77 protein-coding genes and 2 tRNA genes (1 of these 79 running past the window's edge) are annotated in these 115,343 nt (G+C 54.6%); 28 read left to right on the plus strand and 51 right to left on the minus strand.

What is annotated here, in order from left to right; genetic code table 11:
* Positions 1–1,658: 1,658 nt before the first annotated feature.
* The gene (locus AC5DDB_RS15970; protein WP_491740739.1) at positions 1,659–2,525 is read right to left on the minus strand and encodes a hypothetical protein; all 867 of its coding nucleotides are present in this window, start codon (positions 2,523–2,525) and stop codon (positions 1,659–1,661) included.
* Positions 2,526–2,841: 316 nt separating this feature from the next.
* Here AC5DDB_RS15970 and AC5DDB_RS15975 point away from each other — a divergent pair, with 316 nt between their 5' ends.
* From AC5DDB_RS15975 to AC5DDB_RS15985, 3 genes are all read left to right on the plus strand, one after another.
* Complete coding sequence (locus AC5DDB_RS15975; protein WP_491740740.1) at positions 2,842–4,302, plus strand: DUF1501 domain-containing protein; 1,461 nt, start codon at positions 2,842–2,844, stop codon at positions 4,300–4,302.
* Between the two features lie 104 nt (positions 4,303–4,406).
* Entirely contained in the window at positions 4,407–5,348 is a 942-nt protein-coding gene (locus AC5DDB_RS15980) for a DUF1559 domain-containing protein (protein ID WP_491740741.1), read from the plus strand.
* A 59-nt stretch (positions 5,349–5,407) separates the two neighbouring features.
* The gene (locus tag AC5DDB_RS15985) at positions 5,408–5,863 is read left to right on the plus strand and encodes a hypothetical protein (RefSeq protein ID WP_491740742.1); all 456 of its coding nucleotides are present in this window, start codon (positions 5,408–5,410) and stop codon (positions 5,861–5,863) included.
* Positions 5,864–5,877: 14 nt separating this feature from the next.
* Here AC5DDB_RS15985 and AC5DDB_RS15990 read toward each other — a convergent pair whose 3' ends face one another.
* Positions 5,878–6,483: a Uma2 family endonuclease gene (locus AC5DDB_RS15990; RefSeq protein ID WP_491740743.1), complete on the minus strand. Its 606-nt coding sequence runs from the start codon at positions 6,481–6,483 to the stop codon at positions 5,878–5,880.
* Between the two features lie 77 nt (positions 6,484–6,560).
* On the opposite strand from AC5DDB_RS15990, the gene AC5DDB_RS15995 reads away from it, so the two are divergent.
* The 4 genes from AC5DDB_RS15995 (at position 6,561) to AC5DDB_RS16010 (ending at position 18,330) form a co-directional block, all read left to right on the plus strand.
* A complete protein-coding gene (locus AC5DDB_RS15995; protein ID WP_491740744.1) occupies positions 6,561–8,966 on the plus strand; it encodes a DUF1553 domain-containing protein in 2,406 nt (801 codons plus the stop codon).
* A 150-nt stretch (positions 8,967–9,116) separates the two neighbouring features.
* The gene (locus AC5DDB_RS16000; protein ID WP_491740745.1) at positions 9,117–11,192 is read left to right on the plus strand and encodes an FAD-dependent oxidoreductase; all 2,076 of its coding nucleotides are present in this window, start codon (positions 9,117–9,119) and stop codon (positions 11,190–11,192) included.
* 284 nt (positions 11,193–11,476) lie between these two features.
* The gene (locus tag AC5DDB_RS16005) at positions 11,477–16,114 is read left to right on the plus strand and encodes a WD40 repeat domain-containing protein (protein ID WP_491740746.1); all 4,638 of its coding nucleotides are present in this window, start codon (positions 11,477–11,479) and stop codon (positions 16,112–16,114) included.
* 281 nt (positions 16,115–16,395) lie between these two features.
* The gene (locus tag AC5DDB_RS16010) at positions 16,396–18,330 is read left to right on the plus strand and encodes a hypothetical protein (RefSeq protein WP_491740747.1); all 1,935 of its coding nucleotides are present in this window, start codon (positions 16,396–16,398) and stop codon (positions 18,328–18,330) included.
* A gap of 181 nt (positions 18,331–18,511) precedes the next feature.
* Here the strand turns inward: AC5DDB_RS16010 and AC5DDB_RS16015 are convergent, their stop codons facing one another.
* The 3 genes from AC5DDB_RS16015 to AC5DDB_RS16025 all read right to left on the minus strand — a co-directional run bounded on the left by AC5DDB_RS16015 (position 18,512) and on the right by AC5DDB_RS16025 (position 22,467).
* Positions 18,512–20,914: a protein kinase domain-containing protein gene (locus AC5DDB_RS16015; RefSeq protein ID WP_491740748.1), complete on the minus strand. Its 2,403-nt coding sequence runs from the start codon at positions 20,912–20,914 to the stop codon at positions 18,512–18,514.
* 279 nt (positions 20,915–21,193) lie between these two features.
* Positions 21,194–21,907, minus strand: coding sequence for a 3-keto-disaccharide hydrolase (locus tag AC5DDB_RS16020; RefSeq protein WP_491740749.1), 714 nt, complete (start codon positions 21,905–21,907; stop codon positions 21,194–21,196).
* Between the two features lie 107 nt (positions 21,908–22,014).
* On the minus strand, positions 22,015–22,467 hold the full coding sequence (locus tag AC5DDB_RS16025) for a BLUF domain-containing protein (RefSeq protein ID WP_491740750.1): 453 nt from the start codon (positions 22,465–22,467) through the stop codon (positions 22,015–22,017).
* Positions 22,468–22,684: 217 nt separating this feature from the next.
* Between AC5DDB_RS16025 and AC5DDB_RS16030 the strand changes: the two genes are divergently transcribed.
* The 4 genes from AC5DDB_RS16030 (at position 22,685) to AC5DDB_RS16045 (ending at position 26,250) form a co-directional block, all read left to right on the plus strand.
* Entirely contained in the window at positions 22,685–23,563 is an 879-nt protein-coding gene (locus AC5DDB_RS16030; protein WP_491740751.1) for an alpha/beta fold hydrolase, read from the plus strand.
* Positions 23,560–24,333, plus strand: coding sequence for a PIG-L family deacetylase (locus AC5DDB_RS16035; RefSeq protein ID WP_491740752.1), 774 nt, complete (start codon positions 23,560–23,562; stop codon positions 24,331–24,333). The genes AC5DDB_RS16030 and AC5DDB_RS16035 overlap by 4 nt, the downstream gene beginning before the upstream one ends.
* Before the next feature lie 206 nt (positions 24,334–24,539).
* On the plus strand, positions 24,540–25,280 hold the full coding sequence (locus AC5DDB_RS16040) for a PP2C family protein-serine/threonine phosphatase (protein WP_491740753.1): 741 nt from the start codon (positions 24,540–24,542) through the stop codon (positions 25,278–25,280).
* Positions 25,270–26,250, plus strand: coding sequence for an L-threonylcarbamoyladenylate synthase (locus AC5DDB_RS16045; RefSeq protein ID WP_491740754.1), 981 nt, complete (start codon positions 25,270–25,272; stop codon positions 26,248–26,250). The genes AC5DDB_RS16040 and AC5DDB_RS16045 overlap by 11 nt, the downstream gene beginning before the upstream one ends.
* A gap of 207 nt (positions 26,251–26,457) precedes the next feature.
* On the opposite strand, the gene pyk is transcribed toward AC5DDB_RS16045, so the two are convergent.
* Together pyk and AC5DDB_RS16055 are read right to left on the minus strand one after the other, a co-directional pair.
* A complete protein-coding gene (pyk, locus tag AC5DDB_RS16050) occupies positions 26,458–27,930 on the minus strand; it encodes a pyruvate kinase (protein ID WP_491740755.1) in 1,473 nt (490 codons plus the stop codon).
* A 184-nt stretch (positions 27,931–28,114) separates the two neighbouring features.
* Positions 28,115–28,966, minus strand: a complete 852-nt coding sequence (locus AC5DDB_RS16055; protein WP_491740756.1) for a hypothetical protein — start codon at positions 28,964–28,966, stop codon at positions 28,115–28,117.
* A 350-nt stretch (positions 28,967–29,316) separates the two neighbouring features.
* Here AC5DDB_RS16055 and gdhA point away from each other — a divergent pair, with 350 nt between their 5' ends.
* Positions 29,317–30,687, plus strand: a complete 1,371-nt coding sequence (gdhA, locus tag AC5DDB_RS16060) for an NADP-specific glutamate dehydrogenase (protein ID WP_491740757.1) — start codon at positions 29,317–29,319, stop codon at positions 30,685–30,687.
* Here gdhA and AC5DDB_RS16065 read toward each other — a convergent pair.
* The 26 genes from AC5DDB_RS16065 to AC5DDB_RS16190 all read right to left on the minus strand — a co-directional run bounded on the left by AC5DDB_RS16065 (position 30,672) and on the right by AC5DDB_RS16190 (position 62,191).
* The gene (locus AC5DDB_RS16065; protein WP_491740758.1) at positions 30,672–32,264 is read right to left on the minus strand and encodes a DUF5691 domain-containing protein; all 1,593 of its coding nucleotides are present in this window, start codon (positions 32,262–32,264) and stop codon (positions 30,672–30,674) included. The genes gdhA and AC5DDB_RS16065 overlap by 16 nt on opposite strands.
* 2 nt (positions 32,265–32,266) lie before the next feature.
* Positions 32,267–33,574: an SWIM zinc finger family protein gene (locus AC5DDB_RS16070; RefSeq protein ID WP_491740759.1), complete on the minus strand. Its 1,308-nt coding sequence runs from the start codon at positions 33,572–33,574 to the stop codon at positions 32,267–32,269.
* Positions 33,575–33,597: 23 nt separating this feature from the next.
* Positions 33,598–33,876 carry a hypothetical protein gene (locus AC5DDB_RS16075; RefSeq protein ID WP_491740760.1) on the minus strand — a complete coding sequence of 93 codons (279 nt, stop codon included), beginning with the start codon at positions 33,874–33,876 and terminating at the stop codon, positions 33,598–33,600.
* A 29-nt stretch (positions 33,877–33,905) separates the two neighbouring features.
* Positions 33,906–34,340: a DUF420 domain-containing protein gene (locus tag AC5DDB_RS16080; RefSeq protein WP_491740761.1), complete on the minus strand. Its 435-nt coding sequence runs from the start codon at positions 34,338–34,340 to the stop codon at positions 33,906–33,908.
* A gap of 35 nt (positions 34,341–34,375) precedes the next feature.
* Positions 34,376–35,668: an SCO family protein gene (locus tag AC5DDB_RS16085; RefSeq protein WP_491740762.1), complete on the minus strand. Its 1,293-nt coding sequence runs from the start codon at positions 35,666–35,668 to the stop codon at positions 34,376–34,378.
* 108 nt (positions 35,669–35,776) lie between these two features.
* Positions 35,777–36,634 carry an ABC transporter permease gene (locus AC5DDB_RS16090; protein WP_491740763.1) on the minus strand — a complete coding sequence of 286 codons (858 nt, stop codon included), beginning with the start codon at positions 36,632–36,634 and terminating at the stop codon, positions 35,777–35,779.
* Positions 36,631–37,584, minus strand: a complete 954-nt coding sequence (locus tag AC5DDB_RS16095; RefSeq protein ID WP_491740764.1) for an ABC transporter ATP-binding protein — start codon at positions 37,582–37,584, stop codon at positions 36,631–36,633. Before AC5DDB_RS16095 ends, AC5DDB_RS16090 begins: the two co-directional genes overlap by 4 nt.
* A 46-nt stretch (positions 37,585–37,630) precedes the next feature.
* Complete coding sequence (locus AC5DDB_RS16100) at positions 37,631–38,014, minus strand: cytochrome C oxidase subunit IV family protein (protein WP_491740765.1); 384 nt, start codon at positions 38,012–38,014, stop codon at positions 37,631–37,633.
* A gap of 55 nt (positions 38,015–38,069) precedes the next feature.
* Positions 38,070–39,617, minus strand: coding sequence for a cytochrome c oxidase subunit 3 (locus tag AC5DDB_RS16105; RefSeq protein WP_491740766.1), 1,548 nt, complete (start codon positions 39,615–39,617; stop codon positions 38,070–38,072).
* A gap of 57 nt (positions 39,618–39,674) precedes the next feature.
* Positions 39,675–40,658, minus strand: coding sequence for a heme o synthase (cyoE, locus tag AC5DDB_RS16110; RefSeq protein ID WP_491740767.1), 984 nt, complete (start codon positions 40,656–40,658; stop codon positions 39,675–39,677).
* Positions 40,655–41,680: a COX15/CtaA family protein gene (locus tag AC5DDB_RS16115; protein WP_491740768.1), complete on the minus strand. Its 1,026-nt coding sequence runs from the start codon at positions 41,678–41,680 to the stop codon at positions 40,655–40,657. The genes cyoE and AC5DDB_RS16115 overlap by 4 nt, the downstream gene beginning before the upstream one ends.
* Before the next feature lie 52 nt (positions 41,681–41,732).
* Positions 41,733–43,568: a cytochrome c oxidase subunit I gene (locus tag AC5DDB_RS16120; protein WP_491740769.1), complete on the minus strand. Its 1,836-nt coding sequence runs from the start codon at positions 43,566–43,568 to the stop codon at positions 41,733–41,735.
* Positions 43,569–43,681: 113 nt separating this feature from the next.
* Positions 43,682–44,590, minus strand: coding sequence for a cytochrome c oxidase subunit II (locus tag AC5DDB_RS16125; RefSeq protein ID WP_491740770.1), 909 nt, complete (start codon positions 44,588–44,590; stop codon positions 43,682–43,684).
* Positions 44,591–44,662: 72 nt separating this feature from the next.
* Positions 44,663–46,393, minus strand: a complete 1,731-nt coding sequence (locus AC5DDB_RS16130) for a c-type cytochrome (protein WP_491740771.1) — start codon at positions 46,391–46,393, stop codon at positions 44,663–44,665.
* A 141-nt stretch (positions 46,394–46,534) separates the two neighbouring features.
* Positions 46,535–47,479 (minus strand): cupredoxin domain-containing protein, encoded by a 945-nt coding sequence (locus AC5DDB_RS16135; RefSeq protein ID WP_491740772.1) that lies wholly within the window; start codon positions 47,477–47,479, stop codon positions 46,535–46,537.
* A gap of 64 nt (positions 47,480–47,543) precedes the next feature.
* Positions 47,544–52,094: a PDZ domain-containing protein gene (locus AC5DDB_RS16140; RefSeq protein ID WP_491740773.1), complete on the minus strand. Its 4,551-nt coding sequence runs from the start codon at positions 52,092–52,094 to the stop codon at positions 47,544–47,546.
* A 131-nt stretch (positions 52,095–52,225) separates the two neighbouring features.
* Positions 52,226–53,569, minus strand: coding sequence for a hypothetical protein (locus AC5DDB_RS16145; RefSeq protein WP_491740774.1), 1,344 nt, complete (start codon positions 53,567–53,569; stop codon positions 52,226–52,228).
* 60 nt (positions 53,570–53,629) lie between these two features.
* Positions 53,630–54,403 carry a cytochrome b N-terminal domain-containing protein gene (locus tag AC5DDB_RS16150; RefSeq protein ID WP_166821617.1) on the minus strand — a complete coding sequence of 258 codons (774 nt, stop codon included), beginning with the start codon at positions 54,401–54,403 and terminating at the stop codon, positions 53,630–53,632.
* Positions 54,404–54,491: 88 nt separating this feature from the next.
* Entirely contained in the window at positions 54,492–55,529 is a 1,038-nt protein-coding gene (locus AC5DDB_RS16155; protein WP_491740775.1) for a QcrA and Rieske domain-containing protein, read from the minus strand.
* A gap of 188 nt (positions 55,530–55,717) precedes the next feature.
* Complete coding sequence (locus tag AC5DDB_RS16160; protein WP_491740776.1) at positions 55,718–56,263, minus strand: hypothetical protein; 546 nt, start codon at positions 56,261–56,263, stop codon at positions 55,718–55,720.
* A 57-nt stretch (positions 56,264–56,320) separates the two neighbouring features.
* Complete coding sequence (locus tag AC5DDB_RS16165; protein WP_491740777.1) at positions 56,321–57,481, minus strand: type II secretion system F family protein; 1,161 nt, start codon at positions 57,479–57,481, stop codon at positions 56,321–56,323.
* Positions 57,411–57,971: a TlpA family protein disulfide reductase gene (locus tag AC5DDB_RS16170; RefSeq protein ID WP_491740778.1), complete on the minus strand. Its 561-nt coding sequence runs from the start codon at positions 57,969–57,971 to the stop codon at positions 57,411–57,413. Before AC5DDB_RS16170 ends, AC5DDB_RS16165 begins: the two co-directional genes overlap by 71 nt.
* 34 nt (positions 57,972–58,005) lie before the next feature.
* Positions 58,006–59,247 carry a TIGR02996 domain-containing protein gene (locus tag AC5DDB_RS16175; RefSeq protein WP_491740779.1) on the minus strand — a complete coding sequence of 414 codons (1,242 nt, stop codon included), beginning with the start codon at positions 59,245–59,247 and terminating at the stop codon, positions 58,006–58,008.
* 9 nt (positions 59,248–59,256) lie between these two features.
* The gene (locus AC5DDB_RS16180) at positions 59,257–60,516 is read right to left on the minus strand and encodes a TIGR02996 domain-containing protein (protein ID WP_491740780.1); all 1,260 of its coding nucleotides are present in this window, start codon (positions 60,514–60,516) and stop codon (positions 59,257–59,259) included.
* Between the two features lie 119 nt (positions 60,517–60,635).
* The gene (gene rsmA / locus AC5DDB_RS16185; protein ID WP_491740781.1) at positions 60,636–61,541 is read right to left on the minus strand and encodes a 16S rRNA (adenine(1518)-N(6)/adenine(1519)-N(6))-dimethyltransferase RsmA; all 906 of its coding nucleotides are present in this window, start codon (positions 61,539–61,541) and stop codon (positions 60,636–60,638) included.
* A complete protein-coding gene (locus tag AC5DDB_RS16190; RefSeq protein ID WP_491740782.1) occupies positions 61,538–62,191 on the minus strand; it encodes a riboflavin synthase in 654 nt (217 codons plus the stop codon). Before AC5DDB_RS16190 ends, rsmA begins: the two co-directional genes overlap by 4 nt.
* Before the next feature lie 380 nt (positions 62,192–62,571).
* Here AC5DDB_RS16190 and AC5DDB_RS16195 point away from each other — a divergent pair, with 380 nt between their 5' ends.
* The 4 genes from AC5DDB_RS16195 to AC5DDB_RS16210 all read left to right on the plus strand — a co-directional run bounded on the left by AC5DDB_RS16195 (position 62,572) and on the right by AC5DDB_RS16210 (position 66,105).
* Positions 62,572–63,264, plus strand: a complete 693-nt coding sequence (locus tag AC5DDB_RS16195; RefSeq protein ID WP_491740783.1) for a hypothetical protein — start codon at positions 62,572–62,574, stop codon at positions 63,262–63,264.
* Positions 63,265–63,283: 19 nt separating this feature from the next.
* Positions 63,284–63,679 carry an NUDIX domain-containing protein gene (locus AC5DDB_RS16200; RefSeq protein WP_491740784.1) on the plus strand — a complete coding sequence of 132 codons (396 nt, stop codon included), beginning with the start codon at positions 63,284–63,286 and terminating at the stop codon, positions 63,677–63,679.
* A gap of 174 nt (positions 63,680–63,853) precedes the next feature.
* Positions 63,854–64,936 carry a hypothetical protein gene (locus AC5DDB_RS16205; protein ID WP_491740785.1) on the plus strand — a complete coding sequence of 361 codons (1,083 nt, stop codon included), beginning with the start codon at positions 63,854–63,856 and terminating at the stop codon, positions 64,934–64,936.
* A 92-nt stretch (positions 64,937–65,028) separates the two neighbouring features.
* Positions 65,029–66,105: a 3-keto-disaccharide hydrolase gene (locus tag AC5DDB_RS16210; RefSeq protein ID WP_491740786.1), complete on the plus strand. Its 1,077-nt coding sequence runs from the start codon at positions 65,029–65,031 to the stop codon at positions 66,103–66,105.
* Positions 66,106–66,397: 292 nt separating this feature from the next.
* Here the strand turns inward: AC5DDB_RS16210 and AC5DDB_RS16215 are convergent, their stop codons facing one another.
* Positions 66,398–68,311, minus strand: a complete 1,914-nt coding sequence (locus AC5DDB_RS16215; RefSeq protein ID WP_491740787.1) for a preprotein translocase subunit SecA — start codon at positions 68,309–68,311, stop codon at positions 66,398–66,400.
* A gap of 168 nt (positions 68,312–68,479) precedes the next feature.
* A complete protein-coding gene (locus AC5DDB_RS16220) occupies positions 68,480–69,109 on the minus strand; it encodes a D-sedoheptulose-7-phosphate isomerase (protein ID WP_491740956.1) in 630 nt (209 codons plus the stop codon).
* 238 nt (positions 69,110–69,347) lie between these two features.
* On the opposite strand from AC5DDB_RS16220, the gene AC5DDB_RS16225 reads away from it, so the two are divergent.
* Positions 69,348–72,302, plus strand: a complete 2,955-nt coding sequence (locus AC5DDB_RS16225) for a DUF1553 domain-containing protein (RefSeq protein WP_491740788.1) — start codon at positions 69,348–69,350, stop codon at positions 72,300–72,302.
* 81 nt (positions 72,303–72,383) lie between these two features.
* On the opposite strand, the gene AC5DDB_RS16230 is transcribed toward AC5DDB_RS16225, so the two are convergent.
* On the minus strand, positions 72,384–73,544 hold the full coding sequence (locus AC5DDB_RS16230; protein ID WP_491740789.1) for a hypothetical protein: 1,161 nt from the start codon (positions 73,542–73,544) through the stop codon (positions 72,384–72,386).
* Between the two features lie 175 nt (positions 73,545–73,719).
* On the opposite strand from AC5DDB_RS16230, the gene AC5DDB_RS16235 reads away from it, so the two are divergent.
* Both AC5DDB_RS16235 and AC5DDB_RS16240 read left to right on the plus strand, forming a co-directional pair.
* Positions 73,720–75,342 (plus strand): ThuA domain-containing protein, encoded by a 1,623-nt coding sequence (locus AC5DDB_RS16235; protein ID WP_491740790.1) that lies wholly within the window; start codon positions 73,720–73,722, stop codon positions 75,340–75,342.
* 88 nt (positions 75,343–75,430) lie between these two features.
* Entirely contained in the window at positions 75,431–78,913 is a 3,483-nt protein-coding gene (locus AC5DDB_RS16240; RefSeq protein ID WP_491740791.1) for a PVC-type heme-binding CxxCH protein, read from the plus strand.
* 205 nt (positions 78,914–79,118) lie between these two features.
* On the opposite strand, the gene AC5DDB_RS16245 is transcribed toward AC5DDB_RS16240, so the two are convergent.
* Positions 79,119–80,528, minus strand: coding sequence for a sigma-54 interaction domain-containing protein (locus tag AC5DDB_RS16245; protein ID WP_491740792.1), 1,410 nt, complete (start codon positions 80,526–80,528; stop codon positions 79,119–79,121).
* Between the two features lie 539 nt (positions 80,529–81,067).
* Between AC5DDB_RS16245 and AC5DDB_RS16250 the strand changes: the two genes are divergently transcribed.
* The 5 genes from AC5DDB_RS16250 (at position 81,068) to AC5DDB_RS16270 (ending at position 90,439) form a co-directional block, all read left to right on the plus strand.
* Positions 81,068–82,330 carry a glycosyltransferase gene (locus AC5DDB_RS16250; RefSeq protein ID WP_491740793.1) on the plus strand — a complete coding sequence of 421 codons (1,263 nt, stop codon included), beginning with the start codon at positions 81,068–81,070 and terminating at the stop codon, positions 82,328–82,330.
* Between the two features lie 482 nt (positions 82,331–82,812).
* A complete protein-coding gene (gene dnaA / locus AC5DDB_RS16255) occupies positions 82,813–84,384 on the plus strand; it encodes a chromosomal replication initiator protein DnaA (protein ID WP_491740794.1) in 1,572 nt (523 codons plus the stop codon).
* Positions 84,385–84,611: 227 nt separating this feature from the next.
* Positions 84,612–85,292: a hypothetical protein gene (locus tag AC5DDB_RS16260; protein WP_491740795.1), complete on the plus strand. Its 681-nt coding sequence runs from the start codon at positions 84,612–84,614 to the stop codon at positions 85,290–85,292.
* Between the two features lie 33 nt (positions 85,293–85,325).
* Entirely contained in the window at positions 85,326–86,840 is a 1,515-nt protein-coding gene (cobA, locus tag AC5DDB_RS16265) for a uroporphyrinogen-III C-methyltransferase (RefSeq protein ID WP_491740796.1), read from the plus strand.
* 200 nt (positions 86,841–87,040) lie between these two features.
* On the plus strand, positions 87,041–90,439 hold the full coding sequence (locus AC5DDB_RS16270; RefSeq protein ID WP_491740797.1) for a mechanosensitive ion channel domain-containing protein: 3,399 nt from the start codon (positions 87,041–87,043) through the stop codon (positions 90,437–90,439).
* Positions 90,440–90,535: 96 nt separating this feature from the next.
* Here the strand turns inward: AC5DDB_RS16270 and AC5DDB_RS16275 are convergent, their stop codons facing one another.
* The 13 genes from AC5DDB_RS16275 to AC5DDB_RS16335 all read right to left on the minus strand — a co-directional run bounded on the left by AC5DDB_RS16275 (position 90,536) and on the right by AC5DDB_RS16335 (position 109,939).
* Positions 90,536–93,205 (minus strand): bifunctional serine/threonine-protein kinase/formylglycine-generating enzyme family protein, encoded by a 2,670-nt coding sequence (locus tag AC5DDB_RS16275; protein ID WP_491740798.1) that lies wholly within the window; start codon positions 93,203–93,205, stop codon positions 90,536–90,538.
* Positions 93,206–93,310: 105 nt separating this feature from the next.
* A complete protein-coding gene (locus tag AC5DDB_RS16280) occupies positions 93,311–93,823 on the minus strand; it encodes a DUF2085 domain-containing protein (RefSeq protein WP_491740799.1) in 513 nt (170 codons plus the stop codon).
* Positions 93,824–93,833: 10 nt separating this feature from the next.
* Positions 93,834–96,002: a hypothetical protein gene (locus AC5DDB_RS16285; RefSeq protein ID WP_491740800.1), complete on the minus strand. Its 2,169-nt coding sequence runs from the start codon at positions 96,000–96,002 to the stop codon at positions 93,834–93,836.
* A gap of 78 nt (positions 96,003–96,080) precedes the next feature.
* Positions 96,081–97,700 carry a coiled-coil domain-containing protein gene (locus AC5DDB_RS16290; RefSeq protein WP_491740801.1) on the minus strand — a complete coding sequence of 540 codons (1,620 nt, stop codon included), beginning with the start codon at positions 97,698–97,700 and terminating at the stop codon, positions 96,081–96,083.
* A gap of 50 nt (positions 97,701–97,750) precedes the next feature.
* A complete protein-coding gene (locus AC5DDB_RS16295; RefSeq protein WP_491740802.1) occupies positions 97,751–99,184 on the minus strand; it encodes a hypothetical protein in 1,434 nt (477 codons plus the stop codon).
* Positions 99,185–99,245: 61 nt separating this feature from the next.
* On the minus strand, positions 99,246–100,793 hold the full coding sequence (locus AC5DDB_RS16300; protein ID WP_491740803.1) for a MotA/TolQ/ExbB proton channel family protein: 1,548 nt from the start codon (positions 100,791–100,793) through the stop codon (positions 99,246–99,248).
* A gap of 500 nt (positions 100,794–101,293) precedes the next feature.
* Positions 101,294–103,009, minus strand: a complete 1,716-nt coding sequence (locus AC5DDB_RS16305) for an Hsp70 family protein (RefSeq protein ID WP_491740804.1) — start codon at positions 103,007–103,009, stop codon at positions 101,294–101,296.
* Positions 102,942–104,768 carry a protein kinase domain-containing protein gene (locus AC5DDB_RS16310; RefSeq protein ID WP_491740805.1) on the minus strand — a complete coding sequence of 609 codons (1,827 nt, stop codon included), beginning with the start codon at positions 104,766–104,768 and terminating at the stop codon, positions 102,942–102,944. The genes AC5DDB_RS16305 and AC5DDB_RS16310 overlap by 68 nt, the downstream gene beginning before the upstream one ends.
* A 101-nt stretch (positions 104,769–104,869) precedes the next feature.
* Entirely contained in the window at positions 104,870–105,490 is a 621-nt protein-coding gene (locus tag AC5DDB_RS16315; protein WP_491740806.1) for an RNA polymerase sigma factor, read from the minus strand.
* 255 nt (positions 105,491–105,745) lie between these two features.
* The gene (locus tag AC5DDB_RS16320) at positions 105,746–107,485 is read right to left on the minus strand and encodes a sialidase family protein (RefSeq protein ID WP_491740807.1); all 1,740 of its coding nucleotides are present in this window, start codon (positions 107,483–107,485) and stop codon (positions 105,746–105,748) included.
* A gap of 421 nt (positions 107,486–107,906) precedes the next feature.
* Positions 107,907–107,980 (minus strand) — tRNA-Arg (locus AC5DDB_RS16325).
* Positions 107,981–108,113: 133 nt separating this feature from the next.
* Complete coding sequence (locus tag AC5DDB_RS16330; protein WP_491740808.1) at positions 108,114–109,559, minus strand: hypothetical protein; 1,446 nt, start codon at positions 109,557–109,559, stop codon at positions 108,114–108,116.
* Positions 109,560–109,865: 306 nt separating this feature from the next.
* Positions 109,866–109,939, minus strand: a tRNA-Arg gene (locus AC5DDB_RS16335).
* Positions 109,940–110,249: 310 nt separating this feature from the next.
* Between AC5DDB_RS16335 and AC5DDB_RS16340 the strand changes: the two genes are divergently transcribed.
* The 4 genes from AC5DDB_RS16340 to AC5DDB_RS16355 all read left to right on the plus strand — a co-directional run bounded on the left by AC5DDB_RS16340 (position 110,250) and on the right by AC5DDB_RS16355 (position 113,624).
* Entirely contained in the window at positions 110,250–110,843 is a 594-nt protein-coding gene (locus AC5DDB_RS16340; RefSeq protein ID WP_491740809.1) for a TetR/AcrR family transcriptional regulator, read from the plus strand.
* A gap of 72 nt (positions 110,844–110,915) precedes the next feature.
* A complete protein-coding gene (locus tag AC5DDB_RS16345; RefSeq protein ID WP_491740810.1) occupies positions 110,916–111,377 on the plus strand; it encodes a nuclear transport factor 2 family protein in 462 nt (153 codons plus the stop codon).
* 100 nt (positions 111,378–111,477) lie between these two features.
* A complete protein-coding gene (locus tag AC5DDB_RS16350; protein WP_491740811.1) occupies positions 111,478–112,023 on the plus strand; it encodes a carboxymuconolactone decarboxylase family protein in 546 nt (181 codons plus the stop codon).
* A gap of 878 nt (positions 112,024–112,901) precedes the next feature.
* Positions 112,902–113,624, plus strand: a complete 723-nt coding sequence (locus tag AC5DDB_RS16355; protein WP_491740812.1) for a hypothetical protein — start codon at positions 112,902–112,904, stop codon at positions 113,622–113,624.
* A 524-nt stretch (positions 113,625–114,148) separates the two neighbouring features.
* Here AC5DDB_RS16355 and AC5DDB_RS16360 read toward each other — a convergent pair.
* Positions 114,149–115,343 carry the 3' portion of a 3-keto-disaccharide hydrolase gene (locus AC5DDB_RS16360; protein ID WP_491740813.1) on the minus strand. 65 nt of this gene lie beyond the right edge of the window, so 1,195 of the gene's 1,260 nt are visible here — the last part of the coding sequence; the start codon falls outside the window, past its right edge — the gene reads right to left on this strand; it ends in the stop codon at positions 114,149–114,151.

Consider the following 115,343-nt stretch of genomic DNA (forward strand, 5'->3'; position numbering starts at 1 on the left):
GTAAAACCGTGGGCATGCCACCCACGACGCTAAATCGATGCAATTTCCTGCAGTGCCACTCTGTCGGAAGAACTCCTCGATGGCAAAGCCCTCTACAGGCCATTCTATATCGCCATTGTCGACTGTCCTAAGGAAGCCTTCTCGAACAATCGAAGTTACCGACAGCATCAATGAACAACACTTACGTCCCCGGATTTGGTCTGCAACAAGCCATATCCGGGTTTTTTATTGGCAGTCATCTCTGAATACTGCTAGTTTGATCACAATGAAGAAATCTATTAGTCGCGCGGTTGCGACACCCCATCCAACGACACGAAGAGGTATTCGCCATTGTTCAACCCCGTGCAAGGAAGTGTGATTTTGTAAATTCTTTGGCACTTTGGATCATGCTCATCGTTTTCATATGGCTGGGAGGCAATCCAGAATCTGCGTTGGCAGAAGATGCACTCCCCTCCCGAAAGGAACTTCTTGCCACACCAATACCCGAGTGGCCGACCGAGCCGATGTCGAAAACTCAAAGGGCTGAAGCTGAGCATCACCTAGACACAATGATCAAAGCTGGCGAGCAAGCTTGGAGCGGAATCGTGACAGCCGAGGAAACGCGGTTTGGCGTACGTGCCTCTCCACGAGTCCCAAACGATTCCACTTGGAAAATGACCTTCGATCGAAAGCAGGGAACAATACGTTTCGAACGATCCCAAGGTCCAAGAAACTTGTTGTACATCGAGAACACGCAGGAAGTGTTGTTTCGCAACACGCTGATTGGCGACCGAGGACCCCGCCCGATCCATCGACATCCCATAGGCTGGAATCAAATTCCACTTGGAGGCCGTCCCCCCGATCTTCGCAATATCGCCATTGCAGGCTCAACAACTTATCTCTCTTCAAAATCCTACTCAAAATACCGTCAAGCACTGCTAACCAATGTTCGCCCTAGACTAGTGGGTCTTAGAAAAAACGACGCCGGTCAAATTCTATTATTCTGTGAACTAACCCCATCTCAAGTAATTCCCTCAATCAAAAATCGAAAGGTTCTCTGGGTCGATTCGAAAAGAAACGGAGTTCGTGTCCGAGATGCAAATTGGCATTTGTTTCCTGATGGTCGATGGCAGCTGACCAATGCCTCAGCCGTTAGTTGGGAGAAAGTCAATGATGTCTATGCCCCCAGCCAGTTCCGGAGTCTCGTCAACCAAAGCAGCATAAATGGCATTGAAGTCACCTTGGATTGGCAACTCGTCAACCAACCGATCTCTGAAGACACTTTTCATCTCGAAAGTTTAAATCTGCCAAACGGCACTCAAATTGTGAGCCACAAATCCGGACAACGGGTTGTCGAGTCGCGAGTTGGAGACTCGAATGAATAAATAGACTATGTCATCAATGCACAACTCAACATCGAATTATGACTTGCATTCCGACAGTAAGCTCAGATTTGTGCTCTCATGGTATAAAGCGGCGAGAATGGTGAATATCGTTGATCGGTGCACTACTAAGACTTTCGATTGTCATGTGGCATAGCGCACTCACGATCGATGGCCAAGCATGTTGACGTCCCGATCGGTTTATCGCACTGGCGAAGCCAGTGGCATGCAACTGTTGAAAGTTCAATTCGACAGTGCCACTCTGCCAGTCCGTTTTATCATTGATGATTCAATGAGCTACAAAAACGGATAGTTTACAGGAGTCCATCCATTTTCAATCATTCGCCCGTGGCACACGTGCAACAACTCTGCGGGCATTGACCGAAGATCCCAACCCACACTCAGCATCCCTTTATCTGGATAATCTCCAAACTGTGCTTGACATGTGATGTTGGCCGCGGCAACAGCGTGCACAGCTCTCAACATCCAGGCTTCCGAGAAGTGATTCTCTCGGTCATGTTTCGTTCTATTATACGCGTTATACCAATCCAGTGATTTAGTAGGTAATTGGCTGTTCCAGCCCTTGAATGGATATATCGGACGGACGTGCGGCGCAAATTGTATAACAACAAAATACTCTTCCAGTAGTAGCGGTTCGCATACTTTGAAGTAGTCACTGGTGGTGAACCTATCTCTTTGATAGCCATTAGCGCGTAGGACACCTGCCAAAGCAGATTCGACCTCTATGCAAGCTAGGACAATTAAGTTTCGTGATTCGTCCCCGTACGCTTTAAAATTATCTGGATGCGGATATATCGACTCAAAAAGAAGCTCCAACTTCTGATTAAGAATTCCCACCGAGCGTAACGTATTTGCATGTGCCAGATCGTCATCGGTACCATCAATTTTTACGAAAGGTCGAAACATTCGTCGATGATATTCGTTTGCCTTCAGTCTGCGTTTATGAATGTTTTTGACACTGTTGGCTTTAAGATATTCCTCGACGGACAAATATTTGTCGGAAGGACATTGTTTCGATTGATCCTGTGGACAGAGCCGTCCTTCTAAAGTACAGGCGAATCGCCAGTAGTAATTACCATTATGTTCCCAGCCGAGCACTTCTGAGTTGTCATCCGACGAATTACCGACGTAGATGTCCATCATGCTTTTCCTCGCATTCTCGTCTCACGGTAATGTGAACTGGCCTGTCCATTTGCCTATGTTGAGACGCGCAAACTACTCGTGGTTCACAATTTTAGAAATGTTATTAGAAGCGCACAACTTTTCTCTCTCCGGCAAACGCACTTCACTGACAAAATATCTCAGAAGAAATACGCTATTTCTCATTGTCAGGCGGCGTTTTGTTCCCAAAATGGTTGAGAACATCCTTCGAATGGTATCATTCTTGAGGGACGCCATTTCTAAATTACCGGCACCTGGATCTAAAATCGGTGGCGGATTGTCGAGGGGAGCTTTCACGATGTCACCGCGTAATACATTTTGTGGCCGAACACGTCGGGAATTTTTGCATCAGGCAGCTGGTGGGTTTGCCTCGGTGGCCATGACTGGTTTGTTGGCGAACGACGGGTTTCTGGCCAAGCAAGCGGTCGCGGCAGACGGGGTGACGCCTTATGTGAATCCGTTGGCTCCGAAAGCTCCGCAGTTCGCACCGAAGGCGAAGTCGGTCATCTTTCTGTTCATGTATGGTGGGCCTAGCCATATCGACACGTTCGATTATAAACCCGCCATGAACGGCATGGACGGCAAAACTGTCGATGTCAAAACCTTTGGTCGAGGTGGGCACAAAAGCCAAGGACGAATTGTTGAGCCGAAGTGGAAGTTTAAGCAGTACGGCGAATGTGGCAAATGGGTCAGCGATTTGTTCCCGCATTTGGCGGAGAAAGTCGACGACATCGCGTTCCTGCATTCGATGACCGCCGACAGCCCGATTCACGGGTCGGCCATGCTGATGATGAACTCCGGGAACATTCAAAGTGGACACCCGACGCTTGGTTCTTGGTTGACCTACGGACTCGGCAGCGAGAATGAAAATCTGCCCGGGTATGTCGTGATGCTCGACCCCACCGGTGGCCCGATTAGCGGTGCGAAGAACTGGACCAGTGGCTACATGCCCGCCACCTATCAGGGAACCACGATGAAAGCTGAGGGGGCACCGATTTTGAATCTGAAGCGTCCGCGGGGCATGTCGGAAGAGGTGCAACGCACGTTGTTAGATTCCCTCAGCAAAGCGAACAATTCGCACTTGTCTTCCCGGACAGACAACACCGAGTTGGCCGCCCGAATTAGCAGTTACGAACTGGCGTATCAAATGCAGCGGTCCGCTCCCGAGGCGGCCGATCTCGCTCAGGAAACCGAAGCCACGCAGAAACTGTACGGCCTGGATAGTCCTCAGACGGAAGAATTCGGACGGCGTTGTTTGCTGGCTCGACGGTTGGTTGAACGCGGTGTGCGGTACGTGCAACTGTACTCCGGTGGCAACCACAACGATGCCAACTGGGACGCGCACGGCGACTTGGAAAAGAATCACAACTACCATGCCGGTCGCACCGACAAAGCGATTGCCGGTTTGATTCAGGATTTGAAAGATCGGGGACTGTTCGATTCGACACTCGTGGTCTGGGGCGGCGAATTCGGTCGTCAACCGACGGCGGAGTATGCCAAGGGCACCGGTCGCGATCACAACTCTTATGGCTTCACAATGTGGATGGCCGGCGGCGGAATCAAAGGCGGCGTGAGTGTCGGAACGACCGACGAACTCGGATCACAAGCCGTCGAACGACCGCTTCACGTCAAACATCTGCACGCAACTGTCCTGCATCAGATGGGTTTTGATCCCAATCACCTCAGCTATTTTTATGCAGGTTTGGATCGCAAACTCGTCGGCGTCGAACACGTCGAACCGATCCACGAAATCATCTGAACCTCACGATTTTATACGTGATTGGTTTCTGCTTCTCGACTCATTTGATGAGCCGTTTGGCTCGCGGTTTGTTCTTAATTCTTTCAGAAAACAGGATGCGCTCGATGTCTTCATTCCGAATACGCAATGGATTTACGCTGATTGAATTGCTTGTTGTGATCGCGATCATCGCGATTCTCATTGCATTGTTGTTGCCGGCTGTGCAACAAGCTCGCGAGGCTGCTCGGCGAACGCAGTGTAAAAACAATCTCAAGCAATTCGGGATTGCCATGCACAACTATCACGATGTGAATCGAACGTTGCCGATCGGTTCCTTGCATGTCGGCAACAACTACGATGGTCATTCGTGGTACTCACGAATTCTATCCTATATGGAACAAGACAACCTGGCTGACACGGTCAACTATAGTGTGATTGTTGGAGGCAACAATAACCCGCAGTTGCGAACGAGCAAAATTGACGCGCACTATTGCCCCAGCGATATGCCGATCATGCAGGAAGAAGGAAACGCCACTTGGCAAATTTGGCGAACAAATTACGCCGCCAACTTTGGGAATACCGACTACGGTGCTCGTGATAAAACCGCCGGCGGTGTGACAGTGACCGGCGTTCAAGGACCATTCGGGCTCAACACGAGTTATGCCTTCCGCGATATCACCGATGGCCTTAGCAATACCCTGCTCATTGGAGAGGTTATCACGCCGAAGGACTTGGGATGGGGCGGATGGTATGGCGTGCCGATGTATGCCGGTGGCGCTGGCTTCACCACATTCAACTCCCCGAATTCCGCGGGACCAGACGAAGCGGCTCGTCAGTGCTACACAAACTTGGGCGGCGGAGTGAACGCGATTTGTAATGTCACCACTAGTGGCAACGATTTGGCCAGCGTTCAAGCCCAAGTCTTTACGGCTCGCAGTCAACACCCTGGTGGCGTTCAAGTCACGATGAGTGATGGGTCCGCCCGTTTCGTTTCCGAGAATGTGGACCTCAATGCTTGGCGAGCCGCAGCGACGGCTTCCGGCGGGGAAGTCAATAACCTCGACTAACTGGTGGCTTCCAGACGACACCCGTCCTACGTTTTTCTCAATGAGAGTTTCGAACGAACATGCAGTCGCGTTTTTCGATAGTTTTAGGACTGCTCCTATTAGGGGCAGGTTGTGGGGGCTCGACCGATGACAATCGCGTCTCGGTTTCTGGCGAGGTCCGGTTAGACGATCAACCGTTAACGGACGGCGTCATCACGTTCTTGCCATCAGATGGAAAAGGCCCGTCGGCGTCGGCGAAAATCGTCGGCGGTGAATACGAAACGAAGATCAATCCCGGTCCGAAAAATGTGTCGATTCAAGCGACGCAAAGCCAAACCGTATTTAGTGACTCGACGACACGAGAAGATTCACATGGAGGTGGAGGCGCGGAAACTCGCGGAGATTCCCATGGAGGTGGAAATGCGAGTGCGCCAAAACAACTGATCCCCGCGAAATACAACACCAACACAGAACTCACATACGAAGTGAAGCCGGATGGGAACGACGACGTGAATTTCGATTTGAAGTCGAAATAACTCGTCGTCAGGGGTTACTCCCCGTATTCGTCGGCGGCCAAGAGTAAACGGGACAGTGGAAGTTCGAAACCCGGCAACAACGGCGTGGAATACATTTCGTTCTCGGCGACGACAACTTCCGCGATTCCACGGAACACCGTCATCTCACGGCGGAACCGATCAATCACCCAATACTCTTGGATGCCAGCCTGTGCGTATTCGTCTCGTTTTTCCACATAATCGCGATGACGATCACGACGGGACGCCGACACAAATTCGATTGCAATCGTGGGAGTGTCGTTCAACGGATCAGGACGACGACCTAACCCGATCCACACTGCCCGATCGGCCCGCCGTCGATTCTCACCAATTGGAATTTCCTGCTCCGGTAGGGTTTCATCAAGTAAGAAACCATTGGAATGGTCTTCTTGAAATCGCAAGAGAAGATACCCAAGTTTGTCGTTCGGGCTACGTTCACCGGGGCCGGCGGGTGGGGTCACAACGAGTACTCCATGAATCAATTCGTAACGGTAGCCTTCCTCCCAGTCCTGAAGCGCGTCGTATTCCTCGGCGGTCAGTCGCATCCCGTTCGAGGTATGGTCGATGGATTGCGGTGGGGTTTGGATATCGGTGATACTCATAGCTGGCAACCATTGGGAACGATGGAATGATCATCGGCAGCAACTATTTATTATCGGCTGAGAACGAAAGATTGCCAATGCGTTTTCTCATTCTTTGTTTGGCGTACATCGCGGTTCAGGGGCCCGTTTGGGCTCAGGACGACGGTGCGGTTCAAGTGGATTTCAATCGGGAAGTCTTGCCGATTCTGGCAAAACGGTGTTTTCACTGTCACGGCCCGGATACGGCGGAATCTGGGTTGCGGCTCGATAACCGGGAGGGCATCGTCCGCGAGACCGAAACCGGCATGCACGCTGTCGTTCCCGGCAAACCGGACGAGAGCGAACTGCTCGTTCGCATCATGGAGTCCGACGAATCATTGCGAATGCCTCCGGAAGGCGAACCGCTGACAAAGTCCCAAATCGAAACCCTGCGAAACTGGATTCAAGCAGGAGCCGAATGGAAGAAGCATTGGGCATTCGAGAAACCCACGCGGCCGGAAATTCCGACCGTGAAGAACGAAGAATGGGTGTCTTCGCCGATTGATGCGTTCGTGCTTTCGCGGTTGGAAGCAGCAGGTCTCACGCCCACGGAACCGGCCAACAAGGTTCAACTACTGCGACGTGTGACGTACAACCTGACCGGTTTGCCCCCGACTCCGAAGGAAGTGGCAGACTTCCTCGCCGATGACTCACCGACCGCGTATGAAGCGGTTGTCGAGCGTTTGCTTGATTCCCCGCATTACGGCGAAAAGTGGGGGCGGGCGTGGCTTGATCTCGTGCGGTACGCCGAGACGAACAGTTTCGAGCGAGACAACCCCAAACCGAATGCTTGGCGATACCGTGACTATGTGATTCGTTCGATGAACGAAGACAAACCCTATGACCAATTCATCCGTGAACAACTCGCCGGTGATGAGTTCAGCGATCCGACCGTCGAGGAAATCGTGGCGACCGGTTATTACCGACTCGGTTTGTGGGACGACGAACCCGCCGATCCGCTGTTGCATAAGTTCGACCAGTTCGACGACATCGTTCGCACGACCGGCGAAGTTTTTCTTGGTCTAACGGTCGGTTGTGCACGGTGTCACGATCACAAAATCGATCCGATTCCACAGGCCGACTACTACAGCTTCTTGGCGTTCTTCCGGGGCATGAGTGAATACGGTAGCCGAGGGGATGAGCGCTCCAACAGTCAGTGGGACATCACACCGCCCGATATCACGAAGAAGTACCAAGAGCTCGATCGTAAAAAAGCCGAACTGACCGAGAGGATGCGGGAAATCGAGCAGCGTGGCATCGTGAAAATGTCCGCCGAGGACCAACGGGCGACTGAAGGTCGTCGTCGTGAACGAGTCTTGCAGAATAAGCTCCAACAGCACCTCAGCGACGAAGATTGGACGCATTATCAATCGCTCAAAGCCCGTTTTGAAAGCGTCGAGCGAGAGTCTCGTGAACTGCCCGATCGAGCAGCGGCGCTGGCGGTCGTCAAAGTGGACCGCGAACCGCAGGCCACGAACATTCTACTGCGTGGCAGTCCGCATGCACCGGGTGATGTGGTGCAACCATCATTTCCGTCGATTTTCGGGGATACCGAACCGAAGATCGAACCTAACCCACGCTCCTCAGGCCGCCGAACTGCGTTGGCCGATTGGATTGCCTCCGACGATAATCTGCTGACCGCTCGTGTCATGGCGAACCGAATTTGGCAGCATCACTTCGGACGGGGCATTGTGAAAAGTCCGAACAACTTCGGTTTGCTCGGGGATCCGCCAACGCATCCGAAGTTGCTGGATTGGTTGGCAGCGGAACTTATTCGACACGATTGGCGGTTGAAAGCCGTCCACAAGGAGATTTTGTTGTCGTCCACATACCGGATGTCTTCAAAGGCATCTCCGGAAGGGTTGGCGAAAGACCCCGGTAACGACTTGTTCTGGCGGTTCAACATGCGACGACTGACGGCGGAGGAAATCCGCGATTCCGTCTACGTCGCCACTGGCAAGTTCAATCCGGAAATGTTCGGACCGAGCATCTATCCGCAGATCTCCGAAGAGGTGCTCAAAGGCCAATCGCGTCCGGGAGCCGGCTGGGGCAAATCCACTCCCGATCAGGAAGCCCGTCGCAGTATTTATATTCACGTGAAGCGGTCGCTCGTCACGCCGTTGCTTTCCGACTTTGACGTGGCCGATACCGACAACACCTGTCCCGTGCGTTTCGTGACCGTGCAACCGGCTCAAGCATTGAATCTGCTCAATGGCGAGTTCTTGAATGAACGGGCGCAGGATTTTGCCGCCCGCGTGCGTCACCTCGCTGGTGACGATCATGCCGAGCAAGTCCGCGTGGCTTTGGAATTGGCATTGTCGCGACCTCCACAACCGGACGAGATCGAATGGGGCGTGGAACTGATTCAAGAACTCGACACTGACCGCGGACTGTCCAAAACGGAGTCGCTGAAATACTTCTGCTTGGTCGTTCTGAACCTGAACGAGTTCATTTACCTCGATTGATCGCAACAGGCTAGTGGCAAGAGTCGCGTGGCCAGAGCCGGAAGATTGATGACGTCTTCCGGCTCTCGTCTCCTGAGCCTTGCCTCGTCGCAGACTTTCGTTATTACTGGAAGACTGTGATAGCCTTTTCATTCGATCATCGAGGACAATATGCGATTCCTGCTTGCGCTTGCCGTAGTTGCGGCTTCTGTTTCCCATTCCGTTGCGGCGGAACCGCAAACGTTTGATGTTGTCATTTACGGTGGGACGAGTGCCGCGGTGATGGCGGCCGTTCAAGTCAAGCAGATGGGTAAGTCTGTCGTCATTGTCTGCCCGGACAAACATCTCGGCGGACTGACATCCGGCGGACTGGGGTGGACCGACTCCGGCAAGAAAGACGCCATCGGCGGGTTGAGTCGGCAATTCTACCACCGCGTTTGGAAGCACTATCAAGACGCGGACGCCTGGACGTTCGAAGATCAAAGCAAGTTCGGCAATCGCAACCAAAGTCCGCCCAGCAAAAACGGCGACGGCAGCACCATGTGGGTGTTCGAACCGCATGTCGCCGAGGCGATCTTCGAAGACTTTATCAAAGAATACGACATTCCTGTCTATCGAAACGAATGGCTCGATCGCACATCCGGCAAGGGTGTGAAGAAAACCGACGGACGGATTCAGTCGATCACAATGAAATCCGGCAAGACGTTCGCCGGCGATATGTTTCTTGATACGACTTACGAAGGCGATCTGATCGCAACAGCCGGTGTCGATTACCACGTCGGTCGCGAAGCGAATTCGGTCTACGGCGAAGAGTGGAATGGTATCCAAGTTGGCGTGTTGCACCATGCCCACTATTTCAATAAGCCCGTCGATCCCTACCGGACGCCCGGCGATCCAGACAGCGGTTTGCTGCCCCACATCAGTTCTGAACCACCGGGAAAGAAAGGCGAAGGCGATCACCGGTTGCAGGCATATTGTTTTCGCATGTGTCTGACAAACGTTGATGAAAATCGCATCCCATTCCCCAAACCAGACGGTTACGATCCGGCGGAATACGAACTCCTCGCCCGAGTGTTCGAAAGCGGTTGGCGACAGGCGTTCAATAAGTTCGACCCGATTCCGAATCACAAAACCGATACCAACAATCACGGCCCATTCAGCACCGACAAGATCGGCGAAAACTACGATTACCCCGAAGCGAGTTATGAACGCCGAGCCGAGATTATCAAAGAACACGAGGACTACCAAAAGGGTCTGATGTACTTCTTGGCGAACGATTCGCGTGTCCCGGAAGACATTCGTTCGAAGATGGCGACGTGGGGACTCGCGAAAGACGAGTTCACCGACAATGGCGGTTGGCCGCACCAAATTTATGTTCGGGAAGCTCGCCGGATGATCGGCGATTATGTGATGACCGAACACGATGTGCTCGATCAAAAAGTCACGCCAAATTCCGTTGGCATGGGTTCCTATACGCTCGATTCCCACAATGTGCAGCGGTACGTCAAACCTGATGGTTTCGTACAGAATGAAGGCGACATCGGCGTGCATGTGCCGCGTCCGTATGAAATCAGTTATGGCTCGATCGTGCCGAAGAAATCGCAATGTGAAAACTTGCTTGTGCCGGTTTGCGTGTCTTCGAGCCATATCGCCTTCGGTTCGATTCGCATGGAACCGGTCTTCATGATTCTCGGCCAATCCGCGGCGACGGCAGCGTGCATGGCGATCGATCAAGAAGTCGCCGTGCAAGATCTTCCCTACTCCGATCTGCGTGAACGACTTGTCAAAGACGGCCAAGTTCTCGAACTGACCGATCCCGACGCGATTCTCTCTCGAAAACTTCCCGGTGTTGTTCTCGATGATCGCGTGGCCGAGAAAATCGGACATTGGAACGGTTCGTCCGCGAATCGACCGTTTGTCGATGCAAACTACCTCCACAACGACAACACCGAACAGGGAAAGAAATCGATCGTCTTCGAAACCGAGTTGAAACCCGGTCGCTATGAAGTTCGTCTGTCTTACCCGGTGAATAACAATCGTGCGACAAACGTGCCCGTCGAAATCACGCATGCCGATGGCACAGCGAGCAAGACTGTGAACCAACGCCGCAAACCGTCGATCGACAATCTCTTCGTGTCGCTGGGAACCTATAAGTTCGGTAACTCGGCCCGGGTTCGGATCGGTACCGAAGGCACGGACGGGTACGTGATCGTCGATGCCGTCCAATTCCTGCCAGTTGAGAAGTAACTCCTTCGGGAACTTTGTCGGCTAAACTGTGTTTAAGCTTTTCGGTGTTTAGGAAGGACGTGGAAAACTGTTGTTTCACGACTCCTTCGAAGCAGACACCGCGACGATCATGCATAAACCGCTTTAGCCAAAATTCCCTGTCCGGACGCGGGCGAAAATCGGTATCCTTGAATGATGAGGCGGGAATTGTCCGTTGAGACATGTTCACGTATGATAGACATGGGCTGACGCGACCATTCCAGCGATCCACATCTTCGTGAATACCTGATTCAACGAGGTTGAAAATGCGTAGTCTAGTCACCCTCGTGGTTTTCGTCGTGCTCGGGACGGAACTTGTCGCGCAAGACGATCCAAAGCCCGAACGGCAGATCAAACCGATTCTGCGGATGAACTCGGATTCTCCGTACTTGGCAATCAATGCCATGCTGTTTGATCGAGAGGGTCAAAAGTTACACGCGGTCGGATGGAACAAACGCGTCCAGACTTGGAAATTGGACGCAAATGCCAAGTCGCTGTCCGCCGACCCGCAGGATTTGCTTGAAGTCCCGATTGGTCCCGGTCGTCAAGGAAACCTGAATGCCATTGCCATCTCGGCAGACGGGCATTGGGTAGCTGTCGGCGGCCGGAGTTTCGGTCAGCATGAAAGTGCCTTCGACAACGATGGGCTGATGTGGCCGGTGGCGGCTCAATCCGACGAACAGTTGGAAGCCCAAGGCGTGATCTTCGCCCACAACTTGCAAACCGGGCGAACCCTGCGGTTGCAGGGAACACGCGGAGAAGTGTTGTCGTTGGAGTTTGTGGACGGAGGTCAAGAAGACGATCCCCAACTGGTCTCGTTGGCGTTGGAGTTCGATCGGCAGGAAGCGGAACTTTCCGGCACCCTGCGGTTGTGGAACGTCAATGAAGCCGAGTGTATCGCGGTGAATGAATCGCTCCCGAAGCCGCGAGACGGTTCGCCTTTCCAGATGGCGGTTTTCCAAGCTGGTCAACGTGATGCCGTTCGTGTCGCGGTGACGTGGGGAGACCATCTGGTTCGGGTCTGGAACCCAGCGAACAACAACGTCACGCAACATCCGTTGGTCAATGCGTACGCGATTGCGAGTTTGCCAGCGGGAGAATTAGTCAGCAGCGAACAAGGTGCGATTGGCACATGGAGCCCAAGCGGAGGTTTCACATCGAAGGTGTCGTTGCCGGATGGTCGCGTGCCACTTCAATTGCAAACCTTCCGAAGCGGCAACAAATCGTATGTGCTCGCAGTGTGCTTCCACCGTTCTCGACAACTGCAAATGGTGCTTGTCGATGCATCGGGGGCGAACTGGAAAATCGCGTCGGAATTCGTGTCCATTGGAAGCATGAGTGCTCGTCCGTTTTGTGCGGTCAACGGGCCAAACGGCGTGATCGCGGTCGCACCGAATGGGGACGACACCGTTCGGCTGTTTCTCGTGTCGGACTTGTTGAAGAAACGAAACGAGCCGCATCAAGTCTTGAAGTCGTCGGTCGTTCGTCATTCCACCGTCGAGTTCATCCGCAAGGATAACGATCTCGGTTTGCGGTTGGGTTCGCAAGACCCCGAGGGTGATCAAAAAGGCGTTCTGAGTTGGTCGTTCGACTTCAACCTCACTAAAGGCCGTATCGTCCCGAAGCCGAACAACGACCCTGCACCTGCGAACGACGAGTGGAAAATTTCGAGTGCCAAGCTCAACGGTTGGCAGGTTCAGCGGACCGAAGCCAGCAAAATTGTGGTGACATCGCCCGGTAACGACACCAGCACCATTTCGTGGTCGGATTCGCTTCGATGGACCGCACAGGCTTTTGTGCCACCGGTCGGACAGCAACCCGCGTTGTTGGCGGTAGCGTTCAACCGGATCGGCGAACCGGTACTGAATATCTATAACGCCGAAACTGGCGAACGTCTCAGGCGGTTTTACGGGCACTCGGCGTTGATTCGTGGTCTCAGCTTCGAGCAGAACGGCGAACTGTTAGCCACTGTTGCTGATGACCGCACGACTTGTGTTTGGTCGCTCAAAGATCTTTCGGAAACCATCGGCGAAGTCGGGTTACTTCCGGGAGTTGTCGCAACGATGCGAGATGGCCAACTCGTCATCGACCGCTTCGAGACTCCAGCTTCTGAGGAACTCAAGAAGATTCTCGAAGAAGACGACGTCATCGAACATGCGGTTCTCGCTGGCAAGACTCGCACATTTCCCACCGCACAGCACTTCTATTGGTTGGTTTCCCGAATCAAACCCGGTCGGCAACTCACGCTGGGGATTCGTCGGGGTGATAATGCGGTTCAAGAAAAGAACGTGACGGTTGGGCAGGCGGTCGATGAACGCAAACCGTTGTTTTCGCTGCTCTTTGGACGCAATGCCAATGCAGATTTGGAAAGCCGACCGTGGATTGGATGGAGTCCGGTCGGACCGTTTGAGTCGAACAATCAGCAATTCGAAAACCTTGTCGGTTGGCACTTCAACACGAAAGACGACGATCAACCGGCCGATTTTGTTCCGATTGCTCAGTACCGGCCTGATTTCTTTGGGAATGGGTTGTTCAAAGCGTTGATCGAGAACGATGGTCCCCCGGCGGTTTGGCCGCCGCGTCCTGAGATTTCTGAAAGCGACGTTTACCTGATCGACCCGAACGGTGAGTTCTTTCCGACGGACCGACACGGTCATGTGATCACACGCGACGTGCCGGCACGAGTCGTGATTTCGTTGCCAGCGGTCAACCCGCGGAGAGTTCAGTCTTTGGAACTCAAGCGGGGGAACAAAACGGTCGGTACATTCGAACGCTCTCAAGAAGTTGAAGGCGAGTTCGTGGTCAACTTGGATCCGAACGATTGGGACGCTGGCCCGAACAACATCCAAGTCGTGCCGAAGATCGAAGGTGATGAAACGCCGCGAACTCTCGAAAAACGAATCGTTTTGCCAAAGCGTGTCCCGAATGCCCCACCACCGGCTGAACTTTCGCCGGAAATGCCTGGGATTCGCATCGAAGTTGCCGAGGCGCTTCAGGAAATTATCGCAGGGAATGAGCCGTCGGCCGTTCCGGTTGTCGTGCGATTCGATAAGCCCGCACCGGTGGCCTTCGACATTCGCTTCGACAACAACGAGAAGCCAATCCTCAAAGACGAAAAACCATTTCAGCAAACCGTTCAAAAAGGCGACCGAACGCTCACGCAGGAAGTCCCGTTGGAACCAGGTGAGAACGTACTGACTGTCCGGTTAATCGGCCCGAACAACGTCGAACGAAACTCGAACTCCGTGCGAGTACAAGTCCTGCGATTGCCAAGCGTGTTGGAACTGTCGGCCCAAACCGCTGACGATCCCTGGGCGAGAGTGACCTCGCGTGTGCGATCGGAGTTGCCTTTGGTTCATCTGCAATTGCGGAATAATCAGGACGTGTTAGTCGACAGTGTTCCCCAATACGAACCCGACCCAAATGTGCAGATTGCCGCAACCGAGAAACCTGACGAGTGGATCGTCTCCATCGACAATGTGCCGTTAGACGAAGGCACGAATGATCTAAAACTGATGATCTGGAACACCGATGGTGCCTTGCAGAAAATCGTGCAGACGAGCGTCGAGTGGGAGAAACCGTTACCGCCCCCGCCCCGCATTCAAATCGCGTTCGGTCGGACCGACACGGTGGATACTTATCATCCCGAATTCCGGTTTACGGTCGAAACCGAAGCCAAATTGAATCGCGTGCAGATTCGCAACAACGGCGGTTCCTACTTGAACTTGGACATTCCACTGGCAGTGGATAACAAATACACCTTCCGCCCAAAATTGCAGTTTCAGCAGGCATCGAATCAGGTTGAGTTGCTTGTCGTTGACGAGCACGGCAGCATGGACCAACGTGAGATTCAATTGTCGGTAGTGCACCGGGCGGTGCGTGTGGTGATCGACAAACTCGTGTCGTCCGATCGCACGCAAACCGCGGTGCCCGAAGGCGACGGACAATTTCTCACGCTGGAAGACACACCAGCAACCCCCCGCTGGACTCTGCACGGTCGACTGATTCTGCCGACAGACAAGCAAGACCAAGGCCGTTTACCCGACGTGTACTGGGTGAAATGCTGGGTCAACGGGTTCTTGCAGAAATCCGTACGGGTCTCGCGGCAGAACGCCGTCGATGGGGCGATTCCGTTTACATCGGAGTTTATTCTCAACCGGAAGACGTTCAATCGGATTGTGCTCGAACTACCTGATGCCCCCGATCACGAAGCCATTCTCGTGACCGACTGTGCCAACCCGGAAACACGACAGAAGTTGCATATGTTTCTTGTGGGTTTGAATGAAACCAACGGCGAGCAATTCGTCTCCGATGCGAAACGTGCGTTTCAAGTGACGCTCGATCAGGCACCGGCGTTCAATGAAGTCATTCCCTACAAGCCGCTAATCGATCAATTCGACCCTGCGGAGTTCAACAGCTATCTGCTTGAAGGCATGCGACGTGTGAAGTTGCAGAACGCCGACGAGCCGTCACTCGATGTGATTCTGTTGTATTACCGAGGCATCGAAAGTTCGACGTATGCTGGTCAATTCGCGTTAGCGACACGGATCAATCAAAGCAACGGCACCCCTGCCCAACACTATGAAAGTCAACGACTGGCGCGAATCATGGAGCGGGCACCGGGTGCGCATTTGGTGATGCTCGATGTCATGCGTCCGGATGGCCGCCCGACCGATCAATGGCCAAGCATTGCCCACTTGGGTGTCATCCGGGCGATTTGGTTCGATCCCGATTCTCCGGACAACCGCACGCTATTCGGAATGATCACCCAAGTCCTTCCGCAAGCAACACGAATCGGTCGCTTGGTCGAGGAAATCCGATCGCGATTTCCGGAGACGAGTTCGCTCGATTCACAGATTCCCCAAGAGCTTCAAGACCTAGTTCTTGGAGACGAAGGGACGTAACTTACGTTCAAACAACAAGTTTCGATCAATGCGGAGAGTCATTCACGACTCTCCGCATTTTTTTCGGTATGAATGCCAGGGGATCGGAGGGGCCATTCAGTAGTGATCAAAGTCACAACCGTTACAACCGGACCGACTTTGTACACTCGCCCACACGAACGTCCACTTTGCCACAATCAGTGCGACCGGACTGACCGATTGAATGACAACAGCGGCGAAAACGGCATGATCGGAATCGCCCGTATTTCACTCAGAACAAGGTCGTTCGACAGGAGTCCGGCATGATGCCATTTTCAAAACAGTTGACCCGATGGTCGGCAGCCGCCGCTTTTGGGATGTTCGTGACCGCGGGTGGAGCCTCTGCCCAGCAACTGCCCGCTGGCTGGAAGCCGTATACGCCGCACCCAACTAAGGGAACGGGTTACGCGACACAAGTCGGCCACAAGTGTGCCGTCCCGCCCGTGTATCAACCATACATGGAACCGGTTCCGCCGGGCCAGGAAATGATGCCGGGAACCATCCCGCCACAGATGCCAAGCACCCAAGATCCTACGGTCCCACCGAGCCCATCGACGCAAGACCCAACGGTTCCCCCGGTGGCCCCACCGACCACCCAAGACCCGACGATGCCTCCGATGACACCGGATCCGGTGACGCCCCCCGCCGCTCCAACGCCGCAACCGCAAGCTCCGGCTCAACAACCGTTAGACTTGTCCTTCGATAGTGGTCTCGCCGCTGGCGGAAACGAAGTGGCCTTCAATGCTGCTCCGCCGATGCAAGGCAACCTGCTTCGAGCGTACCGAGGAATTACGTTCCAGTATCTTCTCTCGGGTGACTTGGCCGCGACGAACCAGTCCGGAACGGTCAACTTCCGCAACACCAAAGTTTCGGAAAACAACCTCGCGATTCCAGTGGATCGCTTGGCCTTCCGTTACCAATACTTCCACAACGCGTTGGATGTCGACGGCTTAGGCTTCACCGGCGGATCGATCTCGGGTGACGCGGAATCGACTCGTGCAATCGGTGAAGCCATCGGAGCATCTCAAGCTTCGATCGCGAATGTCGAAAGCATCGTCGGACCGAACTTCGTCCTGCAAGCAGACCAAGAGTTTGCTCAGGTCGGCCCCAAAACGAAGTCTTACGACGTGCACCTTTACACGTTCGACTTGGAAAAAACCTTCCTCGATGGTTTAGCGTCGGTCCAGGTTCGTGTGCCCTTCGCCGATACGCTGTCGTCCGATCTCGACTTGGTCTCCGGTGTGCAATCCGGAAGTCGTCCCGGTTTTCAATTGAATGGAAACCCCGTCACTGTGCCGGCCAACGGGATCACGGCTACGCCGAATCAAACCCTTGGTTTCGACGAGGTGGAATTCCAAGACATTCAGTTCATTCTGAAAGGGATTCTCTATCAGTCTGTGGATCGTCGGCTGACCGTTTCCAGTGGTCTGGGTGTGACCGCTCCGACTGGTCCTGATTTGAACGTGCGAGTCGTTGACTTCAGCAACGACGATCAAAACGTCAACACGACCAATGACCTGCGGTTCGCCGTCTTCGGTAGTGGACCCGGACAAACCCAAGCCCTGACGCAAGGCTTCTTCCCGTTGGCAGTTGACCAACGGACACGGACCTTCCGTATCGAGAACGAAACCTGGGGATTGTCACCGTTCATGGCGGTTACGAGTGTTCCCACGGACCGCTGGTACTTCAACGGGTTCTGGCAAGTTGATGTCCCGTTGAATTCCAGCAGTTGGCAATACACCGAACGCGATGTGGACTTGCAAGGTTTCAACCCGTTCCTAGCTCCAGAGCCCGTCGAACAGTTCAGTGCACGTCAGTCGGGTGAAATCGATGACCAAGTCTTGATGCACCTCGATATCGGGGGTGGTTACTGGCACTACCGTGATCCCTGTGCAAAGTACCTCACCGGATTGGCTTCGTTGTTGGAACTTCACTACACGACCACGCTCAACGATGCGGACGTCGTCACGGTGAATTCGACGCCGATCCGAGGCAGCTCCCTCGATTCCCTGGAAGCGAAACCCCGTATCGGGAACATCGGCAACCGTGTCGATATTCTGGACCTCTCGGTTGGGGCTCACGCTCTGATCGGTAGCAACATGCTGCTGACGACCGGGTACAACATGCCATTGCGTGATGACGAATTCGATCGCACGTTCGATGGCGAGTTCAGCGTGATTCTGAACGTCTTCCGCTAAACCGCCTTGGGCTTTCTGTCTCGGCGACGGACCGATCAACTTCACGTTTGATGGACTTCCGCGAGACAGGAAGCGAAACGAGAAACTGAGTATCGTCTGAAGACATCTTGATCTGTCTTCCCTGGCCGGTCGTTCGGTTGTTCCAACCGAGCGGCCGGTTTTCGCATTGCTACCACACAGTTCACTTCACTTCCAACACCACACGGAAAGTGATGTAGTTATCCAGACCACTCCACGCCGGATAATCTCTTGAGGCGTCTGTGCACTCCCATCGTTTTTCCGAGAAGTAGTGACTGCCCCGCACGATGAAATCCAGCTCGAGTCCGGTCGGGGGCATGCCTTTATCGTAGTTGTCAGCGGTCAGAGTGATTCCCTCGATAGCCGTGCACGTGAACTCCGCACCGTTGCCGGTCATGTCACGAATCCCGAAGATACTGACATCATCGACCGCTTCACCGACTGGTTTCGGTCCTTGTGGTCGATTGATAACAATGTCGAGTTCCTGGCCGTCTTTCGAATTTTGAAACGGACCTGCAGTGGGTCGGTCTTTCGCTTCGCATCCGGCGGCGATGTTCCATTCTTCCTTGGTTGGTAGCCGTCCGCCGAGCCAAATCGCAAACCGAAACGCATCGAGGTGATGCACGTTCAATACGGGGAGTCGTGCTTGAGGGCCAGACACACCCAGCGGTTTGCCCCCGACCGTCGCGCCCATCCTCCAGGTCTGCTGTTGATCGGTCAGGGAGTCTTCGTTCGTCTTGACGAATTCGGCAAACAGATCGTTCCAGACTTCGGTTTCCATCATGTAGAAACTGCCGTTGAATTCGTTGTCCGGGCTGATCAGTCGGAACGGAATGCGAACGTCTGCCACTTCGATCCCGTGTCGATCTTTTATGACTTGCTTGATCGATAACTCGACTCGGTCGTAATAATACACCGAGAAGACAGCGTTAACAGCTAGCTTCCGAACCTTGGCATCTGGAGTGGCGTGGGTGTATTTCGGAAGTTGCACGTTAGGGATATTATTGGGTGCCCCGCCCTGTTTGACATCGTCGCCTTTCTCACCACCAATCGGCTTACGGCTTTCGAGCAGTTTGACAAAACCCTGGTCGATGTCTTTGCCAATTTTTACGGTGAGATCCAACGCCGAGCCCGGCGGATCTTGTTGCGACGTGAGTAGAAGGACCGCCAAAACGACAAACAGTCCTGCGACTGCCGCGAATGTGATCGGTAGCAGCGAACTTTGTTTGGGCCGAGTTCGGCGAATGGTGCCGGTCTGTCCGACCCGTTGTGTTCCACCAGTGGAATCGGGGGTGCTGTCGTCACGGGAGCCCTCGTCGGTATCGTCGACAACAGCCGAACCTGGACCGGGGCGTGAGCCGCTCGATCCTGGAAACTCCTCGTACTTCGGGAGTACCGATCCCGAACTGGGGAGTTCCTCGGTGACGGTATCAGGAGGGGCCAATTCGGGATCGTACGATCCTGAGTCACTGGGGTACCCCTTAATGAGTCGATCGATGTCGGGTAACCGCGTGGAATCCGAGTGTGCAGCGAAGTGGTCTAACGCCTTGATCAGGGACTTCCAAGTTTGGAACCGGTCATCAGGGTTTTTGGCAACCATCTTCGCGAAGACGGCATCCAACTCCTCCGGGACATCGGGGCGAATTTCACGCAGCGACGGAATCGGCTGCTGCACGTGAGCCAACATCGCCGCCATGAAGTTGTCGGTCTCATACAATGATCGACCGGTCAGCAAGTAATAAAACGTGCAACCGAGGCTGTAAATGTCGGACCGGTGATCCGCCATTTTCGCATTGGAGGCCTGTTCGGGGGCCATGTAATCCACGGTGCCCATCGTCGTATTGACGACGGTCAAGCTTTGCTCTGGTCGCTCGTCGCCGACTAGATCTCGCTTGGTAGCCACCCGAGCCAAACCAAGATCGAGAATCTTGACCGTCTGCATTCGGCGGATGAATTCGTCGTCCGCGTCTCCCAACTCCAACATGAGGTTGGAAGGTTTGATGTCTCGGTGGATCACACCTTTGCTGTGAGCATAACCGAGACCGACGGCCGCCTCGATCATCAACTGCAATGCAGCCTGAACTGCCATGGGGCCGTTATCTGCAACCAAGGCTCCGAGGTCCCGGCCTTCGACAAGCTCCATCACCAAGAACGGAGAGCCTTGATGCTCGCCCGCATCGTACGCCATGATGATGTTCGGATGTCGCAGTCGGCCTAACGCGACGATTTCCCGGTTGAAACGCTCCAAACCCTTCGCACCGAGATTGTCCACATTCCGCAGCATTTTGATGGCGACGGTCCGTTCGACTCGGCAGTCGAACGCTTTGTAGACCAGCCCCATGCCACCACCGCCGACGTAATCGCACAAGAGATAACGATCGTCGAGAACCAGCGGCTCTTGCTTCAAACCCAGAATCACGGCACGTTGGAAGTCCGTGATTCGCTGTTGTAGGGTTTGTTCGGCCAGGAACGTTTTGAGCGCAGTTTCATCGTCCAGATTGATATCTGGAATCGATAGCACACCGAGCTGAACGAGTTGGTCCAGAAACTCTTTCGTGTGGCTCATGTTCGAGGCAAACGGATGAACGTCCGTTTAAGAGAGGTTGGCGAGCACTAAATATATCGCACCACTGTATACTATGATCTGGCACGGAAACGTGAAAGGTCATCATGGAATCGGACACGCTCGCCGGACTGTTCGAAACTGGAGCCCTTCCTTTCAATCTACAGATACCCCTTCCAAACCCAAAACGGATCAGGAAGTCGGATTTCTACGGAGTTTTCACCACAAATCCGTGTGGAATGACGGGAATACCACCTAGTCACAGATAAAACGCCCGCTCGATCAGGGCGTTTCGTGTTGGGTGAGGTCCAGCAATTTGACATTGCGGTACCACACCGGATGCCCATGATCTTGGAATCCCAAATATCCCTTGTGCGGCCAATCGGCGACGGGTTTCTTGTACTTAGCGAATTTGTGCGACGTTCCATCCGGGCGTTTCCCGACCTCGGTGAACTCGGAAAGATTGACGTCGGTCGTCAGCTTTCCGTTAACGCTGACCTGAACGCGTGCTCCTTGACACTTGATCTGAATCGCTGTCCATTCGCCGGACGGGCTGGCCGCGTTCATCTTGGGTTTGGCGAGGTCGTAAATGGCCCCAAAATCGTGATAACCCGTACCATCACCGGTCATCACTTGCATCTCGAAACCGGTTTGCACGGGGTCCTTTGGGTCGGCAACGCGGAAGAAAATGCCGCTGTTGCACTGCTCGGGCATTTTGACGTCGCATTTCAGAATGAAGTCGCTAATTGGTTCTTTGTGGAGAATCAGATACCCACCGGATTTGTAGGGAACCATGGCGTGCTGTTCGATCGGCGAGGCAATCTCTTTGCCGTTGTTGCACATCCAACCGGTGTAGTCTTTGCCATTAAACAGCAACTGCCAGCCGGCTTTTCGCTCTTCGTCTGTCAGCGTATTCAGAGGTTCGGCCGCCAATCCGGTCGTGACGGAGGCAAACAGTACCAAACCCAGTGACAATCCGATTTTCCCAGCAGTCATGTTTTCAGTGCTCCAACAGGAGTTGATCGTTTCGTAAGTGGCTGATTATAACAAATGAGGACAGGTTTCATGTTCGCCAGTGATGCGAAAATCGCCGGGGGCGGCGATCAACCAGGCGGACCGCTTAGCATCGTTTGTCGATCCGCGATCCGAGTCACCATCGGCAGAATCAGTTTTCGCAGCCGATCGCGACCGTAATCGACTTCGGTCATCGTGCTGAGAACCTGTCGAAGGACATCTTCCATTCGCATCAACTTCAAACCATCTTGACTGAGGACACGCATGCTCCAGTCAGGAAAGTTCCGTATTCCGATCTGTCCCAAATCGATTTCGTTGAACACATCGTGACGTTGATCCATTCGAATCTCGTCCATCAATCCGTTCAACGCAACGAGTGGTCCTTCCAAATACTGAAAGAACGACCCATCCTGATAACACAGATAACCGGTGATCCGTAGGCTCACGTTTTTCCGGCCAGCGCGTTCGCCCAATTCTTCGAGCTCATCCCATGTGAACTCTTGATTGGCTCGGCTCGCATAGGCAAGGGAATAAACTGGCATTGGTTCGGTAGCCTTAACTAGAGGCGATGCAACTGGCCCGTAAACCAACCACACCAAATTATCGTTCGTTCATCCTAACGGATGCAGAACGAGCTCAGCAATGATCAGGGAAAGTTCAGATTGCCGCGATCCGGTGCTTGGGACCGTTCCGGACATTCTGTAGACTGTGGACGTTATCGTCCTGAAACTGCCTTTACGAAAAGTGTTGGTGTCCGATATGACGGTCGATTCGACTCCCGAATCTCCGAGTGAAACCGTCGGCGAACCTTGTCCGACACCGCTGTCAACGAGCGCTGTCTTGGACGAGTTTCGCGTCAAAGCCGCTGCGTGGACGGTCTCGACCGGTGGCCAAGAATGGACCGGACGTGTTTGGGGCAGCGGTCCGGCGTTGTACTTTCTGGGTGGATTTCTCGGAGACGCCGAACAGTTCGCCTTTGTGACGTATCTCCTCAAAGACGACTTCCGATGCGTGATGATCGAACATCCCCAGAAGTTGCCAGCCCCGACCGCTTGGGCAAACAGCATCGTCGCGATCGCGGACGAACTCGGTGACGACACCTGGATGGTTTACGCGACGTCGTTTGGTTGTCTGCCGACTTGGCAGTTACTCGCCTCGTTTCCACAGCGATGTACCAAGGCAGTCGTGCAGGCCGGGTTTGCGAGTTGGCGGATGGCAATCGCGGAACGGTTTTTGTCGATTGGTGCCACTCTTTGGCCGGGACGGATGGCATCCCTTCCGGGACGAGAGGCGATTGCACGACAAAATCATCGATCGTGGTTTCCGCCCTTTGATCATGTGCGTTGGCCGTTCTACATCGAGAACAGCGGCCAAACGCCCGTTCGCTCGTTGAGCCGACGAACGCGTTGGGCACACCGATACGACTTGCGTTCGTTGCTGTCTCACATTCAGCAACCGATTCTTGTCATCCGCACCGAAGGCGACGGCGGCGTCTTGACGGCTCGCCAGGAAGAACTCCTCGCGAATTTGCCCAATGCGTGTAGCGAGAAGTTGAACACCAGCGGGCAACTTCCGCATATTACGCATCCCCATCGCATCGCCAAATTGATTTCCAACTTTGAGGACCCGTCGGCATGACCGCCCCCGATTCCAATACCGAACTGCCGGAGCCGCTCGACGTGATCGCTGTCGGAGCGCACCCCGATGACGTCGAAATCGCCGTCGGGGGAACACTGGCCCGACTCGTGCAGCAAGGCTATCGGGTGGGAATCATCGACCTGACCGACGGTGAACCGACACCGCTCTCGCCCGGTCCCGAGGTCCGTATGCAGGAAGCCGAAGAAGCCGCTCGGATTCTCGGCGTGCATGTTCGGCATACGTTGGAACTGCCGAACCGTCGGCTGTTCGACAGCTTCGAATCTCGCTGTGAGTTGGCGAAGGTGTTTCGACGTTATCGCCCGAAGATCGTGATGGGCATCGCCGAAAAAACACCGATGGCATCGCCCGATCATTGGCAAGCCATGCAGATCACCGACGCGGCCGTGTTCTATTCCCGGCTGACGAAATGGGACGAGCACTTCGATGGTTTGCCGGTCCATACAATTCCCAAGATGATTTGGTATCCGCTCGGTTTTCACTCGCTGCACCGAACCGACGGCAGCGGGCAATTCGTGGCAGACATTTCCGAGACTTTGGATTTGAAACTCAATGCCGTGCGGGCTTATCGCACGCAGTTTCCGCCGTCCAAAGAACGCGTCTTCCGCATGGTGGAAAGCCGTGCGTATCACCTCGGAACAACCGCCGGATTCGTGGCTGGAGAGTTATTCATCACATCGACTGCAATGGGTGTGCATGATGTGGTGCAGGCATTGTTGCCGACCGAACTCGGTGTTTCTCCGCGTGATTGACGAAGCAAACCCTTTTGCGTTCGTCCGCGACCGTTCATCTCAGATCGTGTTACCGTCTGATGTTGCGTTTCCTGGGTTGCATGCGATAATGTCTTGTGACTCACATCCTAAAAAAATTGTTATGGACGTGTAGACCGACCAACTTGGCCTCGATCTGAGGTCGGAACTATCATCGTTAATGTCCTGTTGCAGATCCGGCAGTCGCCATGATTGAAATTCGCAGCGGATTTGTCAGCATCACCGGCAATTTCCGCGATAACAACGAAGATCGAGGTTTCGTCGATCCCGAGGGTCGGTTTTTCCTCGTCGCTGACGGGATGGGCGGGCAGTCCGCGGGTGAGAAGGCGAGCGAACTCGCCACCGAATTGATCTCCGAGAAGTTCGAGCAACTCATCGATTTCCACAGCGGTGAAACCGAAGAGGTTCGCCGAGCCATCGATGAAGCTGTCGCGTATGCCAACGACGAAATCATGGCGCTCGGCAAAATCGAGCCCGCGTTTCATAACATGGGCACGACGATCACTTTGGTCGTAAAAGTCGGTCAACGCTTGTTTGCCGCCGGTGTCGGGGACAGCCGGATTTACTTGTTCCGCAACGGCCAATTGGAACAACTCACCGAAGACCATTCCCTGACCGAAGCCCTTCGTCGGGCGGGAACGATTACCGCCGAAGACGCGAAGACGCACCGCTATCGCAACGTGCTCTATCGGTATCTCGGCACCAAAGAAGGCAGCAGCGGTACTGAGGCAAAAGAACTTGAACCGCAAAAAGGCGATCGGTTCCTGATGTGTTCCGACGGTGTCACCGATGGCGTGTCGGACGACAAACTCACGGAAATTCTGACGCAGAATTCCGATCCGCAAGCCGCCGCCCAAGCCGCTGTGGACGCGGCTCAAGAAGGCGGTTCGAAAGACAACATCACCTGCTTGATTCTCGATGTCGTCTAAATCCGAAACAACCTCTGCAGCATGTCCGGTCGGCACCGATGTGGAGCACGCCGCTCGTTTGTTGGCCGATGGTGGCGTTGTCGCGTTCGGCACTGAAACGGTTTACGGCTTGGGCGCGAATGCATTGAACCCACATGCGGTTTCGCGCATCTTCGCCGTCAAAGAGCGACCGCATTTCGATCCACTGATTGTGCATCTCGCGAGTTTCGACCAACTCGACACGGTTGCGGAACACGATAATCCCTTGGTCGAAAAATTGGCAACTGCATTCTGGCCGGGACCGCTCACGTTGGTCCTGCCGAAGAAACCGATCGTGCCCGATCTGGTCACGTCAGCATTGCCGACCGTCGCGGTGCGAATCCCGGAGCATCCACAGGCCCGGGCCCTCATTGCTGCCGCGGGAAAACCGATCGCCGCTCCCAGTGCCAACCCATTCGGACGCATCAGCCCCACCCGGGCCGAACACGTCGCCGAGCAACTCGGTTCCAGAATTGATTACATTCTCGACGGCGGCCCGTGCCGAGTTGGTGTGGAATCGACGGTACTCGATGTCTCCACGAACCCGCCGACATTGCTACGACCCGGTGGCGTGACTGTCGAAGAGTTGGAACAAGTCATCGGACCCATCGCGATGCCTGTGACAGCGGATGAATCCCACCCGTCGGCACCGGGAATGTTGCCAAGTCATTACGCCCCTCGCACACCGCTGCAAATTCGAGACACGACCACCGCAGCGGATTCGACACGCCGATTGGGACTACTCGCGTTCGAAGAACCCAGCTCGCGCGACGGTTGGCAAGTGGTCGAAGTGCTGTCGCCGACTGGTGATCTTGTCGAAGCAGCCGCGAACTTCTTCGCCGCGTTACGGCGACTCGATGCCCTCGATCTCGACGGAATCGTCGCCGACTCCTTCCCTCAACACGGACTCGGTCGCGCCCTCAACGACCGTCTGAAACGTGCCGCCGCATAGATCACAATCCACGCGTAGATCACAATCCAAACGTGTGCCACGGCTCTATGAGCCGTGCCGAGCGATTTGACCGATCGGAAAGCGGGGTGGGCATGGGCCAGCGATGTTTGAATGTCCAATCATGCCCACGTCAAACCGTGGGCATGCCACCCACGACGCTATATCGATGAAGTTTCCTGCACTGGCAACTTCGGTGTTTCCACTCGACTAAGGAATCGCGTGGACGAGGAGCGAGTCTTTACCTTCTTGCGTTTTGGCCCAGTTCGAACTCGTTACGAGAACCACGCGGCTGCCTCGGGTGAGGATGTCGTGTTCACGACCCCAGGCGATGACAAAATCTAACACTTTCTGCGGCGATTCCTGCACGACAGTCGTGTAAATCGCTTGGATGCCCCAATACAGACACATCCGGCGAGCGGCAGGTTGCGAGTCGGTGAGGGCCAGAATCGGCACTTGTCCGCGTTGTTTCGACAACGCCATAGCCGTCTTGCCGGAGTGCGTGGCGACGACAATCAAATCCGCTTCGAGATGCTCCGCCGCGGCACCGGCACCCAGCGTGACGGCTTCCGTGACCAGCGTTGCCCGTGAACTGGGTTGGCTGTCGGTGTCGATACTGGGGTTCGGTTTGACGAGGCGTTCCGCTTCGATCGCGATGCGGCTCATCATCGAAACCGAAGCCACCGGATGTTTGCCGATGGCCGTCTCGCCCGAGAGCATCACCGCGTCGCTGCCGTCGAGAATTGCATTCGCGACATCACTGGCCTCGGCACGCGTCGGACGTTCGTTTTCCTGCATGCTATCGAGCATCTGCGTCGCCGTGATCACCGGAATGCGATGACGATTACAGAGCTGAATAATTTGCTTTTGCATCGCGGGTACGTGTGCGATCTCCACTTCAACTCCGAGATCCCCTCGCGCGACCATAACGGCGTCTGTCAGATCGAGAATCGCATCGAGATCGGTGACGGCTTCCATCTTCTCGATCTTAGCCACCACATCGGGCACAACCGTGGGCTTCAACGCTTGAATCGAGCGTTTGAGCAGCTGCAAATCGTTGGCACTCCGCACGAAACTCAGACCGATGAAGTCGAGTTCATGTTTGATCGCCCATGCTAAGTCCTCATAGTCTTTCTCGGTGAGACTCGGGGCACTCAACGTGGCTCCGGGAAGATTAATGCCCTGACGCGAGCGGATTATTCCGGGATTCTCCACCACACATGCGACGCGGCCTTCGTCCATGTGCTTGCCAATGACTCGCATCGCCACCGTACCGTCGGCGAGCAATACCCGATCGCCGTTGCGGAGGTCATCGATCAATTGGGGGTACGTGCAGGTCAGGTGGTGCGGTTCATCGATGTTATCGTCCCGCACGAAATGGAAGTGCTCACCGATCTGACAGAAAATGCTGTCGCCGGGGAGTTCGCCCAAACGAATCTTGGGGCCGGATAAATCGCCGAGAATGCCGATTGGCCGTTCCAATTCCTCGGAAATCTTGCGAATGGACTTCACGACCTCTTCCAACTGCGAATACTCGCCATGTGCGAAGTTGAGCCGGAAAATGTCGACGCCCGCTTCCACCAGTTCACGCAAACGAGCCGGTTCCTGGCTGGCAGGCCCGACGGTCGCCACGATTTTCGATTTGACCAACGGACGTTCTTGGTACTGTCTGCCTGAACTCATGCCGATCCCCTGGACGCGTTCACTGTGCGAAACGCACATCGCAGTTCGCAGCGGTTACTCTATCGCATCCGGGCAGATCGACAAGCCCTGTTCGTCGTCCGCGGTGGGAATTGTTCTCAACGCGGATCGAAACAGCGGAGGTTTGATGACGTACTCAGTTCTTTGTGTCCCGTTCTCGATCTGACTACCGGCGGGACATTTGGCTGATCAGCAAAGCGCGTTGATATTCGTTGAGGGGCACGTTCTTTGTGAGTTCACTCTTGAGCGTCGATTCCCATTCGTGAATCAGGCTGCGGTCACCGGCGTCGAGTTTCCAGTGGACTTGGTGTTCGGCTCGGAGTTGCGTTTCCACGCCAATGTTCGAACGCAATCGGACTTCCACCGGCAACAATTCTCGTCGTCGCAAATGCCGATTCAACTCCAAACGCGGTTTCGGGAACAACGCATTCGGATGCAAAACGTAATTCAACTGAGCCATTTGATCGGCGTACTGAAGATAGAAGTCCACAACGCCTTCGTTCGGAATCTGCACGCACTTGGCCGAGTACGTCAGATGGGGGCTGGATAGCGTGAGCAGCTTTTGTTCGTCATCGAAGTGCTCGACGAAATTGCCTTCCAAAGGAAACCGAAGTTTGTCTAGCACATCTCGCGATGCGGGCGGCTGTTGTGTTTCCAGTTCGGCAATCCGATCTTCCGTGACTTGCCGAGCCAAATGCATCTTGTGAGCGACTTCGTCGAAGTGAATCGTGGTCGCCAAGTTTCGCGATGTGTTCAACACCGTAAACCGTTCCTGTGACGGCTCATAAATGATGACTTCACTTTCGCTGCCGTTCTCGATGTAGTCGTAAACTTTGCCGGCATGAAACAGCGACAAACTCCGCCCCAGCACCGCGCCTCGTGTTTCTTTCGCAGCGGCTTCGTTATAGACACGAGTGTAGATGCGGAAATCCTGGCCCTGAAGCGTCCCACTTGATGAGACAACCAAAGCACTCACCAGAATGCCCAGTGACCAAACTGTTTTCGAGACGGATTTCATATCAGCGACCTCCATGCCGCAAGATGTGAAGACTAGGCAAGTCACAGTGTGACCGGAACGGTCGACACCGAGTTGGAATGGAACGGTTCGGATATTCTTTGACGTGAAGTGCGGGACCATATCGACTTCCGCAAATTCGAGCAAGACGAACTCGCTTGGCAGCAGAGAGCAGAGGGCCGAGAAGCGGAGGAAATTTTGCGTGATTGGCCTTTTCCGGCTCGCTGTTCTCTAGCCTTTACACCCCTCGAATAACTCCAACACTTGACGAGGTTGCCTAAACTGGGCACGCTATCAGCCTACTCACGCGTGTTCCGCATCGATCGCCAATCTCTCTCTCAAGGACTGATCTCATGACAGGTTCTACTGATTCTCAATCGCTCCAAGAAGAAATTGAACATTTCATGCACGGCTTGGAACGCCGGAACCCCCACGAAACCGAGTTCCATCAGGCTGTTCACGAAGTTGTGGAATCGGTCATGCCATTCGTGATGGCCAACCCCAAATACAAGGAAGCGCAGATTCTCGAACGGATGACCGAACCGGATCGCATCATCATCTTCCGCGTCAGTTGGGAAGACGACGAAGGTAACATCCGTGCGAACCGGGCATGGCGGGTGCAGTTCAACAATTCTATTGGCCCTTACAAAGGTGGATTGCGGTTTCACCCGTCGGTCAATCAAAGCATTCTGAAGTTCCTCGGCTTCGAGCAAACCTTCAAGAACAGTTTGACCGGGCTGCCGATGGGCGGTGGTAAAGGTGGTTCAAACTTCAATCCGAAGGGCAAAAGCGATCGTGAGGTCATGCGGTTCTGTCAGAGCCTAATGGTCGAACTGGCTCGACACATTGGCGAAGACACCGACGTGCCCGCAGGCGACATCGGCGTGGGTGGTCGTGAAATTAGCTATCTGTTCGGGATGTATAAACGGCTGCGAAACCGATTTAGCGGCATTCTGACCGGCAAAGGCTTGGCGTTCGGCGGAAGTTTGGTGCGAACCGAAGCGACCGGGTTCGGCTGTGTCTACTTCTGCAATCACATGCTCGAACAAATCGGCGACGGAATGAAAGGCAAAACCTGTCTCGTTTCCGGATCGGGCAACGTGGCGACATACGCATGTCAGAAGGCGACCGAACTTGGTGCGAAAGTGCTCACGCTCTCCGACTCCGGCGGTTTCGTGTACGATCCCGATGGCATTGATGCAGACAAACTCGCCTACGTGAAACATCTCAAGGAAGTCCAACGCGGACGGATCAGCGAGTATGTCGAGAAGTATCCGAAGGCCGAGTTTCACGCCGATCAACGTCCCTGGGGCGTGCCCGCCGACATCGCGTTTCCCTGCGCGACGCAAAACGAAATCAACGGCGACGAAGCACGTATCATGCTGAAAAACGGCGTGAAAGTCGTCTGTGAAGGGGCGAACATGCCCAGCGAATACGAAGCCGTTCAAGAATTCTTGAAAGCAAAAATTCTGTTCGGTCCGGCGAAAGCCGCGAATGCCGGTGGGGTCGCGGTCTCCGGTTTGGAGCAAAGCCAAAACCAAGTCCGCATCAGTTGGTCCCGCGAGGAAGTCGACAGCAAACTCCAGTCGATCATGCGAGGCATTCACGAAAAGTGCGTGCAATATGGCGACGACAACAACGGTTGGGTCAACTACGTCGACGGAGCCAACATCGCCGGCTTCGTCAAAGTCGCCGACGCCATGTTGGCCTACGGCGTGGTTTGAACTTCCTCGTAGAAACTTTGACGCGTGCGGATGATTTCCTGAAAGCGTTCGGTTTCCTTGAGGATGGATTGGCTGTGCCAAGTGGATTTCTCAGCGGCGGCGACTTCCCACTCCTGAAGGGCGTCTTCGAACACTTCACGAGGCAACGCCTTCGCTGCGGTGAACAACGTGTTGCTCCACTGGTAACTCGCATTTCGGGTGGAAGCTTTCAGAATCGGACGGACTACGTTTAGGTAAGTCCGTCCGAGTTTCTCACCCCAAGGCTGTGGAACGAACCCGAGTAAACTCGCGATTTCCAACGCATGATCCGCAGCGGTTTTTTCCAAGAGCGGGAGAAATGTCGTCTCGATCTGCGTGGGCGACATCATCGGCAAAATTGTGTGGAGTTGCGCGAATGCTTCCTCACGCCCTTTGCCTTTGAGTCGGTCCGCGAGATCCGCCCAATAATTCCAAAGCGGCCTCAACCAATCACCGGACTGCGATTCGCTCCCAATAAATCGGACCGCTGCGGTGACCCAAGCCTTGAGAATCGGCCGATCAAACGTGCCGCCACGGACGGCTTGAATAAGTTCCTCCGGTGAAGCATTGAACTTTGCTTCCCAATGCGATGGTGGGATCGTCGACAACACCGCTTCCGTCCAATACGCCCGCTTGCCCTGCCCGGATGGTGCTTTGCTGGCGATGCCGTCACGTTTCCAAGTTTTGTCGAGCTTTTCAGGCGGATCGCATTGCAGTTGAAAACCACAAGCTCGATCCGTATCGGGAACCTGCGATAACATCGCTTCCCCGCGAGTTCGCATTCGATTCGCAAGTGCCGATTCCGCTAATCGGGACAACAATTCTGCGGCCACCGCTTGCACTTGCGTGCTCCGATCATCGAGTGCCGCTTCGAGGAATTCCTCGTCGTCGGCTGACAACCCATGTTCGAACGTGCCGAGCAATCGAGCCCGGTATTCGGCCTTTTCTCCGGCGAACGTTGCTTCCAACCACGTTCGACCTTCCTCCGCGTCGGCTCGACGAATCGTGCTGAGAACTTGGCACCGGTCGCGAATCGTGCCATGTTCCCATTCGGTTTGCAGGACGTCTCGGTCGCGTCCGCTCAAACTGGCGACACCCGTGCGAACCCATTTCCACTCTGGACGAAACTCACTCAGCCACCGTCCGCGTTCCCCAAGTACCGGCAAAAGTTGCTCGCGGAGATTCGCATCGCTAACGTCGAGAGCCATCGGCAATAAATCCGGCGGCAACACCAAGCCACCGCCCCGCATCTGTCTTAGAAATTCAGCGAGCAAGTCTTTGGAATTCGTCGCAAACGCATTTTGCAGAAGTCCCGCCAATCGTCGCGAACCGGATGCCTGTGAATCGCTCGGCGCGGGCGTAATCGCGGGCACATCCGATACTGCCAACCGACCGGCTTGCTCACCAACCGTCTGCACACCGGCCTGCAGAAGCAGCGTGTCTTCCGGATCGCTTTTCAGTTGGTTGACAAGTTCGACGCCCACGCCATCGCTCACCGCGAGCGATTTTTGCCCGGCTCGCGAAGTGCCCGTCAATGCGACTTTGGTGAGTTCTTCCATCGTCACAGATTCCGAAATGTTGAACCGTCTTCATAGATGCTGAGCAATCGCAGTTGATGCCCATCCCATTCACCTGCAATGTCGACCGGCTGACCACCCGTGATCGCTAGCGCTTTCCAATGATCACGCCCCCGCATTGGCAAACCGTTCCCCTGCTGATCGCGGAGGATCCAGTCTTCGCCCGGAATGAGCGTGACATCATGCAACACACAGCCGAACGCATCGAGCCATGGCTGCTTGGCCAATTCATCACTAACGGAACCGAGAAACTCATCGATTGTGTCACAGCCAGGAATTCGAGATTGCACCGAAGTCAACTCGCCCTCGTGACTGACGAACTTCGCTCGTTGACCGGAGGCACCGGGATAGAACACGAGTTTGCCAGTTTGCTCGGAGCCGGGAATGATCGACTCCGCGAATGGTTGCCCACCGACCGCGAATTGCAGCACCAACGCCATGCGACCGGTCTTCCGCCCAAGAACCCAGGATCGCTGCGAACGAATGCGTCCGTCGTCATCGATCCACTGACCGACAATGATCCAACTATCGTCGACGTTCTCGCCGTCGGAACTCAATTCGTCTTTGCCGATGTTCCAACCGATGATCTGCCGCACATCGCTCTGCAACTCTGGCGAGAGTTGTTCGATCCGCTCGAATGCTTTGAGCAACAACTTCACGCGGCCAAACTCCGAGAGCAACTGCTTTGGCCAATCGCGTGACGCACCGGGAATTTCCGCCCATCGAGCCACCCGTGACGCCAACCCACCGGCTTGGGCATCGACAAGTCGTTTGGCTTGCTCGTCCCAAAACGAAAGCGGTTTCGCTTCCAGACCTGCCAGCCCGGTTCGCACAAGATCCTTCATCCACAAGTCGAGCCGTTCGAGTCCATCGGTCACCAACTTTTCGCGTTTGGCGGCTCGACGTTTTTGAGCTTTTTCGTCGACAGGTTTCTTGGGAGCTTCGGCTGCCTCGGTTTTTTTCGCGGCTCGTGCTTGGCGTTTGCTGAGCCAATCGTCGACCCAGTCCGGACGAGTCGCTTCCGCGACGGCGTCGGGAGATGCTGCCGTCAGCATCAAGAGACCGAGCACATGCTTGCAGGGGAACTTCCGGCTCGGGCAATTGCACTTGTACCCGAGATTCGAAAGGTCCACCATAATTTGATAGACCTTGCTGCCCTGACACTTCCCCCACAGCGAAGCGTCGTCACGCCCCACATCCGGCCAGTTCTTGAGGGCCATCAACTTCTTACCGGCGGCCGCCGAACTACTGTCCGGGGCCATCTCGGTGACTTGTTCCAGCGTGAGATCCATGCGCCGGTCTCGCTTCAGGCCGGTTACTCACCCGGCGTCCACGGGTCTTGCCAATCGTTGAACTCGGAGGCGGCTTCTTGCTCCGATTGGGCTTGGCGATGTAGCCGATACAACTTCACACCCAAGCCGGTAAACACGAGCACCGGCATCGACATCATGAACAGAATGCTGTACATGTACGCCTGCGGCAGGCTCGAATCTTTCTTGTTGGCTTCCTTGCACATCGGGCACGCCGACGCGGTTCCGACGGTGCTCACCAAAATCGCGATTGCCAGAACGACGCGTTGGATAAATCGGGACATGGTTTTCGATCCTTGCAAGATGACGCCCGTCAAACTGGGGCTGCCACCCAATGATACAACATGAAATAAATAATCACACCTGTAACCGAAACGTACATCCAAATTGGCCAGGTAATTCTTGCGATGCGACGGTGCTTGTCGAACTGCCCTTTCAATCCCCGGTAGATCGTAATGCTCGCCAGAAACGGCACCGCAGCAGCCAAAATGATGTGCGTCACCAGAATCGCCAGATAAACGATTCGCACCGCTCCCGTGCCCGGGAATTTCTTTGAACCGACATAATAGTGATAGACCAAATAGCAGCCGAGGAACACAATCGAAACGGCGAACGAGCTAAGCATTGTCCATTTGTGAGCCGTCACGCGACCGCGTCGAATCAGTACGTAACCCACCGCGAGCAGCACCGTTGCCAACCCATTCAGGCTCGCGTTCACAGTCGGTAAAAGATTGACCCACTCTGGCACGAAATTGGTCCGTTCAAGTTGTAAGAATTGTTGAGTTACGGTTCTTCAGCGATCGCAGGTTGACTCGGTTTCGCGGAGGTTTGTCGCAGGCGTTCGGCTTCGTCACGTAATGCGAATGCAAGTTCCATCATCTCCGCATCGCTGGCACCGTTGTACCGTTTGACGATGTTCCCCTCGGCATCGATATGTAGCACATCGGTTGTGTGGAACACTTCGTACCCCGGTTGACGAGCCTCACCCGTGTGTTCCGCGACCGCCTGACGAAACGCGGTTCGCAATAGCGGATAGACGTATTCCTTGTCCCCGGTGAGGAACAACCATTTCTCCGGGTCGGCACCGAAGTTGTCCGCATAGTTCTGCAAGACCTTCGGTTTGTCGTAGGCGGGGTCAACGGTGATCGTGACCAACCGGACGTCATCATCCTTCACGCGTTGTTGCAACTGGGCCATCTTCGCCGTGATGTTCAAACACGGACCCGCACATCGGGTGAACACAAAACACACCGCCCACGGTTGGCCATGGAGATCCTTCTCGGTGATGGTGCGTCCGCTACGCTCGATGAGTTCAAATTCACCAACGCCAGGTAATCGCGGCGAACCGGTGATGATGGGCCCCTTCGCGAGTTGTTCGGCTTCGGCTTTGAGAGCGTCGACAAGCTCGTTGCGTTCGTCTTCCACCAAACCGTTGTACTTGCCAACGACTTTCCCCTGAGCGTTCACATGGAGCAAGTTTGGTGAATGCAGGACTTCGAAACCGGGTTTGCGATTCTCGCCGGTCTCTTCATGCACCGGCATCAGGAAACTCTTCTGGATGAGCGAATAAATCTCGTCTTGATCGCCCGTCAGGTGTAACCACTTTTCCGGATTCGCACCGAAGTTGGTCGCGTAATTCTTGAGCATTTCCGGGGTGTCGAATTTCGGATCGACCGAGAGGGAGACCAGCCGCACGTCGGTGTCTTGGAGTTGGTCCTGCATTTCCTTCAAACCGGCCGTCAGGTTCAGACACTGACCAGCACAGCGAGTAAACACAAACCCGACTGCCCACGGCTTTCCGAGCAAATCGTCCCGCGTGACGGTATTGCCATCCTGATCGACGAAAGAAAAATCGGCGACACCTTCCGATGGCCAAATGAGTTCGGCGGGAACCGTGGGTTGTTCGTTGGATAGCACTTCACGAGGATCGACTCGTTCACGATTGCGACGGGCCGACTCCGCGACGACCCATCCCAATAACGTGCCGCTAATAATTAACAGAATCCACGAGACGATCACTAATCGAGACCGTTTCGATCGCGTAGGTGGTTGTTCTAAATTTTGATCTGTCTGCATCGACAGTTCCTCAAACGAATCACAATGTCAGTCCTACCTCATCCGTACGTTCGATTCGCTGAAACTGTGAGAACAAATCGAGCGGAGCGATGTGCAGGGGATGCGTTATTATTGCACGTTTCGCAGGTTCCGGCTACGCGTCTGCATCACAGCGAGCCCGACACAGACGGTTCCGAACAGAATCGTCACTCCGACACTCATCGGTAAACTTGGGAAAGTGGGAGTCACCGCCAAGTCGAGATGCGGCGTCATCAGCCGTCTGAGTCCTGCGACTCCATAGGTCATGGGGTTGAGGCGGATAATCCAACTCAACCACACCGAGCCTTCTCCCGGAAAGAACGCCCCCGAAAGCAGCCACATCGGTGTGAGGAACACCATCATGATGGCGTGGAACCCCTGCGTGCTGCTCATCGGCCACACGACGATATAACCGAGTGCCGTCATCGCGAGTGCAAACGTCGTGAGAAAACACAGTACCGCAAGAACCTGCGGCAACGATTGCATCCAAGGAATCGGCGGTGCTAGGCCGACCCATGCCAGAAGTGGTCCGAGACCGAGAAAAATCACGACCTGTCCGACCGCGAGGATCGTGCCGCCGATCAGTTTCCCCAGTACGATCGCTAATCGCGGTGCGGGTGAGACCAGCACGCCCTGCATGAACCCGGCACGACGATCCTCGATGATCGAGACGGTCGAAAAGATCGCGGTGTAAAGCAAAATCAATGCGATGATGCCAGGCAGGAAATATTCTTGATACGAAAGCGTTTCACCGGCGGGCACCCAGCTGGGCGTTTTGAACGAACCTTGCAGTCCCGCACCGAACAAAATCCAAAAAACGACGGGTTGCCCCAATGCACCCACGACACGCGAACGTTGCCGCAGAAATCGAACTAACTCGCGTCGAACCAATGTTCCGGCGGCGGCAATCAACGACGATTGGGAATCCGCGATGGCAGCAGTGCTCATGAGGATGCTTGTTGTCCTTCCCAAAACCGATGACCGGTTCGGCTAATGAACACGTCCTCCAAAGTCGGTTTGCCGAAGGTAATGCTCGTCATTTCCTCACGACATTCGCCAATGATGTTTTCAAAAAGTGGCGTGCCGCTTTCGGTTTGAATACGGATACCATCGGTGATGACTTGCGGATCGACTCCAAAACGATCGCGAAGACGTGCTGCCAAAGCTTCCGGGTTCTCGCAATCGATCGTCAGACAATCACCGCCGATGGAAGCTCGCAATTCCTCTGGCGAACCGATTGCAACGAGTTGGCCTTCGTTGAGAATCGCCAGTCGTTTGCACTGTTCCGCTTCGTCCATGAGATGCGTGGTGACGAGAATCGTCAACGCCGACTCACCAACCAATTCCGCCAAGTACCGCCAGAGATCCTGTCGGGCACCCGGGTCCAGACCAGTGCTTGGTTCGTCGAGAAGCAAGACTCGCGGGCGGTGAATCAAACCTTTGGCAATTTCAACACGACGCTTCAACCCGCCGGAAAGTGTCGAAACGAGATCGCCCCGCCGATCAGTCAATCGCATTCGGTCCAGCAATTCGGCGATCCGGTCCCGTGTTGTCTGTCGTGGCAACCCGTAAAGTCGGGCTTGGTGAGACAAATTCTCCGTCACCGTCAGATGCGGATCGAGACTCGGCGATTGAAATGTCACGCCGATCGTGCGTCGAACGTCAGCGGTTTGCGATTTGAGGTCATATCCGCAAATACTCGCTTCACCCTGGCCCAACGGCAATAGCGTAGAGAGCAAGCGGAAGAGCGTGGTTTTGCCACTTCCATTCGGTCCAAGTAGACCAAAGATCTCACCCGGTTGAACAGCGAACGCCACGCTGTCCAGTGCGACGGAGTCGGATTGGGGATAGCGATAACCGAGTTCGCGAACCGAGATAATAGAGTCAGAGACGGACACGGGTAGTCGTCAGCCAAAAGAGGAAATCAGATGCGGACGACGTCGATCAATGTTGCTCCGGAGATTCCGGCTCTACGACTGCTTCGGTGGTTTCCGGGGCCGCGTCCTGAATTTGTGGAGCGGTGTTCGTGTAGTAATGCAGACCGATATCCGGCAGCAAAGCCAACGGCAAACCGATCGCTAAAACCGTGGTGGGAGCCAACAGAATGAACTTCCACTTGCCTTCGAACTTCAAGTGCATGAAGTACGTTAGCACGAACATTGCTTTGGCGACTGCGATGGCCAACACAATGACGGCGATGACCGCCCAGTTGGTGAGCCACCCGTTCTGCTTGGCTTCGTCCGCGATCCACGACAACGCCGTGCAAATGCAGAGAAAGAAGAAGATCAAGCCGTAATGAACTTTGTGACCTGATTGTGTATTAGCCATGAGCAACACGATTCCATGATCGATTCGGGAACTCGAAATTCACCGGGAGATTTGGTCAAACAATATACAAAAGCGGGAAGAGGAAAATCCATACCAAGTCGACGAAGTGCCAGTACAAGCCGCTGTTTTCCACCCAATCGGTCCAGGCCCCATTGAGTCGCGAACCCTGAAGAAGAACCGTACCAAAGAGAATCATACCCACGATCACGTGAATCGCGTGGAAACCCGTCATCAGGAAATACATCGACGCAAACAAGTTGCCGTAGACAATCGGGTGCGGGTCGTGCACATGGTCCATCATCGGGCCATACCAACGATCGACCGAGACTTCGCTGTACTTTTCTTCGGAGAACTCGATCGTGGCGTCTTTTTGCTGGCTTTGCAGCGGAAGCAAACCCGCCTTGTCTGCTTTGACGATGCGAACGGTCTCCGCGTGTTCTTCGCTGGATTCGGCTTCAGCGGAATGTCCGCCGTGACCGTGGGCTTCGCCGGGAAGTTGCAATGCCCCGAGAACTTCCTTCGGTTCGCCTTCCCCATTGCCGTAAGAGACCACGCCGAAATTCCGCAAGTTATTCAGACGCTGGGAAACTTCAGCCAGCGTGATTGCCGGAGCCAAACCTGCCGACTGTTCTTCGGAGATGTCTTCTTGTGAGACTTCGACAGTTTCGCCGTCTTCGGTGATCACCTTGATCACGCCCGAGTCCGGTTCGTTACCGGGGTCCAGTTGACCGACAATGCGTTTGCCGTCTTTGGTGACAAGCGCGACGTCTTCGGTTCCCAACGGCACCGACAGAGACACGTTTTCGCGAACATGCAATTCCAGCACGCGGACTTCTTCAGCAAATGCAAGTAGTCGACGAATTTCGGGCTCGCGTTCTTCCGCTTCGGCGAGAACTTCACGTTTGACTTGGTATTCGCTCAGTTCGGCTTCCGAGAGATCTTTTTCTCGACCTTCGAAGATTTTAACTTCCTCGCGGAGCGTCTCGATCGCCCCGGATTCCGCTGCGAGATCTTTGCGTTTGTTACTGGCATCGAGCAACGCAGCCTTGGCAATTCGTGCATCGATTTGCGTGGGGGTAAGACCTTCTTTTTCAAGCCGATCGTAGACAGCACCGTCGGGAAGCAGTTCGTTGGTGCGTTCATCGAGCGCCGTTCGCGCTTCCGAAACGACTTTGAGTAACGCTTGTTGGTCTGTTTCGGCGATGTGGCCGGGGAGGATATCGTGGTCGAATTTTCCGTAGTATTCGTAGCTCTTAATACCCAAGAACACACAGGCGGCTAGGAATACAAACAGCAGCAGTTTCCACGCTTTGCCGTATTCGCGGTGAACCATCGCTTCATGAGCGAGCACGACCAAGTAGCTCGAGAAGATCAGCACGAAGGTATTGAGGCCACCCCAAAACACTTTGATATGCGTGACGTTCGGATCGGTCGGCCAATTCGGCGAACCAATTCGCAGCACGATATACGTACCGATAAACGCCGTGAAGAACATGATTTCTGTGCCGAGGAACAGCCACATTCCCAACTTGGAGTTCGGAATCGGGATGCCCATTTTGAGCGGCGAAGGGGACGGCGTGTGATGAGCGGTGGTGTCAGCCATGAATTTCGTCTTTGAATCCGAGAGTGAACCCGTCAATCCGCGTTCGCAAATGTTGAATCAACGCAGCAGTTGAAAATGGTCCCAGGTCAAAATGGTCAGCAGCAAAGGCAGATACAACAAGGACGTCCATAACAAACGACGAGCCGACGCCCGCGTTTCACTGATCATGAACATGATTGCACAAACAAGATAGCCGATGCCCAGCACAATCGCCCCTGCGAAATAAGCCGAACCCGCCATGTCTACCAAGGATGGCAGCAAACTGACCGGCAACAGGGCTAACGCATACAGGACCGCCAAGGCCCCAGTCAGGTTGCGATTCGCCCAACATGCCGGCAACATTTTCAGCCCCGCACGTTCATACTGGCTACGGTACAACCAGCCAATTGCCAAAAAGTGTGGGAACTGCCACAGGAAGAGAATGGCGAATAACGCGGCAGCGCCGGAATCTAACGCGCCACCGGCGGCACTCCAGCCCAACACCGGCGGCAATGCACCAGGGATTGCTCCGACAGTCGTGCAGTAGGAACTTGTTCGTTTGAGCGGGGTATAGATTCCGACATACGTGACCAAAGTCAGCACGCCAAGAACCGCGGTCTGCAAATTCACAAAGACCGCGAGATAGATCGTTCCCATCAAACCGGTTGCTAAGCCGAACACCAACCCTTCCACCGGGGCAACGCGACCGGCAACCATCGGTCGATTGCGGGTGCGATCCATTCGGCGATCGGTGTCGCGTTCGAGGAATTGGTTCAAGACACTCGATGAAACCGCCACCAAGGTGATGCCCACAAACGCATGCATCAAACCGGCACGATCGATGGTGGTCCCACTTGCCAGTACATAGCCGAATGTCACGGTTGCCAAAGCGAGCACCGCGATTTTCGGTTTGGTCATTTCGAGATAATCGGCCAAGCGTGCCCAGGAAATCGGTTGGGCTGACCACTTGGGCGAACTGAGCGGTGAAGCAATCACCACCGAATCGACCGAACGACCGGTCGCGGTTGGTGTGACTGTTGCTTCACGATTCCACGTACTCACCGAGATCCCCCTTCAACAAGTGCCGACCCCATCGGGTGGCTAATCGGTGAGTGGTTCGAGCCATTGTTCACCGTTGACGATAGTTGTTCCTGCAAGGTGTAACGAACTCGCATACATCGAGCAAGAACCACGAGTGAACTCGCAAGTAGAGCCATGCCGATGACCGCGTGCATCGTTCGCACGACCGTCTGCGTTACGGATTGCATTTCTGCCACAAGTCCGAGTGGTGCGAATCCGAACCGGACCACAAAGGCACCAAGTCCCAGCAAAACTTGCAGCGTGCCCAAAATCAGCAATGTTCGACCACCGTGTTTGACCCACGGGATTTGTGACCGCATGGCGAGGACACTAGTGGCAATCAGACATCCCCAAGCGATGACGGCACCGCCGATGTGTTCATACAATCCGCCACCGAAATGTCGCAACCAACCACCAAGAAGGTATTGGGCGATCAGTAAAATCGGGGTCACGATTGCCAAAACATACAGACGATTCAAGCGTTGCCAAAGTTCTGAGACGGGTGATGATACACGTTCGAGTTCGTCGGTGACGGTCCACCAAGATCGGCTGGTCATCACTGCCACGACGGCGATACTTGCGAAAACGAGCGCTCCACAGATCGAGTGAACCATCGCAAGCGTTGTCGCTCGAAGTTGCACCCGCCCGCCGCCGAGTAGTCCTTGGAAAATGACCGCGAGCAATACGCCAACAGCGATCGCTCGGACCCAGCGACGTTGTTCAAATCGCCAAGCGACAAACACAAAACCGATGCTGACAAACCCGATCAAGGCTCCGGCCAGTCGATGACCGTGCTCGCAGAATTTTTCCGTAGCTCCTCGCACCCAGTCCTTGAACCATGGGTAGGTCAACATGAATTGACCATCGGAAGTGGGCCAATCCGGGAATGCCAACCCCGCTTTCAGTGTGGTCGTCAACGCACCCATGACGAGGGGCAGCAAAGCGATGCCGCACATCAACAGGGCGTAACGATGAACAACGGGGCGGTAATCCGAGGAAGTCATGGAAGTCAACTAGTCGATCGTCAATGGAACGATTCTGGGTCAAGAAAGTCTATTAGGAGGTAGTGGTTGGGTTTGGATTGGGCACTGACGCCAGTCGATGCGTTTGCGGGAGGTAATCCTGATCAGGCACCAAAGGCGACGCGTACTCGTAAGGGCCCCGATAGCAGACAGGTGGAATGTCGAAGTTGCCGTGACCAGGAGGCGACGGTGCGGTCCATTCCAGGCCGTTCGCATTCCACGGGTTTCGCCCGCATTTTTTGCCGTAGAACATCGAGTACAGGAAGTTGCCTAATAACAGGAACTGTGCAAACCCCATCAGCATCGCGGAGATCGTCATGAACTGATTCATATTCAACAGATGCTCAAGATACGGATGGATGTACGGGTCGGCGTATCGTCGAGGCAACCCGGAAATACCGAGCAAGTGCATCGGGAAGAACGTGCAGTTGAACCCGATGAACGTCAGCACAAAGTGAATCTTGCCGACGGTATCGTTCATCATTCGTCCGAACATTTTCGGGAACCAGAAGTGAATCCCCCCGAACACACCGAACAAGGTGGCCCCGAACAACACATAGTGGAAGTGAGCGACGATGAAGTAGGTGTCGTGGAAGTAGACGTCGACAGGAACCGCCGCCATGAAGATGCCGGAAAGTCCACCGACGATGAACATCGACACAAACGCCACGCTATTCAGAAAGACGGTGTTAAATACCGGTCGACCACCCCAAATAGTGCCAATCCAGTTAAATACTTTGATGGCAGATGGGAGGGCGATCATCATAGTCGACACCATGAAGGTCATTCCGAGAGCGGGGTTCATGCCGCTTGTGAACATGTGGTGTCCCCACACGATGAACCCAAGCCCTGCGATGGCGGCCATCGAGTACACCATCGGTTTGTAACCGAAAATCGGTTTACGGCTCGTGGCGGCGAGCATGTCGGAAACCATCCCCATCGCCGGCAACAACATAATGTAAACCGCCGGGTGAGAATAGAACCAGAACAAGTGCTGCCAAAGCAGCGGTTGTCCGCCACCAACACTCGGGTCGGTATTGTTGATATCTAAACCACCGGGTATGAAGAAGGTCGTACCGAAAACACGGTCACCCAATTGCATAAACCCGGCCGCAGTCAACACAGGCAACGCAAAGGCCTGCAGAATTGCGGTGATGAACATCGCCCAGATCGTGAGCGGCATGCGGAACAACGTCATGCCAGGTGCTCGCATGTTGATGATGGTGGTCATGTAGTTGACAGACCCCATCATCGACGACACCCCGACCAATGTCAGACCAAGAAGCCACCAGTTCTGTGCGGCTCCCGAACCTGGTGCAGCGGCCTGGACCGCGGAGAGAACTGGGTAACTGGTCCAACCGGATGCTGCCCCAGCGGTTGCGCCTTCGACACCATTCAGTCCCGCTCCCAATCCCGTGGCCATCGCAAAGCAGAAAATCGCCGGCCACATGAACCAGTAGCTCAGCATGTTGAGGACCGGAAAGGCCATGTCGTCGGCCCCGATCATCAGAGGGATCAAAAAGTTTCCGAAGGCACCGGCCAACACTGGGATGATGACAAGGAAGATCATCACTGAAGCGTGCATCGTGAACAGCATGGTGTAGAACTCCGGCGACATTTGGCCGCCCTGGAGTGCGAACTGTTCGATAATGTTGCCGAAGATCGGCACATAAGACCACGGAAACGCCAACTGCCAGCGAACCGCCAACGCCAATGCCCCGCCGAACATCAACATGATGAGCGTGGTGATCAGGAATTGAATCCCGATGATTTTATGGTCGGTGGAGAAGATGTACTTCCGCACGAACCCAGGCTCATGATGGGCATGATGCAGATCATGGGACGAGACAGGATGGTCAATTGTGCTCACAATATCCCTCGACTTATCAGGCGGTCGTGGCCCGGACTCAAATCAGTTCTCACAAACCCTCGCAGAAATTGCGGTCGGTTTGTCGAACATCGGTGTCATCATCCGGCAAACATCTAGTTTGTTCTTGCCACCCGCGTTGTTGATTCCGTTTGGTTGGCGACGGGATCCGCGGGTTGCGTGATACCATCGTAATCTTGGTCTTGCTTCAATTGCTCGATTGCGGCGTCATGCTCTTGAGCACTGCGACCGATGAGTTTCGCACCCATCTTGTAGTGTCCCCAGCCACATAGTTCCGCACATAACAGTTCGTATTCACCCGGCTTCGTGACTTCGAACTTGATCGGGATGATCGAGCCAGGAACGGCGTCTTGTTTTACACGCAGTTTCGGCACGAAGAACGAGTGCTGGACGTCCATCGATCGCAAGTGCACGATGACCGGACGGTTTGTAGGAACGTGGAGTTCGTTGACCGAGTACAAGTCGCCCGGTTGTGGACCCATGAGCCACTTGTCAACTTCAGCATCGTTCGCAAACTCTCGACCAGGCGCGGGATACCGAATTCGCCATTCGAACTGACGAGCGGTGATCTCTGCAATGGGTGTTCGCAACGCCTTCTCCGGGTACGTGCCTTTCACCCGATACTCGGCCCATGTATCCATTTGATACAACGCAATGAACAGCAAAATTCCGGCAGGAATGATTGTCCATAGCACTTCCAGGTTGTGACTGCCGTGCGTGAAGATGGATTTTTTGTCTTCGTCGACGTTCTTCGCACCCGTCCAAACCACATATCCCAGGGCGATATGGGTGCCGACGAACACGACAGACGTAATGATCAGAATCAGGTGGAACAAGTCGTCGATGCGTTGCCCAATGGGACTGAACGCAGTCGTGACACCTTCCGCGCCGCCAAGGGTTCCGTTGTGCCGAGGCAGCCACCAATTCATGTCGGCGGCAAACCAACAAACAACGACGGCCAATAACGGCCAGAACATAAAAAAGGCTACCCAAAGTCGTTTCACGTCTTACTCCAACCGGTTCAACCCAACCACCTGGGAACTTCGTTTCGAATTCATTCGGCGATGCGATTGAAATTAGTCGTCGGCGTTCTCCGCGACGAGTTGTTTGTTTTGAGGTTCTTGAACCGTCGCGACATTTTCTTCGGCCGGTTCCTCTTCGGATTCACTGGGTGTACCAGCCATCGGGTCTTCGTAGGGCAACGACATCACGTAGTTGACGAGGTCCCAAATCTGTTGGTCTTCGAGTTTGCCATAGGGCGGCATTGGTGTGCCCGGCATACCTTCGTGAATTCGACGATAGAGATCCAGCGGTCGTCGTCCCCCACGATACATCCCGACCGTCAAGTTCCGAGGTTCAATCGGATGGCCCCATTTATTGTACAAGCCGGGGGTCGGATAGGGTTCGTTGGTGACGGGGTCTTTGTCGAACTCCCGCGTTCGGGGGCCGTTTCCTTCGCCGGTCACACCATGACAGTTATGACAGTTGTTTCGCAAGTACAAAAGTCGTCCCCGAGACCGTGATGCAGCCGTATCAGGCGTTCGCGGTTCGCTGGGGTAGATGGAATGTGTGACCTGCTGAGCTTGTTTCCAGTTCGTCGCAATTTGATCGGCGTAGCGATCCACGTAGCCAGGAATTTTTTCAAGATCGTCTTTGAGATCGGCAAGTCGATCCTTGCGAACTTTCGTCGCAGTCTTCTCGAGGACCGGCTCTTCACCCTTCTGGCCACCGGCTTCCCATTTTTCGATGGCTTGTTGATAGCGTGCCTCAGCGGTATCGATTTCGTCTTGGACGCTCGCTTCGGAGTATTCCCGTGACATGCGACCAGCGAGGCTGAGTTCCAAATTGCCCCGCATCGACAGCCAACGCACATACTCGACGATACTGGCTACTTCCGCTTCCTTGAGCAAAGCAAACGATGGCATGTACGTGCCAGGAATGCCTTGGCGAATGATGCGGTCCAAGTCATTTGTATGCGGAGGATCGTTCTGACCCGTGGAGGCGAACTTGAACCAACCTTGACGGTAGTCACGCGGGAGAGGATTGAGATACTCGGCTGTCGGGCCGTTTCCATCCCCGGTCACACCATGACAGTGCATACAATGCTGCATGTACGCTGTCCGGCCATGTCGCAGCTTCTCTCCAAAGTCGACAACAATCCGGGTTCCGGCTTCGACTGGTTTCTCAAAACCCTTTGCCGTTACCGTCAGACGGCCGGTTTCCGGGTCGAGGTCGGCGATGCGGGTCGATTGTTTCACATACAACCCATCGGCAAACGTCACCGTTTTACCGACCAGTTCGTTCGCTGTTTCTTCGGTCAATGCCGAAATTGTATCGGTTTCCCACTCGTCACTTTTGATTCGGGCTTTCTCGATTTCTTCAGCCGAGAAACTTCCATTCCCATCGCGATCGTAGCGTTCGAATGTCGACTTGGAACCGCGTTTCTCGACCAACACTTCTTGAAGCGACAACGGGAATTCGTTGAGACTGAGTTCGCCATCGAAATTCTGGTCGTATTTCACCATCATTGCCGGTCCGGAGAAATCGACTTTGAAGGTTTTCGAGCCGGCGGTTTCACTGCCGGATTCGTCCTTATCTTCCACGACGACACCAGTCACCCCGCCGAATGCCAACGGCATACGCAGCCAGGCCACAATCGTGTCGGGTGTGCCGAAATGCTCATCGACAGCGTTTTTGACCGCACGTGCTGCCGGTGGCAACAAACCTGCGGTTTCCTCGCTCGAGGAGAACTCAGCTGTTGGCGGAGAGCAACCGACAATCGTGACGATCACAAGGGCACTTGCCAATCCAGTCATCCAAGGACTGGCGGCTCGTGCTCTCCGGAAACAACAGGCTATTTTTGAATTCATGTGCATGGCCAAATTGACCGTTACAAATTGGTGAAACCGAATTTGGGAGAATCGTTGGGACTTATGTTCGGCCGTGACTTAAAATCCCGAAAGCAAGACTGTTCGCGGTTTGGGGCCTTCGAAGGCTCCCAACAACTCGCCAGCGCTGATGTCGATGGTTTGGGTATTATCGCCCGCTGCGATCGTGACTTCCAGCCCTCGGTGAATCCAACCCTTGGCTTCGTGCCAAACTTTGAACTCGTAATCACCGGCTGGGATGTCCGCAATTGTGAACTCACCCAAATCGTTTGTGACCGCAGCGTAGGCATGTTCGACTGGCAATTGGTAGGCACTCATCCAGGTGTGAATGTCGCAGACGACTTTGACCGGGACAAACTCAGGAGATTGGTAGGTCATCTCCGTCGAATCGCCAGCCGACAGTGACTCGTTGAACTCGGCGTTCTCCAAGGGACGTGAGTGTACGTTGTGCTTGACCTGATCGGAGCTGATAACTTTGATCGGTTTGCCTGTTCGAACCACCATACCGTGCGGAATGAAGGTGCAATTCTGTTGGTCGAACGTGTAGGTCCAGGCTTGTGAGCTGGCGGTTTCGTCTTTGCCACCCTCCGGCTTTTCTTCCAGCCAGATGAAGACGTTGGCGATCCCCCGCGTTTCCTGATTCACAAGCAACTGCCGATTGATAATGGGTTCAGTCGCGGCACAGAAGTTGGAATCCGCCGTCGCTTTGCCGACTGCAAAGCGAGTTTTGATTGGCGGCAATGCGTCTCCGGCAGCAATCTGGACGCGTCCTTTCCAAACCCCGACTCCACCACCTTGAGGCTCGGCCGTATTGGAGTCGCCTCCACCGTTGTTCGTGTCACCGGGAGTGCTAGCGGAACTTCCCGAACCGCCTTCAGGTGCGACATCGTATGTGGGTTTCAGAACCACATTGGCGTCTGTTTCCACACCGCCACCACACCCGCTTAGGACCGCAAAAAGTCCTAGCGAGCAGACAGACACGAGGGTTTTGGTTCGTCGAATCATCGATCTCTATGCCTTCGAATGCAATTTGTACCTGGCCGTAGAATCCTGAGCCTTCTTCAAGGCACTACTCGGTTTCTGTGGCGTTATTGTCTGTTTTTGGTGGTGGAGGTGCTTCGACAATCCCCTGCTCTTGCAGGAGATGATCGTAGTTCATGATGGCGTCTCGCAATCCCCGGACCTGCCATTCAGGATCTTTCTTGAAATATCCTTCGGTCGTGTTGGTCGAGGGGGCCAACATCGCGGTATATGGCAGACTCCATTTGGGGTTGTAGAACCACAGTTCCAACCAATCCGGGCGGAGCCGGTCCGAAGTTCGCGATCGCAAATCCGGACCACGCGTGACCGAATCTCCCGTGCCGTTGAACTCGCGTCCCATGATCGAGTGACATTTGATGCACACGTCATGTTTTCCGAGCATGTTCCAACTTTGGTCGAGATAATCCGCTTCCTGATTTTCGAGAAACGCATGAAGTTCGCGTTCTTGACGGTTCAAATACGGTTCTTCACGTTCGGGGACATCTTGATACGGGAAGTCCGCGTCATCGGCAGCAGCGAAGTAGTTCGCCAAACTGCGTGCTTCTTGATCGCTGAGGTTGAACTGAGGCATCCGTAGGACTGCCATCCATCGCAATCTCTCAGGGTTTTTCAGGAAGCGATACAGCCATTGCGTTTGGACTTTCTTGCCCTCGCCGTACAACGGAGGCGGCACCATTTGCCATGCCTTCGTGATACTGGCGGAGGTCCCTTGGTCGGCGGGTGATGACTTCTGATCAATCTGCCCAACCAACCATTGGGCGAAGGTTCCACCTCGAGCCGGAGTTTTGCCGGCAACCATCGACTGCGTGAAATTAAACGCATCGACACCAGGCATGTAGACTTTGCCACCAATCTCCAACGGTTCCCAAAGTTGGTACTTAAAGTTTGGATTCTCCGGATCGTCGAGCACCAAACGGTCGGTCTGCAATCCATGGAATGCGAAGATCGCATCGCCGTCTTCGGTCGTTTCGTCGACTTCACCCGAGTTGCGATCTCGGAAGTTCAGGAACTTGAGAATCCCATGTGGTGATTCTTTACCGGTATCCGGCATCGTTTGGAGACGCAGCTCTGGGTGATCTTCGAAGAAGGTCGCCAGATTCGCTCGGAACTGAGTCGTTTTTCCTGTGTCAGCCATCTTGGCCATGCCAGGAATATCGGTGCCCAATCCGAAGAACTCCGAGAGCTTCTCAACTTGTTGAATCTCTTTCGGATACTCCGGTGGATCGGTAGCGTCGTCCAGGAGGGCTTCCCGATGTTCTTCGAACCAATCTAACATTTGTGATTGGGTCATGCCGACCATGTCTGCATAAGTCGACGGGGTCTCGTCGGAGTCACGATCGACCATAATCCGCATTTCGGGAAGATCGATCATGTGACAACTGGTGCAATTATATTTTTGCAACAGGAACTCGCCCTCGTAACGGGCTTTCTTGGCAGCATTCGGCTGGTAGACGTATTGCTCGGCCGGTGGTTCGGCGACGAGACCCAACACGAAGGTGATGACCGATTCGATTTGGGCTTCGTCGAACGGGAACTTCGGCATCCGCAAACGCTCGTCGTACCCTTTCGTTTCCGTCTTGTGATAGTCGTAGCTACGTGGGGCGTGGAGTTTCTGCCAGATGAATCCTGGGCGACCATGCTCGTGCAGCGATTCGTAGTAGAAGGCGGTGGATAGTGCCTGTTCGCGTTCTTCTTCAGTCGCAAACTCACCGGCCATTGCCGACTTCATTGCTTGGTCGACTTTTTCATGCGTGCTCGGCTCGTTGCCATGTCCATTATGGTGGAGATATTCCGCAATGTGCTCGGTTGCGAGTTTGCTAGTGTCTTTACGACCCCAATCTTGCAGAGAAGTTCCGATCGGTTTAGCCGATTCGAAACCTGGAATGTCATGACATCCATAACAACCATAGCGTGAGATTGTCCGACGACCCAAATAGGCCATCTGCATGCTAGTCCAATCTTCGTCGGAGAGTTCTTCACCATCGACGACAACACGAGCGAGCTCGATCTCATCACCCTTAATCATATCCGCCTCGAACGGATAGGCTCGAGTCGTTAGGGTGTCTTCGACTTGCGGGTTGGTCAGCGTTTTGGACAGATAGAGTCGCAATAAATCCTGGAGTGGACTTTGGGCGATGATCGTCACCGTCCGTTCGTTGCCACCTCGAAGAACTTTGACCGAAACGCGTTCGTTCTCGTCAAGTTCATTGACGACTTCACGAAACGTTTTGGAATCGTTGACTTCTTTTCCGGCGACATCCAGGACGATATCTTCAGCCAGCAACGGCCATTTGATGGTTTCGTCGCCTTCGGAGTACTCCGCCCGTGTGGCTGGTGAGAACCGCAACACCTCTGCGACCCGGACCCCGCCTTCCGGGTACTTCTCGACAACTAAGCCGAGGTGAACCGGAAGTGCATCGGGAGCTTCAAATTTTTCGGGACCTTTTTGCAATAGCCATGCGGCGATGTCGGCCGCTGGATCAACAGTTTGCGTTTCGTCGCCACTTGGGGCTTCGTAAGACTCCAGATAGAGGTTCGGCATCCGAGTGCGTTTGTGATACCGCTGCGGATCACGGAGCCAAGTGTAGAGCCAACGGAAGGCTTCGCTTTGGGTGAAGTCTTCGGCGTTGGGATCGTAGTCCTTCAACTTCGCATGAACGCGGTCGAGTTTCGGCCCGAAGTCAGCCACCGCTGATGGAAACTCCGAGTGGGAGTGACATGCCAAACAACCACGTTCCGCGAACAGGCTTCGGCCACGTTCGGCATCCGGTTTGTAGTCTTCGGAAGGTGCCAGGGTTTCGAAGGGTTGTTCTTTCGACTTGCCAAGCAGGTACTCTGAAATCGCACGGATTTCGTAGGGTTGATATCGCTCGGCTGTTGCATCGTCCAAGTTCGTAAGATGGAAGAACTGAGGCATCTTCGTGGATGGGCGGAATCGCTGAGGATCTTCCGTCCAATACGCAACCCAATCGTCGGTTGTTTTGTGGTGAATGTGTCGAAGTGCCGGGCCAACTTTACGGTACTTGCCAATATGATCGACGTCGGCAAGGTCAGCGGCCAGATTGTGAGTCCGTAATGACAGCTGAGGATCCTGAAGTTGTTGATCGGCTTGCAGCAGCGATTGCAACTCGGCACGTTCTGCGTCGGATTCGAATGGAGCGTCGGCGATGTGGTCGGCCAAGGAGGCAATTTGTTTCAGAGTCTTCGAGTTTTCCGTTTCCGGCTTTGTGTCGTCGAGGACATCGGTCACAGCAGCTTTGACTTGTTGGGCAACTGCGTACCAGTTCGGTTCCAATCGCAAGTCGGGACCGATGGATTGCGAGCCGGCATACCCGTTGATCTCATGACAGCCAAAGCAGCCATAGGTGCCGATCGTCTCGAAACCTTTCGTCACCTTCGGAGCCGAGTTGCCGAACTTCGGGCTGGTGGCCAACTCGGTGACGCCGTGGTGACACTTCAAGCACGATGATTCCTGGAAGCGTTCCGGGAGCATTGGATACTCCCAGTAATGGTTCGGATGGAAATGGTACTCGTCTTCCCAATGATGATGAGTGCTGGGATTGTTCGGCGTGTGAGCGGCGTTGGAAAATGTAGTCCCGGACCCCTGTCCCTCGTGACACGAGGTGCAACCGAACGTCTGGGTGGGGTGTGGACTGGTGGCAGTCAGATACAAATCGGGATTGGGGTGTGTCGAGAACGGATGCGGAAACTCATTCGCTGCCACCCAATCGGCGGGGTCATCGGATTCCGGATGCCCGGCAGGATACGCAGGTTTGTTGCCCGCTTCGACCTGATCGATTCCGAGATGGCAAGTTGTGCAACGATCAAACCGTGCCGTATGGGCCATCCCCAAAGTGATTTTGAGATCCGGTAGCCAAATCTGCTTGATCTGATGTGGCGAATTGAAACCGTCGATGATCGGCAACTGCATTACATTGCGTTTGACGGCCGAGAACCAATTGTCTGGGGCGACTTTGCTTTTCGCAGTTTGCAGACGTTCGACTTCGGCTTGGAACTGTTTGAGTTCTTCCGTGGCCCGATCGTATGCGGCGGTCTGTTCGGCTAACTCGGCTTTTTGCTCTTTGATTTCCGTTTCAATGTCGCTCAGGGAGAGTTCCAACTCGTCCACGCGTTGTTGCTCTCGGTCGAAGGACTCACGCAACGATTCGGCGAGCACCATCTTTTCGTCGCGGATGGCCAAGTCGTAATCCGCACGGGCTTTGTCGCGAACCGCTCGTCGGGCACGCACGCGGCGGGCCATGTTGTCCGCCGCCAGGGTGAGTTCTGCGATTTTCGCATCGATCTTTTGCTTCTCTTCGGAGAAGTCGGCACTTGCCTGTTCGATCTCCGTCTGAAGCTCTGCAACACGAGTTTCATATTGGCCGCTTTGCTCTTCCTCGATCGCAGCTTCGAGTTTGAGCGCATTGATCTCGTCGAAGGTTTTCTGGTAGCCACGCCATTGATCGGAGTGGTCGCCAGCCATCATCGCGAGCGTCACGAACAGCAATCCGAGCGAACTGATGGCAAACCAGATGTGTAATTTCTTGGGATTCCGCCAGAAACTATCGTCAGCCGGCATAGCGTCCGATCCTATTTGCTTATTGATGAGTTTGTATGCAACGTCATGCAAAAGACATTGACGTTAGCATTCAAACGATTGTTCAATTTCCTGTTGTGCAAGCCAGTCCCTGGTACATGCACACGCGTGTGTCAAATATTGAAGAAGTATTCCGGAATCGCGACCAGATACTTGAGGTTTAACCACCATCGCAAAACCATTTTGATCGGCAAGGCAGCCATCAAGAGCAGCAGGTTGACGAACACCATATATCGCAGGAAACCCATGTGGGGGTACATCTTGCGAAAGACGGTTCCAGCAAGCAGCGGCGGAGCCACCAGGAAGTAAGCCGCAATCAATGCGAATCCGGGGGCTTCCCGTAATAAAATGTTATCCGGCAACCCGGTGTTGAGTAGGCTCAAATAGAACCATTCGGAGAGGTTCACGTTATTGAGAACTTCCAATTTGTGGACGTCCCAATACTCGAACGGCCCGAAAATGTTCCAGTTCGGTCCTCGCAGGAATGTCCCCAAGATGATCATTGCAATCCATAAGGGGAGGAACCCGAATAGGAACACGCTGACGGCAAACGGTCGTTCGTTGAACGTGTAATAACCGTTGCCCTTCTTGTTGAAATCGATATAGGGAATCGCCATCAACCCGAGCAGAATCACGGTCGGAAAGACCACCCCTGCCAGCCATGGGTCGAAGTATACCAGCATTTCCTGCAGACCGAGGAAGTACCACGGTGCTTTCGATGGGTTCGGGGTCTTTACGGCAGAGGCCGGTTCTTCGAGCGGGGCTTGAAGTGCCAAACCCCAGACGACCAGCAGCACGGTCAATAACACCATGCAGATCAGCTCGGTGTAGACCAAGTCCGGCCAGACGAGAACTTTCTCGCTGTCTTCTTTCTCGTAAAGCGGGCGACCTTCGGCGATGCGTCGGTCATTGTCGACGGCTCGCTTGAAGTACAACCAAGTGAAGAACGCCACAAGATACAACATACCGACGATCGGCACGTTGTCTGGTTTGCCGACGATCTGACGGAAGTCCCAGTCGGTCAAGGCGAGTGCCATTCCCACAGCCGAGACATTGAACAGCGTCCAGGCGACTTGCGGTTTGATCAACCATGCCCGCAGCACAATAATGCCGACGAAGAACACGATCGAGAGCGCGAAGAAGATCACTGGATTGGCCAGTGGATCGATAGCGTTCTTGACGAAACTCGGTAGCACCAAGGCGAAAGATTCGGGTTGCCCGCTGTTCACGAAGTGAGCCAGCGAGACCATCAGCAAGATCCCGGAGTAGACTCCCCAGAATGTCGCCGTCAGCACTTCCTGGCCATCCCCGAGTAAACCCAGGAGCCGTACGCGTTTATGCTCGCCAGAGCGATAGGAAATAACGGTCCACCAAGCATTGGCGATGAACAGCAGCAGGTAGAACCAGCCCAAGCCGAGGATGACACCCTGCGTCAGATTCGGATGCGGGTCGAGCATGAGGAAAGGTGTCCGTGTCCGAGTGAAAATCCGTATCAAAACAAACGAGAAGCCGAGATGTTACAGCGGCTGACTAATTCCGCCGTCTTTCCGGACTCGCCAGAAGTGAATCGCAATCAGCCCCGCTACCACTAACGGGATGGCTACGCAGTGTAAAATATAGAAGCGGTTAAGTGTCGCTTCACCGACGAACCGCCCACCTAACAACAGGAAGCGGGCATCACTGGCGGAAGTGATAAGGTCGAAGCCACCCACATTGAGTAACTGTGCCCCCGGTCCTTCACCCCCGAGCAACGGTGTTGCGCGAGCCATGTTGGAACCCACCGTAATGGCCCAAATCGCCAGTTGGTCCCAAGGCAGAAGATAACCCGTGAACGATAACAACAACGTAAGGACGAGCAGCAAAACACCGACGACCCAGTTGAATTCCCGTGGCGGTTTATAACTTCCGGTGAGAAACACGCGGTACATATGCAGCCACACGGTAATCACCATCGCGTGAGCCCCCCAACGGTGGATCTCCCGCATGATTCCCAGGGTCTGCACATCGCGGAGTGCTTGAATGTCCGTAAACGCCCACTCCAATGTCGGGCGGTAGTAGAACATCAGGAGCACGCCGGTCAGCGTTTCCACGAGGAACAGGAAGAACGTAATCCCGCCCATGCACCACGTATAAGACAACGCGATGCCTTGCCGTTTGATCGAAACGGGGTGCAGGTGCAGGAAGAAGTTGGTCAGCATCACGACCGCACGGTTCCGACGGTCGGTCGGAGCCGGGTGACGGAAGATGCTCTTCCAAATTTGCGAATTGCGGATGTACTCGCCGACGGACATACTGGGCGTCCCGGTCTGACTGAGTGAACAAAAATATCAGAGTAACGACCGCCGACCAAACAGTCGGCCGGTCACAAAGAAGTCAACGCTATACCATCGGGACGAATGAGGCTCCGTCGCTCCATTGGCCCATTTCCTGTTGGAAAGTCACACTTTTGTCGACTTCCAACAAGCCGTCGGCTCCGAGCGAAATCCCCACCCGTTCCAATGGACGCGGGGCAGGACCTTCGAAGTTCACACCGGTGATATAGAAACCCGAGCCGTGACACGGGCATTTGAATTTCTGTTCGCCTTCCAGCCAGCTCGGCGTACAACCGAGGTGGGTACACACCGATCGCAGAGCATACACCATTTGTTCGCCGTCAACGTTTGCGTTGACGACCCAAATGCCGAACTCGGCTTTGAACTTGGTGGAAACCGTATTGGCTGGGAAATCAGAAGGGCTGCCGACTTTGAAGCGGCTAGGAGGTTCAACGAGCACGTTGGGCATCATGAATCGAGCGACACCGAGCACAAAAGCGGTGGCGGCCGTCGCAAATGCGATCCAGGCCAGCACGAAGGGAGCAAGCAACACGTCGAACAGGAAGCTACGTCGTGTGGTCTCTTCGTCGGCTTTCTTAGCAGCACGCCGAGAAGCCGGTTTAACACGCTCCTTCGGCTTTTCGGCCGCCGGCTTGTTGGGAGCACCTTCGCGAGCGACTTTAATCATCTCTTGAACGCTAGGGCGTTCACCGGCCGGAGCGGCGACTTTCGCCTTTGCAGCCGGTTTTGCAGTTCCACCAGCCGCAGGTTGGGCAGCCGCTTTCGGTTTGCCACCACCGGCTGTTTCGGCTCGCAAAGCCGCCATGATGTCCTTGGTCGACTTTGGACCACCGGCCGATTTGGCGGGTGCGTCTGCAGCGGGTTTTGCGTCGGCCTTGGGTTTGCCGCCACCAGCGGCTTCGGCCCGCAATGCCGCCATGATGTCCTTGGTCGATTTCGGCTTTTCGGCCGGTTTCGACGGAGCCGCTTCCGGCGTCTCCGCTGCGGGTTGATCAGGGGCGGCTTCCTCTCCAGAGGAAGAGCCTTTCGAATCTTTCGCACGAAGTTCCGCTAGGATTTCCTGCGTCGTTTTCTTTTTACCCATAGAAAAACTCGGAGGCGCAAGCGTTGTCGACACCGGGGACAGGACACGGAGATTCTGGCAAGATCGAACTCAACTGACAACTCAAAAGAGCTTGTCAATTTGAATTTCTCAGATCCTGGAATTCTCGACGGCAGCGAATTCTCTTTCCTGAGAAGCCAAATGCCAGAGATTTGCGGTCTCAATCATAGCTAGGAACGGTCGATTCCTAGATCCTGGAAAGACATCGGCGGTTCGGCGGGAAGGTCATCGGGGTGACGTTTGATGAAATTGGTCCACTGAGTCATCAGGTTTTCGTCGACCGTGCATGACGGTTGTGGGCAGATGCTGCCGGGATCATGCCAGAGATCGACCGGAAAAATGGGCCCCTGAGGATCGCCGATTTGCTTTAAAACGCGGTCTTTGCCTGGAACTCCCAGGCCCATGAGTTTGATGGTCACTCGCCGGTCGTTCAAATCCGGCACCTCGACAAGCATCTCATGAATCGGATCCGACTGTGGTTTTTTCTCGCGGTAGAACAACGCGAGATTCAATTCCGCGCAGTAGTAGAAGGCGTATCGATCGTCGATTACATGTAACGCTTGGAGGTCGAACTCTCTGGCGAATCCTGTGAATTCACATTCGCAACAGCGAAAAACTTGGGCCCGTCGGACCGTGCCATCGGGGCGAGTGACGGGTTGCTTGCCGATCTTCTCGACTGTGCCTTTGCAGATGGGACAAGGGCCGCCGTGTCTCATGGTTCTTCCAAGTCAGATGAATGGATGCGTCCCAGGGATGTTCGATCGGCTGATGTCTCAGAAGTTCGCGGCTTGGTTGATCATTCCGAGATAGATCGACGCCACGCGGAAGATCAGCACGATGATGAACACCGCGACCATCGCCCATATTGCCCAGGCCAATGTGGACGTCATTGCCTTCAAAGCGCGACGGGCGTCTTCTTCGAATTGGGGACCGAGATGATCGAGCATTTCGGGGACAGTCCCGGATTCCTCTGCGGTTTCCACCATTTCCATGTATTCGCCGGGAAACAATCCACTGCGACGCATGGCCGACGCCAGCGGATCGCCAGACGAGACATCCGCCCAAATCTGGGGAATCGCAGAAATGTAAGCACCGTTGCTGGTTGCGTTCAAACTGGCTTCAAGACTTTCACGGATTTCCATGCCGGAGTTTTGGGTGAGTGAAAACGCCCAAGAAAACCTGGCAATCGCGAAGGATTGCATGCAACCGCCTACTACGGGGATCTTCATCAACAACGGATCGAGAAGTTTACGGCCTTGGATTGTCTTGGTGATTAGCAGATATCCGCCAATGATCGCCGCGAGTGTGCCGTAGCATGTCATCAACCAGATGATGGCCCCCACTCCACCGGACAACCCGAACGGCAAGACTGGTAACGGTTTGCTGCCGGTGCTTTGGGCGATCATGCCAAGAACCATTACCAACAACGCGATCACCCAAATCGCAGCGTTCAGTTGGAACATCGGCCAAGCGATCGCCTGCATAAAACTTCGTCGGAGTCGAACCAGGTTTTCGTAGTGCAACGCGAGACTTTTGAGAATCTCCGGCAACGCACCGGTTTTTTCGCCAACCGCGACCATGTCGATCATCAGTGGCGGAAACGCGTTGCCTTGTTCGGCCATGCTCGCAGCGACTTCGTGGCCTTCTTGCACGGCTTCGTCGATGTTGTCCAACGCGATCCGTGCACGGCGATCATGCGTGCGTTTGGCGACGACATTGAACGCCTTCCGAGCAGCCACGCCGGATTCGAGCATCGTGCCTAACTTTCGGCAGATGTTCGAAATCGTCGTCAGTCGAATTCGTCCGCCAAATCCGCGTGATGCCCGCGCAGACGTTGAGGTGTCGTTCGGGTCATCCTTAAGTTTATCGAGCGGATGGCTCAGCCGGAGTTTTTTGGGGGTGTTCTTGGAGTCGCTCGACGAACGCCTCGACACTTTGGGTGGTAAACTCGGCTCTTTCCGTCTGTGCGTCGTCATTGTCAAACCGCCGAGCCAGTGTTCCATCCCGATCGTAAACGAGGACCGCGGGCGTGGAAGCAAGATCGATTTGGTCCAGAAAATCCAAGAACGGATCACTCAGCAGAATATTGTCGGTCATCCGCCCCTGCTTCCGCAAGACTTTAAGCACAGCCTCGCGGTAATACTCGGGCGGTTTGTCGGCGATGCCGTCGTAATCACACGCGACGGTCATCCAAACGACGTCTTGATGTTTCTTCGCAAGTGCCTGAAACTTTGGCAGCTCTTCCAGGCATTTGCCACAGGTGGTTGTCCAGATGTCGATCACGACAATCTTCCCCTGATGTTTCGCAACCCGCTGTTGCACACCCTTCCAATCGGTGATGGTCAGGGAAACATCCGCCGCAGTTGCAGACGCGGTGAACCACAAACACGAGGTTGCGAGGAACAGTCGGGCGATGGAATTCATGTCGACGCCTCGAAAAATCTGATCGGTGGGAGCCTTACACGATGTTGACATCCGGGAGCAACCGCCGCAACTCTTCGACGACTTTCGGTTCGCCCAGATATGTTAAGAGCACCAGCGTTTTTAGCGTGTGGAACTTCCCCGGTTGTCGAAGTGGTGCCAAGCCGAGGATGTTCAACTGCAGCGTATCCAGGTTGAGTTCCTCAAGCGCCGGCAAACCCGTCGACTCGGCGACCGTGCGAAACACGTTACTGGAAGAGTCATCGCAGGTGATAGATAGCCGACGAAGATTCACAAGCGTCTTGGAATTCATAATCGCCGCCAGACCCGCAATACCAATGGAACAACCCCAAAGGTCTAAACTGGAGAGATTCTCTAAGGAATCGCTGTTTGCGAGCGAAATCATGGCTTCGTCGGTCAGGTGACGAGAGCCGCGTAGGTTCAATGTCTCCAGCGAATTCGTGTGGCCGCTTTCCAACAACGCTGTCAGACCGCTTGTGGAAACGAGATTGTAACTGATATCCAACCGCTTCCAGTCACACGTCGGCCAATTCTCAGCGAGTTCAACTAGCCGATCGTCATTGAATTCATTGCCGGAAAGCTCCACGTCCGTCAGTTGGCTCCACAATCGTCCCTGGGCAACTTTCTCCAGTCCTTGGATCGACGGAAGATTCATGTTGTTCAACATCAGCGTTTTCAGGTTCGGCAGCGTGTCGGCGTCCATCATGGATTCGAAGCCGGCAGTTCCGAGGCCGTTGCTGGTCAGGTTCAATTCGCGGATGTTCGTGAGGTGTTTTGATCGCAAGAACCGTTTGAGCCGCCGGGTACCCATTTGACAGGAGGTGAAGTTAAGTGCTTCGAGCCGTTCCAACCACTTCGATTCCAATAGCTCATTGAGCACCGTTTTCATCGCGTTGATTTTCATGCCGCGAATGGTCGGCACGCGATCCAACAACGCCTCGGCGTTCTGCAGATGATTCTTCGCGTTGAGCGTGACCTGCTCGACGAAACCGCGACGAAACTCATAACTGCGAATTGCCGCGACCTTCAGGTCTTTCGTCCACTTCGCCTTGTTCTTTTTGAACAGTGCGTTCTGTCGTTCTTCAAGCGGTCTGTAAGACGGATCGTAACGGTCAAGCCTCGCCAACTCGCATTGCACACGGATAAACTCACCCCGCGGATCACCCTGCTCGTCCAACCAGTCGGCGTAGATCAACCGAGGCAAATCGTTCTCGGGATCGTCCAAAATCGCTTGCAGGAATTGATCGTGCGTGCTCATTGTTGTCGATCAAAAGAGATTGTGAAGAGTGATTTTCACGTTTGGTAATAAACACCGAATCTCGTCAATCACGTGGTCTTCGCGTGCGTACCATGGAATGACCAGGGATTGAAGTTGCTGAAGGCGGTTCGGCTCGCGGAGACTATCTAAATCGTCCCATTGAATGTCTTCTTCAGTATTGAGATACAACTGTTGCAGCTTCGGCAGGCCGGTGCTGCTAGCAACGATGGGCAATACGATCTCTGGCATCAAGTTTGATGAGATGAAGAGTGTACGGAGTTGGCTTAGAGTTTGCGAATTCAATACCGCTTGGAGTCCGGCTTCGTGGATGTTGCAACCGTTTAGATTCAATGTTTCGAGACCAGACAACTCCGCGGACTCGGCTAAACGGATTATCGGGGGATCACTGATTTGGTCACACGCTCCCACATGTAGCCATTCCAAAGACGTGAGGTGACCGTTCTCCAGCAAAGACAATAAACCGCGTTCGCCGAAGCGATTGTATCCAAGATTCAATCGCTTCCATCCGCATACGGGCCAATTCTCGGCCAGCGTTTGGATTGCGTCATCATTCCAAAATTGCTGACAAAGTTCGATGGACTCCAATTGCAACCACAGCGGTCCGCGAGCAATTTCCGCTAGGCTTTGCAGGTTGGTCAATTCCGCTTCACGGCAAACAAGTGATTTTAGTCGCGGCAATTTGTCCGATTCGACTAACGCCATGAAGCCGCTCGCCGGAATGTTATTGTGGCTCAGTTCAAGTTCCCGAAGATTTCCTAGGTTTGGCGACTCAAGAAACTTCTGCGTCGAACGCCCGCCAAGTTGATTGCGGGAAAGATCCAATGAGTCAATTCGCTGTAGCCATTCCGACCGAATAAAATCATCAATCACAGGTTTAATGGAATTGACTTTTACACGCCGAATTGTCGGGATCGCATCCAGTAAAGCATCCGCATTCTGCAGATTGTTTTTCGCATTCAGCGTGACGGTTTCGATAAAGCCCCTGTGAAATTCGTAGACGAGAACGCCCGCAATCTTCCGGTCTTTCGTCCACGTGGCCTTGTGTTTCTTAAGTAGTCGATCTTGCCGTTCGATGAGCGGTAGACGATCGGGATCGAACTCGTCGAGCCTCGCCAACTCGCATTGCACGCGAATGAATTCGCCCCGCGGATCGCCCTGCTCGTCCAGCCAATCGGCGTAGATCAACCGAGGCAAATCGTTCTCGGGATCGTCAACAATCGCTTGAAGGAATTGCTCATTCGTCGACATCAGTGGCTTCTGTTTAACAACATTAGGGCAAGTGGGGCAGACATTCCTGTCTGCCGGACAAAACACCGTTAACGTTGAGTTCAGGACAGACAAGAATGCCTGCCCTTCCACAGAGCATGTTATTGTTGAGTCACCGTATGCAAGCGGTTGGAGAGTTCGACCAGTTGGGCGGGTTCGAGTTGTTCCGCACGCACGTTGGTGGCGAGGTTCATGTCTTGCAACAGTTCGCGAACTTCGTCTTTGCTGACGATCTTACGGTACATCCCCGCGAGCACCCCGGCTAAGAGTTTTCGCCGGAGTGTGAAGATTCGGCGGAGAAAATCTTGGAAGAATTCGCGATCGGAAATGCGGCTCATCGCATCGCGATCGGGAATGACTCGCACGATGGCGGAGTTCACTTTCGGCTGCGGCCAAAACACGCTGGGCGGGAGTTTGCGAAGGATTTCGACCTGACATTGCGATTGAAACCACACCGACAACGCGCTGTAATCCGACGATCGCGGTGCGGCGATCATGCGTTCGGCCAATTCGAGTTGAATCGTCGTCACCATGCATTCCCAAGACCAACCCGTGGCAAGCAGATTCGACATCACCGGTGTGCCCACGCTGTACGGCAGATTCGCAACGAGTTTCAATCGGCGAGCCTCATTGACCGCGAGTTGCTTTTCAACTTCCGCGACCACTTCATCCGCGAAATGATTCTTGTTTCGCAGGGCATCGATATTGAGCAGCGTCACGTTATCGGCATCGGTGAGCACATCACTCGCCAGCGTGTACATATTCGGATCGATCTCCACCGCGACGACATGAGCCGCTTCGCTGGCCAGGAACGATGTCATCCCGCCGGTACCGACGCCGACTTCCAGCACGACATCATCGGGATGGATTTTCGCTTGCCGGACGACAAACTCGATGATGTTGATATCGATCAAAAAGTTCTGACCCAACCGCGCATTGGGGCCGAAACCGTGTTTGCGGAACAGAGCCATCAGGCGGGTTCGCGTTTGTCGCTCGACCGGTTTCATCGGTTCTCCGCCGTTGGTGTTGCCAGCAGTTTCGCCACGTATTTGCCGAGCATGTCGGCTTCAATGTTCACGCTGTCACCCACGGCTCGCGTGCCCAATGTGGTTGCATCGAGCGTGTGGGGAATGAGGGCAACACGGAAGGAATCGGCTGTCGGGTCAACAACGGTCAGGCTCACGCCATCGACGGCAACCGAACCTTTGGAAACCATCAGCCGAGCGAGTTCGGCGGGGATTTGAAAGGTCATGAAGACCCACTCTTGGCCGTCGCTGCCGGGTTCGGTTTTGATGGCCGTCACCGTGCCTTGCCCGTCGACATGCCCTTGCACGAAATGACCGCCAAGTCGTCCGCCGACTGCCAACGATCGCTCTACATTCACAGGACCGCCCAGTGCGAGCTTGCCCAAGTTCGTTTTCGAGAGCGTTTCCGAACCGGCTTGGAATTCAAGTACGGTGCCCTCTCTCGCCACGACAGTCAGGCAACAGCCGTTAAGTGCGATGCTGGCGCCGAGATCTGTGCCGTCGGGATGATCGGGATTCGTGCAGGCGTCACCCAACGGCGTACCCGCCATCTCAATTCCCAGCCGAATCCCCGCCGATTCGTTCTGAATCCGCTGCACCCGGCCACAACCTTCGACCAATCCCGTGAACATCAACCCCACCTCAAAGGAACACTAACCACCCGAAAAAATCGTTTGACCGTCGATTGTATCGAGTGCCGAAGCGGAAATCTTCCCAGTGTGGAAACTCGAAATCGCGGTCAACTGCCGAGATGTGTGCCGAGATTGACGTTGCGAATCCTTTGGGTATCTCGGGTGGCACGCAATGACCAACGGGAAGGACGTGGATTCCGCGTTCGCCATGCCCATCGCTTCACTCTCGGACGTGCCACTTCTCACTCAGAACAAGAAGCTGTTAAGAGGTAGGTGATTGCCCAAACGGTTGACGCATCCATGGCATGCGGCGCAGAATCAGCGTGAGTCGACGGATGTTAAGTTCTTGGAAGCGTCTCGCTGATCACGGAGGTTGATGGATGATCCAGTTTTTTCTCACGCTGACGGCGTTTGCTCCGCCCATGGTCGAGGGGCTGCGACACGGACTGATTGCAAAATCGCTCCGGGAACAACAATGCTCTGTGGACATGTCTCATCACAGGTGGGTGCAAAAGGATGACGATGGCATTTTCGTCCAGGGCAGGTACGAATCGCCTCTACCACCTTGGATCGAGTTCACGCCGCTGCGGTTGCAGTATTTGCGGATTGATCGTGTGACGATTCATGCCGATACGGATGAACAAATTGCCGTCACGAAGTTCTTCCTCAAGAAGTTGCGAGGGATTCCGACACTGTCGATTTATTCCGATCAGTTCGAACTAAGTGACTTACAGGAAGTTCTCGCCGATATGCGGGTTCAGTCGCTATACCTACGGGGGATGCGTTTGCCTCGGACGGGGATTTCGGTGCTTTCACAAGACGGGCTTACTTGGCTGGGCGTGATGCATACGCAGTTTTCGAACCCGGCGATCGACGATTTACCACTGTCGCTGGAACACTTCGACGCCACCCGCACACGGATCAATGACGAAGGGTTGCCGAAGTTCGCGAAATTCACGAACCTGAAGAAACTGATCCTCCGTCGCACACCGACAACTCTGAACGCAATCATCGCACTTCGGAAGGAAATGCCCTGGTGTGAGATCGATTGGCAGCCTCTCAAGAACCCGTAGGTTCGAAGTTCCAATTTCCATGACGCAATCAACCGGCCCACGACTTCGCATTGGCATTGCTGTCGTGGAACACGCGGGGCGGTTCGTGGTAGGGGTGCGGAGTTTGCACGGTCCACAACCCGGCAAAGCCGAGTTCCCTGGCGGAAAATGCGAACCCGAAGAATCGCCCGTCGCGTGTGTCATCCGTGAATGTCGCGAGGAAACCGGTTTGGTCGTTGAACCGGTGGCGGAATTGGCAGTCGTGCGGACCACGCAACTCGAAATTCATTTCTGGCGTTGTCGAATCGATCGACAGTCGATGCACGCCGATCCCAAACTAGCCCAACCGTTTCGCTGGGTCTCGCGGGCAGAGTTGGCGGAACTCGATTTCCCGGAAGCCAACGCGGCCGTGATCTTGCAGCTGACAGCCGACTGATGCGGGGGAAACGCGGATAATCGGCAGAATCGCACGAATCCGGACGCGTGTTGATCTCTTTCCCGATTCCGGCCACCGCTCCCACGCACAGCGATTGACGGAACCTATATTTGGTCGGTTGGGAACTGTTGGAAAGTTCTCAGATCTCGTGCTGTCCCATTTCAATTCGACGCCATGTCCGCATCTACTTCCGAGCAAACGCAACTCAAGACTTGCCCGCAGTGCAATGAGACAACCGAATGGGGAGCCGCCTCATGGTGTCCCGAATGTGGTTATTATCCCGCGTTTGCCAGTCTTCCGAAAGCGGCGGCTCCGGTCATTAAAGAACCCGACGCTGAGAACGAGGAAGCGGAAGATCGCCCGTGGGAAGAACCCGATCCCGGTCCGATTTGGAAGTTGGTGCCCATTTGGGGCATTCTGTTGGTCGTCGGCATGATTGCGATGCTCGGCGTTAGTATTGCGGGGCGAGCCCTCACTGCTGCCGACGAAGGTTCCATGCGTCTTCTATGGACGCTCACGCAGTTGTTCGCGGGATTCGCCGCTGCAATTCTTGCGCATACCGCCTCGTTCATGCATGCGATTCAGAAGAACGACAAACTTTCGCCGATGGACTTTCTCCTCAAACCGAGCGAGGTCTGGAAACCGACGGTGTCGAACTTGCCCGCGACCGGCAATCGATTGTGTCTGTTCGGCTGGGGAGTGACAGCGATTTTCGGTGCCCTGATTATCGTGGGCGGAATCCGTTGGGGCGGGATGTTCGAGGATTGGGGCTTCGAAAAGTCCGCACAGAAGAACCTCGTGCAGGCCGTCGTGCAGAAGGCGCGTGAGGAACAAGCCGAGAAAGCTGCACAGGCCGGTTCGCTTGAAGAAGCCATGGAAGACTTCGTCGGCGAGGAAGAAGATGCCAAGAAAGAACCCAAACCACCCGTGTTCGAGACCGATTGCGTTGTGGTCGGGTATCGGGCGAATCAAAAGAACCAAGTGGTGATGTTGCTCTTGGGGGCCGCTCCACGGGGGCGTTTGCAGTTCGTGGGAACCTTGGCCGTCAGCGATTTACCGCCGGAAGAAGCGGATCCGTTGCGGGAACGAATCAAGAACACTCAGCACCGCGCCACACCGTTCGTCAGTCCGATGCCGATCAGCGGCAACTGGCTGCAACCGACGATGCTCGTGCGGGTTGGACATGACGACTGGACGAAAAACTTCAATATGATCCGTCCGGTCTATATGGAACTGCTCCGCGAAACAAATCTGTAAGTTCCGAATTCCGGCAAGTGGTTGGACTCGATCCGAAGACTGCGGTATCGTCGAGGAATTCCTGACGAATTCCCGCACTCGGAGAGAAAACCATGCTGAAGTTACGCCGATCGATTTGGCCGTCTGTTTGGGGCGGCCTGTTTTTGTGCATGTTGTGTGCAATGTTGCCCGCTGCGGACGGCGTTTGGACAGACCCCGAAGGAGCAGATCTGCCTGCCGACTTCCCAATTCAAGGGGAGTACCGTGGGAAATCGGTCGGCGTCCAAGTGATTGCCTTGGGTGACGGGTATCTACAAGCGGTTGTGTACGCAGGTGGTCTGCCGGGCGCCGGTTGGGACGGCAAAACGCGTGCGTTGTTCGCCGGTGAACTCAAAGACGGCAATGCGGTCTTCACCAAAGCGGAAGGCAAACGCAGCTATCTCGCTCAGAATCCGAAGCAGTTTTCCGCGTCGGCTCAGTTTCCGCCGGAAGGGCAAGATCAGTTCGAATCGCTTGAGCTGAGTGGCAAGAAACTCACTGTCACCGCTGCCGACGGTGAAACTCACACGCTCGAAAAAACGATCCGTCAAAGCAAATCGATGGGCATGCAACCGCCCAAAGGTGCGGTCCTTCTGTTTAACGGCATCCCGGAAAACTTGGATCAATGGAACGGCGGACGTTACGATCCCGAAACCGATCTTCTCAACACCGACGGTCGCGATATCCTGACCAAGGACGAGTTCAACGACTACACAATGCACCTCGAATTCCTGCTCCCATACAAACCGAAAGGTCGCGGGCAAGGTCGGGGCAACAGTGGGTTCTATCAGGTCGATCACTACGAAGTGCAAATCCTCGATAGCTTTGGCTTGGAAGGCAAGAACAACGAGTGCGGCGGCGTTTACACCATCAAAGAACCCGACGTCAACATGTGCCTCCCGCCATTGGTCTGGCAAACGTACGACGTGGAATTTACGAACGCTCGCACCAACGACGACGGCGACGTCACTGAACCCGCTCGGCTGACCGTCAAACACAACGGCGTCACGATTCACGATAATATCGAACTCGATCGTAAAACCGGCGGTTCACGTCCCGCCCCGATGGGCACGCCAGGCCCCATCAAACTCCAAGGTCACGGCAATCCCCTCCAATTCCGCAACATCTGGATTCTACCAAAGAAATCCTGATGTGAATGGCCCAACGTGTGCCACGGCTCTATGAGCCGTGCTCGTTTAAGCCGTAGGGTGCGTCGTGACGCACCGTGATTTCTTTCCGAACAGCTGAAGGCGAACGAAGTTGGGTGGCATGCCCACCGCTTGGGGTGGGCATGGGCCAGTGAGGTATTAACGCCGAATCATGTCCACGCAAAGCCGTGGACATGCCACACTTTCCGCTCTACAAATGCGAAATCCTACGTGACGCACAGTGATTCCACATGGTTACGCGGTGCATCGTGACGCACCCTACGAACGCTTCCGCTTAATCCGGCGTATCCAAGAACGGATCGAAGCCCATTCGTTCGTAAAGTTTGCCGCGTTCGCGGATGGCGTGTAACAAACGTTTGCGGTCATTGGCATGGCGTGACTGCACGATCCGTTGGCTGCCACGTAGGACCTGACCGGCACGTGTGAGGTCCTGCGAAGATTGCAATTCCGCGATGATCTGAGCCGCGTCCGCACGATACGCTTCCGTGAGAATTTCATCCGTGATCGCCATGAATTGCCGGAAACTTCCGGGGTCACCCTGCCTCGCACATCGCCCAGCGAGTTGCCGATCAATGCGGGCGGAATCGTGCAGTTCGGTGCCAATGACGTGGAGTCCTCCGAGTTCCGCCACACCAGGCCCAAGACGAATATCTGTCCCTCGCCCCGCCATGTTCGTTGCCACAGTGACCTTTCCGCGAACACCCGCTTCCGCAACGATCTCCGCTTCCCGATCAAGTTGCTTCGCGTGTAACACTTCCGGTTCGATACCGGTGGCCCGCAGTCGTTTGGCTAATTCCTCGGATTTGCTAATCGACCGTGTGCCGATCAGTACCGGTCGGCCTTGCTCGTGCAACTGGGAAACTTCAGACACCACAGCAGACCATTTCGTTTCTTCGTCGCGACACACCACGTCCGGTAGGACTTGGCGTTGGCAAGGGCGGTTTGTGGGAATTCGCACCACCGGCAAATTGTAAACCGCCCGGAATTCCCCGGCCGATGCGCTCGCCGTGCCGGTCGTGCCGCTGATGTGCTGGTACTGCAGCATCAAGTCTTGAATCGTAATTTGGGCGGCGTGTCGCGTGGGGAAGGACAGGTTCAGTTGTTCCTTCGCTTCGACCGCTTGATGAATCCCGTCCCGCCAGCGTCGTCCTTCTGCGAACCGCCCGGTTGATTCATCGACGATCACGACTTCGTCATCTCGCACAACATATTGCCGATCACGGTGGTAATCCAACAGCACGCGGACGGCCCGTTCAATGTGTTCGTACAACTCGATTTGATTGACGCTCTCAAGCCCCGAAGGTTTGATGACGGACCGCACTCGATGACGCCCATCGGCAGTCAGGCGAACCGCTTTCGTTTTGGGCTCACGTTCGAAATCTTCACGTTCGGTGAGTTCGGGTGCGAACTCCGCTGCCCAGCGAAACGCCGCCACTTTGGCCGCTCGATTTGCGGTTGGCAATGCACTCAGAATCAACGGCGTGCGGGCATCGTCGATCAAGATGCTGTCGGCTTCGTCAAGAATCAGCGTGTGCAATCGGCGTTGGAGTGGTTCTTGCAATTCGACATTCGCGTGCGATTCACCGCCGTCGAGCAAGCGACTTTTCTTGGCCAGCGGGTCGAGTGTTTGCAGCCGATCTTTGAGGAAATCGAAACCGAACTCGTTGGCGGTGCCGTAAGTGATGTCGCAGGCGTAACCCGTCCGTCGTTTCCCCGGCGGCATTTGTGCGGTGATCACGCCGACGGTCAGTCCGAGCGACTCGAACACGGGTCGCATGATGTCGGCATCGCGGGAGGCGAGGTAATCATTGGCGGTTGCCAAGTGCACGCCTTCGCCGGTAAGTGCGTGCAGATACAACGGCAAGGTCGATGTGAGCGTTTTGCCTTCGCCGGTTTCCATCTCGACAATGGCCCCGTCGACCATTGCCAATCCGCCGAGCAGTTGCACTTCGAAATGTGCCATGCCCAATCGTCGGCGGGCCGCCTCACGCACGAGTCCCGCGGCTCGGGTGACGAGATTCTTCAGCGGTTCGCCGCACTGGGCTTCATACCGCAACGCAAGGCTACGGTCTTTCAAGTCGGCGTCGGTGAGCGATTCCAACTCTGCGGCTGACCTCAACACGGTCTGGGCGACGGTACGCATCCGTCGAGACGGCGAACGCACTCCCGACCGCTTCCACAACCGCATCGTCACGTCCCTACTTGCCGGCATCGTAATGTGGCATGCCCACGTTTCTGTGGGCATGATCGGACATTCAAATGCGGATTGTTCATGCCCACACCAATCTGTGGGCATGCCTTCCGGCTATTCGATGGTACGACGCGATCACTCCGAGGAAGAGCGATAAAAATCTCTTCAGGCGGCTTCGGATTGCGTCTTCCCGGCGTAGCGACCGACAGAATTGATGCGGGCGTAAACGTCATTGAGAATCCAGTGAAACACCAGCAAGTGAATCGACTCGACCATGCCCATGTCGTCCAACGGCACATGCAGATTGTGTTGGCCGATTTCCTGCAACGTGCCCCCTTGATAACCGGTAATGCCCCAGGTTTCCAGGTTGTGCTTGTTGGCCCATTCGACAGCATTGACGATGTTCGGGCTGTTGCCGCTACCACTAATGGCGATCAACACATCCCCTGGCGAAGCCAAGTTCTTGAGTTGCTCGACGAACACGCGATCGAACCCTTCATCATTGCCCCAGGCAAGAATGTAAGGTGTGTTGTCGGTCAGGCTGAGCACTTTCAGCCGTTTGGCGTCGTCGTTGGTGAAGTCTTTGCGGTCCAACGTGCTTTTGCCGAGGTCTTCACAGAGGTGCGACGCATTCGAGCCGCTACCGCCGTTGCCGCAAATGAACACGAATCGGCCATCTTCCCAGGCACGATAGATGGAATCCGCCAAGTCGCTGGTTTGTTGGAGATCCAGCTTTTCGAACTCTTTCGCACAACGCCGCAAATATTCAGCCGGATTGAGATATGCCCCGAGCATGGCTGGTCCTTTCTCTGGTGTGGAAGACAATCCATTGTCGATCCGTTCATCGGAAACGAAAGGAGTATCTCGCCGGACACACCCTCCCGTGCCCGAAATCTAGCAGAGAATCAAAAACGACGCCAGACAGGTTTTTGTCGAATGCGACTGCGGAAACGCCTGAAAAAACCGGCCACTTGAGATAGCATGGATCAACGCGTATTGATTGAAACGTGATATCGAGAAAGCGAAACCGCCCATGCGTTCCGTCCGATTGCTCTGGCTGTCTGTGGGATTGTTCACGTTGGGAACGTCCGGGACAATCGCGGAAGAGCAGATCGACTTTCAAAAGCAAGTCGCGCCGATTCTCGAACGACGTTGTCTCAGTTGCCATAACGATGACGATTCTAAAGGTGATATCTCTTTCCAGACCGCAAAGTCATCCCAGATCGGCGGCTACATCAATCCGGGCGATCCGGACAGTAGTTACCTACTGGATGTCATTACGCCTACCGATGGCCAAGCGACGATGCCGAAAGATGCCGACGCGCTTTCGACGAAGGAAATCGCGACAATCCGCACATGGATCGCTAACGGTGCCAAATGGCCGAAAGACATCAAACTGCAAGAACCGGCGGTGACGGATTTCGATTGGTGGTCCTACCGGCCAATTCAACGCCCGCCGGTTCCCCATCTCGATGACGCTTGGATTCGCACGCCGATCGACGCGTTCATTCTGCAAACGCTGAACCAACGCGGTTTGTCTCATGCAACGGAAGCGGATCGTCGCACGCTGATTCGTCGGGTGACTTACGACCTCATCGGTTTGCCGCCGACGCCGGATGAGGTGACTGCGTTCGTGAACGATACCGACCCCATGGCGTACGAGCGGTTGGTGGATCGGTTGTTGGCCTCTCCGCAATACGGCGAGCGGTGGGCCCGGCATTGGTTGGATGTGGTGAAGTATGCCGACACGCATGGCTACGACAAGGACAAACTCCGTCCGAATGCCTGGCCGTATCGGGATTATGTCGTGCGGTCGTTGAATGATGACAAACCGTATTCGCGGTTCGTGGAGGAGCAAATCGCTGGCGACGTGCTCTTCCCTGGCGAACCTGATGGCATTCTCGGATTGGGTTTTCTGGCCGCCGGTCCGTGGGACTTCATCGGGCATGTGGAAGTACCCGAGAGCAAACTCGATGGCAAAGTCGCTCGTAATCTCGATCGCGACGACATGGTGTCGAACACGCTCAACACGTTTTGCAGCGTGACGGTTCAGTGTGCCCGTTGTCACAATCACAAATTCGACCCGATCACGCAGGAACATTACTACGGCCTGCAAGCCGTGTTCGCAGCCGTCGATCGTGCCGAGCGGGTGTACGATCTCGACCCCAGCATCGAACAACGCCGCCAGGAACTCGCCTCGAAGCTCGCAGAGCTTCAAAGACAGAAGACGAATCTAGATGCAGAAATCACCAAGTCGGGCGGTCCACGACTGATGGAATTGAAGTCGACGATTTCGGAATTACAGTCCGCGACGAAGATCATCAAAGAACCCGAGTTCGGCTATCACAGTGCCCTCGCTGACAAACCCGATACGGAGAAATGGGTCGAAGTTGATTTGGGAAAAGACGTCGTCATTTCACAAATCGTCTTGCGGCCGTGTCATGACGATTTTGGCGGCATTGGTGCGGGGTTCGGTTTTCCGTTGCGGTTTCGTGTGGAGATTGCGACGGGCGACGATTGGCAAACAATTGACGATCGCACCTCGAACGATGTTCCCAACCCCGGCGTGTCACCGATTGTCATCGAAAATATCAATCGAACCGTCCGCAAGATTCGGGTGACGGCGACCAAGCTAGCGAAGCGATCTGAGGTGTTCATCCTCGCACTCGCGGAACTGCAAGTCCTCACGGACGACGGCACCAATGCAGCCCTGAATGCGAAGGTGACGTCGTTGGACTCGATCGAAGCCCCCGTCCGTTGGCGTCGGCAAAACCTCACTGATGGCAAATACGCCACCGACAGCGACCCCGCACGCCGCCAAGAACTGGCCCAGGCGATTCGCGAACGAGACACGATCCTCGCCGAGATCATGACTCCCGAGCGGGCAAACCGACAGACAGAAATCGCACAAGCCATTGCCGACGTTGCGAAAGAACAGAAATCGTTGCCAATCGGTCGCAAAGTCTATGCGGCAGCGATCGACTTCCCCTCGCAGGGTCAGTTCCACGCCACGAAGGGACAACCGCGGGCGGTTCATGTGTTGAAGCGCGGTGACGTCAACAGTCCCGGGACGACTGCAGTTCCCGCCGTCTTACCACTCGACTCCGCCCACGATTGGCAGCTCGATTCCGAACTTAGCGAAGCCGACCGTCGAGCGGCGTTGGCACGGTGGTTGACGGATCGCAATCACCCGTTGGTATGGCGTTCGATCGTCAACCGGGTTTGGCAATACCACTTCGGGCAAGGACTCGTCGCAACCCCGAATGACTTCGGTCGCATGGGAACGAAACCGACGCATCCAGAGTTACTCGATTGGCTCGCCATCGAGTTTCGGGACGGCGAACAGTCACTCAAACAATTGCATCGTTTGATAGTGACCAGCAGCGTCTATCGGCAGTCGTCTCGACATGACGAAACCAATGCAACGATCGACGGCAGCAATCAATTTTTGTGGCGAATGAATCGGCGGCGATTGGAAGCGGAGGAAATTCGCGATTCCATTCTCACCGTCAGCGGGGCGATGAATCCGCAGATGGGTGGGCCGGGGTTCTATCTGTTCGATCTCGAAAAGACCGCCCATTCGCCGCATTACGAGTATCACAAGTTCGACCCGACCGACTCGGCTTCGCATCGCCGTAGCATTTACCGGTTCGTCGTTCGCTCTCAACCCGACCCGTGGATGACCACCCTTGACTGTGCCGACTCCTCGCAGAGCACACCGAAACGGTCCGAAACCCTCACCTCGCTCCAAGCCCTTTCGCTCCTCAATAACCGCTTCAACCTCGTAATGGCCGAACAATTTGCGAACCGCTTACGGGCTGAGTCGCCCGAACTCGCCGACCAAGTCGCACAAGCCATGCAACTCATCACCCAACGCGACCCGACCGACTGGGAACGTGAAGAACTCACAAGTTACACAAGCGAGTACAGCTTAGAGAATCTCTGTCGGTATCTGTTCAATCTCAGTGAGTTCGTGTTCCTCGATTGAAGTCGTCGTAGTCGTCGTAGGTCAGGCTGTGCCTGACGAAGAATCGGGAACCAATCCGCATAATGTCAGACACAGCCTGACCTACGAGATCAAAACTTCCGCAGTAGTTAGCAATTCCATATCTGGGGCGATGATCACCACACTGCCGTGGCGGACGGGTTTGCCCGCGAATTGGCGAGGGGATGTACGTAGAAGCCGTACGCCGTTGGGAAGTTGTCGACGCATTGCGTTCATCCACTCGTCGACATCGGTTGTCCAACGCACATGTAGCCAGGTGCCGACTTCGCCGGATTGCAGTAGCCGTTCGAAGCCGAGTGCCAAGCGGCCCATGGTCCAGCGGGCGTTGATGTCTTGCAGCGGTCGCAATTTGAGTTTGCCTTCGTCATCCCGGTACTGCATCACATCGATACCGAGCGGACCGTAGTAACCCACCTCTTGAGCCGCTTTGGCAGCAGCTTGGGTTTGTTCCAATGCTGGTTCGAAATCGGACACATCCACCGCACCGAATCGGCTGCCGAGATAACGTCCATCGGGTGTCGTCAACAACGGCGTAATGCCCACACACTGCGGTTCGCCCGTGCCAAGTTGCGGGATGTCGAACTGAATCCCCGATTCCGCTACGCGTTTCACCCACGGTTCGATCACCAAAGAGGCGAAGGGATGTTCCAACTGATTTTCACACCAACGGAATAGTGATTCAGAAAACTCCGGTCCAGAACCAATTTGCCGACCGCGGGCTGCGGTGCTGAAACTCGACTTGATCACCCATCGGCCATGTGCCCCCAACTCGCGAACGCCCTGCACGATTTCCGAGAATGAGTTCTGCGCCGTTCGCTGTCCTGGTAATCCACATCCCAACTGCGACTCCCAGTGATGCGAAAACAACCGACTGTTCGCAAGCATCGCGCCCATCGTTAGCGATGCGTCAAGATCGAAACCGAGCATCCCCCCCGACTCTAGCGCTTCGCTCGACCAGCCCCACGGACAGAATTCCCAATTTCCTGCGGTCTTTTTCGCCCATTGTGGTTCGACTTCCACGAATCGCGGTTGTGGCAGACCCGCGTGCCAGAGTTCTTGGAACTCCGCCGGATCCAGCTCCCACGACGCAATCGCATCGTCCGTGTTCGCGATGGCGATCCACATCAAACACATCTCGTTAACGGTTCGCCGAGCCGCTTTGGAGATCGGCTGGTTAGTCAGTTCGTGTTCGAACGCAAAGTTGCCGAAGAACAGGCGGGGCATTTCGGGGGTCGATCAAAGTCAAAGAAACGCAGGGCAAAACTGACGCAAATCCCATGATAACGAATCCGGCTGCCGAAACCCTTCCCTTCAGTGTGCGACCACTTTAGACTCATCAATAAGCGCTGTTGGATAGGTTGGGAACTCTCGCGGAGAATTACCGATGTCGATGATGCCGATGCGAAATTGGCTTTTTCCACTGACTGTCGTGCTATGCACCGCCGTGACCGGGCAAGCCGCGGAGCCACCGTTTGCCGTCTTGAATGGGCAAGACGATTGCAATAACCCGGCGGCATTTGAGTTGAATCTCCGTTACCGCACGGAAACCGCCGAGGATAGCGGGCGGTTCCACACGCTCACGCGGTCCACGTGTTGGGCACCGGAGAAAACGGCCGTCATCGTGTGTGACGTCTGGGACACGCATACCTCGCCGAAGGCGGCGGCTCGTGTGGTCGAAATGGCTCCGCGGATCAATCGGCTGCTGACCAAAGTTCGCAATCGTGGCGGAACAATCATTCATGCACCCAGCGGTTGCATGGAGTTCTACGCCGACCACCCCGCTCGACAACATGCGATCAACACGCCGAAGTCGGAGAATCTGCCTAAGGACATCACCAGTTGGTGCTACCAGATTCCACCCGAAGAACAAGGCGAGTATCCGCTCGATCAGAAAGACGGACTCAACGGCGACGACCCGGAACTCAAGAAGAAGTTTCTGGCCGACTTGGAAGCGAAGGGTCGTAATCCGGGACGCCCCTGGATTCGGCAAATCGACACGCTGACCATCGAAGACGAAGATTACATCAGCGACAAAGGCGACGAAGTTTGGAGCATTTTGGAACAAAAAGGCATTCACAACGTGATGCTCGTCGGAGTACACACCAATATGTGCGTGCTCGGTCGGCCGTTCGGATTGCGACAGATGTCACAGAACGGCAAACGCGTGGTGCTTTGTCGCGATTTGACCGACACCATCTACGACCCGTCGAAATCGCCGTTTGTGAATCATTTTACCGGCACGGACTTGATCGTCGCTCACATCGAAAAATGGGTGGCTCCGACGGTCACGAGTGATCAATTTCTCGGCGGCCGGCCATTCCGGTTCACCGAAGACAAACGGCCGCGATTGGTCGTCGTGATGGGCGAACAAGAATATCGCACGAACGAAACGCTGCCGAAGTTCGTGATGGAACAACTCGGCAAAGACTACGCCTTCGAACTGGTTCACGCCAACGAAACCGATCGCGATGACATGCCCGGCTTGGAAGCGTTGGAACATGCCGACGCGGTGCTGGTCAGTGTGCGACGACGGGCGTTACCCACGAAACAACTCGCCCGCATTCGAGAGTTCATTGAAAGTGGGAAACCAGTCATTGGCATTCGCACGGCGAGTCATGCGTTCGCGTTGCGAAATGCGGAACCGGGGGAAGGACACGCGGTCTGGCCGGAGTTTGATCGGGAGATCCTCGGCGGGAACTACACGAATCATTACGGAAACGGTCCGCGTGTCGAGATCAGCATACCCGCCGGTGCGGAAGATCATCCGATTCTCGATGGCGTCGATGTGACAAAGATTCAAGGGTTCGGTTCGTTATACAAAGTCAGTCCATTGGCCAGTTCCGCGACCCCGTTGCTGCTCGGTCAAATTCCCGACCAGGAACCTGAACCCGTCGCCTGGGTGAACGAGACCAAACACGGCGGCCGCGTGTTCTATACGGCTCTTGGACATATTCAAGATTTCGATCAACCCGCATTCAACACGTTTTTTAAGAACGGCATCGACTGGGCCCTTGGTCGGTGAACGAAATTGACCAATCAGGCCATCACCCCGCCTTGCGGAATGGCATGATTGCGCTCGCCTTTAACCTTCCACAAAGAATTTCGACCTGATGCAATCCTCTTGGTTTCGATTTGGCTTGTTACTCTCTCTAATTTGGCTTCCATTTTCACCGCTGCACGCCGCCGATGGAAAAGCCGAATGGACGCACCTCACCGTTCCCGGCGCGTGGGAAGAAAACGCACCGCAGACGCTCGGCGAATACGACGGTTTCGCGTGGTATCGGTGTTGGGTGACGATCCCAAGTTCTTGGAAAAGTCGTGACGTCGAGCTGCTTGTTTCCGAAGTCGGCGATGTGCACGAAGTGTTCTTGAACGGCAAGCGAATCGGTGGGGCCGGTGGGTTTCCTCCAAACTACACGGATGGCAGTGCCGAAAATCCCCGGCACAAGGTTTCCGCTTCCGCGATGTTGCCGGGCAAAGATAATCTCCTGGCGATCAAGGTCTACGACAAAGACGGCCACGGCGGGTTCTTGGGTCAGGCACCGGTGTTGCTGTCGGGGGACCAAGGTATTGCTCTCAACGGGCAATGGGAGTTCCACACCGGTGACGATGCCGCTTGGAAAGACGGACCGGCAGCACTCACTACGACCGCGATTTTCTGGCGGGTCATGAGTCTGGGTGATGCCCTCAAGACGGCTCAACGCTCCGGGGCCATTCCACCCGAGAAAGCCGTCGAAACTTTCACCACGCCGGATGATCTTGCGATCGATCTGCTACTCGCTGAACCCGATGTCCGGCAGCCGTTAAACATGACGTTCGACGAACGCGGGCGGATGTGGGTCATTCAGTATTTGCAGTATCCTTATCCGGAAGGTTTGAAGCTGCTTAGCAAGGACAAATTCTGGCGGAGCGTATACGACAAAGTTCCCGAACCGCCACCACACGGTCCCAAAGGCGCGGACAAAATCACGATTCACGAAGACACCGACGGCGATGGGAAATTCGACAAACACAAAACCTTTGTGGACGGTTTGAACATCGCCTCGTCATGTCTCGTCGGTCGTGGCGGTGTGTGGGTGGTGAACCCGCCGTACCTCTTATTCTACCCTGACAAAAATCACGACGACATTCCCGATGGCGATCCCGAAGTGCACCTCGAAGGCTTCGGCATGGAAGATACGCACTCCGTCGCCAACAGCCTGACGTGGGGACCCGACGGTTGGATCTACGCCGGCCAAGGAAGCACCGTTAGTGGGCACATCAAGAAGCCGGGAAGCAAAGACGTCACGCATTCGATGGGGCAACTCATCTGGCGGTATCACCCCGAACAACGCATTTACGAAATCTTCGCCGAAGGCGGTGGCAACACGTTTGGCGTGGAGATTGATGCCCGCGGCCGCACGTTCTCCGGTCACAACGGCGGCGACACGCGGGGCTTTCACTATGTGCAGGGTGGTTACTATCGCAAGGGCTTCGGCAAACATGGGCCGTTGTCCAATCCGTTTACCTTCGGATATTTCGAGCACATCAAACACCACAGCGTGCCGCGTTTCACGCACAACTTTGTGATCTACGAAGACACCGCACTCCCCGAACAATACCACGGCAACTTGTTCGGTATTGAGCCGATGCAAGGGCGACTCGTGCGGAGCGATTTCTCGTCACTTGGTTCGACCTTCGAAACGAAAGACGTCGGCCACCCCGTCACGACAACCGATCGACAATTCCGTCCGGTGGATATCAAAGTCGGTCCCGACGGTTCCATTTACTTCGCCGATTTCTACGAACCGCAAATCAGCCATCGCGAACACTTCTCCGGCCAGATCGATAAATCTAACGGTCGGGTCTATCGTCTGCGTGCCGCTGATTACGAAGGGTATCCCACGACAAACCTCGGTAAACTTTCGTCGGAGCAACTGGTCGAGACGTTGAAGCATCCGTCGAAATGGTTCCGTCGAGAGGCGTTGCGGTTGTTGGGGGATCGCAAGGACAAATCGATTGTTCCGCTCTTGAGTCAGGGAATCGAAGGCGACAACACCGACTTCGGTTTGGAATGTTTATGGGCCTTGCATCAAACGGCCGGACTGGATGATGCGACATTGCTGAAGGCATTTAAGCACTCTAGTCCCTACGTGCGATTGTGGGCGGCACGGTTGGCGTGTGACGATCACAGCGTGAGCACGCAAGTCGCGTATGCGTTGGCGGAACTGGCGAAGAACGAAACGAACGTGGAAGTTCGCAGTCAACTCGCGTGCTCGGCACGTCGATTGTCCGCCGAGAATTGCTTGCGAATTGTCACGCAGTTGATTCAACACGACGAAGACGAAAGCGATCCCCACGTTCCACTGTTGTTGTGGTGGGCGATCGAGAACCATGCGGAAGGCGACCGGGAAGCGGTGGTCGGGATGTTCGCCGACGAAGCAGTGTGGTCGCGACCGCTGGTGAAGAATGTGCTCGCCGGTCGTTTGATGCAACGCTATGCGGCAGCGGGCAAGCGGAGCGATTTGCTCACTTGTGCCGAGTTGTTCGGGTTTGCTCCCGACAAAGACGCGACTGCGAAGTTGCTCGTCGGTTTCGAAGAAGCCTTTGAAGGCCGTTCGCTCAGTGGGTTGCCGGAGGAGTTGACCAAAGCGATTGCAACCGCAGGCGGTGGTTCGCTCGCCCTCAATGTGCGATTAGGTGACGAGTCCGCGGTCAACACGGCACTCAAACGCATTGCTGACGCAAAGACGCCAACGGCGGAACGCATCGAGTTGGCTCGCATCTTCGGCGAAACCGATCAACCGACATCCGTGCCCGTGTTGCTCGACTCTCTGAAAACAGTCAAGCACGAAGAATACCAACAAACCGTCCTGGCGGCGTTGCCTCGGTATGCTGATCAGCGTATCGGTCGCGATGTGCTCGCCATATACGAGAGTTTTACCGAACCCGTGCAAACCGCCGCTCAGGGTTTGCTCGCCAGTCGATCGGTGTGGGCGAAGATGTTGGTCGACGCCATTGCTGATGACAAAATTTCCGCTGAGTCCGTCTCACCTGATTTGGTTCGCCGAATGACGCTACATCGTGACGACAAACTGGCGGCAGACATCAAGTCGATTTGGCCAAGCTTGAAGGGAGCGAGTGACGCGCAGATGCAAGCCCGGATCGCGGAACTGGCGGCCATTCTCGAAGATCAAGGCGGTGATCCGTACGCCGGCAAGAAACTCTACACCACAAGTTGTGGGAAGTGTCATATCTTGTTCGGCGAAGGCGGCCGCATCGGCCCGGCACTCACCACTTACAACCGCGACGACACCCTGCGAATTCTGCTCAACGTGGTCAACCCGAGTGCGGAAATTCGCGAAGGGTTTGAGTCGTATCTCGTGCTCACCGACGACGGTCGCACCGCCAGCGGGTTCCTATTCGATCAGGATAACCGCGTCGTCGTGCTACGGGGCGTCGACGGGCAATCGGTCACCATCGAACGTGACCAGATCGTCGAGATGATCAAACAACCCAAAAGCCTGATGCCCGAAGGATTGTTGAAGTCGCTTTCGAACGAAGAGATTCGCAATTTGTTCGCGTATCTACGGAGTGCTCAACCGTTGAATTAGGGGTTGGGGTTTGGGGGTTGGGAGTTAGGAATTAGGGGGGAGAGTTGAGGGCGAACTTCGTAGCTGTTTGAGGGGTGGCATGTCCACGGCTTTGCGTGGACATGATTCGACTTTCCAACCTCGCGGGCCCGTCCCTACCCCGAGTGATGGGCGGGCCACCAACTTTTCACGACCGCGACTTCGGAAAATCGGACCTTGCAAAGCGTTACTTTGAGCTGGTGGCGGATTTTTTGACGAGTCCGAAGCGGCGGAGTTTCTTGTAGAGACCCACGCGGCTCAGGCCGAGGGCTTTTGCGGTGGCGGTGCGGTTATCGTTATGGGCGCGGAGGGCTTCGATCAGCATTTCGCGTTCACTCTGAGCGACACGGTCGGATAAGCTCCAACCATTGGACTTCCGAGTGGCTGGTGATTCATCCGATTCGGGCTCGCTAAACTGGGCTCGAATGATGACTGGCGAAAGATCGTTGACCGTGAGCATATCCGATTCGCACAGCAGAACCGCGCGACGGATGTGGTTCTTCAACTCCCGAATGTTCCCCGGCCAGGTGTAGCGTTTAATCGCCTCGATAAAGTCTTCGTGGATGGTATTAATGGCGATGCCATGTTGCTCGCAGAACTCACTCACAAAAGACTGCACCATCGGGATAACGTCTAATGGGCGATCTTTCAGACACGGCAGCGGAAATTCCAGCACGTTCAACCGATAATACAAGTCGGCCCGAAACTGGGAGTTCTGCGTCAGCGATTCCAAGTTCACGTTGGAAGCGACGATCAATCGGGCATCGGAGTGTTTCGTCTCGGTCGAGCCGACCATTTCGTATTCGCCGGTCTCGATCACACGGAGCAACTTGGCTTGTTGTTTCGGATCGAGCACGTCGATTTCATCCAACAACAGCGTGCCCGTACCCGCTGCCTGGAACCGGCCGATCTTGTTGCGATCCGCTCCTGTGAAGGCCCCGCGTGAGTGGCCAAAGAGTTCGCTTTCGATCAAGTCGCCCGGCAACGCTCCACACGCGAGCGTTTGAAACGGACGGTCGCGTCGTGGCGACAGCATGTGGATGAACTTTGCCAACGTGGTTTTGCCGGTGCCTGTTGCACCGACGATCAGCAACGTCACATTGTGTTGACTCACGCGGCTGACATTTTCCAGCACGGGAAACAGCGACGGTGTATACGTCGAAATGGCAACGTTGCCCGCATCGACTGTAAACCGTCGTGGCACCGGTCGCGCGTGCGAAGCGTTCAGCACGTCTCGGAGTTGATTGTGAACGTCTTCGTCGCTCCAACAGTTTTCGGTATGGAGATGCAGTTGGCTAAGCAAGTCGATCACGCCGACCAACTCGACCGGGCAGGCGTTGGCACCGACAGTAACAAGATTCAAAGCTGCGAGTTCTCCGTCGATGACTTCACGGAGAAAGGCGGCGGCTTCCGGGGCGAAATCGCCCGCGCGAACATCGAGAAAAACCGTCGCACACTGCGAACGGGACAACAACGTGTAAGCGGTTGAACGATCTTCGACGACGGTGGCAGCCGTCGAAAAACGAGTTGCCAACCAAGTGAGAAGTTGGTTAGCGAATGAGGGGTCGCGGGTCAGAATGACTGGGGAAGGCGTCATCAGATTACGGTTCCTTCACGACAGAATAGAGACTCTGATCGCCACGACATCATCGAGTGTGGGAGTTCGATGAAGTTGAGAGAGAGTGTGGCCGGTCGAAGTCCAAGGCAAGTTTTGGACCGAAGCAGTGTGACGAACCCATTTCTCTGGCCCGCAACTGAGAGTGGGTTGTGTCCCCGCTAGGTTACATGACTGCAATCGGTCGGACTCAGTTTGTATCACCTTGTTGCCAAGGCCAAGTCATCATGCCCGTGCATTTCATCAGTCGCAAGCGGAAGATAGGTAATTTGGAATAAAAAACCGGATTTTCACGGTTGTGTCGGCCAGGTGAGTTTGCGGCACTCGATTTGCCTTCTGTTTTGAGTTGCGACGGATCTCTTACGTCAGTCATGAGATTCGTCGACTCATCATTCCAATTCTCGTCGGCAGATTTTCTTTCACACCTGTGGTGACGGATTCGAGGACGTGTGGCCGAACTGCTAAGATAGGCTTGCGCCGACGAGGTTTGGCGCTAACCTTTGGAAACAAATAGGCCGCTCATGTGCGATCTCACGATAGTTGTGCCGACACTTCAGGAAGCTGCCAATCTTCCCGAGTTAGTGACGCGAATTGCCCATGCAACGACGACGGCGGGAATCACGACCGAGATTCTGATCGTCGACGACAACAGTCGCGACGCCACCCCGATGGTCTGCAAAGAGCTGGCAGTCGATTTTCCGCTACGACTTATCGTCCGGACCGAAGAACGGGGATTGGCGAGTGCCGTCGTTGCGGGAATGCAACAGGCCCGCGGCAAAGTACTCATGTGTATGGATGCGGACTTGTCGCATCCGCCGGAGCAAATCCCCGCGTTGTACCGGATGGTGTGTGATGCAGAGTCCCCTGCGGATTTTGTTGTCGGTAGCCGGTATGTGCCCGGTGGCGGAACCGATGCCGAGTGGGGCGTTTTTCGATGGCTGAACTCGAAAGTCGCCACGCTGTTGGCTCGCCCGCTGACCAAAGTTCAAGATCCGATGGCGGGTTTCTTCGCTCTGCGAAGGGAGACGTTTGAACAAGCCGCCGACCTTGATCCGATCGGGTGGAAGATCGGTTTGGAACTGATTGTGAAATGTCGGTGTCGATCGGTGGTGGAAGTACCGATTCAATTCGCCGATCGCACGCACGGTGAGAGCAAACTGAACCTTCGTGAGCAGATCAATTATCTACGACATCTCCGGAAACTGTACGAGTTTCGATTTCCCAATCTGATTTGGTTTGTTCTGTTCGGGTGCGTGGGATTGACGGGTGTTGCGGTCGATTTGTCGATGTTTCGCGTTTTGCTGTCTTGGTTGCCGGTGCCAGCGGCGGCGGTGTTGGCAATTTGGACCGCCATGACGTGGAATTACCTGGGCAACCGGCTGATCACGTTCCGAAACACGCAACGAAGACCGTGGTTGAGGCAGTATGCCGCTTTCTGCGGAAGCTGTTTGTTCGGCGGGCTGATCAATTGGGCCACCCGGAGCAGTTTGTGTCTGGGGAGTGCGTACTTCGCGTCGGAACCGTTGCAAGCGGCGTTGCTGGGTGTAATCGCCGGGATGGCGTCTAACTTCCTACTCTGCCGATTCCTCGTGTTTCGCCCGAGCGGTCATGATGCCAATTCGCAACAGGGATTGGTTCCACTTGAACCCGCAGAGCAAACCGAATCGGCATGGCCAGTTTCATCGCGTATCGAAAACGCAACAACTGCGGCCGAATCGCAGGAGACTTCGGTGGAGCACTCGTCAAAATCCGTACGTCATCGACAGGTTGTGAACGATAATTGAATCCCGTGAACCGCCTATTTGAAAAAGTCGACATCTCCTACCTGCGCTCATCTTCAAGAGAAAACGGACCTTCGGAGAGACTCGCTACCCCGGACGGGCGAAAGCCAGGAATTGTTATTTGACAGTGATTCCCTGTCGGATAGTATCTGACACATGAGTGAGTCAGACGCGAAGTTCATCAACCGTTCATAATTGTCTCGAATCTCTCCGTCGACCTTTGCGGTAATTTTTTATTGGCCTGGTGCCTCTCGCCAATAGAAAACAGCCACGACAGGCTCGAATGAGAATCCGACGGTGTTTCCTCTTCATCGGACGAGACACGACAACTTCACAAACGGTTCATCTTCACGTCCTTCCAGATACACGCAGCATCCCCGCTGAATCGGGCTTTCATCTGTGGTTCCGTCTCGAACCGACAGGTCGGATTGCGCTAGCATCCGTGTAAAGCAAGCCCGATTGGTTGGGGCGTTGGGGGTCGCAAGATGCTGCCCGAACAGGGACAAACACACGACGAACAGCCGTCTCATGCGCTGAAAGCAAATTCAGCCGAGTGCGAGCCGACATCAACCGGGGCGGAACCGGAGGAAGGTCTACGCTTGCATCGTGAGCAAGAGACGGAAGCAACATCGTCATTGACGAATATCGTCGAACAAATTCAGCACGAGTTGGCAAAACGGTTAGGGCCGCGGAGCTACAACCGTTGTTTCAAAGCCGGTGCGAAGCTTGCTGTCGAAGGCAGCGTCGTCACGGTCAGCGCGGTCAGCCCGTTTTTGCTTCGGTGGGTCCAGAAAGACTTCCGTACCGTCATCGTGCAAACCGTACGAGACGTACTTGGTCCGCATGGGGAAACCCGGTTCACGTTGGCGTCACCGTCGGCGGCGAACGTGGTCTCGACCGCACCGAGTGAACCGTCACCGTCGAAAACCGAACGGTTAACAGTTGCAAAGCCGGACAGAGAAACGGTCGACGATCGGGAAACACTCGATCCCGAATCCGATTCCACTTCGCAACGCAACCGCCGGTTTTCATCGCTGGACGACTTCGTGAGTTGTGCCGGCAATTTGTTAGCCACGACTGCGGCTCGCGAAGTCTGTCAACGACCTGGCACCGTCGGGAACCCCGTTATTCTCTACGGTGGAGTCGGCGTCGGCAAAACGCATTTGCTCGAAGGAATCGCCCGCGAGTTCAAGCGATGTCATCCGAAAGCCCGGACTTTGTTCCTGACTTCGGAAGCGTTCACGAATTACTTCACGACCGCATTACGCAATCGGAGTACGCCGGGTTTTCGGCAGCGATTCCGGGGTGTGGACCTGTTGCTGCTCGACGACTTCGACTTCTTCAATGGCAAGAAGGGCGTGGCGGAAGAGCTGCTGCACACCTTTCGGCAACTTGAATCCCAGGGCAAGCAGATCGTGTTGACGGCCGATCGGCATCCACACTTGCTGACGAAGTTGAGTGACGAATTGGTCTCTCGCTGTGTCGCGGGTTTGCTGTGCAAGCTTGATACGCCGGACGTATCCGCACGCGAGAAGATTCTCAAGCGACAAGCCGAACGACTCGGGTTGACCATTACCCCGCCCGCACTCACCTGGATTGCCAATCGCTTCCAGAATGTGCGTGAAGGACAAGGTGCGATCAACATTCTGGCGACACACGCCCGGTTGAATCCTGGGCAAACGTTTTCGCTGTCGTTCGCACGCACGGCATTAGCCGACTTGGAACGTGACTGCACTCGGGTTGTCAGTCTTGCGGATATTGAAGCCGCCGTTGCGAAGTTCTTCAATTTGACTGGTGCCGACTTGCGGTCGTCTGGGCGAAAACGTTCGCTCTCCGGGCCGCGAATGTTGGCGATGTTCCTCGCCCGCAAACACACACCAGCGGCATACAGCGAGATCGGCGATTTCTTCGGCGGCCGCAACCACAGCACCGTCATCTCCGCCGAGAAACGCGTCACCGGTTGGCTCGACAATTCCGAAAATCTTGTGGTCTCCCAAGATTCTTGGAGCGTTGGCCAAATCCTCGACACCCTGGAGAAGCAACTGCGAACGGGCTAGGATTTGCAATTGTTCAGCCAGCGACAAGGTTGATGATTGCACGTTGCGTGAGGGGTAATCTCCGAGATAATCGATCAGGTGCGGTCCTTGGTAGATCGTAGCACTTTCCTGTCAAAAACTGTGTCTAGGACGCGGGACTTACAATGCGACGATATACTCAGCTCATTATTCTTGTTAGCTTGATTTCGAGAACTAGTTTCGCCTCTGGCATTGATCAGAAGACATCTGTGACAATTTCAGATGCGAGACGGCAAATCGATGCGTCGCTTGCCAAACTTGGGAAATATCGAACGCAAACTAAAGATGATGTCAGTGATGTAGTCACGGCTGCGATTGATGAGATTGAACAGCATTGGGTAGAACGATTTAGTACTGGTGATTCAAAGTTAAACGACTGGGTTTCAAAGAAGGAAGCTGCGAAACAAAAGGCATTTGAGACACTATTGTCGAAAATTCCTCTCGATTGGCACGAAGACATACGTCGGGCGCTGCTCACTAAGCAGCTCGCTGGACTGTTGGAGCGAGTCAACAAAGCGACGGAAATAGGCGATTTCCAGACAGCAACGGCAATTGAGAAAACGGTCAAATCATTAAAAGAGAAAATCGATTCTATACCCAAGAATTGGCAGAACGATGACCCATTTGCCATCGTAGGCCATTGGGTTCCAGCAAAATCGCCGAATCAGAACGGCGTCCGCTTTGATCGTGATGGGACCTTTGTAAACATTGGGTTTGAAGACTGGAATGGAGCATGGTCATGGTGTCCTCAGGGCTACTACGTACTTATTCAGAAAGATGGAGGACAGGTGACACATTGGCAATTTCAGGAGGGTCGTTTGTACCGGTGGGGAAATCTTATCTCAAAGAACAAAGATCGAAAAATTGATGAGTGGGTGCCTGTGAAATAACGACCGTTCCTGGAACCCCTAGACCCTATATTCATGTCCAACTTCGGTACTGTTTATCTCGTCGGAGCCGGCTCGGGTGATCCGGGTTTGATTTCGCTGCGTGGCGTGGAATGTTTGCGTCGAGCGGATGTCGTGCTATATGACGGCCTGGTCAATCCGCTCATCTTGCGACACTCCCAAGCGACGGCCGAACGAACCAGTCGCGCGATGGGGCCGGACGGCCGAAGGATTGATCAAGAAGAAATCAATCAACGCTTGATTGCAGCGGCCAAAGCCGGTCAGACGGTGGTCCGGCTTAAGGGTGGTGATCCGTTTATCTTCGGGCGTGGTAGCGAAGAAGCGGCGGCATTGGCAGCGGAAGGCATTCCGTTTGAGGTTGTGCCGGGAGTCACCGCAGCCGTCGCGGCAGGCGAATACGCCGGCATCTCTTTGACGCACCGCAATTTCGCGTCGGCCGTGGCGTTCATCACCGGTCATGAAGACCCGACGAAGTTTGAATCGTCGTTGGACTACAATCAACTCGCTGCCTTTCGTGGAACACTTGTGTTCTACATGGGTCTGCATCGCTTGCCACAGATTGCCAGTGCGTTGATTGAAGCGGGTAAAGACCCAGCCACTCCCGCGTGCGTGATCAGTCGCGCGACCACGTCCTTGCAACGCACAGTGACCGCGTCGCTGCAAGACTTGCCCGTCGAAGTTGCAGCAGCGAAGTTACAGGCACCGTCGTTGATCATCGTTGGCGAGTGTGTCGCTCAACGCGAACAAATTGCCTGGTTCGAGAAGAAACCATTATTCGGCAAGACGATCGGCATCACGCGACCCATCGGGCAAACAGACGACCAAATTCAACAATGTCTCGAACTCGGCGGGCGACCATTGCTGTTGCCGACAATCGAGATTTCGCCCCCGGACGATTGGGATGCTGTCGACGCCACATTGGAGCGGATTGACGAGTTCGATTGGTTGATCTTCACGAGTTCCAATGGTGTGCAGTCGTTGCTCGATCGGCTTTGGCAGACGGGTCATGATGCCCGCCGGTTGGCCCATCTCAAGTTCGCGGCGATCGGGCCGTCGACCGCTGCGAGTTTGGAGAGTTACCATTTGCGGGCGGATGTCGTACCGGAGGAATACCGGGCCGAGGCGCTCGCGGAGTTGCTCAAGCCGCTGACCGCCGGGCAACGGGTGCTTTGGGCGGGTGCAAATCGCGGCCGGGATGTGTTGATCGACGAACTCACGGCCGGCGGAACAACCGTCGAAAAACTCGTTGTCTATCACAACCACGACGCGACTGCCCTACCCGAATTCGAACAATCGTTATTGGATGCCGGTGAAGTCGATTGGATCGGACTGAGCAGTCCGTCGATCGCCCGTAATTTGCGGAGCTTCATTGGGGAAACCGCGGCTCGGCATCTGGGAGCAAAAACTCGACTTGCGGCGATCAGCCCGGTCACCGCAGAGGCCGCCGAGGAAATCGGTCTGCCCATCGCAACGGTTGCCAGCGAATTCACATGGGCCGGTATCTTCCGAGCCATCCGGGATTTTCAGTAACGTCCGCGGAATTGCAGTTTCCGTGTGCAATACAGACGAAGCGACCCGCTGGCGGAAGTCCCATTCGGGCTCGCTTTCTTCGCGTTGCGGGAATCCGACGATGTGCGGCTGAGGAAAATCTTCGTAGGCGTTAGACTGAGCTTGAATACGGGCGATCATGGCGTCCGTTCCAGGGTCAGCAGTCGACTGAGATTATTATCATGCTGCGGAATCTGATTCCTCTCGTTCTTGCCTGCGGCTTCGTATTGGGCGAAGCCGTTCCGTTACAGGCACAATCCGAGGCGGACAGTGCCGAAACGGAGCCTTCGCAGCGTGAGGAACTCACGACCGATTTTATTTCGCGTCGTCTAAAACTCATCGAGGCGTCGTCGCTCGCTGATGACGAGAAGGCGAAGGTTCTCAAAATCTATGAGGATGCCGCCACGCAAATCGAATTGGCCGATCAGCTCACGCGTGATGCCGCCGGCTGGAAAAAGTTGCAGGCCGATGCCCCGACGGAACTCAAACGACTCCAAGAAAAACTTGCACAGCCCGATTCGACAACCGACCTCGAAATACCGTCGACGGCTGGAATCTCGGAGTTGGATCAGTTGTTGTCAACAACTCGGCAAACACTGAACGAAGCCAAGTCGAAACTGGAAGACCTCAAGAAAGATCCGGCCCGCCGGGATGATCGACGAACCGCGGCGGCAGACATCCGTAAGTCGGCCAACGACCGGATCGCGAAACTCGAGGAAGCCCTCCAAACGTCTCCGGCTCCCGGAACGTCTCCCGAGTTGGCCCAGGCAACCGCGATACTTCAACGAGCAACCCAGTTAGCAGAAAAACGGAAGCTCGAAGCACTCGACGCGGAACTTCCCGCCTATCATGCGACGACGGAGTTACTCGATCTCCGGCAGCAACTTGCCGCTCGTGAAGTGGCTGATTTGGAAAGACAAGTCGCGACGCTAAGCGAACTTTTGGATCAAAAACGTCTCGCCGAGGCATTGGAACAAGCCAAGCAAGCGTTAGCAGCAGCAGAGAAAACGCAGCCCCAGTTGCGTCCCATTGCGGAAGAGAATGTTCGGCTGGCGGAAATGCGGATCGGATCGGCAGGTTTGGTTGCCCGCATTCAGCAGGCCGATCAAGAGCTTCAACAATCACGGAAGCGGGTGGACCGGGCTCATGAGATCGAAACAGAGGTCACCGAGAAACTCAAATTGCCCGGTATGGCCGCCTATTCGGGGGACTTGTTGTTACAAGCGAAAAGCCAGATGCCACGGATGAGCGATCTCGAACGTTCAATGGATTTGCGTCGCAGCAACATCGCGGAAGTTCGGTTTCAACTGGCTGATGTTCGCAACCGCAAATCACAACTCGACGACACTTCCGACGAACTGGCTTCGCTTGCTCAGTCTGAAGACACTTCCGAGGCGTTTATCGAGACTGGCAAAGAATTGCTTGCCACTCAACGACAACTCTTGCAGGATTTAGAAGCCGACTACACCGCCTATTTCGATCTTCTGATCGACGTCAATGCCAACGAACAAGAGTTGCACAACTCGACGGAGCGTGTCACCGAACTCGTTGCCGAACATTTGATGTGGGTGCGAGCGCGAGGTGTGTTCGGTTGGCAAAGTCTCCGCAACTCTTTGGATAGTTTCGCTTGGTTTGCTTCACCGAGCAATTGGCGTCGCGTGCTTGCAGATACGTGGGAAGTCATTTGGACTCGCACGTTTTTGTGTTTGTCGTCATTGATCGTCTTTGCTGTGCTAGCGGTTGGGCGGTCACGAATGCAGTCGCGTTTGCGGGAGCTGGGTCAGCAAGCTGCGCGGAGTGTTCTGGTCCCGTTTCGCATCACGTTGCAAGCGTGTTGGTTGACGGTTTTGCTCACATGGTTGTGGCCGAGCTTAGTGTTCGGAATCGGTTGGTGTTTGACTTATTCGCCAACGGCTGCGGAGTTCACACGGGCAGTGGGGGCCGGTTTAATGTTCGCCGGTGTCGTGTATGTGGCCTTGGAACTGACGCGGCGAATCCTCGGCAACAACGGTTTGGCCGAAGCCCATTTTCGTTGGACATTCGCCCGACGATCGATCGCCCGGCGAAATCTCTATTGGCTAACGTTGAGTCTCGTACCGCTAGCGTTCGCCTATGGTCATATTCGATTCGAAGGCGACTTGATCCGAATCGACAGTTTGGGCCGGTTGGTATTTATCGCGGGCATGTTGCTATTGGCTGTCTTCTTGAGACGGGCATTGCAAAAGTTGAATGCCGAGGCTCCACCAGCAGCTACGTTCGAGCGTTCGCTGTTGGTGAGAATCAGCTATGCGTTTGCGGTTGCGTTGCCATTATTCGTGGCTGGTCTCTCGTTCCTGGGTTTCCATTTCACCGCCGTGCAGCTTTCGATGCGAATTTTCGCGACGGCATGTCTTGGCTTGGGAATGCTTGTGCTGCATGGGTTGGCGGCTCGTTGGTTGTGGTTGGTTCGTGGACAGTTAGCACTGCAAGCCGCCCGCAAGAATAAGACGCCGCCAACCGAGCTTGCTCAAACGGAGTACTCGCCTCACAACGATGCCGACAAAACCGTCGACGAACCAATTGACCTTCCGATGGTCAATCGTCAAACCCGCCAGTTGTTGAAAGTCTTTCTCGCGGTGAGTGCGGTAGCGGGAATCTGGCTGATTTGGCTCAACGTTCTACCGGGTTATCGCGATGTGCTGATCCATCCGATTTGGTCCGCGGACGGCCCCTTCTCCGCCGCGAGCATCGGTGATTCCGTTGGCCTGGATGTGGTGACAATTGCCGACTTGTTATTAGCGGTGCTGATCGTCTTGATTGCATTCCAACTGAGCCGGAACATTCCGGGGCTGATCGAAGTTGGATCACTCCGCATGGCGTCGCTCGATGCCGGTGCCCGCTATGCCCTAAGCACGATCATTCGCTACATCTTGCTAGCGATTGCCGTCGGAACCGCCTTTTCGATCGTGGGAATCGGTTGGTCGAAGGTGCAATGGTTGGTGGCGGCTTTGTCCGTCGGACTTGGGTTTGGTCTCCAAGAATTAGTGGCCAACTTCGTTTCTGGCGTGTTACTGCTTTTCGAGCGTCCGGTTCGTGTTGGCGATATTGTGACATTCGATGGCGTCACCGGCACCGTCACTCGCGTGCAAATTCGGGCGACAACCGTCCGAAACTGGGATCAGCAAGACTACCTGATTCCCAACAAAGATCTCATCACCGGCCGCGTGCTGAACTGGACGCTTTCAGGGCAGCTCAACCGCGTGGTCATCAAAGTGGGAGTGGCTCGGAATTCCGATCCGCGACAAGTGCGAGCCATCCTTCTGGAAATCCTCAGCGAACACGAAAAGGTTCTGGAAGAGCCGGGCCCCATGGTCAATTTCGATGGTTTCGGCGAGAGCACTTTAGACTTCGCAGTGATTGCCTACCTCGGAAGTTTCGATGGTCGTGTTGACCTGATCAACGAAATCCGCACGCAAATCCTGGAACGCTTCCGTGAAGAAAACATCGAGATCGCGGTGCCGCAGCGGGATATTCGCGTCCGTCAAATGCCTAGCGAAGATCTTTCTGAAAATCCGAAACTCGCGACTCAACAAGACGACTAGACCGTATTACGACCTGCGATGTGCATTCAAGACGCGAAACCCCATGTGTTCCGTTTTCGCGAGTTCACGGCATGATGCTGCGGCACGATGGACGGCTTAATCGGCAGCGATTCGTAGGCCGAAAGAAGGCTCGGAGTGACCGGGGTTTGCCCACATTGCGAACGGAATCAAGCCGTACAAGCTGCAAGAAACTTGAAAGCTGCCGCCACGCAAGGGGTACATGATGCCATTCGGTTCGGCCAGCCATTCGAAAACATTTCCGACCGCATGGTACAGACCGAACGGGCTCTTCCCGTCTGCCAATGTATCCACTGGCATCGTTCCGCCACGACTGGCTTCGGCACCGTTGCAATGCGTCGCTCGGAATTGATCGCCCCAGGGATACAATCGATTGTCGTTGATCCCGCGAGCGGCTTTTTCCCATTCTGGAATCGTCGGCAGGCGAAATCCGACCCAACGGCAGAACGCGTCGGCATCGTTCCAGGTAATGCCTGCGACGGGGCGACGCGACCAATCGGCATCGCGAGTGCCCCAGTTCGCAGGTGGCGTGCGACCGGTGTCTTCGAGAAACATCTGGTACTGCTCGTTGGTCACGCATGTGCGTGCAATGCGGTATTCGCCAACGGAAAGCGATTGCGGACCGGAACCAACCAATTGTGCTTGACTCACCGCGTTCAACCCGATTTGGGCAGCCAACGGTTGCAGTGCTTGCGCTGAAACTCCCTGCGTGAACGGGCCGGCAGGAATGCGGATCAATTCGCCCGCCAACGCTTCTCGGCAACGTGATCGAAGTGATTGCCCCTGTGAAGGGCTGGAAGATGATCTGGGCTCGGCGACTCGAATTGACGTTGGGGGCGTCGAAATGGGGTTTACCGCCTGTTGTGATGGTCGCGGTGTTGGCGGCTGTCGACCAGCAACCACTCGAAAACCAAACTCGGGATGTTGTAGTGAAGGCTCCGACTTCATCGGCGTCGAGGTAGCCCCATAAACTCGACAAGTGGACGCAAAAGATCCGCCTCGCAATGTCGCCGGTTGACCCGGTTCCTCCGCAATCCACTCCCAAACATTGCCACACGCTTGAAGCAAACCGTACGGGCTGGCACCTTCGACAAAGCGATCGACTTCGACGACGCCATCGGCCTGGTTCTCCGCACATTGACAGCGTGACGGATCGAAATCATTCCCCCACGGATATGCTCGGCCATCGGTGCCTCGGGCGGCCTTCTCCCATTCAAATCGTGTGGGCAAACGATGACCGGCCCACTTGCAAAAAGCTTCGGCATCGAGGCGACTGATGTGGGTCACTGGCTTATTTCGGTCATCTTGCTGGGGCTGTGTCCCCGGCCAATGCGACGGTGGCGACGCACCGGTGGCGTTAACGTATTCGGCGTATTGGGCATTCGTGATCGGACAGCGTGAAATGCGAAACGCATCGGTCTGGACAGTGGTTGGCGGTTGAGAGCTCAGCCAAGTCACCGCTTTCTCGACATTGGAAATCGCCAACCGTGACACCATCTGACGAGCAGAGTCTACGGAACATCCGGCCTGGAAAGTCCCAGCGGGAACAGCGATGAATTCGATCTCAACCGCATTGACCGTCGGTTGACGGTTCGCATCGCTAGACTGCGGCGGGAGATTCTCCGACCGGGGATGACCGGTTCCCTGGCTCGGTGGTTCAGAACTCGACTGCCAACCGACGTCGATTTGCGCGGTCTCTGGAGAATTGACATTCGGTTGGGTATCGCCGCATTGCAGACTGGCGTCGATGAACTTGATCAGGGTCGCGGGGTCTTCGAACCGATCGTCAGCCTTCAAGGCGATCATCTTGTGGACGAGTTCATGCACCCACCCGGTCAAGTCTGGGCAGAATTCCTCCAAGTCTTGCGGACGTCCTTCGTGATGGCGGGCAATGATGGCGTAAATGTGCGAGTCGTTCGGACCTTGAAACGCATGATGTCCGCTCAACAAGTAGAACAATGTCGCTCCCAACGCGTAAATATCAGTGCGGATATCCACGTCGTGGGTGCTCTTAAGTTGTTCGGGCGACATGAACGCGGGCGTGCCCATCACCGCGTCGGTCACGGTGATTGTTTCGTCGAAGATCCGTGCCAAACCCAAATCGAGAATCTTGACGCAATTGTCTTCGGTGAGTTTGATGTTTTCCGGTTTGATATCGCGGTGTACGAGTCCTTTCTCGTGAATATAATTCAATCCCTCAGCAGCTTGACGGATCACCGCAATCGCATCGAGCTCGCTCATGGGACCGTGCTTACGCACGTATTTGTGCAAATCGAATCCGGTCACAAACGGCATCACCATGAATACAGTCTTGCCGTGGACTCCGGCATCATGCGTCGGCACGAGGTTAGGATGTTCCAAAGACGCTCCGACCATCGCCTCGCGAACAAACCGTTCCTTCGCCCCGGGACGTGCAACCACATGAGGCAACATTTTTTTCAGGGCGACTTGTTTCCTCAGAAACGTATGCTCCGCTCGATACACCACCCCCATCCCACCGCGACCGAGTTCCTCGATGAGTTTGTATTCCGCCACGAAGAACGAACGGCGAGTCTTCCCTTTTTGGATGAGTTTGCATTGCCACTTGGTGAGCAGTCCTTCGGCAATCAACGCTTCCGCCAACGCCCGACTTGAAGCCTGCTGGTCTTGCGGGAGTGCTTCGTGAACCCGCTCGACCTCGTCGGATGCAACAAGTCCGCTCGCCGCAATTGCGTTCTTAAATCGCTTTTGCCGTTCTTGTTGACTCATAGTCGAGACTCACGCTCTCAGCGGATCTATTGGATTCGGCTTATTCTAACCGTTTTGAGGGGAGACATAGCAGAAGTTTTCCAGACTTCCCGATGCTGAGCAGGATTAAGAAACTTCATGATCGGATTCTCCCCACGACGATACGAACGGTCTGCGGACGGAATGTTTCCAGTGAGCGAGCGAAGTCATGCAACACGTGAGCAAAATGTAGAGCCCCGCTCCGCCGATGATCCCTGCGACGGTCCGCTCGAAGTGCCATGTCGCTGGGAGAAAGACGTACCCCGCGAGCCAACTTGCGAACATCCACACTAAGCCGATCACTCCCGCACGAACCGTCCACCACTTCGGCAATTCCCGAGACCACGCAGCCATCCCCGCTGCCAAAGGAAGCCCAATCCAAATCCCTAAGCATCGAGCACAGGTCGGCATCGGTTCGCCCAAGTTCGTCCAACAACGGTCAGCAATGCGGTGACAAAGTTGGGCGTAACATCGGTCCATTTCCCCACCGAGACTCGTGTCCTTCCATGTTGGCCAGGCGAAAAGTAGTGCGACGTGAATTCCGCCAATCGCTGCGATGACGATGCGAATCGTGTGTGCTTTGGTGATGTGAGACTGCATGAGAAGGAAGTTACGAATAGTCAAAACTGCGACCGCATTTTCGGCAGACGTACCGATCGGCTCGACTCAAGGGTTTGATCCACGCCATGCCGGCACCGCAGTGAATACAGGTGATATCCGGCGGCAGGAGATGGGCATAACGTCCTCGTGGAGTCGGACGTGAATCGTCGTCGCTGTCGCTGCCGACTCGGGCACGCTGGGATTTCGCGGCCGACGATTTTTTGGACTTTGCCTTCACAGGACTTTTGTCGGCTTCTTGCACCGATGCCGTTTCGTCAGGGGTTGTTCTTCGGGAGACGGCAAGCCACTGGAGTTTTAGCGATCGCTTCTGACCGCCTTCCTGAAACTTGACGGTGTCATTGAAAGTCACTTCTAAAACCCCCGACTGACAAGAAGGGCAAACCATGAAGTTGGTGTCGCCCGCGTCTCCGGCTGGCAAGCAATATGCACCGAGACCGGCTTCCAGGTTTCCTTCCCGAAACGCACGACTAATCGTCTGCAATGCACCGAAACGCAAATTGCGAATTGGTCGGGGTTCCATATATCGGTGACAATGTTCGCAGAATTTTGCTTGTTCGATGAGCTGGTGAACGTGCGTCTTTGCGGACGACACCACGATATACAGAAAGCCGATTTGAAAGAGCCAATGAAGTTGCATCAACCCACGAGCCCAGTTGAATTGTGTGGGCAGGAAATAAACAATCCCGAATGCCGAAGCGCCGCTTACCATCGCGAATCGTCCGGCGAGGTCACGATCGCGACACGAAGCCATCCGTCCAAATTGATGAATGAGTTCTGCGCAAAACACGCCCGCCGCCACCGCCACGGTGACGCCTCCAGCGAGCGCAAATGCAAATGCCACGACGTGACAACAGGCCGGTGCCGATTCCCCGGAGGAAGTGCGTTGATCGACGAGCATCAACGGTGCCCAAACCGTGATCCACGCGCCTAGTATCAACGTGATCGCACCCGCGAGGGTTCCCCAAAACGCGCCGATGGATAGCGAGGACTTGCCGCCTTCGTCGATGCCGCCATTTGGTCGGTAAACCGACTCGACTTTAGGAACTTCTTTCTGGAAGTGCTCAAGGATGATCTGAGTCTGTTGATTAGTGACATCAACCTCAATACTTGCATGTCGCTGATTCACGTTGATGCCGTAGCGATGAGCCAAATGCTTCGCTGCGTCACGCATTTCAGTCTGACTCCACAGTGTCTTGCCGAGCGGAGCAGTCTCGAGATTCGGTTGCGGTTCACGAATTCGAGAGGTCGTGTCGATCTTTTCAGTTGATACCTGGTTTGACTTTCGATTCGGGGTGGCCAGTCTTCGCGAACCGGATAACGACCGTGCACCCCGAAGACGGGCATCATAACGCTCCCTAGCCTTTTCGTCAGCGAGTGTTGTTGCCGCTTCGACGAGCTTCATCTGCAGGGCCTGAAGCATCGGCCGATCTTCTTCGGGTGCGTCTCGTACGAGCATCACAATCCGCCCGAGTTCCCGTAGGATCTGGGTGTTGATTTTCGCACTACTCGGCTCAAAGGACTTTAGAGAAAGCAACTCGTAAAAATTGGGATCCGAGAGCTCCGCCGGCAAACCGAGTCGTGTGTAATCTAGACTTCCGTTAAATGTCGACGAAGTGTGCGAGACAGGTTGTGCCGGTTGACTTGGCGGTATGGGTGTCGGAGCGGGTTTTGATGACGCCGAGGTGGGAGGTGATCTTCTATCGCTACCAGCCAAGCCATAGGTGTTTACTGCATTCGACGGCTTTGCAGCATCCAATGACTTTTTAGGTTCCAACGACTTCTCAGGTTCCGGCGTTTCTTCCTCCAGGGGCTTGAGCGGAATCATTTCCTCTTGCAACTCGGGCTGCGACGGAGTTGGTGTCTCCGGAAGATTCAATTGCTTACGAAGGTGAAGATCGTACTCTTGTTTTGCGGTGGTATCGAGCAGGACATCGCGGGCCTCACCAATTTCGCTCATCAGCCGTTCGGCTTGCTGATAGGACTTCCCCGATTGCCAACGAAGCAGCTTCGAATTCTGATCCGCTGCCGCATCGCGTATCGCCTGCGGATCCTCTTCGAAAAGCGTTAGCTCCAAAAGCTCGTAATGATTCGGCTGCTGTAGCTCGGCAGAAAGACCAAGCAATTTTTGGTAAGGATTGTCGCCGGTTGTTTCAGCCATTGGTCAATCGTTCTGAGTGTCTGAGTGGTATCCTTGAGTGTTTGTCCTTCGATGCGGTATCGCAGCCATCGCAGTTCGTTATTGAATTCCACCTCCACCGCCGCCCTCGCCGCTAGACATGATCGGCATGTCTTCCTCGAACGGCTCCCAACCAACTTCGATGTTCTGATTCCAGGCTTGTTCGCGGATGGCTCGAAAAGCTTCAAACCCACTTGGGCGGACGAGGAGCATCAGGAAGTGTTTGCGGGAATCGATATCGTTGAGAAAGCGTTTGGCAGCCCATGAGTCGGCCATTTCGCCGGACCCGTGTCGCTCGAGCACAACGGTCGTTTTGCCGGTGGCCTTGGTCAATGCCGTCGACTTGACGAGGTCGAGTTTGTAGTAGTCTTCGTCCAATCCGTCAGTCGTCGTCACCCGTGCGACACGACCCCGGAAACAATCCACCACCGAGCCTTTCTTCGAAGTCTTTTGATAATAGGGAATCCGAAAATCGACCGGCGTGGCATTCTTACGGGCTTCGATCTGAGCTTGCCGAGCTTGGTTCGCGAGCGACTGTGCTTCGCGAGTTTCCGTTTGAACTTGTTGTTCCAATTCGGCCGTCTGTTGCTGAGCTTCTTTGGCTTGTTGGCGGGACTCTTCGATTTCCCGTTGCAACTCGGCCAGTAACTCACGCTGGTTGGCGGCGGCTTCTTCGGGAGACGCCGGTGTTCGCTTCAACTCTTCCGAGAGAGCGGACAATTCCCGTTGAAGTTCTTGTCGCTTGGCTTTCGCGTCCTTGACTTTCTCTGACCACTCCAATAGCGGAGCGATCGATCGGTTGTGCAACACGATTAACCAATACAGCAGGCAAATCAGAATCGCCGCCAGCACAGTCAGCAAAAGAACAATCAATCGCAGATTCTTCGCCGACGAACGTTTGGCTTCGGAATCGGCTTCGCGTTTGGATAGCTCCTGTTCAATCAACTCCCGCGTCGCTTGGGTGTCTTTGAGTTCTTGTCGAAGGGGAGCAAGTTTCGCTAATAGTTCCGGTCGGCGGTTCTCCGCGGCTTCGGCTTCTTCGGCTAATTGGGTGGATTCCTCTGCGTTATTGGCAAGTTCTTCCCGACCTGCGGACAACGTCTCTTCCAACTTGCGGTTCTCGGATTCCAATTCTTGACGACGGGCAATCAAGGTTTCGCGATTCAAGGTTTCGTTGCGAAGTTCCTTAAGTTCGGCGGTCCGAAGCGTAACGTCCGCCTGCATCGAACGCACCTCTTGCGAGAGTGCGGCCAACTGTGGACTGAGATCGGCTTGATTCTTCAAGTCGTCCCAGCGACTGTCGGTGAGTGCTTCCGCGAACTTCTGCTGTTGGGTTTCCGCCTCGGCCAATTCGCGTTCATAGTTACGCAATTGTTCTTCAGCGGTGGCCAATTGCTTTTGAGCCGCGTCCAACCGTTGTTGCTGTCGCGAATGTTCTTCCGTGAGCTTCGCAACCGTTTGCTCGAGCGTGGTGACAGTTTGCTCGAGCGTTGCAACTTCCTGTCGAAGCAACTGCAACTCGGCTTGCAGGTCTTTGACTTCCGGATCGGTCGCGACGTCCCCCAAACCCGTGACGATGAAGAGCACGAGAATAAACGTCAACGCGCCTACGGTGCAGGCGAGAATGTCGAGAAAGGAGAAATTGAAAATGTCGGCCTGTCGGCGAACAGTTCGTGCCATGAATCGATAAAACTTGAGGGGTTTGAAACTACAGTCGAACGACAACGGAACTAATCAAACAAGAACTCCCAGTCTGAATCAGCGGGTTCCCACCCGACGCCGGCTTTAACTTCCATCGCCGCACTACGGGCTTTCTCGAAGTTGCTGTAACCGTCTGGTCGAATCCAAAGCACAAGACAACGGTCTTTCTTGGCCTTGGCGATTTCTCGGATCAACTTTCCGTACTCGGAACGCGAGGTCGAGATTTGACTTTCGCCGACCCGCTGTCGACCGGGGTGAATCAACAAACCATCGCTACGACACTCGACATGAGTCGGCCGTCGTGTGGTTCCGCCCGGTCCATCAATTGCCCGCGGAACAACCTGTCCATGACCATGCCGCGCTCGATCAGCTTGCTGCCGAGATGTGCTTTTCTGCTGGCGAACATCTTGCAACCGTTGCCGAAGTTCGGCCGCTTCCGCTTGAGCCTCCTTAGCTGCTTTCGCGGCGTCTTCGGCTTCGGCTTTCACACGGGAGATGTCTTCCGCCCCGCTTTGCACTTGAGAAGAACTCGCGATGCGATTCTTGCGTTCTTGAAGTTCCGCCTGGCGTTTTTCGATTTCAGTTAACAATTCTTGAACTTGATTCGCAGTCGATTGGTGCACGGCTTGCAAGTCTTCCACCGAACCCCGCGGTCGATCGTGACGTTTGCGAAGCCACCATAGAAACATCCCCAGGACTGCGACCCAAGCCACGACAAGCATCAACCAAGGCGGTCGCGCCAGTTCCATGTCGGCCGCTTGTTTGATCAACAATGCATTGGCCGCTTCGGCCTCGGAGATCGCTTGTTTGTTCTCGGCGATCTTGGTCGGCAACTCCTTCAGTTCGGATTCTAACCCCGCGATTTCGTCGATGATCTCGCGTCGCCGCGAGTTCTCAGCCTGTCGGCCTTGCAGTAGACCTTCGACTTCGGCAACGGCTTGCTGCAATTCCCGGTTCTTGTCGCGTGCTTCGACGGCCAACCGGTACTCTTCAGAATTCGCGATCTTCTGTGACGCGAGCTCATCGATTTCCATTTTGATCGCAGCGAGTTGGGTACTCATCTCCTGACGCTGCTGATCGAACTCGACGATCTCACGAAGTTGAGCCACACGGCGACTTGCTTCGTTCACCTTCTTTGCCAGTCGATCGGCCTCGGCGCTCACCCGGATGACGTCTTGCTCGGCCTGTGTCGCCTGTTCGGACAATGAGGCAATGGATTCGTTCAGGCTCGACTGCTCGGTTTGCAGCCGATCTTGTGTAGCGATCAAGACCGCCTTGCGTTCACGGAGTTCCTCAATTTCCTCGATGGCTTGCTGAACGACTTTGTCCCGCGAGAACGAACCACGAACCGTGACGAGTAGGATCGTCAAAATGAACGCCAATGCCCCGACCGTGCAGGCGAGAATATCGAGAAAGGAGAAATTGAAGATTTCGGGATCTTCCCGAGCGGCCCGTCGACCCATGATTTTCTACTGACTAGTGAGGCATTTGTCGGTCGTCACTGGAAAACAACAATTTGGCAACTTAGGAATCGACAGCTTTATGAGAATCGATGATTCGCAGTTCTCGTGGTTTCTGGAGTTCTTGAATCGCCGGAACCAAAGCATCAAGGGCGGTTTGAATGCGGGTCATGACTTCTTCGAACGGAGCGAGTGTGGCTAGGTTTTCGAGAGACTTCGACAACGAAGCCAACGCTCGTCGAGTTTCTTGAAGTTCGATCACTTGTTCTTGCATCGCCGAACGCATCGCGGCCAAGTCACCGTTAGACTCCGCGGATGTCGAATCCTGCGAAGGCATACCGATTGTGGCCGCAGTATCGGTGGCGACTGCACGAATCTCCGAGGGTAATTCATCGACTTCGTCGCCAGGCGATTCCGATGGTCGGAAGTCGTTGGTGGACTCCAACGTGTCTGCAAGCTTCTTCAAACCCCGTTCGAGGCGTTGGGCCAGTTCGGTGAGTTTCATCCCCTGCTGTCCGGTCAACTCGTGTAGCATGCTTTGGAGAACTTCTTCGGACTGCTCACGGTTTTGGTTCATTCCCGCTTGGAGTTGCTGCATCAATTCCGCCTGCTGATGCTGTACTTCGCGAAGTGCCGACTCGATCACGTCGGCCATCCGTTTCAAAGCGTCTTCCTGGGCTTCTGAAAACGCTTCGTTGAGTTCAGCGACGAGTTTGTCGTCGCCAATCGACAATTTGTTGAGCAGATGCTCGACACAATAGTCTTCGACACGTGTGTGAAGATCGTCTTCTTTGGTGCGAACCCATGTCGAGAAAAACATGATGGCGATGCTGAGTACCAACGCGAGCAATGTGGTCTCAAATGCTACCGCGAGGCCACCGGTGACGGGACCTAAACCTTCTTTGATCGCCTCGACTTCCTGAGCCTGTTGCACCAACGCACCGAAGTTTCCAATGGCCACGCTGATGCCCAGAACCGTCCCGATGAAACCAATCACGGGAATCGCCCAGATAAAGACTTTGACCGCTGCATAAGTCGACTCGGAAGCGGCAAGGTCGATCTCGGCTTGATACTCCAACAGTCCGGCAGTCTCCGCCGTGTTGCCGGAGGCGCGGAGGCTTTTCAAGGCACGTCCGATGCGAGTGACCAGCAACAACCGCTGATCTTCACTGGGCATGCGATTGATTTCACGCAGCGTCGCTTGCACATCGCGGATGCCGACGAGTTGATATTGATCCTGCGGCAACAGATCAAAGCTGAAGGCAGTTTCCTCTCGCCGGATGTGACGGAGTTTAAATAGCAGAATGAAGAGTGCCCAAAAGAAGAGTAGCACCGTCGCGAAGGGAACAATCGGATCACGCCAAAAGAACAGATACAAAGCGCTTGTGGGACTCAGCAGCTTCAGCAATCCGAAGATCAGGACCGACGTCAACGCAGCGCCGGCTCCGCTCCGGAGAATATTGACCGACGTGCCTCGACGGACGGGCGTTGTCGTTGAACCACCGGACCCCCCATCGTTACCGGCGTCGTCATCTGGGGGATCGGTCATCGAAATCTCGAAGGAGTCCGCCAGGGCATCGGAACTATCATCGAATGAGTCGGTCGAGTCCATCAAAAATTACTCCGAGCCGATTAGCGTGAATGTCAGTGAAGATTGTCACGAAACTAGTATTGAGTTTCTGCGATCGCAGTTGTGATAAATCGTGCCAGTTATCGAAAGATTTTCTTGAGTGGAGTTTGCCCGCAGTTGGTGCAGACGAATTCCTTGAGACCTGCGGCCGAGGCAGCCCGACCGGAACATACGGGACAGATCTTGCTACCACATCGTTCACACACAAAGGCATGGTCTGGCTGCATCTTGAGTGTGGAATGAATCTGGTCGATAGTTTTGGGTCCGCGGGGAACGACATGGGGGCGAACTGATTTCCGACAGGCAACGCACTTTGGTCTGACTCCTAACAGTCGTTTGAGGAATTCCATCGTGCTTCTTTCTGTTGGGTGTGATCGCGTGTTAGACCGTGCTACGGTCTTCAGTCTCCATGAGTGACGTGACAAAGTCTTTGTTTTCCGACTTCCACGAGACAAAACCGGCTATGATCAATCGAAATGACTCTAAGCATAGTTGTGGCTGTCGATCTGATCTTTGGCTGCTTCAAATTCCTTCTCTGTGAACGCACCCGGCTTGACGATTTCCGCATGCACCGTCGAACCGTTGCATACAGCCGACACCGAGACGCGACCCGAACGGTCAAAACCTAAACTCAATGTGACCGGTGTGCCTTTTTTCAATCCCGGCGGCAACGGGCTGAGCTTGCACACACCCAACAGTTCACAGCCGTCACGGTCTTCGTTGTCACCTTCGGACACTCGGACTTTCAGTTCGCGACCGCCGTCATTTCGCAGACGAAACTGTTGTTCTTGCTTCGCGGGCAGTTCCGTGTTTCGCGGAATCATTACAACATTGATTTTCTGTTCGCCTTTGTTGGCGAAGACACCAATGCCATGCGAGTTCACCAACCGCAGGTCGATCACTTCGATGTCATCGTCGAGTCCGTCGGCGATCGGAATCGTTTCGGGGTCGCTGCCTGTGGTGCCATCGTCAGAAGTCGTTGTGGTATCAACTTCCTGCCCCAGTGCGGTTTCGGCACCGGCGATTCGTCCGTGCGTCTCCAGAACACCGGCGTAGATGGCGGCTCCCCGAGCGACCGCCGTCGCGGGGTCGACATCACACCGCGGTTCCTTACCGGAGATCGTCCGCAACATGTTCTGGACCATGGGCATGTTCGTCGAACCACCCACAAGCATGACGTCGTCGATGTCTGCCCAACTTAAGCCGGCTTCACGGATGCAGGCTTCGACCGTCATTTCTGTCCGCGTGAGTAACTGTCGAGTGAGTTTCTCGAATTTCTCCCGTGTGACTTCGACTCGGTGATGCTTACCGGCGTGGGCACATTGAACGATCGTTTTGCGGAGCTTGCCGAGTTGGATTTTTGCCAGGCGACATGCGGTCCATAGGCTTTGAAATGAGATGGCGTCGTCACGTGGATCAACGCCCTGACTCTTAAGAAAATCATCGGCGACGAACTCGACGAGTTTTTCGTCCCAATCAATTCCCCCGAGTTCCCGATTCCCTCCCGTCGCTAGTTCTCGGATGCTGTTCTTGCCGACTTTCATGACTGTGACATCGAACGTGCCCCCGCCAAGATCGTAGACCACGCACGTTCGCTCTTCGTCTGACTTGTGCAAACCATAGGCGATCAAAGCCGCACTTGGTTCGTTCAGTGTCGCTTCCACTGTCAGTCCCGCTAGCTCCCCACAACTCTGCGTGGCTGCCCGTCGAGACTCATTAAAGAACGCCGGAACCGTGATGACAGCTCGTTTAGTTTCGCCGATTTGTTTTTCCGCGCATTGAATCAACTTTTTGAGCACCATCGCGGAGATTGCTTCGGGCGAATACGATTGGTTGCCAATTTGAAACGGCTTCTGCTCACCGAGACTGCGTTTCGCGAATTGCGCAACTTGCTTCGGGTAGGCCCGGGCGTTTTCGAGAGCGGTTTCTCCGACGATTGCATCGCCGTCATCGAAGAACACCGCGGAAGGAATAATCGGGCGTTGGTCATCGGGATTGACCACCACTTGGGCATTGCCCAACTCATCGACATACGCGATTGAGGAATAAGTGGTGCCCAGATCGATTCCGACAGTCTCAAATTTGCGGCCCATCATCTCTCTCCCATTGACGGCACTGATTCCCAAAACCTCATCGGTCGTCTTTGCGTTTGATTTTCTGACTCGCACGCGATTCCAAGCGGACGATGCGAACAGCATCCACGCGAGCTGTTCCGTCACGACTACGTGCGGGGTCGATATCGACGAACAACATTCCATCGAGCACGTTCACATCGCCTAACTTTTGCCAAATCACGCCGGACGATACTTCGCCCTGTGGCTCAACGGATTGGTCGATTTGACAGTCGAGCAACAGACCGGTGCTGTCACTGATCTCGACAAATGCCAAATGACAGGCATTCTCCGGCACGTTCGGCCACGTGATGAACACGGCGTAACTGCCGGGGTGTAACCCGGAAAATTGCCAACGTGCTCGCAACGCCCCTTTCGAGTTGAACCGATATCCGTTCTTGAAGCCGATCTTGTTCTTCGAGATCTTCCAACCGGAATTCGCGATAAAAAATCCCGAATCACTGTCATCCAAAATGTATTCGTTCGGAACGTTTTGGGCGGCTGAGAAAGCCTTGGAGGAATTGTCGACTTGATGGGATTCTTGCGAGACGGGTTTGGCCTCGTCGGGAGTTGTCGCGACATGCAGACTGTAGGAGACTGCCGCCGTCGCCAACGTGCCTCCCAACAGACCGTAAAGGAACGGTCGCGATGTGCCGGTCGGTCGGTATGTTGCGGACTCAGGCAATGGCGGAGCCGCTGGCCAAAGTCGATGGACGAGTTCGTTGAGCGATCCCGGCTGACAAAACGGAGCCAAGCACGTTGCGACATCGCCAGCGGAATGAGGCCGGCGAGCGGATGTCGGTGTCAGGAGTCGTTCAATGATGCTGACCAAACCCGGGGGGACATCGGTTCGCAAAGATCGAATTTTTGTGGTCGCAGTCTCAAGCTGTGTGTCGTCGGACCACAGAAATGCTTCCAACGTTCCCGGATCATGCGGACTGCGTGCGGTCAATAGAAAGTAAAGGGTGGCTCCCAACGAATACAAATCCGCATGATGATCGACGTCGGCCGACCGTGCTTGCTCCGGAGCGACGAAAGCCGGCGTCCCGAGGAATTCACCGGTCCGTGTGAGCTCATCCTGCATCGAGTCTTCGGTGTCGCACGCCAGCCCCAAATCGAGCAGCTTCAAGACACCGTCGCGTCCCAACATCATATTGGCTGGTTTGACGTCACGGTGGAGCAACCCGGTCCGATGGATGGCATCCAGTGCCAAGGCCGCCTGACGTCCTAGTTCGGCCGCTTCACTAGGACTAAGTGGGCCAAGCCGTTCCACGAGCGTATTCAACGGCTCCCCGTCGTTGTACTCGATGACGAAGTACAAGTCGCCGTTGAAATGTCCGGCATCGAGACAACGGGCAACGTGGGGAGTTTCCACTCGGGCCTGTAACCGCATCTCTCGCAAAAATCGTTCGGTCGAAGCGGGATTGTCTGAATCGGACCGTCTTTGAATTTTGATCGCGACAGGGCGTGCAAGTAATTCGTGTTCCGCGAGGTAAACAACGCCCATCCCCCCATGACCCAAGCGACGAATCAATCGATAGCCCGGAATCGTCGGCAACGCTTCGTCGGTCGCTGACCGAGTTTTTATGGCCTCTGTCGACTTGAGCCATTCGACCGTACTGCAAAATGCTTCCTCCTCGGAGTACGCATCTGGACCGATCGATCGACGAATACGATCAAGCCACTCATCCTCATGAAGACGATAGGAATCGTCTTCATCCAGTCTTTCAAGTTGATCCGGGTGCTCGGTGAGCCAGGCGGCAACGCGGTCGATTTCGGTATCCGACAATTCTCCCGCTAGGAATGCTCGAAGCTCCTCGTTGGAGGGAGAATGTTGAGTTGTCATCGCCAGTTCCTGAAATCTGGATTAACCGTGTCGATCGGCGAACCTTTCGTCTCACTGTTAATGTCGTGGCACTGACACACGTCTTCAAAAAATTCGAATCGCTACGGACTTCGGCCTTTCTCCGCAATGATTTCTCGCAATCGTCGCAAACATCGTGACCGCGATTGATGCACCGTCGCGACGGAAATGGACAATGTCTCGGCCACTTCAGCGGCAGATCGGGTTTGGATTGTGGTCAACCAGAAGGCCCGCCAAGTATGAGATTGCACGCGATCTTGGACTTGCTCCAATGCGGAGAGAATATTCGTCGGGAGCGCATCCCCGGCAAATGACTCGTCGTCGGAATCGCTGTTTCTGTCGGGAGATAGGTGTAGCGGAGTGTCGGCTAACGACGCGAGATAACCATCCAAATCGACATCGAGCATGGGCCAGCGTCGAGTTCCGCGTTGTAATGCCATCGCCTTGAAGCGGACGATCGTCCATATCCACTTTCGGAACGCCCCCCGTCGACGACGGTGGAAACTGTCGATCCGACGGGACACTAACAAGAACGTTTCTTGCAGAAGTTCGGCAGCGTCTTCCGGTTGAAAACCCTGGCGGCGAGCCCAACGATAGATCAGGGGAGAATAGAAATCGACTAACGAAGCCCACGCCTCGTCACTGCCACTGGCCAAGCGAGCTAACAAAGTTACAGACGTATTGTCCCGGCTGGAAAGCGACATCAATCTTTCGGAGCGCGTGTGAATCGAGTCGAACCCAAATTGTTAAGCGGAATTCATAAAGTCTGTCCATGATTCGACTCATGTGCAACCGTAAATGTTGTCACTTGTATATGACTTAGAATCACAAATTGACCAATTGCAACTTGCTGTCGCTGTTACCTATTCCTCATATTGGGGTTACGAAGCCCAGCTGGTTCGTGACTCCGCGAGTGAGATTAGGAACGTCAGGACCAATCTGGACTAGCATCGAGAGAACTATTGAGCGCTCCAGGTCGGAACGACCTGCTCTACGTAGCGCCGCTCGTGTACGGCTTGTTGCTCGGGACTGCATTCCGGTGCCACCGAGTCGGTGATGGTGACTCGGACGTTTTCAACGAGCAAGCCAAGTGCATCGGCTTCCTTGGCGGTCGAGCGAAAACGTAGGTAAGACAGCCCGTTCAATGTCGGATGACGCAACGGAAGTTCAACGGGTGGAGCATTGTCGGTTTTCAAAAGACAGCGTTCTTGGGAAAGATCCCAGTCCAATCGCAGCACATGCCATTGATCTGGTGTCAGATCAAGATCGTTCAATTCAACCCGAAACACAGCGAACTCTTCCCCAAAATCATTCGCCGGATCAAACATTCGGTCGTTCAAGGCGATCGTCGAACCCTGGGAACCGGCCAGGAGCTTGACTCGCACCTCAAGCGTGCCTCGCCAGCCATTCGGAAAATTCCATGTGGCCCCATCCGGCGGTAGATCCGGTTGCTTGCGAACTTGAAGACACATCCGCGACTCGTCATCGGGATGTCCGATCAACGTTGCTCCGGGGGCGCGAGCTCGCCACCAGCGCTTAGCGGGGCCGTGATGAGTATAGGTTGACCAGTGTTGCAGTCCGTTCGAAAAGTCATCGCTGGCAGTAGTCTCCACGATCCACTCGGGATCGATCAGGATCGGGTTGCGTCCGCCCTTCCCCTGCCCAGCCAGGACAATGATACGCCCGTCATTCGTGTCGGCGGCCAATGGATACGCCGTGCCGCGATCACCCGTTTTCGCAGGGTTGTCATTGCGTCGATGATCAAGATAAATCTCTCGAAATCCACGCCAGGTTTTGCCCTCATCATCGGACACCGCAATATGCAGTGCGTCGCGACCACCATAGACGCCATCGCCATTCGCACGGGGCGGCATTTCGCAGTTGTTCCAACAGACGACCAGCCAGCCATTGCGGTGCCGCATAATATTCGGCGGTCCTGTGGAGGTGTTGAAACGACTCGCACGGGCAGGCGTCCAGGTCGTGCCATGATCCGAAGAAAATGATTCATAAAGGAATCCCGCGGTCGTTCGCATTAACATCCAGATGCGGCCGTCCTTGAGTTCTTCGAAGGCCGGTTCGCAGGCACCCTCGTTCGAGCCATTGAACCCGGCATAGCACGGGGCGATCAACTTGCTGTGGCTCAGTTCCCATGTGTCGCCGCCGTCATCGGAGAACTGAATCACCGTCTCATGTCGACCCGTTGGTGGAACGGCTCGTGCGTGAGGGATCAGACTTCCATGCGGCACCAACAGTCGACCATTTTGCAACTCCTGGTATTCCATTAGAGACCCGTTGTATCCCCGCCAAGTCATCAGCGGCGGATGCGTTCCGGTCGGACCGACGCGATCGATCCAAGTATTCAAGTAACAACTGAGTCCCACTTGTTGCGAAGCTTGTTTGTCCAACTCTTGCTTTATCACCCGAACGCTTTTGACCTGACCATCCTGCGACAACACGACCTGGGCATTGTTAAGGATGCCGCTTTCGATGATCCTCTGACTCGCCAAAATTTCCGGCGGCAAATGTGGCAGGAGTTGATGCAGTTGACCGTCGGCATCAGGGAGTGATAGCGGGCCTTTCGTCGGCGCATAGCGATCGTAAAATGCAAAGCGACCGTTCGGCAAACGCATGACGGCGAAGGCCGTTCGCGAACCGCCCGGTGCACCGACATCGTGAACCTCCCCGTCCTGAAACAGCATCCGAGGCGGTTCCGCCCCGAAAGACGTCCCGGCGAAAGCAACCAGACACACCACTGTGAAAACCCGGCAACAAGAACGAAGGACCCAGCCCGGAAAATTCCCCTGCCGATTGCATCCGCGCATGATTGAACCCTGCCGTAGTGATGAGCTGCCGGTTAGTTTCTCAAGTCTGTGGAGGACAGAGTACCCCACTGACTACGACTGTCGCCACTCAGGATCACTCAGACGTTGGATGACGAACATGCGATGCCGACCATCGCGTTCCCGTTGCCCGGTTCAGCACGCAAAAAGCCCCGTCTCCGGCTGATCCCGAGACAGGGCTTTTCAAGATGGTCATTGCGTCAATTTTGGCTGTATCAGAGCAGGCCCGATCCGCTCCGATGAACAGAATTGCCAAAAAAGCGACGTCAGCAATCCAAAGTATCCCCGGCAGGATTCGAACCTGCAACCTTCGGCTCCGGAGGCCGACGATCTATCCAATTGAGCTACGGGGACGAGAGCCGAAAGCTGTTGTCGGAGAACCTTTTACGCAACCGCTGACAATCCATCAGGCTTGCTCCAACGTCCATATTTTACACGATTCCGTACCAACCACCACCGATTCTGTACCGGATTCTGTACCGAGCGATCAATCACCTCGATCCGGCTCCTGTCCAAGCGGTTGCGCATCCACTTTATCGTGGATGATGCCGCTTGATGCTTGGAACGCATCTCCGGGCTTCCCGTGTTGTTTCACAGCATTGCCAAGGCAATCGCGGTACGCGGCCAACCATTGGTCCCACGAGATGTCCGCGTTCTCAGCGTCGGCGAAATATGTTTCGTTCAACATTTCAGATCTGACGCTTCCCATTCGCTCGTCAACGATGCTTTCAACGTCGGCAACGAAATCCGAGTCGCCTGCCTTCCGACCGTACATTCGAATGAGCCGGCGCTCAATAAGTTGCCTCATCCGCGTTTCTCCATCAGCCAGATCTCCGGCCAGTGCGAGGTTTGCTCGAATGAGGTCGTCAGCCTCCATCTCCACAAGATAAACGGCGTCGTTCCACGCCTCCTGCCGAGCGCACGAAATCTCCGCCATCGCTTGCTGCATTTCGTCCCCAGTCGTGAACTGGTCTGGAAACGCTCGTCGGTCTGTCGGCTTGCAAAGCAGCATGGTGGACGGGATTTCGACAAGTTCGCTAACTTGGGTCTTGGCCAAAATCGGATTCACAAACACCAGCGTAAACCCTTCACCCGTCCAGTTGCGAAATCGGAATCCAAATGGATCGAAACCAAAGGCATTCCAAACAAGATCAAGCGTGCGGGTGGCGACGTTGGCTGACGCGATCAAAGTGTGCTCAAACGGCGACACATCCTGACTGACTTTCGTTCGTAGCTCTCGGAACAATTCGAGATTTTCGTATTGCATTCCCAGAGACATCCGATTCAGCGGCTCCCCATCTTGTATTCTTCGGGTGTCAACAGCTTGCCGAATGAACTGTCGGGCCTCAAGAAGCTCATCTGATCGGGTAAAACGCCGGCCCGTGTCTCGTGTCAAATGATCGAACGTCAAGAGGGTGCTCGTAAGCGCGGCGACTTCCAGTTCCTTCCAAATGACAGGTGCGTTCGTGTAGAACGTCGTAGCGGTCGAAGCTGGAACCATCGAAAACACGATCTGGTCGTCTCTAGCGCCTGCTTGTTTGAGAATCCCACGGATCGCCTTTTCGCTGGTTCCGACCACCGAACGAGGACGATTTGTTTCCTCGTCGCGAGCCACGATGTCGAGGTTTTGCCGCGTCAGCACACCCTCATCGTCCAGCGCGAGTCCGGGTGCTTCGCCACGCACATCGACCCTGAGTTGGCCAGACTGATGAATGCCCGGCAGAAGTGGTCCGAGTCGATTCATGATCATGGCGTAAGGCTTCTTGAGCGCGGGAACGAGTGTCTCTCCCCACCCCTCGTTAAAGTCTGTACTGGAAACAACACTCGATCTGACACGACCACCGAGCGACTCCGGTATCGTGTGCTCGACTTTTGTGGATTCGTTGAGCGGAGCGGACGTAAACAGGCAGGTGTCCTCCGTCGGTGGTGTCATTGTTGGAACCCTCAACCGCCTCTGCGGTTTCGACATCAACTCGTGAAAGAAATCGTAGGCCGTCTTTTTATCTGGCCCGAGATTGTGCCGCTGTCCGTCGATGGTGACGAACCACGCACTGCGGTCTTTTCTGTACCAAGGTCTCGGTCTGCGAGCCATCTGCGAATCCTCCAAACGGAGCCGGGGAAAACCCAGCAAGCTTGAAGATTGTGCCGCGTAGCCGTGACGCAGCCGAAAACGGCGGTGCCGGTGGAAGAATTGGCCGCGATTCTGTACCGGCGAGGGAGCGATTTGTCGTAAGTCTAGTATCCCCGAGAGGATTCGAACCTCTAACCTTCGGCTCCGGAGGCCGACGATCTATCCAATTGATCTACGGGGACAAATTATAAAAGCATGCAGTGCCACTAACGGGCAGCGTCTTTGGGACCTGCGATGTTCTTTCGTTGTCGCGGTACCCGCTGTGCAAAGAATATCGAATTCTAGCCGATGCGGAAAGTTTCGAGGTGTCAAATTTCTGAGGAATCCTATGAGGCATCGTCCTAGATGCGATTTCAGCTAAAGAATTCTTCGTGATCTAAGTTCATACTCAGGAACGAGTTTCATTTACCGTTCATTCATTTTTGGCCAGAACATGCGAAAGGCATCGAAAAATAGGCTTGTTAAATACAGACAGGTCTGTATATTTCAGGCATGAGTAAAACGCGAACCCGAAAATCAGACGCCCGTCAGCGGCTCATCGAAACGGCCGAGCAGTTGTTCTATGCCGATGGCATTCATGCGGTTGGCATTGATCGTATCATTGCGGAGGCCGGGGTCGCCAAGATGACGCTTTACAACCATTTCTCTTCGAAAGACGAACTGCTCCTCGCCGTCTTGCAATATCGTGAGGAAAAGTTCGATGCCATGTTCGAGAAGTGGATGCAACGACATATTGAGGCGGGGCTGAACCCTTTGGAAGCTTTCTTTGGGGCCTTGCAGAACTGGTTCGAGAGTCGAGGGTTTCGAGGCTGCATGTTCATCAATTCCTGTGTGGAGCTTGCGAATGCCAAGCACGAAGGTTCGAAGTTTGCGGCTCAGCACAAACACCGGTTTCAGGCGATGTTAAAGCAGACCATTGTTCAAACCGTGGGAGAAAAAGTTGCCGACGCGATCACTCCGGCGATTGCTTTACTTGTCGAAGGCGCGATCGTCACTGCCGTCATGGAGCAGTCGTCTACGTCGGCAAATGTGGCCAAGGAAGCGGCCTTAGCTCTCGTTTCGAAATCTTCGCGAAAGCGAAGCTGACCCTATTTTTTTGCGAAGACGTAGACAGACCTGTCTGTATTGTTAAGTCTGGATCAATAATTGGAGATGCTAATGTCTGACATACGACCCCCATTCACTCTGAAGTCTGCTACCGCCAAAGTTCGGGCCGCCGAGGACGCCTGGAATAGCCGTGACCCGACTCGTGTTTCCCTGGCGTATTCCGAGAATTCGCAGTGGCGGAACCGTGGCCAATTTATTGAGGGTCGGGATGAGATTCGGGAGTTCCTGACCCATAAATGGCAGAAAGAACTCGACTATCGCCTGACCAAGTCTCTGTGGAGCTTCAGCGAGAATCGGATCGCTGTTCGGTTTCAATACGAGTTTCACGATGCCGATGGTCAATGGTTTCGAGCGTATGGCAACGAGCTTTGGGAGTTCGACGAACAAGGGCTGATGCGTCGTCGTGAAGCTAGCATCAATGATGTCGCGATCGACGAAGATCAACGCAAATTTCATTGGCCCGCACCCGGACCGAGACCAACCGACGACGCGGGTATACCGCTGGTTCGATAACTTTTTTGCCGGTTCTGCGTACGAACTGTGCGACCATAAACCTCTAACACTTCATGACGAATTCAACTCGTTTTGGTCACGTTAACACAAGGAGAGAACGATGCCTCGTATTCAACCAGTCAACAAAGACAACACCGACACCGCAACTGCGAATTTACTCGGCGCAGTGCAGAAGAAGTTGGGACTCGTGCCGAACCTCATCGCAACGATGGCAAATTCCACCGCCGTTGCGAACGCCTACTTAGGGTTCAGTCAGACGCTTTCCGGCGGAAGCCTACCTGCCCCGTTGCGGGAGCAAATCGCGCTGGTCGTTGGCGAGACCAACAATTGCGAGTACTGCGTCGCAGCACATACGGCTTTGGGAAAAGGAGCCGGTCTGACGGAGGCGGAAACGTGTGACGCTCGCCGTGCCCAAGCCAAAGACGAAAAAGAACAAGCCGCCCTCGAATTCGCGAAGAAAGTCGTCAACGAACGAGGCTGGGTTTCCGACGAGGACATTCAACGTGTCCGTCAAGCCGGTTACAGTGATGGAGAGATCAGTGAGATCGTTGCCAACGTGGCACTCAACATTTTCACAAACTACTTCAATCACGTTGCCGGAACCGAAGTCGATTTTCCAGCCGCCCCCGAGTTGACAACGGCCTGATTCATGAAAAGAGCCCCCGGTCGGATCATTGTCAACCGGGGGCTCTTTGACTAGCTATTTCAAACCATCTTCCGATTGCCAAGGAAACTTGGTTCAACAAAACTAAATACGAGTGTAAGACTATCTTCGCTAGCAGATCGATTGGAACGACGTATCCCTCTTTTCTCAGTCTTATATTACATATTTGGCAAGCGACCATTAGATGACTTTCGCGGGAAAAATGTCATTGTCAAAGTTCGATGACCATTGATTAATTTTTTCCTGAAGATATTCGCAGCTTGACTGTCGCCTCAAGTGTTTGTATACATACTGTAGGTTTATTCCTGTTGATGGCTGATTGGTGATGTTCCGATCGTGAACAATCTCATGGGAACTACCGGGTCTCCACCTCGCTAGGTGTCGTCACCCACTTGAATCGTCAGCTTTGGAGACGATTTGTATTGCTGCTGCTCGGCGAACGAAAAGTCGGCCAGAAATTGATCTTTGCCTGCTGTTGCAAGTGCAAGGCTGTCATTGCATTTACCTGATATGATTCCGCGCGTGTCTCATGTCACTGCTTGTATTTGACATCCTGGTGTAACAATAAGGCCAATCTCAGTTTTGCTGAACTTGGTTGGTGTTTGTTTCCGTAAAATCGATCATTCGCGATGCTTCGGCATGTTCTAAAAAAAGTATAGTTCGACACAGTAGGAGAGCACTAAACTGTGCGTTTGAGGAGAAATGAAAGGAGGCAATCGACAATCGCGGTGCAAGTAGATGTTGGATACGAGCAACTGGATTACGTTAGTAGCCACAAAAAAATGCCCATATAGGAGAGTGTAATGAATTGGTGTATCTGGTGGGTAAGTATCGCGTCCGTTTCTTTGAGTTGTATGTGCATGGACAGTGTTCAAGCGCAATCCCGCTACCTGCTTATGGAGGGTTCTGGGGAATATGGATGGAGTATTAACCGGCCAAGTAAAATCAATGGTGAGGCTGAGGGCAGGTCATTGGCGTTAGACGCGGTTAACGGCAAGATTGAAGGCATGGCAAACATTCAGGCGTTTGAGCAATTCTCTAAGAACCAAGTCGTACAGACTCTAAAGAATAAATACGAGGAAATTGGCCCTTATATTGCTAACACTACGACGTTTACCAAGGACGACAAGAAGGAGAATGCATTCAAAGGAAACAAGCGGGGTCTAGTAGTCACCGTACAGGAAATGGGGTTTAAACCCGGAACATTTCAGAACACCTCTGACTACAACAGACTGACGGGAGTCCGGAAAAGTAGGGCGAGCGGCATTCTTCTCTACAAATTCCGAGTGTATGGACCAGAAGGTTATAGTCCTAATGGAGGCAGCAATAGGACTGTCGAAATTAAGTATACCATCAAGAATGATGCAGGGCGTAATGTTCAATTTAAAATGCAGCCCAGCGGGAAGAGCTACACGTTGGAATCCGGCAAGACATTCAGTGGGATATCGAACGAAGTCAACGGTATCGCTCCAACAATTATACTTGCTGATTCAGGACGTAAGTACAAAATCACTTCTGGGAATCATAAGTTCTGGTGGATGCGTAATGAACAAAGAGTTGGCTTCGACCGTAGCACAGATTAAGGAACATATTGCCATTGTTGCTAGAATACAAGCACTTTCGAGTGAGCACCCCGCTGAAAGGAAGATGCATCCGACATTTGCTGTATCTAGCCTCTCTTTATGAACAAACTAATTTAGTGTCGTAATCCGGTGCCAGGATTATTGTCCTGGCACTGTTGTCTAACAAAGAGCATCAACGATTTTGATGGCTTCATAACTTCTAATTACTATTGAGGAAACTTCAAGACTTCATTATGTCAATGATTCAATAAGTTGTATTGTCAATTCTAAGGCCTTAATTAGCATAAGTGTCAAAGCATAAGGCAAGGATTCATTCAGTTTTAAATTCAGGGAACTGCTGCCGACTCTTAAAACACAGTCTACATTGTACTTGCTTCTCGGGGCTTCCCAAAATTTGTCTGAGAGTATGCCGCTTGTTTCGAGTTCGCTTCATTGCCGAGAATTCATACGCTCAAACCAAGGTGATAAACATATAAGCATATTTCTGGCTTTTTTAAGATGCAGATATGTCGGCTGTTTCACTACTATTCGTCTTCGACTGCATTAGTAAACGGTGTTGCGATTTCGGCGACGCGGAGGTTGCTGAATTCGAGATTTGTGGTTGGGTCGTGACCTTGCAGGCTGATGTGACCGGGTTCGGTTCGCAAACCCTTTCGCGGATTCTCGTCAGGCTCGCGGTCATCGGTCCAGGCGACGACGGGTTCTCCATTGACCCAAGTCGCAATGTTTGGCCCGACGGCGACGAGTGTGAGATACGTCCACTCTTTGTCGTTCGACACAACCTTGCGAGCCTTCACGCGACGATAGATTCCACCGGTTCCAAAGTCGGCGGGTTTGGTGCGGTCGTCATCTTCATAGGCATTTTGAATCTGATATTCGTAGCCGTTGGCCGGGTCTTTCTCGGTGCCTGGCATTGCTCGGAAAAAGATGCCGCTATTGAGCGCATCACCGTGCGTCATGACTTCACCTTGTAGAACAAAGTCGCCCCAGGTCTTTTCGGTTTCGAGATAACCCCGACCGTTGGTGACATGAATCTTGCTGTCTTTCAGTTTGAACTCGCTTTTCGATCCCGGCACTTCCCGCCAACCGACGAGCGTGTCGTCAAACACGAGTGACTCAAGTCGCAACGGTTTTAGCGACACATTCTTAAATTCAATCTTGCCGGCGTTCTTCTGCAAACCGATGAAACCGCTGTTGCGAAAATTCTCGCTCTCATCTCTAAAGTTTAGGACTTCTTTCCCATTCCAAGATGCAATAATTTGGTTGCCCAGGCATCGCACTTTGACGGACTGCCAATCACCGTCGCCTGAAACGGGTTCTTCCGGCTGCGTGCGACCGACGAGACTTGCAGTTTTATACTCCGCGTGCGTATCACAGAAATTGAGTTCGTAGCAGTCGACCGTAGGATCTTTAGGATTCGCTTTGCTTCTTAGGAAGACACCGCTATTTCCACCCTCTTCGAGTTTATACTGAAACTGCAGATCAAAGTCGCCGAAGGGAACGTGAGTCATTAGTAGACTCTTGCCGCCTTCGCTGCCGACAATTGAGCCATCTTTGACTTCCCATGTGACAGCGTCATCGGCATCCGCATCCGTCGCGTGCCAACCGAATAAACTTTCACCATCAAACAGCCGCACCCAACCCTGGGCGATTTGGTCTTGGGTTAACGGTTCGATCGTCTTCGACGACTGCCCATCGGCGGGGACCGCTTGTTCGGAG

It is taken from the genome of Thalassoroseus sp. (genome assembly GCF_984380535.1).

Bases quoted from the DNA above. Each gene is read 5' to 3' on its own strand.
- AC5DDB_RS16320 (WP_491740807.1), bottom strand. From the start codon at position 107,485: ATGCTGTTTCAGGACGGGGAGGTTCACGATGTCGGTGCACCGGGCGGT.
- dnaA (WP_491740794.1), top strand. From the start codon at position 82,813: ATGCTGCCCGAACAGGGACAAACACACGACGAACAGCCGTCTCATGCG.
- AC5DDB_RS16115 (WP_491740768.1), bottom strand. From the start codon at position 41,680: ATGACTTCCTCGGATTACCGCCCCGTTGTTCATCGTTACGCCCTGTTG.
- pyk (WP_491740755.1), bottom strand. From the start codon at position 27,930: ATGAGTTCAGGCAGACAGTACCAAGAACGTCCGTTGGTCAAATCGAAA.
- AC5DDB_RS16040 (WP_491740753.1), top strand. From the start codon at position 24,540: ATGATTGAAATTCGCAGCGGATTTGTCAGCATCACCGGCAATTTCCGC.
- AC5DDB_RS16340 (WP_491740809.1), top strand. From the start codon at position 110,250: ATGAGTAAAACGCGAACCCGAAAATCAGACGCCCGTCAGCGGCTCATC.
- AC5DDB_RS16295 (WP_491740802.1), bottom strand. From the start codon at position 99,184: ATGGGTCGACGGGCCGCTCGGGAAGATCCCGAAATCTTCAATTTCTCC.
- AC5DDB_RS16210 (WP_491740786.1), top strand. From the start codon at position 65,029: ATGCTGAAGTTACGCCGATCGATTTGGCCGTCTGTTTGGGGCGGCCTG.
- AC5DDB_RS16005 (WP_491740746.1), top strand. From the start codon at position 11,477: ATGCGTAGTCTAGTCACCCTCGTGGTTTTCGTCGTGCTCGGGACGGAA.
- AC5DDB_RS16070 (WP_491740759.1), bottom strand. From the start codon at position 33,574: ATGGATCTCACGCTGGAACAAGTCACCGAGATGGCCCCGGACAGTAGT.
- AC5DDB_RS16075 (WP_491740760.1), bottom strand. From the start codon at position 33,876: ATGTCCCGATTTATCCAACGCGTCGTTCTGGCAATCGCGATTTTGGTG.
- AC5DDB_RS15995 (WP_491740744.1), top strand. From the start codon at position 6,561: ATGCGTTTTCTCATTCTTTGTTTGGCGTACATCGCGGTTCAGGGGCCC.
- AC5DDB_RS16090 (WP_491740763.1), bottom strand. From the start codon at position 36,634: ATGAGCACTGCTGCCATCGCGGATTCCCAATCGTCGTTGATTGCCGCC.
- AC5DDB_RS16150 (WP_166821617.1), bottom strand. From the start codon at position 54,403: ATGTCCGTCGGCGAGTACATCCGCAATTCGCAAATTTGGAAGAGCATC.
- AC5DDB_RS16290 (WP_491740801.1), bottom strand. From the start codon at position 97,700: ATGGCACGAACTGTTCGCCGACAGGCCGACATTTTCAATTTCTCCTTT.
- AC5DDB_RS15990 (WP_491740743.1), bottom strand. From the start codon at position 6,483: ATGAGTATCACCGATATCCAAACCCCACCGCAATCCATCGACCATACC.
- AC5DDB_RS16170 (WP_491740778.1), bottom strand. From the start codon at position 57,971: ATGAATTCCATCGCCCGACTGTTCCTCGCAACCTCGTGTTTGTGGTTC.
- AC5DDB_RS16200 (WP_491740784.1), top strand. From the start codon at position 63,284: ATGACGCAATCAACCGGCCCACGACTTCGCATTGGCATTGCTGTCGTG.
- AC5DDB_RS16045 (WP_491740754.1), top strand. From the start codon at position 25,270: ATGTCGTCTAAATCCGAAACAACCTCTGCAGCATGTCCGGTCGGCACC.
- AC5DDB_RS16030 (WP_491740751.1), top strand. From the start codon at position 22,685: ATGACGGTCGATTCGACTCCCGAATCTCCGAGTGAAACCGTCGGCGAA.
- AC5DDB_RS15970 (WP_491740739.1), bottom strand. From the start codon at position 2,525: ATGATGGACATCTACGTCGGTAATTCGTCGGATGACAACTCAGAAGTG.
- AC5DDB_RS16305 (WP_491740804.1), bottom strand. From the start codon at position 103,009: ATGCTGTTCGCATCGTCCGCTTGGAATCGCGTGCGAGTCAGAAAATCA.
- cobA (WP_491740796.1), top strand. From the start codon at position 85,326: ATGTCCAACTTCGGTACTGTTTATCTCGTCGGAGCCGGCTCGGGTGAT.
- AC5DDB_RS16280 (WP_491740799.1), bottom strand. From the start codon at position 93,823: ATGCAGTCTCACATCACCAAAGCACACACGATTCGCATCGTCATCGCA.
- AC5DDB_RS16345 (WP_491740810.1), top strand. From the start codon at position 110,916: ATGTCTGACATACGACCCCCATTCACTCTGAAGTCTGCTACCGCCAAA.
- AC5DDB_RS16100 (WP_491740765.1), bottom strand. From the start codon at position 38,014: ATGGCTAATACACAATCAGGTCACAAAGTTCATTACGGCTTGATCTTC.
- AC5DDB_RS16000 (WP_491740745.1), top strand. From the start codon at position 9,117: ATGCGATTCCTGCTTGCGCTTGCCGTAGTTGCGGCTTCTGTTTCCCAT.
- AC5DDB_RS16300 (WP_491740803.1), bottom strand. From the start codon at position 100,793: ATGGACTCGACCGACTCATTCGATGATAGTTCCGATGCCCTGGCGGAC.
- AC5DDB_RS16180 (WP_491740780.1), bottom strand. From the start codon at position 60,516: ATGTCGACGAATGAGCAATTCCTTCAAGCGATTGTTGACGATCCCGAG.
- AC5DDB_RS16065 (WP_491740758.1), bottom strand. From the start codon at position 32,264: ATGGAAGAACTCACCAAAGTCGCATTGACGGGCACTTCGCGAGCCGGG.
- AC5DDB_RS16275 (WP_491740798.1), bottom strand. From the start codon at position 93,205: ATGAGTCAACAAGAACGGCAAAAGCGATTTAAGAACGCAATTGCGGCG.
- AC5DDB_RS16020 (WP_491740749.1), bottom strand. From the start codon at position 21,907: ATGACTGCTGGGAAAATCGGATTGTCACTGGGTTTGGTACTGTTTGCC.
- AC5DDB_RS16205 (WP_491740785.1), top strand. From the start codon at position 63,854: ATGTCCGCATCTACTTCCGAGCAAACGCAACTCAAGACTTGCCCGCAG.
- AC5DDB_RS16285 (WP_491740800.1), bottom strand. From the start codon at position 96,002: ATGGCTGAAACAACCGGCGACAATCCTTACCAAAAATTGCTTGGTCTT.
- rsmA (WP_491740781.1), bottom strand. From the start codon at position 61,541: ATGAAACCGGTCGAGCGACAAACGCGAACCCGCCTGATGGCTCTGTTC.
- AC5DDB_RS15975 (WP_491740740.1), top strand. From the start codon at position 2,842: ATGTCACCGCGTAATACATTTTGTGGCCGAACACGTCGGGAATTTTTG.
- AC5DDB_RS16190 (WP_491740782.1), bottom strand. From the start codon at position 62,191: ATGTTCACGGGATTGGTCGAAGGTTGTGGCCGGGTGCAGCGGATTCAG.
- AC5DDB_RS16235 (WP_491740790.1), top strand. From the start codon at position 73,720: ATGCGAAATTGGCTTTTTCCACTGACTGTCGTGCTATGCACCGCCGTG.
- AC5DDB_RS16035 (WP_491740752.1), top strand. From the start codon at position 23,560: ATGACCGCCCCCGATTCCAATACCGAACTGCCGGAGCCGCTCGACGTG.
- AC5DDB_RS16245 (WP_491740792.1), bottom strand. From the start codon at position 80,528: ATGACGCCTTCCCCAGTCATTCTGACCCGCGACCCCTCATTCGCTAAC.
- gdhA (WP_491740757.1), top strand. From the start codon at position 29,317: ATGACAGGTTCTACTGATTCTCAATCGCTCCAAGAAGAAATTGAACAT.
- AC5DDB_RS16160 (WP_491740776.1), bottom strand. From the start codon at position 56,263: ATGAGACACGGCGGCCCTTGTCCCATCTGCAAAGGCACAGTCGAGAAG.
- AC5DDB_RS16355 (WP_491740812.1), top strand. From the start codon at position 112,902: ATGGACAGTGTTCAAGCGCAATCCCGCTACCTGCTTATGGAGGGTTCT.
- AC5DDB_RS16330 (WP_491740808.1), bottom strand. From the start codon at position 109,559: ATGACACCACCGACGGAGGACACCTGCCTGTTTACGTCCGCTCCGCTC.
- AC5DDB_RS16055 (WP_491740756.1), bottom strand. From the start codon at position 28,966: ATGAAATCCGTCTCGAAAACAGTTTGGTCACTGGGCATTCTGGTGAGT.
- AC5DDB_RS16025 (WP_491740750.1), bottom strand. From the start codon at position 22,467: ATGCCAGTTTATTCCCTTGCCTATGCGAGCCGAGCCAATCAAGAGTTC.
- AC5DDB_RS16010 (WP_491740747.1), top strand. From the start codon at position 16,396: ATGATGCCATTTTCAAAACAGTTGACCCGATGGTCGGCAGCCGCCGCT.
- AC5DDB_RS16350 (WP_491740811.1), top strand. From the start codon at position 111,478: ATGCCTCGTATTCAACCAGTCAACAAAGACAACACCGACACCGCAACT.
- AC5DDB_RS15980 (WP_491740741.1), top strand. From the start codon at position 4,407: ATGTCTTCATTCCGAATACGCAATGGATTTACGCTGATTGAATTGCTT.
- AC5DDB_RS16155 (WP_491740775.1), bottom strand. From the start codon at position 55,529: ATGGGTAAAAAGAAAACGACGCAGGAAATCCTAGCGGAACTTCGTGCG.
- AC5DDB_RS16085 (WP_491740762.1), bottom strand. From the start codon at position 35,668: ATGCAGACAGATCAAAATTTAGAACAACCACCTACGCGATCGAAACGG.
- AC5DDB_RS16230 (WP_491740789.1), bottom strand. From the start codon at position 73,544: ATGCCCCGCCTGTTCTTCGGCAACTTTGCGTTCGAACACGAACTGACT.
- AC5DDB_RS16250 (WP_491740793.1), top strand. From the start codon at position 81,068: ATGTGCGATCTCACGATAGTTGTGCCGACACTTCAGGAAGCTGCCAAT.
- AC5DDB_RS16145 (WP_491740774.1), bottom strand. From the start codon at position 53,569: ATGCTCGACCCGCATCCGAATCTGACGCAGGGTGTCATCCTCGGCTTG.
- AC5DDB_RS15985 (WP_491740742.1), top strand. From the start codon at position 5,408: ATGCAGTCGCGTTTTTCGATAGTTTTAGGACTGCTCCTATTAGGGGCA.
- AC5DDB_RS16215 (WP_491740787.1), bottom strand. From the start codon at position 68,311: ATGCGGTTGTGGAAGCGGTCGGGAGTGCGTTCGCCGTCTCGACGGATG.
- AC5DDB_RS16240 (WP_491740791.1), top strand. From the start codon at position 75,431: ATGCAATCCTCTTGGTTTCGATTTGGCTTGTTACTCTCTCTAATTTGG.
- AC5DDB_RS16225 (WP_491740788.1), top strand. From the start codon at position 69,348: ATGCGTTCCGTCCGATTGCTCTGGCTGTCTGTGGGATTGTTCACGTTG.
- AC5DDB_RS16105 (WP_491740766.1), bottom strand. From the start codon at position 39,617: ATGGCTGACACCACCGCTCATCACACGCCGTCCCCTTCGCCGCTCAAA.
- AC5DDB_RS16015 (WP_491740748.1), bottom strand. From the start codon at position 20,914: ATGAGCCACACGAAAGAGTTTCTGGACCAACTCGTTCAGCTCGGTGTG.
- AC5DDB_RS16135 (WP_491740772.1), bottom strand. From the start codon at position 47,479: ATGATTCGACGAACCAAAACCCTCGTGTCTGTCTGCTCGCTAGGACTT.
- AC5DDB_RS16270 (WP_491740797.1), top strand. From the start codon at position 87,041: ATGCTGCGGAATCTGATTCCTCTCGTTCTTGCCTGCGGCTTCGTATTG.
- AC5DDB_RS16175 (WP_491740779.1), bottom strand. From the start codon at position 59,247: ATGAGCACGCACGATCAATTCCTGCAAGCGATTTTGGACGATCCCGAG.
- AC5DDB_RS16195 (WP_491740783.1), top strand. From the start codon at position 62,572: ATGATCCAGTTTTTTCTCACGCTGACGGCGTTTGCTCCGCCCATGGTC.
- AC5DDB_RS16315 (WP_491740806.1), bottom strand. From the start codon at position 105,490: ATGTCGCTTTCCAGCCGGGACAATACGTCTGTAACTTTGTTAGCTCGC.
- AC5DDB_RS16140 (WP_491740773.1), bottom strand. From the start codon at position 52,094: ATGCCGGCTGACGATAGTTTCTGGCGGAATCCCAAGAAATTACACATC.
- AC5DDB_RS16310 (WP_491740805.1), bottom strand. From the start codon at position 104,768: ATGACAACTCAACATTCTCCCTCCAACGAGGAGCTTCGAGCATTCCTA.
- AC5DDB_RS16220 (WP_491740956.1), bottom strand. From the start codon at position 69,109: ATGCTCGGGGCATATCTCAATCCGGCTGAATATTTGCGGCGTTGTGCG.